The 111,738-nt window shown below is 63.6% G+C and carries 103 protein-coding genes and 1 tRNA gene (2 of these 104 cut by a window edge); 57 read left to right on the top strand and 47 right to left on the bottom strand.

The window, feature by feature from the left end; all coding sequences use genetic code 11:
* From QNA11_RS13180 to QNA11_RS13165, 4 genes are all read left to right on the top strand, one after another.
* Positions 1 to 125, top strand: the final stretch of a protein-coding gene (locus QNA11_RS13180; RefSeq protein ID WP_202070739.1) for an ArsR/SmtB family transcription factor. It extends 220 nt beyond the left edge of the window; the window shows 125 of its 345 coding nt (coding positions 221-345); its start codon lies beyond the left edge, outside the window; its stop codon occupies positions 123 to 125.
* On the top strand, positions 109 to 1,005 hold the full coding sequence (locus QNA11_RS13175; protein WP_283483377.1) for an SRPBCC family protein: 897 nt from the start codon (positions 109 to 111) through the stop codon (positions 1,003 to 1,005). The genes QNA11_RS13180 and QNA11_RS13175 overlap by 17 nt, the downstream gene beginning before the upstream one ends.
* 231 nt (positions 1,006 to 1,236) lie before the next feature.
* A complete protein-coding gene (locus QNA11_RS13170) occupies positions 1,237 to 1,650 on the top strand; it encodes a VOC family protein (protein ID WP_283483376.1) in 414 nt (137 codons plus the stop codon).
* Between the two features lie 15 nt (positions 1,651 to 1,665).
* A complete protein-coding gene (locus tag QNA11_RS13165; protein WP_202070736.1) occupies positions 1,666 to 2,142 on the top strand; it encodes a VOC family protein in 477 nt (158 codons plus the stop codon).
* Between the two features lie 47 nt (positions 2,143 to 2,189).
* Here QNA11_RS13165 and QNA11_RS13160 read toward each other — a convergent pair whose 3' ends face one another.
* Entirely contained in the window at positions 2,190 to 2,612 is a 423-nt protein-coding gene (locus QNA11_RS13160; RefSeq protein ID WP_281930116.1) for a cupin domain-containing protein, read from the bottom strand.
* 185 nt (positions 2,613 to 2,797) lie between these two features.
* Here QNA11_RS13160 and QNA11_RS13155 point away from each other — a divergent pair, with 185 nt between their 5' ends.
* From QNA11_RS13155 to QNA11_RS13145, 3 genes are all read left to right on the top strand, one after another.
* Entirely contained in the window at positions 2,798 to 3,049 is a 252-nt protein-coding gene (locus tag QNA11_RS13155) for a hypothetical protein (RefSeq protein WP_202070734.1), read from the top strand.
* 111 nt (positions 3,050 to 3,160) lie between these two features.
* Positions 3,161 to 3,379: a hypothetical protein gene (locus tag QNA11_RS13150; RefSeq protein WP_283483375.1), complete on the top strand. Its 219-nt coding sequence runs from the start codon at positions 3,161 to 3,163 to the stop codon at positions 3,377 to 3,379.
* Positions 3,380 to 3,465: 86 nt separating this feature from the next.
* Positions 3,466 to 3,702, top strand: coding sequence for a hypothetical protein (locus QNA11_RS13145; protein WP_202070733.1), 237 nt, complete (start codon positions 3,466 to 3,468; stop codon positions 3,700 to 3,702).
* A 78-nt stretch (positions 3,703 to 3,780) separates the two neighbouring features.
* On the opposite strand, the gene QNA11_RS13140 is transcribed toward QNA11_RS13145, so the two are convergent.
* Positions 3,781 to 4,101, bottom strand: coding sequence for a hypothetical protein (locus tag QNA11_RS13140; RefSeq protein ID WP_283483374.1), 321 nt, complete (start codon positions 4,099 to 4,101; stop codon positions 3,781 to 3,783).
* A 164-nt stretch (positions 4,102 to 4,265) separates the two neighbouring features.
* Here QNA11_RS13140 and QNA11_RS13135 point away from each other — a divergent pair, with 164 nt between their 5' ends.
* The 3 genes from QNA11_RS13135 (at position 4,266) to QNA11_RS13125 (ending at position 8,090) form a co-directional block, all read left to right on the top strand.
* A complete protein-coding gene (locus QNA11_RS13135; protein WP_283483373.1) occupies positions 4,266 to 5,867 on the top strand; it encodes a SagB/ThcOx family dehydrogenase in 1,602 nt (533 codons plus the stop codon).
* A complete protein-coding gene (locus QNA11_RS13130; protein WP_283483372.1) occupies positions 5,864 to 7,573 on the top strand; it encodes an AAA family ATPase in 1,710 nt (569 codons plus the stop codon). Before QNA11_RS13135 ends, QNA11_RS13130 begins: the two co-directional genes overlap by 4 nt.
* 238 nt (positions 7,574 to 7,811) lie before the next feature.
* On the top strand, positions 7,812 to 8,090 hold the full coding sequence (locus QNA11_RS13125; RefSeq protein ID WP_202070729.1) for a hypothetical protein: 279 nt from the start codon (positions 7,812 to 7,814) through the stop codon (positions 8,088 to 8,090).
* Positions 8,091 to 8,133: 43 nt separating this feature from the next.
* On the opposite strand, the gene QNA11_RS13120 is transcribed toward QNA11_RS13125, so the two are convergent.
* Entirely contained in the window at positions 8,134 to 9,510 is a 1,377-nt protein-coding gene (locus QNA11_RS13120; RefSeq protein ID WP_283483371.1) for an ATP-binding protein, read from the bottom strand.
* 14 nt (positions 9,511 to 9,524) lie between these two features.
* Positions 9,525 to 10,244, bottom strand: a complete 720-nt coding sequence (locus QNA11_RS13115; protein WP_202070727.1) for a response regulator — start codon at positions 10,242 to 10,244, stop codon at positions 9,525 to 9,527.
* 443 nt (positions 10,245 to 10,687) lie between these two features.
* Between QNA11_RS13115 and QNA11_RS13110 the strand changes: the two genes are divergently transcribed.
* From QNA11_RS13110 to QNA11_RS13080, 7 genes are all read left to right on the top strand, one after another.
* Positions 10,688 to 12,340 (top strand): SulP family inorganic anion transporter, encoded by a 1,653-nt coding sequence (locus QNA11_RS13110; protein WP_283483370.1) that lies wholly within the window; start codon positions 10,688 to 10,690, stop codon positions 12,338 to 12,340.
* 202 nt (positions 12,341 to 12,542) lie between these two features.
* On the top strand, positions 12,543 to 14,540 hold the full coding sequence (hyfB, locus tag QNA11_RS13105; RefSeq protein WP_283483369.1) for a hydrogenase 4 subunit B: 1,998 nt from the start codon (positions 12,543 to 12,545) through the stop codon (positions 14,538 to 14,540).
* Entirely contained in the window at positions 14,537 to 15,490 is a 954-nt protein-coding gene (locus QNA11_RS13100; protein ID WP_283483368.1) for a respiratory chain complex I subunit 1 family protein, read from the top strand. Before hyfB ends, QNA11_RS13100 begins: the two co-directional genes overlap by 4 nt.
* Positions 15,490 to 16,155, top strand: coding sequence for a hydrogenase-4 component E (locus QNA11_RS13095; RefSeq protein WP_283483367.1), 666 nt, complete (start codon positions 15,490 to 15,492; stop codon positions 16,153 to 16,155). Before QNA11_RS13100 ends, QNA11_RS13095 begins: the two co-directional genes overlap by 1 nt.
* The gene (locus QNA11_RS13090; protein WP_202070722.1) at positions 16,152 to 17,600 is read left to right on the top strand and encodes a hydrogenase 4 subunit F; all 1,449 of its coding nucleotides are present in this window, start codon (positions 16,152 to 16,154) and stop codon (positions 17,598 to 17,600) included. Before QNA11_RS13095 ends, QNA11_RS13090 begins: the two co-directional genes overlap by 4 nt.
* A gap of 18 nt (positions 17,601 to 17,618) precedes the next feature.
* Complete coding sequence (locus QNA11_RS13085; RefSeq protein ID WP_283483366.1) at positions 17,619 to 19,139, top strand: hydrogenase large subunit; 1,521 nt, start codon at positions 17,619 to 17,621, stop codon at positions 19,137 to 19,139.
* A gap of 13 nt (positions 19,140 to 19,152) precedes the next feature.
* Entirely contained in the window at positions 19,153 to 19,668 is a 516-nt protein-coding gene (locus tag QNA11_RS13080) for an NADH-quinone oxidoreductase subunit B family protein (RefSeq protein WP_281930133.1), read from the top strand.
* Between the two features lie 53 nt (positions 19,669 to 19,721).
* Here QNA11_RS13080 and bufA2 read toward each other — a convergent pair whose 3' ends face one another.
* Together bufA2 and QNA11_RS13070 are read right to left on the bottom strand one after the other, a co-directional pair.
* Positions 19,722 to 19,982, bottom strand: coding sequence for a BufA2 family periplasmic bufferin-type metallophore (gene bufA2 / locus QNA11_RS13075; RefSeq protein WP_202070719.1), 261 nt, complete (start codon positions 19,980 to 19,982; stop codon positions 19,722 to 19,724).
* Between the two features lie 222 nt (positions 19,983 to 20,204).
* On the bottom strand, positions 20,205 to 20,474 hold the full coding sequence (locus tag QNA11_RS13070) for an usg protein (protein WP_283483365.1): 270 nt from the start codon (positions 20,472 to 20,474) through the stop codon (positions 20,205 to 20,207).
* A 270-nt stretch (positions 20,475 to 20,744) separates the two neighbouring features.
* Here QNA11_RS13070 and QNA11_RS13065 point away from each other — a divergent pair, with 270 nt between their 5' ends.
* On the top strand, positions 20,745 to 21,785 hold the full coding sequence (locus tag QNA11_RS13065) for a S1C family serine protease (protein ID WP_283483364.1): 1,041 nt from the start codon (positions 20,745 to 20,747) through the stop codon (positions 21,783 to 21,785).
* A gap of 1 nt (position 21,786) precedes the next feature.
* Here QNA11_RS13065 and QNA11_RS13060 read toward each other — a convergent pair whose 3' ends face one another.
* On the bottom strand, positions 21,787 to 22,359 hold the full coding sequence (locus tag QNA11_RS13060) for a L,D-transpeptidase (protein WP_283483363.1): 573 nt from the start codon (positions 22,357 to 22,359) through the stop codon (positions 21,787 to 21,789).
* A gap of 100 nt (positions 22,360 to 22,459) precedes the next feature.
* Here QNA11_RS13060 and QNA11_RS13055 point away from each other — a divergent pair, with 100 nt between their 5' ends.
* Positions 22,460 to 22,930 (top strand): NUDIX hydrolase, encoded by a 471-nt coding sequence (locus QNA11_RS13055; protein ID WP_283483362.1) that lies wholly within the window; start codon positions 22,460 to 22,462, stop codon positions 22,928 to 22,930.
* A gap of 327 nt (positions 22,931 to 23,257) precedes the next feature.
* Here QNA11_RS13055 and QNA11_RS13050 read toward each other — a convergent pair whose 3' ends face one another.
* The 3 genes from QNA11_RS13050 to QNA11_RS13040 form a co-directional block, all read right to left on the bottom strand.
* Complete coding sequence (locus QNA11_RS13050) at positions 23,258 to 24,652, bottom strand: HWE histidine kinase domain-containing protein (RefSeq protein WP_283483361.1); 1,395 nt, start codon at positions 24,650 to 24,652, stop codon at positions 23,258 to 23,260.
* A gap of 164 nt (positions 24,653 to 24,816) precedes the next feature.
* Complete coding sequence (locus QNA11_RS13045) at positions 24,817 to 25,371, bottom strand: sigma-70 family RNA polymerase sigma factor (protein WP_202070714.1); 555 nt, start codon at positions 25,369 to 25,371, stop codon at positions 24,817 to 24,819.
* Positions 25,368 to 25,610, bottom strand: coding sequence for a NepR family anti-sigma factor (locus QNA11_RS13040; protein WP_202070713.1), 243 nt, complete (start codon positions 25,608 to 25,610; stop codon positions 25,368 to 25,370). Before QNA11_RS13040 ends, QNA11_RS13045 begins: the two co-directional genes overlap by 4 nt.
* Positions 25,611 to 25,794: 184 nt before the next feature.
* Here QNA11_RS13040 and QNA11_RS13035 point away from each other — a divergent pair, with 184 nt between their 5' ends.
* The 7 genes from QNA11_RS13035 (at position 25,795) to QNA11_RS13005 (ending at position 31,006) form a co-directional block, all read left to right on the top strand.
* Positions 25,795 to 26,583, top strand: coding sequence for a response regulator (locus tag QNA11_RS13035; protein WP_202070712.1), 789 nt, complete (start codon positions 25,795 to 25,797; stop codon positions 26,581 to 26,583).
* Positions 26,584 to 26,662: 79 nt separating this feature from the next.
* Complete coding sequence (locus QNA11_RS13030; RefSeq protein ID WP_283483360.1) at positions 26,663 to 27,199, top strand: Dps family protein; 537 nt, start codon at positions 26,663 to 26,665, stop codon at positions 27,197 to 27,199.
* 104 nt (positions 27,200 to 27,303) lie between these two features.
* On the top strand, positions 27,304 to 28,092 hold the full coding sequence (locus QNA11_RS13025; RefSeq protein ID WP_283483359.1) for a hypothetical protein: 789 nt from the start codon (positions 27,304 to 27,306) through the stop codon (positions 28,090 to 28,092).
* Positions 28,093 to 28,635: 543 nt separating this feature from the next.
* Positions 28,636 to 28,818, top strand: a complete 183-nt coding sequence (locus QNA11_RS13020; RefSeq protein WP_283483358.1) for a hypothetical protein — start codon at positions 28,636 to 28,638, stop codon at positions 28,816 to 28,818.
* Positions 28,819 to 28,931: 113 nt separating this feature from the next.
* Positions 28,932 to 29,447 (top strand): hypothetical protein, encoded by a 516-nt coding sequence (locus QNA11_RS13015; RefSeq protein WP_283483357.1) that lies wholly within the window; start codon positions 28,932 to 28,934, stop codon positions 29,445 to 29,447.
* An 86-nt stretch (positions 29,448 to 29,533) separates the two neighbouring features.
* Positions 29,534 to 30,223: a hypothetical protein gene (locus QNA11_RS13010; RefSeq protein WP_283483356.1), complete on the top strand. Its 690-nt coding sequence runs from the start codon at positions 29,534 to 29,536 to the stop codon at positions 30,221 to 30,223.
* A gap of 66 nt (positions 30,224 to 30,289) precedes the next feature.
* On the top strand, positions 30,290 to 31,006 hold the full coding sequence (locus QNA11_RS13005; RefSeq protein ID WP_283483355.1) for a DUF4339 domain-containing protein: 717 nt from the start codon (positions 30,290 to 30,292) through the stop codon (positions 31,004 to 31,006).
* A 216-nt stretch (positions 31,007 to 31,222) separates the two neighbouring features.
* Here the strand turns inward: QNA11_RS13005 and QNA11_RS13000 are convergent, their stop codons facing one another.
* The 7 genes from QNA11_RS13000 to QNA11_RS12970 form a co-directional block, all read right to left on the bottom strand.
* The gene (locus tag QNA11_RS13000) at positions 31,223 to 31,624 is read right to left on the bottom strand and encodes a hypothetical protein (RefSeq protein WP_283483354.1); all 402 of its coding nucleotides are present in this window, start codon (positions 31,622 to 31,624) and stop codon (positions 31,223 to 31,225) included.
* A gap of 116 nt (positions 31,625 to 31,740) precedes the next feature.
* Positions 31,741 to 32,271: a restriction endonuclease gene (locus tag QNA11_RS12995; RefSeq protein WP_283483353.1), complete on the bottom strand. Its 531-nt coding sequence runs from the start codon at positions 32,269 to 32,271 to the stop codon at positions 31,741 to 31,743.
* 240 nt (positions 32,272 to 32,511) lie between these two features.
* Positions 32,512 to 33,246 carry a TonB family protein gene (locus tag QNA11_RS12990; protein WP_283483352.1) on the bottom strand — a complete coding sequence of 245 codons (735 nt, stop codon included), beginning with the start codon at positions 33,244 to 33,246 and terminating at the stop codon, positions 32,512 to 32,514.
* Between the two features lie 37 nt (positions 33,247 to 33,283).
* A complete protein-coding gene (locus tag QNA11_RS12985; protein ID WP_283483351.1) occupies positions 33,284 to 33,667 on the bottom strand; it encodes an ExbD/TolR family protein in 384 nt (127 codons plus the stop codon).
* Positions 33,660 to 34,088, bottom strand: a complete 429-nt coding sequence (locus QNA11_RS12980) for a MotA/TolQ/ExbB proton channel family protein (protein WP_281930165.1) — start codon at positions 34,086 to 34,088, stop codon at positions 33,660 to 33,662. Before QNA11_RS12980 ends, QNA11_RS12985 begins: the two co-directional genes overlap by 8 nt.
* A gap of 46 nt (positions 34,089 to 34,134) precedes the next feature.
* Positions 34,135 to 35,880, bottom strand: coding sequence for a ShlB/FhaC/HecB family hemolysin secretion/activation protein (locus QNA11_RS12975; RefSeq protein ID WP_283483350.1), 1,746 nt, complete (start codon positions 35,878 to 35,880; stop codon positions 34,135 to 34,137).
* Positions 35,881 to 35,903: 23 nt separating this feature from the next.
* Complete coding sequence (locus QNA11_RS12970; RefSeq protein ID WP_283483349.1) at positions 35,904 to 38,951, bottom strand: two-partner secretion domain-containing protein; 3,048 nt, start codon at positions 38,949 to 38,951, stop codon at positions 35,904 to 35,906.
* 604 nt (positions 38,952 to 39,555) lie between these two features.
* On the opposite strand from QNA11_RS12970, the gene QNA11_RS12965 reads away from it, so the two are divergent.
* From QNA11_RS12965 to QNA11_RS12950, 4 genes are all read left to right on the top strand, one after another.
* Positions 39,556 to 40,365 (top strand): molybdate ABC transporter substrate-binding protein, encoded by an 810-nt coding sequence (locus tag QNA11_RS12965; protein ID WP_283483348.1) that lies wholly within the window; start codon positions 39,556 to 39,558, stop codon positions 40,363 to 40,365.
* A 101-nt stretch (positions 40,366 to 40,466) separates the two neighbouring features.
* Positions 40,467 to 41,309 (top strand): molybdate ABC transporter substrate-binding protein, encoded by an 843-nt coding sequence (gene modA, locus QNA11_RS12960; RefSeq protein ID WP_281930171.1) that lies wholly within the window; start codon positions 40,467 to 40,469, stop codon positions 41,307 to 41,309.
* Positions 41,310 to 41,318: 9 nt separating this feature from the next.
* Positions 41,319 to 42,380: an outer membrane protein gene (locus QNA11_RS12955; RefSeq protein WP_283483347.1), complete on the top strand. Its 1,062-nt coding sequence runs from the start codon at positions 41,319 to 41,321 to the stop codon at positions 42,378 to 42,380.
* Positions 42,381 to 42,588: 208 nt separating this feature from the next.
* Entirely contained in the window at positions 42,589 to 44,919 is a 2,331-nt protein-coding gene (locus tag QNA11_RS12950; protein ID WP_283483346.1) for an alginate export family protein, read from the top strand.
* A gap of 306 nt (positions 44,920 to 45,225) precedes the next feature.
* Here the strand turns inward: QNA11_RS12950 and QNA11_RS12945 are convergent, their stop codons facing one another.
* From QNA11_RS12945 to QNA11_RS12935, 3 genes are all read right to left on the bottom strand, one after another.
* Complete coding sequence (locus QNA11_RS12945; protein ID WP_283483345.1) at positions 45,226 to 45,369, bottom strand: hypothetical protein; 144 nt, start codon at positions 45,367 to 45,369, stop codon at positions 45,226 to 45,228.
* Positions 45,358 to 45,434 (bottom strand) — tRNA-His (locus tag QNA11_RS12940). The genes QNA11_RS12945 and QNA11_RS12940 overlap by 12 nt, the downstream gene beginning before the upstream one ends.
* Positions 45,435 to 45,521: 87 nt before the next feature.
* Positions 45,522 to 46,040 carry a DUF721 domain-containing protein gene (locus QNA11_RS12935; RefSeq protein WP_283483344.1) on the bottom strand — a complete coding sequence of 173 codons (519 nt, stop codon included), beginning with the start codon at positions 46,038 to 46,040 and terminating at the stop codon, positions 45,522 to 45,524.
* Positions 46,041 to 46,092: 52 nt separating this feature from the next.
* Here QNA11_RS12935 and mutY point away from each other — a divergent pair, with 52 nt between their 5' ends.
* Together mutY and QNA11_RS12925 are read left to right on the top strand one after the other, a co-directional pair.
* A complete protein-coding gene (gene mutY, locus QNA11_RS12930) occupies positions 46,093 to 47,178 on the top strand; it encodes an A/G-specific adenine glycosylase (protein ID WP_283483343.1) in 1,086 nt (361 codons plus the stop codon).
* Between the two features lie 61 nt (positions 47,179 to 47,239).
* Complete coding sequence (locus tag QNA11_RS12925) at positions 47,240 to 47,500, top strand: Imm74 family immunity protein (RefSeq protein WP_165052061.1); 261 nt, start codon at positions 47,240 to 47,242, stop codon at positions 47,498 to 47,500.
* 175 nt (positions 47,501 to 47,675) lie between these two features.
* Here the strand turns inward: QNA11_RS12925 and glpK are convergent, their stop codons facing one another.
* Positions 47,676 to 49,157, bottom strand: coding sequence for a glycerol kinase GlpK (gene glpK / locus QNA11_RS12920; RefSeq protein WP_283483342.1), 1,482 nt, complete (start codon positions 49,155 to 49,157; stop codon positions 47,676 to 47,678).
* 117 nt (positions 49,158 to 49,274) lie between these two features.
* On the opposite strand from glpK, the gene QNA11_RS12915 reads away from it, so the two are divergent.
* The 4 genes from QNA11_RS12915 (at position 49,275) to QNA11_RS12900 (ending at position 51,764) form a co-directional block, all read left to right on the top strand.
* A complete protein-coding gene (locus QNA11_RS12915) occupies positions 49,275 to 49,592 on the top strand; it encodes a hypothetical protein (RefSeq protein ID WP_283483341.1) in 318 nt (105 codons plus the stop codon).
* A gap of 251 nt (positions 49,593 to 49,843) precedes the next feature.
* Complete coding sequence (locus QNA11_RS12910) at positions 49,844 to 50,080, top strand: (2Fe-2S)-binding protein (protein ID WP_202070691.1); 237 nt, start codon at positions 49,844 to 49,846, stop codon at positions 50,078 to 50,080.
* Between the two features lie 28 nt (positions 50,081 to 50,108).
* Positions 50,109 to 50,588: a bacterioferritin gene (gene bfr, locus QNA11_RS12905; RefSeq protein ID WP_283483340.1), complete on the top strand. Its 480-nt coding sequence runs from the start codon at positions 50,109 to 50,111 to the stop codon at positions 50,586 to 50,588.
* Between the two features lie 153 nt (positions 50,589 to 50,741).
* Positions 50,742 to 51,764 (top strand): DUF1236 domain-containing protein, encoded by a 1,023-nt coding sequence (locus tag QNA11_RS12900; RefSeq protein ID WP_283483339.1) that lies wholly within the window; start codon positions 50,742 to 50,744, stop codon positions 51,762 to 51,764.
* A gap of 356 nt (positions 51,765 to 52,120) precedes the next feature.
* Here QNA11_RS12900 and QNA11_RS12895 read toward each other — a convergent pair whose 3' ends face one another.
* From QNA11_RS12895 to QNA11_RS12885, 3 genes are all read right to left on the bottom strand, one after another.
* Positions 52,121 to 52,738 (bottom strand): helix-turn-helix domain-containing protein, encoded by a 618-nt coding sequence (locus QNA11_RS12895; RefSeq protein ID WP_202071482.1) that lies wholly within the window; start codon positions 52,736 to 52,738, stop codon positions 52,121 to 52,123.
* Between the two features lie 126 nt (positions 52,739 to 52,864).
* Positions 52,865 to 55,627, bottom strand: a complete 2,763-nt coding sequence (locus QNA11_RS12890; RefSeq protein WP_502867566.1) for a heavy metal translocating P-type ATPase — start codon at positions 55,625 to 55,627, stop codon at positions 52,865 to 52,867.
* Positions 55,628 to 55,680: 53 nt separating this feature from the next.
* Entirely contained in the window at positions 55,681 to 56,157 is a 477-nt protein-coding gene (locus tag QNA11_RS12885; RefSeq protein WP_283483337.1) for a methyltransferase family protein, read from the bottom strand.
* A 198-nt stretch (positions 56,158 to 56,355) separates the two neighbouring features.
* Here QNA11_RS12885 and QNA11_RS12880 point away from each other — a divergent pair, with 198 nt between their 5' ends.
* The 3 genes from QNA11_RS12880 to QNA11_RS12870 are packed head-to-tail and all read left to right on the top strand — an operon-like array spanning position 56,356 to position 59,387.
* Positions 56,356 to 57,498: an 8-amino-7-oxononanoate synthase gene (locus QNA11_RS12880; protein WP_283483336.1), complete on the top strand. Its 1,143-nt coding sequence runs from the start codon at positions 56,356 to 56,358 to the stop codon at positions 57,496 to 57,498.
* On the top strand, positions 57,495 to 58,121 hold the full coding sequence (gene bioD / locus QNA11_RS12875; RefSeq protein ID WP_283483335.1) for a dethiobiotin synthase: 627 nt from the start codon (positions 57,495 to 57,497) through the stop codon (positions 58,119 to 58,121). Before QNA11_RS12880 ends, bioD begins: the two co-directional genes overlap by 4 nt.
* Positions 58,122 to 59,387, top strand: coding sequence for an adenosylmethionine--8-amino-7-oxononanoate transaminase (locus QNA11_RS12870; protein ID WP_283483334.1), 1,266 nt, complete (start codon positions 58,122 to 58,124; stop codon positions 59,385 to 59,387).
* A gap of 165 nt (positions 59,388 to 59,552) precedes the next feature.
* Here the strand turns inward: QNA11_RS12870 and QNA11_RS12865 are convergent, their stop codons facing one another.
* The 3 genes from QNA11_RS12865 to QNA11_RS12855 form a co-directional block, all read right to left on the bottom strand.
* Positions 59,553 to 61,283, bottom strand: coding sequence for an AMP-binding protein (locus QNA11_RS12865; protein WP_283483333.1), 1,731 nt, complete (start codon positions 61,281 to 61,283; stop codon positions 59,553 to 59,555).
* A 137-nt stretch (positions 61,284 to 61,420) separates the two neighbouring features.
* Positions 61,421 to 62,428 carry a nickel/cobalt transporter gene (locus QNA11_RS12860; protein WP_283483332.1) on the bottom strand — a complete coding sequence of 336 codons (1,008 nt, stop codon included), beginning with the start codon at positions 62,426 to 62,428 and terminating at the stop codon, positions 61,421 to 61,423.
* Complete coding sequence (locus tag QNA11_RS12855) at positions 62,425 to 63,066, bottom strand: DUF1007 family protein (RefSeq protein WP_283483331.1); 642 nt, start codon at positions 63,064 to 63,066, stop codon at positions 62,425 to 62,427. Before QNA11_RS12855 ends, QNA11_RS12860 begins: the two co-directional genes overlap by 4 nt.
* Positions 63,067 to 63,356: 290 nt before the next feature.
* Between QNA11_RS12855 and QNA11_RS12850 the strand changes: the two genes are divergently transcribed.
* From QNA11_RS12850 to QNA11_RS12825, 6 genes are all read left to right on the top strand, one after another.
* Positions 63,357 to 66,872, top strand: a complete 3,516-nt coding sequence (locus QNA11_RS12850) for an indolepyruvate ferredoxin oxidoreductase family protein (RefSeq protein WP_283483330.1) — start codon at positions 63,357 to 63,359, stop codon at positions 66,870 to 66,872.
* 101 nt (positions 66,873 to 66,973) lie between these two features.
* Complete coding sequence (locus QNA11_RS12845) at positions 66,974 to 67,738, top strand: cobalt-precorrin-6A reductase (protein ID WP_283483329.1); 765 nt, start codon at positions 66,974 to 66,976, stop codon at positions 67,736 to 67,738.
* Positions 67,735 to 69,192: a cobyric acid synthase gene (locus QNA11_RS12840; protein ID WP_283483328.1), complete on the top strand. Its 1,458-nt coding sequence runs from the start codon at positions 67,735 to 67,737 to the stop codon at positions 69,190 to 69,192. Before QNA11_RS12845 ends, QNA11_RS12840 begins: the two co-directional genes overlap by 4 nt.
* On the top strand, positions 69,189 to 70,202 hold the full coding sequence (cobD, locus tag QNA11_RS12835; protein ID WP_283483327.1) for a threonine-phosphate decarboxylase CobD: 1,014 nt from the start codon (positions 69,189 to 69,191) through the stop codon (positions 70,200 to 70,202). Before QNA11_RS12840 ends, cobD begins: the two co-directional genes overlap by 4 nt.
* Positions 70,202 to 70,939: a 5,6-dimethylbenzimidazole synthase gene (bluB, locus tag QNA11_RS12830; protein WP_283483326.1), complete on the top strand. Its 738-nt coding sequence runs from the start codon at positions 70,202 to 70,204 to the stop codon at positions 70,937 to 70,939. Before cobD ends, bluB begins: the two co-directional genes overlap by 1 nt.
* 142 nt (positions 70,940 to 71,081) lie before the next feature.
* Positions 71,082 to 71,369 (top strand): hypothetical protein, encoded by a 288-nt coding sequence (locus QNA11_RS12825; protein ID WP_202070678.1) that lies wholly within the window; start codon positions 71,082 to 71,084, stop codon positions 71,367 to 71,369.
* A gap of 239 nt (positions 71,370 to 71,608) precedes the next feature.
* On the opposite strand, the gene QNA11_RS12820 is transcribed toward QNA11_RS12825, so the two are convergent.
* The 8 genes from QNA11_RS12820 to QNA11_RS12785 form a co-directional block, all read right to left on the bottom strand.
* Positions 71,609 to 74,710: an efflux RND transporter permease subunit gene (locus QNA11_RS12820; protein WP_283483325.1), complete on the bottom strand. Its 3,102-nt coding sequence runs from the start codon at positions 74,708 to 74,710 to the stop codon at positions 71,609 to 71,611.
* Positions 74,707 to 77,844 (bottom strand): efflux RND transporter permease subunit, encoded by a 3,138-nt coding sequence (locus tag QNA11_RS12815; protein ID WP_283483324.1) that lies wholly within the window; start codon positions 77,842 to 77,844, stop codon positions 74,707 to 74,709. The genes QNA11_RS12820 and QNA11_RS12815 overlap by 4 nt, the downstream gene beginning before the upstream one ends.
* 12 nt (positions 77,845 to 77,856) lie before the next feature.
* Positions 77,857 to 79,116 (bottom strand): efflux RND transporter periplasmic adaptor subunit, encoded by a 1,260-nt coding sequence (locus tag QNA11_RS12810; RefSeq protein ID WP_283483323.1) that lies wholly within the window; start codon positions 79,114 to 79,116, stop codon positions 77,857 to 77,859.
* The gene (locus QNA11_RS12805; protein WP_246744623.1) at positions 79,113 to 80,603 is read right to left on the bottom strand and encodes an efflux transporter outer membrane subunit; all 1,491 of its coding nucleotides are present in this window, start codon (positions 80,601 to 80,603) and stop codon (positions 79,113 to 79,115) included. Before QNA11_RS12805 ends, QNA11_RS12810 begins: the two co-directional genes overlap by 4 nt.
* A gap of 277 nt (positions 80,604 to 80,880) precedes the next feature.
* Positions 80,881 to 81,498, bottom strand: a complete 618-nt coding sequence (locus tag QNA11_RS12800; protein ID WP_283483322.1) for a DUF2147 domain-containing protein — start codon at positions 81,496 to 81,498, stop codon at positions 80,881 to 80,883.
* Between the two features lie 73 nt (positions 81,499 to 81,571).
* Entirely contained in the window at positions 81,572 to 84,157 is a 2,586-nt protein-coding gene (locus QNA11_RS12795; protein WP_283483321.1) for an MMPL family transporter, read from the bottom strand.
* 145 nt (positions 84,158 to 84,302) lie between these two features.
* A complete protein-coding gene (locus tag QNA11_RS12790) occupies positions 84,303 to 85,475 on the bottom strand; it encodes an acetyltransferase domain-containing protein (RefSeq protein WP_283483320.1) in 1,173 nt (390 codons plus the stop codon).
* Positions 85,472 to 86,203, bottom strand: coding sequence for a cytochrome c biogenesis CcdA family protein (locus QNA11_RS12785; protein WP_202070671.1), 732 nt, complete (start codon positions 86,201 to 86,203; stop codon positions 85,472 to 85,474). The genes QNA11_RS12790 and QNA11_RS12785 overlap by 4 nt, the downstream gene beginning before the upstream one ends.
* 185 nt (positions 86,204 to 86,388) lie before the next feature.
* Here QNA11_RS12785 and QNA11_RS12780 point away from each other — a divergent pair, with 185 nt between their 5' ends.
* Together QNA11_RS12780 and QNA11_RS12775 are read left to right on the top strand one after the other, a co-directional pair.
* Positions 86,389 to 86,997, top strand: coding sequence for a PilZ domain-containing protein (locus QNA11_RS12780; RefSeq protein ID WP_283483319.1), 609 nt, complete (start codon positions 86,389 to 86,391; stop codon positions 86,995 to 86,997).
* Positions 86,998 to 87,162: 165 nt separating this feature from the next.
* Complete coding sequence (locus tag QNA11_RS12775) at positions 87,163 to 88,461, top strand: FecR domain-containing protein (RefSeq protein ID WP_283483318.1); 1,299 nt, start codon at positions 87,163 to 87,165, stop codon at positions 88,459 to 88,461.
* A 9-nt stretch (positions 88,462 to 88,470) separates the two neighbouring features.
* Here QNA11_RS12775 and QNA11_RS12770 read toward each other — a convergent pair whose 3' ends face one another.
* From QNA11_RS12770 to gap, 8 genes are all read right to left on the bottom strand, one after another.
* Positions 88,471 to 89,589, bottom strand: coding sequence for an acyltransferase family protein (locus tag QNA11_RS12770; protein ID WP_283483317.1), 1,119 nt, complete (start codon positions 89,587 to 89,589; stop codon positions 88,471 to 88,473).
* Between the two features lie 186 nt (positions 89,590 to 89,775).
* On the bottom strand, positions 89,776 to 91,017 hold the full coding sequence (locus QNA11_RS12765; RefSeq protein ID WP_283483316.1) for an NAD(P)/FAD-dependent oxidoreductase: 1,242 nt from the start codon (positions 91,015 to 91,017) through the stop codon (positions 89,776 to 89,778).
* An 86-nt stretch (positions 91,018 to 91,103) separates the two neighbouring features.
* A complete protein-coding gene (locus tag QNA11_RS12760) occupies positions 91,104 to 91,823 on the bottom strand; it encodes a VIT1/CCC1 transporter family protein (RefSeq protein WP_283484214.1) in 720 nt (239 codons plus the stop codon).
* A gap of 649 nt (positions 91,824 to 92,472) precedes the next feature.
* Complete coding sequence (gene hspQ, locus QNA11_RS12755) at positions 92,473 to 92,805, bottom strand: heat shock protein HspQ (RefSeq protein ID WP_202070666.1); 333 nt, start codon at positions 92,803 to 92,805, stop codon at positions 92,473 to 92,475.
* A gap of 102 nt (positions 92,806 to 92,907) precedes the next feature.
* Positions 92,908 to 94,098, bottom strand: a complete 1,191-nt coding sequence (locus QNA11_RS12750; RefSeq protein WP_283483315.1) for a phosphoglycerate kinase — start codon at positions 94,096 to 94,098, stop codon at positions 92,908 to 92,910.
* A gap of 4 nt (positions 94,099 to 94,102) precedes the next feature.
* On the bottom strand, positions 94,103 to 94,525 hold the full coding sequence (locus tag QNA11_RS12745; protein WP_283483314.1) for a hypothetical protein: 423 nt from the start codon (positions 94,523 to 94,525) through the stop codon (positions 94,103 to 94,105).
* Entirely contained in the window at positions 94,512 to 94,859 is a 348-nt protein-coding gene (locus QNA11_RS12740; protein WP_283483313.1) for a hypothetical protein, read from the bottom strand. Before QNA11_RS12740 ends, QNA11_RS12745 begins: the two co-directional genes overlap by 14 nt.
* 18 nt (positions 94,860 to 94,877) lie before the next feature.
* Complete coding sequence (gene gap, locus QNA11_RS12735) at positions 94,878 to 95,885, bottom strand: type I glyceraldehyde-3-phosphate dehydrogenase (protein WP_283483312.1); 1,008 nt, start codon at positions 95,883 to 95,885, stop codon at positions 94,878 to 94,880.
* Positions 95,886 to 96,148: 263 nt separating this feature from the next.
* On the opposite strand from gap, the gene QNA11_RS12730 reads away from it, so the two are divergent.
* Together QNA11_RS12730 and QNA11_RS12725 are read left to right on the top strand one after the other, a co-directional pair.
* A complete protein-coding gene (locus QNA11_RS12730) occupies positions 96,149 to 96,469 on the top strand; it encodes a DUF4164 family protein (RefSeq protein WP_283483311.1) in 321 nt (106 codons plus the stop codon).
* A 4-nt stretch (positions 96,470 to 96,473) separates the two neighbouring features.
* The gene (locus QNA11_RS12725) at positions 96,474 to 96,857 is read left to right on the top strand and encodes a cell division protein ZapA (RefSeq protein ID WP_281930241.1); all 384 of its coding nucleotides are present in this window, start codon (positions 96,474 to 96,476) and stop codon (positions 96,855 to 96,857) included.
* A 169-nt stretch (positions 96,858 to 97,026) separates the two neighbouring features.
* On the opposite strand, the gene QNA11_RS12720 is transcribed toward QNA11_RS12725, so the two are convergent.
* Positions 97,027 to 97,608, bottom strand: coding sequence for a hypothetical protein (locus tag QNA11_RS12720; RefSeq protein ID WP_202070660.1), 582 nt, complete (start codon positions 97,606 to 97,608; stop codon positions 97,027 to 97,029).
* Between the two features lie 337 nt (positions 97,609 to 97,945).
* Here QNA11_RS12720 and QNA11_RS12715 point away from each other — a divergent pair, with 337 nt between their 5' ends.
* The 6 genes from QNA11_RS12715 (at position 97,946) to QNA11_RS12685 (ending at position 102,698) form a co-directional block, all read left to right on the top strand.
* Positions 97,946 to 98,956: an FAD-dependent oxidoreductase gene (locus tag QNA11_RS12715; protein ID WP_283483310.1), complete on the top strand. Its 1,011-nt coding sequence runs from the start codon at positions 97,946 to 97,948 to the stop codon at positions 98,954 to 98,956.
* A complete protein-coding gene (gene thiS, locus QNA11_RS12710) occupies positions 98,925 to 99,122 on the top strand; it encodes a sulfur carrier protein ThiS (protein ID WP_202070658.1) in 198 nt (65 codons plus the stop codon). Before QNA11_RS12715 ends, thiS begins: the two co-directional genes overlap by 32 nt.
* The gene (locus tag QNA11_RS12705) at positions 99,123 to 99,929 is read left to right on the top strand and encodes a thiazole synthase (protein ID WP_283483309.1); all 807 of its coding nucleotides are present in this window, start codon (positions 99,123 to 99,125) and stop codon (positions 99,927 to 99,929) included.
* Between the two features lie 111 nt (positions 99,930 to 100,040).
* Entirely contained in the window at positions 100,041 to 101,402 is a 1,362-nt protein-coding gene (locus tag QNA11_RS20620) for a thiamine phosphate synthase (RefSeq protein WP_349362197.1), read from the top strand.
* 11 nt (positions 101,403 to 101,413) lie between these two features.
* Positions 101,414 to 102,319, top strand: coding sequence for an SDR family oxidoreductase (locus QNA11_RS12690; RefSeq protein ID WP_283483308.1), 906 nt, complete (start codon positions 101,414 to 101,416; stop codon positions 102,317 to 102,319).
* The gene (locus QNA11_RS12685; RefSeq protein ID WP_283483307.1) at positions 102,309 to 102,698 is read left to right on the top strand and encodes a VOC family protein; all 390 of its coding nucleotides are present in this window, start codon (positions 102,309 to 102,311) and stop codon (positions 102,696 to 102,698) included. The genes QNA11_RS12690 and QNA11_RS12685 overlap by 11 nt, the downstream gene beginning before the upstream one ends.
* Before the next feature lie 16 nt (positions 102,699 to 102,714).
* Here the strand turns inward: QNA11_RS12685 and QNA11_RS12680 are convergent, their stop codons facing one another.
* Positions 102,715 to 103,317 carry a PilZ domain-containing protein gene (locus QNA11_RS12680; RefSeq protein WP_281930253.1) on the bottom strand — a complete coding sequence of 201 codons (603 nt, stop codon included), beginning with the start codon at positions 103,315 to 103,317 and terminating at the stop codon, positions 102,715 to 102,717.
* Between the two features lie 438 nt (positions 103,318 to 103,755).
* Here QNA11_RS12680 and QNA11_RS12675 point away from each other — a divergent pair, with 438 nt between their 5' ends.
* Positions 103,756 to 105,651, top strand: a complete 1,896-nt coding sequence (locus QNA11_RS12675) for an autotransporter assembly complex protein TamA (RefSeq protein ID WP_283483306.1) — start codon at positions 103,756 to 103,758, stop codon at positions 105,649 to 105,651.
* A 1-nt stretch (position 105,652) separates the two neighbouring features.
* A complete protein-coding gene (locus QNA11_RS12670) occupies positions 105,653 to 109,522 on the top strand; it encodes a translocation/assembly module TamB domain-containing protein (RefSeq protein ID WP_283483305.1) in 3,870 nt (1,289 codons plus the stop codon).
* A gap of 15 nt (positions 109,523 to 109,537) precedes the next feature.
* On the opposite strand, the gene QNA11_RS12665 is transcribed toward QNA11_RS12670, so the two are convergent.
* Together QNA11_RS12665 and QNA11_RS12660 are read right to left on the bottom strand one after the other, a co-directional pair.
* A complete protein-coding gene (locus QNA11_RS12665; RefSeq protein WP_281930259.1) occupies positions 109,538 to 109,942 on the bottom strand; it encodes a surface-adhesin E family protein in 405 nt (134 codons plus the stop codon).
* A gap of 126 nt (positions 109,943 to 110,068) precedes the next feature.
* Positions 110,069 to 111,738, bottom strand: partial view of a beta-galactosidase gene (locus QNA11_RS12660; protein WP_283483304.1) — the 3' portion only. It continues 307 nt past the right edge of the window; 1,670 of the gene's 1,977 nt are visible here — the last part of the coding sequence; its start codon lies beyond the right edge, outside the window — the gene reads right to left on this strand; the stop codon is at positions 110,069 to 110,071.

Here is a 111,738-nt window from a genome sequence, read left to right as displayed (position 1 = left end):
CGCCGCTGCGCGATCTTGCAGGGTGGCTGGAGAGCTATCGGCGCTTCTGGGACCAAAGCTTCGACCGGCTCGACGTCTATTTGAAGGAATTACAGAAAGGCAACCCTGATGGACCGCGCAACTGACGATGTATTTTCGACGCTTGTCGTCTCGCGCCGCTTCGCCGCGCCGCCCGAGATCGTCTTCGACGCCTGGTTCGACGCCAAAGCCGTCGGCGCATGGCTTTTCGCGACTCCTGGCGGTCAATCGGCGCATGTCGAGATAGACGCGCGCGTCGGCGGCGGCTTTGCAATTCACGAGCAGCGCGGCGAGAGCCTTGCAACCCATTTCGGCGAATATCGGGAGATCGATCGCCCCCGTCGGATCGTCTTCGCTCTCGCCACTGACAAGGACGGCCCGCGCAGCCTCGTCACAGTGGAGATCGAGGCCGATGGCGCGGGGAGCCTTTTGACGCTCACCCATCGCGTGGAACGGGCGCCCATCGACGCCAGCATGCGTGCAGGATGGGAAAGCATTCTGGAAGGATTGGCGCGCGCGACCGGCGAAGCGGGCGCCGGCTATACGATTGTCATGCGCCGCACCTTCGATGCGCCCCGAGTCCTGGTGTGGAAAGCATGGACGGAAGCCGATCACTTGCTCCGCTGGATGTGCCCAGCCAATTTCAACGTGCTTTTCGCCGAGAATGAATTGCGCATCGGCGGCAAATGGCGGTCCGGCATGCGCTCGCCCGAAGGCGAAGACTTCATCCATTGCGGCGAATATATCGAAATAGAAAAGCCGTCGCGTCTCGTTTTTACCCATCGATGGGAGCGCAACAGTCTCGAGCCTCAGGCGAACACGATGATCACAGTCGTTCTCACCGAGCGTGACGGCAAGACCGACATGATCTTTATCCATGCTGGCCTCGCCACAGTGGAATCCGCTTGTTCGCATCAAAATGGCTGGACCGGCGCATTCGACTATCTGGCGCGACATTCGGCGCAGCTCGCGCAAGACAGCAATTGACCACGGCGAAGGTGCTTCGGCGTGAGCCGCCGCGGTTTAAGACGAGATCCGCTTGATTGGTTCCGATGTCATTCCCGAGGCTCGCAAAGCGAGCGATCGGGAATCCAGAGCAACACTAGCTACTATGGCTCTGGATTCCCGGTCGGGCTTTCAGCCCGCCGGGAATGACAAGGCCCGAACGGAAGCCGTTCAAGTGGAAACCTACTTATGTTTTGAACAAGGAGACATGTGATGGCTATCAATCCCTACCTTTATTTCGCGGGACGCGCCGAGGAGGCGATCGCCTTCTACCAAAAGGCGCTGGGCGCGGAGCTGACAATGCTCTTACGTTTCAAGGAGAGCCCCCAGCCTGCGCCAGAGGGCGTCATCGCGCCGGGGTGGGGCGAGAAGGTTATGCACGCTAATCTAAATGTCGGCGGCTCCAACCTGAGCCTCTCCGACGGTTGCGGTCCGGATAGCACGGGCTTCAAAGGCTTTAGTTTGACCTATACGGCGAAGGACGCCGCCGAGGCCGATCGCATATTTGCGGCGCTCGCGGATCAAGGCCAAACGAGAATGCCGCTCGGCCAGACTTTCTTTTCGCCGCGCTTCGGCATGGTCGAGGACCGGTTCGGCGTTCTGTGGAACGTGATCGTTGTGGCGTGACAATAGGAGGCGCGAATGGCTCAGAAGGTAAGGACCTGCCTCTGGTTCGATCACGAGGCCGAAGAAGCGGCGAACTTTTACGTGTCGCTTTTCCCGAACTCCCGCATCGTCGACATCGCGCACTATAACGAGGCCGGCCCCGGCAAGCCGGGGTCTGTCTTGATGGTGACCTTCCAACTTGCCGGCGTCGAATATCTGGCCTTGAACGGCGGCCCGATCTTCAAATTCACCGAAGCCATTTCGATTTCGGTGGACTGCGTCGATCAGGCGGAGGTGGACCGTTTATGGGAGAAGCTCGGAGAGGGCGGTTCCTATAGCCGCTGCGGTTGGCTCAAGGATCGCTACGGACTTTCGTGGCAGATCGCTCCCTCCCGGGTCGTCGAGCTGATCAGCGGCCCTGATAAAGCTGGCGCCAAGCGCGCCATGGAGGCGATGATGACCATGGCGAAGCTCGATATTGCGGCAGTCGAAGCGGCCTACAATCGTTCGTAGCTTCATGCTTGCGCCCTCGAACGCGTTCGAGGGCGCAAGCGCGCGGATCAATCCAACAGCTTCGCGAAATCGTCGATGGAAACCGACGCGACGATGTTCATTTGATCGTCGAGCAGTTCGTAAAGCGCGTCGTTTTCGCCATAGATGGTGAACATCACCACCACGTCCTGATCGCCCCCGCCTTCGCGGTGAGGATCATTGCTCGGCGGGCTCACAGTGTAGCGTCCGGCAGGGCGGATTTCCTTGAGCCTTCCGTCGGGATGATACAGACGGTGCTCTCCCTGGATAACGAAAGTCTTGTTCGTGGTCTTATGCCGATGCAGCACGATCTGCTGGTTCGCCGCGAATTTGAAAAGCACCTGGACGATTCTGTTCTTTGCGTCCACGTCGAGCACGGAAAGCCACAAATGCTCGACGTCGCCGAACCGTTCCCATCGGATATTGCTGTCATCGAATCCCAATTGCGCCACGGTATTTTCTCCCTTGGATGGCGTGCAAGACGGATCAGACCAAAGGAGCCCGCGCGCGAACACGGAGAAAAACCCTGTGAGGCCAGGGAAATTTGCCCGCTCCCGACTGCCCGCGCGATCAGGGACGACGCCGACGCGGCTGTGATAGAGTCGTGCTCCTGGAATTGTCGAGAGGACAGGAAAGCATGAGCCGGAAAGTGATCATCGCATCAGCGCTCGTCACAGGCGTGGCTCTCTGCGGCTCCGCGCTTGGCGAGGTTCGTTTCGGCAAACATGTTTACGTCGGCGGCCATGATTTTTCGAACCAGACCTTCGACCCAAAGCATCGCGCCGAAGTGCATCTTTACGACAATCAGCCCAAAAACGCGGGCTGTCATTGGCAAGCCGACGGCTCCGGTGGGCGCGTGAAGGTCTGTCGACTTCGAACTTTACATTGACCACGGGCAGGCAGCCACACGCCGCGCCCAGCTTGACAAGCGCCGACCGCGATCCAGTTCGCGTTTGTCGCGCCCTTTGATAGGGCCAGCTCCAACAGGGAAGCGGCTATCATGCGCAAGCTTGTCTTGTTCTCCATTTTATTGGGTCTCGTCGCCTTGGATCCAGCGCTCGCACAGGGCACGAAAAAACAGCGGTCAGCGTGTGAGCGCGACTCTCACAAACTCTGCGCCGAGGCGGAGCCTGACGCGCTCGCCGTGGAGAAATGCCTCAAGGCGCATATGAGCGCGCTGTCGCGGGGGTGCCAGCGTCAGTTCAAGAGCCGGGGTTGAGGCTGAAGGAACAAGGGCCTCCCGCAGTGGTTTGTCGTCATCCGCTCGCGCGGCGGGCGGATCGACGGCTTTAAAGGGAGAAACCCATGCGCTCTTACATCCTTGCAATATGTACGGCGGCCTTCTTTAGCTTGCCTGCTGCGGCGATTCCGAGTGATGCGGGCGCCGACGCGTCGCTTCTGCAAGTCCAGTATCGGCAGTATCATCAGCGCTGGGGGTATGGCCCCAACTGCCGCGAGCTTCGGCGCGCCTGCATGTATAAGCGCGAACTCGGCGAAGAAGGCATGGGCAATTGCCAGCGCTATCGCGAGCTTTGTCGATAACGGCGTCGGCGCGGGCCGTCGGAAGCGGTCGGCCCGCGCCTTTTTTATCGGATAAACTCTGAGGCGTTTGGAGCCTTCTTAGCCGGACGACGCTTGTCTGAGTTGCTCTGCAAGCGCGAGGGTCTCCGGCCAAGCGAGCCGCGCCTCCACGCAGCCCTCGGCGCGGACGACGATGCCGTCCTGCTCGACGCTCGCCTCGAAGTCGTGATCGCTGGCGATCGGGCTCATGAAAATCTGCCGCTCGTCGCTCGCGCCTTGCGCCACCGCTTTGAGCGCCCGCGCCACGATCGCCGCCTCCTGCAGGGTGAAGCGGCGCGCCGGTTGGGCGGCGAGGCGCAATGTCGCTAAAACGCCAAACGCGTGGTGACGATCGACAACGAGGCTGAAACTTTCCGACATGGCGGGCCGCCTCCCAGGCGGAGGAATCTCTAATCCACTGATTTTCATCCGTTTTGGCGCGGGCCTCGGGCGGGCGCCCTTCTTGAATAAGAGGGGCGCCTCTTCACGAGAGAACCGCGCGCGATGCAGAACAAATTTCGTGCCCCGCAGAGCCGGCGTCCGCGATGAACGCTTATTCCGACGCGCTTCCCGCCGATATTCGCGGCTATCACCTCCGCACCAAGCACGCGCCCAACCGTTATGCGCTCGGCCCGGCTTTTCTGGATTGGACCTCGCAGCCCTCGCCCTTCCGGCGCTTCGAAGGGGCGCGGCTGATCGAGCTGCCGTTGAGCCGCGGGCCGGAGACGCCGTTCCCCGGTCCGGCGCGCGACCCGGCGCCCCTCGACGCCGCCGCGCTCGGCCTCTTCCTCGAGCTGGCCTTCGGCCTCAGCGCGTGGAAGACCGCCGAAGGGTCGACCTGGGCGGTGCGCAACAACCCGTCCTCCGGCAATCTGCATCCGACGGAAGCCTATATTCTGGCGAATGCGCTCGCGGGCCTGAGCGAAACCGCGGGTCTCTATCACTATGCGCCGCAGGAGCATGGGCTCGAAGAGCGCGCGCATTACGCTGCGGCGCAGGCCGTCCCTGTCGGCGGCTTCCTTCTGGCGCTCAGCGCCATTCCGTGGCGCGAGTGCTGGAAATATGGCGAGCGCGCTTTTCGTTACTGCCAGCTCGACGCCGGGCACGCCATCGGCGCGGCAGCGCAAGCCTGCGCGGGCCTCGGATGGCGCGCGCATGTTTTCGCGGCGCCTTCCGATGACGAGATTGCCGCGCTGATCGGGCTCGATCGAGCGGATGCTTTTCACCGGCGTGAGGAAGAACACCCCGACGTCCTGCTCTGGATCGCGACCGATGGCGCGCCGCCGCCTGTAATCGACCTTGCCGCCTTGCGGGCGGAGCCGCGCACATTCCACGGCGCCGCCAATCGCCTCAGCGAGGATCATGATGGTTGGCCGCTCGTCGATCGCGCTGTCCGTCTTTGCCACAAGGCGGGTTCGGCCGCGCCGGAGCCGCCGCCCGTGCTGCCGGCCCCGTCGATCGATGGCCCGGCGATCGGCGAGGTGGTGCGCCGGCGTCGCAGCGTTCAGCGCATGGATGGCGTCTCGACCCTGCCGCTCGAAACCTTCCGCCTCACGCTCGCCGCGACGCTGCCCGGCGCCGAGCCGCTGATGAGCGCCTTTCCCTTTCCGCCGCGCCTGTTGCTCGTCTTTTACGTCCATCGCGTCGAGGGGTTGGAGCCGGGCCTGTATCTCCTCGCGCGCGACGCGGAGATGGCGGCGCGGCTGCGCGCGGCCAGCCACGCCGATTTCGAATGGGCGCCTGTCGATCTCTTGGGCGTTCCGCTGTTTCGCTTGCGCGCCGGCGCGCATGAACGCGAAGCGACGAAATTCGCCTGCCTCCAGCCGATCGCGGGCAAGGGCTGCTTCGCCGTCGCAATGATCGCCGATTTCGACCGCGCGCTTACAGAGGAAGGCGCCTTCGCCTATCGGCGTCTCCATTGGGAGGCGGGGCTGATCGGACAGGTTTTCTATCTCTGGGCGACGGCCGCCGGGCTCGCGGGCACAGGCATCGGCTGCTTCTTCGACGACGAGGTCCACGCCATGCTCGGCCTTCCGGCGGGCGAGACGCAATTCCAGGACGTCTATCACTTCACGGTCGGCGGGGCCGTCGAAGACACGCGCATTCTGACCCTTCCTCCCTATCCCGAAGAGCGGCGCCGGCCATGAATATCGAAATCGAAAGAAGCCATGTCGAAGCTTTGATGGCGCGCTTTCCGGCGCAGGCGGGGCTCGCGAGCCAATTGCGCTTCAGCGACAGAGTCGAGGTCGATCTCAGCCATCTCACGAGCGAGGAGCTGGATTTTCTCGAAGAGCGCTACAAGGAGTCGGGCCCCGAGCTGCGCGCCCGCGCGGCGCAGCTTTCCACCTTGCGCGCCGCGCTGGTCTCGCAGGACAAGCGTTTCCAAAACGGCGAACTCGAGGACGTCCTGCCGGCGCTGGTGCGTTATCTGACCACCGATCCGATCTACGGCTGGCTCTTTACGGCGAGCATCGCGTCGAAGCCGCTGCCCTATCTCATCATGCGGATCGATTATGTGCCGGCCTCCAACGACGAGGCTGGCAAGATTCTCATCGAGCTGAAGGCGAACGCCAAGGGAACATTGCAGTCGAACGTCATCCGCATCATGGCGGCCGACATCGTGGGGCGAACGATCAGCGAGATACTCGCCGCCAGAGGCTTCCTGCGCGAGACGGCGGAGCTGATCGAAGCCTTCGAGTCCTCTACCGAAACTTATTTCGAATGGCGCGGCCGCTACGGCCAGCAGTTCAGCGGCAAGGGCGTCGGCTTTCACGCCGAAGACCCCAACGCCACCCATCGCGACACCGATTGGGCGCGCAAGGATATTATCGTTCTCTCGACCAGCGGCGGCGAGGCGCGGCTCGTGAACGACGAAGGCGTGCTGACCAACCGCAGCCTCACGCTGGAGGCGCCGGGCGACATCCTCGGGCATTTCCTGCGCAAGGCCGGCAAGAGCAATCGTTTCGCGGCCGAGGACGAAATCGCCGAACTGCGCGCGCAGATTCCGGAAGGGCTCTTCACCCGCATTCCGGTGCATCCTTACATACTCATGTTCCACCTCGACCTGCATCACCATCTCTGGGTGCATGTCGACGAGATGCGGCCCTATCAATATCAACCGGCGCTGAAGCAAAAGCTCGTCCTGCCGCCCGAGCAGACCGATCTCATCGACATTCTCACGGCCGAGATGGACGTGCTGATGGATGACATCGTTCAGGGCAAATCGGGCGGCACCACTGTGCTCTGCGCGGGGCCGCCCGGCGTCGGCAAGACGCTGACCGCGGAGGTCTATTCCGAGATCATCCAGCGTCCGCTCTACCGCGTGCATTCCGGCCAGCTCGGCCTCAATGTCGCGGCGATGGAAACCTCGCTGAAGGAAATCCTCACCCGCGCGCAGCGCTGGGGCGCGGTGATGCTGATCGACGAGGCGGATGTCTATATCAAGCGTCGCGACGACAATATGGCGATGAACGCCGTCGTCGGCGTCTTCCTGCGCGTGCTCGAATATTTCAACGGCCTGCTGTTCCTCACGACCAATCGCGTCGACGACATAGATGAGGCGATCGTCTCGCGCTGCATCGCGCTCATCCGCTATTATCCGCCGGACGCCGACGCCAAACGCCGCATATGGCGGGTCATGGCGGAGCAGTTCGGGCTTGCGGTCGACGATGCGCTGATCGACGATCTTGTGCGCGTCTTCCCGCAGGCGACGGGCCGCGACATCAAGGGCCTCGCCAAGCTTGTCGCCAAATTCTGCCACCAGAAGAGCGTGCCGCCTGATCTGAGCGCTTTCCAGCGCTGCGCCATCTTCCGGGGTCTGGATATGGCGCCGCTCGACGCCAAGGCGGCCTGAGCGGCTGCGCCAGCGCGCCGCGTCCATCCGTCGCGCCCTCGCCTCGCACGCTCGCCAATGGCCTCTGTGGGTTTCCGCTTGGCGGGGCCTGCTCGCTCTGGCGCTCGATGCCTGCTGCGCGATCGAGCCCACGCAGCAATCAAGCGGAAATAAAGCAAGTCAGCGCTTCGCTTGCCGAAAGGGTAGCCCCGCTTACTTGCCCGTGTTCCGGCGGCGCCGGATGATCACGGAGGAGACGATGAACAGAAAACTGCTTGCGGCGGCGCTCGTCGCGCCGATATTGGCCTGGGCTCCCGCTTCGGCTTTGGCGCATGGATGCGCTTCGAAGCATCACTATCGCCATCATACGAAGGCGACTGGCGGCGAGACTTACGGCAGCAGCAAGTCGATGCAGAAGAAGGGCTCGACTTCCAGCAATCCGAGTTCGCGCTCGCAAGATCTCAACCAGGGCGCCCCGAGTGGTTCGACTGCGCCGAGCGGCTCGTCGGGCTCACCGAACAAGGGGCAGGGAATCTGAGGCGCCGTGGCGGCAGGAACGGCGAGGGCGCCGTTCCTGCCGTTCAAGCTTCGTCGCCGCTGGCGCGCGGAAGCGTGACGCGGACGACGAGCCCGTTCGGCTCGCGATCCAGTAAAGAGACGGTTCCGCCGTGGCGTTCGACCAGAGAACGCACGATCGACAGGCCCAGGCCGAATCCGCTGTGGCTGTCCATCGTGCGCCCCGGCTCGCCGCGCACGAAGGGCTCGAAAACGGACGCCCTCTGGTCTTGCGGAATGCCCGGACCATCGTCGATGACGTCGACCTGGAGCTTGCCGGGCAGGGACTCGTCTATCCGGACGTCGACCACGCCGGCGTGATGGACAGCGTTCTCGACCAGATTGGTGAAAACCCGCTGCATGTCCGTCAGGGAGCCGATCATCATCTGGCGACCGCCGCCAGCGTAGGACACGTTGTAATTCATGTCGGCGAACTGATCCACGACGGTTTGCAGGACGCTGTCGAGGTCGATCAGCGAATAATCCGTCTTGTCGCTCTCGGCGCGCAGATACTGCAGGTTCTTGCGCAGCATGGCGTCCATGAGGTCGACGTCGCGCAGCATTTTCATTCGCAGATCGGCGTCGGCGATAAATTCGGCTCTCAGATTCAGCCGCGTGATGATGGTTCTCAGATCGTGGCTGACAGCCGCCAGCACGCGTGTCCGCGCCACGATCATCGCGGCGATCCGCTCCTGCATGCGGTTGATCGAGCGCGTCAGCTCGCGCACTTCGCTGGGGCCACGCTCGGGAAGCGCGCCTTCGCTGCTGTGCGAGCCGGGGAACTGCTCGGCGTGGCGCGCCAAAGTAATCAGCGGCTCGACAATGCCGTTCGACGCCCACAGCACGAGAACCGAGGTGCTGAGAAAAAACAAAATGGCCGACAGCGCCCATGGCGTCAGCAGGAAAGGCGTGCCGGGCTCCGGCTCCCAGAGCCATCGCCACACCGAGTGCGGCGGCTTGCGGTGCTGGGTAATGGAGATGAGCCCATAGCCGCCCTTGCGGAGCGCGACAGCCATAACGCCCTGCGCGCCGTCCTCATTGGGCGGCGCGGCGGCGTAAACCTCCGCCTCGGGCCACAGGTCGGTCCGGATCAGGCGGATTTCTTTTTTGAACTCCCTGTCGTCGGTCGTGACGGCCCGGGGCTTTTCCTTTTGCAAATGGATATTCGCGAAAGGCGCGGCCTGCGCGAATTCGGATAGCAACCCCTGACGCGCCTCGGCCGGCGCCGCGTCCAGCGCGAGAATGACGCTCGCGATGAAATCCGTCTGGTCGACAATGTGGCGCCGCCCTTCGACGTCGAGCACGTGGAAAGTAACCAGCACGATCGTCTGGAAGGTCACGATCGAGACAAGGATGAGCAGCGTGATTTGACCGGCAAGGCGGGCTGGGGCCAGGCGTCGCATGAAAGCCTTGATCTTCAAATCCGGGCGACGGGCGCGGAGAGCATGTAGCCCTCCGATCTCACCGTTTGGATGATAGCCGGGTTTTTGGGATCTTTCTCGAGCTTCTGTCTGAGCCGGCTGATCAGCACGTCGATGCTTCTCTCGAAGGGGCCGGCGGTGGGGCCATGGGTCATGTTGATGAGCTGATCGCGGGTCAGCACCCGGTTCGGGTTTTCGCAGAATGCGTGCAGGAGATCGAATTCCGCGCCGGTCATGGCGACCTTCATGCCGCTGGGCGAAACGACGTCGCGGGCGAGAAGATTAATGCGCCAGCCCAGGAACTGAAAGATTTGGTTCGAGGGGCCGGCCTCGACGCGGCTTTGCGGCCCGGTGCGGCGCAGCACGGCTCTGATGCGCGCGAGCAGCTCCCGGGAGTTGAAGGGCTTCACCACATAATCGTCGGCGCCTATCTCGAGCCCGAGGATCTTGTCGACGTCCTCTCCCTGGGCGGTGACGATGATGATCGGGATGTCATGCGCCGCCCGGACCCGCCGGCAAATGGAAAGACCATCCTCGCCCGGCAGATTGAGGTCGAGAATGAGAATATCGAAGTCGCCGGCGGCCAGTTTGGCGTCGACGGTTTCCCCGCTGGGGATGCGCGTGACCGCCATGCCGTTGTTTTCGAGGTATCTGGAAATCAGCTCCGCGATTTCCGCGTCGTCTTCGACGATGAGGACCGAACTGCGATTGCTCATGCTTCCAAGCGCCTCCGTCCATGTGCGCCTCTGTGTTCATGGCTATAGCGTGTCGCACCCGGATTGTCTGGGCTTCCGGAAGCGCGCCGGCTTTCCCGACATAGAGCGGAAACATTTTTCCGCAGTGCGAAAAACTATGGAAACAGCCGCTTGCAAGTGTAGCTGAGCCCTTGGAGGCCAATCGAGGAAAGCCAATGAAGCGAGACTTAGGCGCAGCAAAAGGCCGGCCCAGCCTTCATTTTAGACAAATCGCGGCTCTGCCGAAATAAGCGCCGTCCCGCCTGAAATATAATCTTGCCGGGTCCGTGAGCGGCGCCGGGCGCCCTCAGCCCCACCAAAAAGAGTGCAGACGGCCTCGGCGCCGAAAATGCCTTTGTCGCCCAAGGGGGACAGGGCCCAGGCTCTTTTTCCGGTCTTCATCTCCAGTTCGAGGATAACAGACGATGACCATCTCCTCGCCGGCTCATGACGCCTTGTCTCCCAAATCCGGGTTCGCCGGGCTCTTCGAAAGCTGGCGCTCCGACGTCGTTTCAGGCTTCCTGGTCTTCCTGATCGCCTTGCCCTTGTGCCTTGGCATCGCCATGGCCTCCGGCTTTCCGCCCCAGGCCGGCATCATCTCGGCCATCGTGGGCGGGCTTCTGGTGTCGCGCATCAACGGTTCTTTCGTCACGATCATGGGGCCGGCGGCCGGGCTCATCGTCGTCATCCTCGATTCCGTGACGGAGCTCGGCGAGGGCGACGCCATGGCGGGCTATCGCTACACGCTCGCCGCGATCTTCTTCGCCTCCTTGCTGCAAATCCTCATGGGCGTGATGAAGGCCGGCAAGATGAGCGCCTTCTTCCCCGCCTCGGCCGTGCACGGCATGCTGGCGGCGATCGGCATCATCATCATGGCCAAGCAAATTCACGTCATGCTCGGCGTGAAGCCGGATGCGCAGACGCTGTTCCAGACGATCGGCGCTATCCCGGCGAGCTTGCGGGACATGAACCCGGAGGTCGCCATCATCGGCTTTCTGGGCATCGGGATTTTGGCGCTCTGGACCCTGGTGCGGAACCCCAAGCTCAAGATGATCCCGGCGCCCTTGCTCGTCGTCCTGCTGGGCATGGCCCTGGCCAAATATTTCGACATCGAGGACGAGCACAAATACCTCTTCCTGCCGGACATGGTCTTCCTGCCGCACCATGAATTCACCATCGGCCCGAAGTTCCTCGTCACCTTGCCGGAGAATTTCCTGGCAGGCTTCGCCGCGCCCGACTTCGCCCGCGTCGGACATCTCGTCTTCTGGCAGCAGGTCGTCGCCATCGCGCTCGTCGGCAGCCTCGAGAGCCTGCTGAGCGCCGCTGCGGTCGACAAGCTCGATCCCTATAAGCGAACTTCCGACCTGAACCGCGACATCGCGGCGGTGGGCGTCGGCAACGCCATCTGCGGCCTGATCGGCGGCCTGCCGATGATCGCGGAAATCGTTCGCAGCTCCGCCAATGTCAACAACGGCGCGAAAACCGGCTGGGCCAATTTCTTCCACGGGCTCTTCCTGCTCGTCTTCGTCGCCCTGTTCCCGAAGCTGATCCACGAGATCCCGCTCGCGTCGCTGGCGGCGCTCCTGGTCTTCACGGGCTATCGGCTGGCCTCGCCTCACGAGTTCAAAAAGACGTTGGAGATTGGCTGGGACCAGTTGGGCGTCTTTGTCGTCACCATCGTCGGCGTGCTGGCGACCGACCTTCTCATCGGCGTCGCCATCGGCGTCCTGGCGGAGCTGGCCTTCCATTTCTGGCGCAGCATCCATTGGCCGGATGTCATCAAGCTCAGCCGCTCGATCGAAGAGAAGACGCCGGGCGTCTACCATGTGCAAGTCGCGGGCGCGGCCTTCTTCGGCAATTATCTCGCGCTCAAGAACGACCTCACCGCGATCCCGCTGGGCAAGACGGTCATCTTCGACCTCTCGGAGACGGCGACCGTCGACCACACGGTGATGGAAAATCTCCATCATTTCTGCGGGGATTACCACGGCAAGGGCGGTCATGCGGAAATCCGCGGGCTCGACCATCTCGTCCCGACCTCCGACCATCCTTTGGCGCCGCGCAGGCGCCCCGCCTAGCGCGCTTTTCCGCGCAGATTCAAAAAGCTGGAGCGCATTCTTTTCGCACAGGTCTGCAACTTTTGCGGAATGCGCTCTAAGGTCGCGCCGTATTCCGGCGAAATATCGCAGGGTGAGACGTTCTGCGGGATAGACTGCCGCTGGAATTCCCGCGACCGTCTATGCAGGCAAGCCTCTCGGCCAAGTCGTTCAAGGAACATAAATGCCGCTTTATCTCGCCCTTCTTTGCGTGGGCGCCCTGATCGGCGTCGGCGTAGCCTCGATCCGCTACAAGGACCGCGCGGATGTGACGCGGCTCGTTTACGGGCTCACCGGCGGATTATGCGCGGCGATTTTCCTTGCCGTCATCGTCCCGAGAGGCGCGCATGTCTTGCAGACGACGCTGCCCCTGGGCCTGCCCTGGATCGGCATGCGCTTTCGCATCGACGCGCTGAGCGCCTTCTTTCTTGCGGTCGTCAATCTCGGCGGCGCGGCGGCGAGCGTCTATGCGATCGGCTACGGCGCGCATGAGAAAAGCCCGATGCGCGTGCTGCCGTTCTTTCCGGCCTTTATCGCCGGCATGAACGGCGTCGTGATGGCCGACGACGCGTTCACCTTCCTTGTCGCCTGGGAATTCATGTCGCTCTCCTCCTGGGCGCTGGTCATTTCCCATCACGATCACGCCGAAAACCGCGCCGCCGCCTACATCTATTTGCTCATGGCGAGCTTCGGCACCTTCTGCCTGCTCATGGCCTTCGGCGTTCTCGGCGGCGCGACCGGCGCCTATGACTTCGATACGATCCGCGGGATCCCCAAGGACGCCTGGAAATCCGGCCTCGTCCTTGCCCTCGTCATCCTGGGGGCCGGCTCGAAGGCGGGTCTCGTCCCGCTGCATATCTGGCTGCCGCTCGCTCATCCCGCCGCACCGAGCCATGTCTCTGCGCTGATGAGCGGCGTCATGACGAAGGTGGCGATTTACGGCTTCATCCGCATGGCTTTCGATCTTCTGGGCCCGCCCGCCTTCTGGTGGAGCATTCACCCGCTGGTGTTCGGCGCGGCGAGCGCGCTCATCGGCGTGCTTTTCGCGACGGTGCAGAGCGATCTCAAGAAGCTTCTCGCCTACAGCACCATCGAGAATGTCGGCATCATTTTCGTCGCGCTCGGCCTGGCGCTGGCCTTCAAGGCGAATGGCCAGGCGCTGCCTGCGGCGCTCGCCTTCACCGCGGCGCTGTTCCACGTCTTCAACCACGCTCTGTTCAAGAGCACGCTCTTCTTCGGCGCCGGCGCCGTGCTCGGCGCGACCGGCGAGAAGAACATCGAGAAGCTCGGCGGCCTGATCCGCTCGATGCCAAAAACCGCCTTCGTCTTTCTCGGCGGCTGCATGGCCATCGCCGCGCTGCCGCCGCTCAACGGTTTCGTCTCCGAGTGGCTGGTGTTCCAGGCCATCCTTCTCAGCCCTTCGCTGCCGCAGTGGATATTGAAGCTGCTCACGCCTGCTGTCGGCGTGACGCTGGCGCTGAGCGCGGCGCTGGGCGCCGGCGCCTATGTGCGGGCCTTTGGCGTCGTCTTCCTTGGCCGGCCGCGCTCGGGCGCCGCCGAGCAGGCGCAGGAGACCGATCAATGGTCGCTGCGCGCCATGTTCGCGCTGATCGCTCTCTGCCTTCTGGCGGGGATTACGCCAAGCTTCATGATCGACACGATCTCGCCCGCGGCGGCCGAATATGTCGGCGGCCGCATGCCGGCGCAGAGCCAGATCGGCTGGTTTACGATCGCGCCCATCGCCGAGAGCCGCAGCTCCTATAACGGCCTGCTCGTCTTCGCCTTCATCGGCTTGTCGGCTTTTGCCATGGCGCAGACGATCAAGAAATTCTTTCCGCGCTCGCTGCGTCGGGCGCCGCCGTGGGATTGCGGCTATGTCGATCCGACCCCCGCGAGTCAGTATACGGCGAGCAGCTTTGCGCAGCCGGTCCGCCGCGCGCTCGGCGCCGTCGCCTTCTCGGTGCGCGAGAAGCTCGACATGCCGCTGCCCGGAGAGACGCGCGCCGCGCATTTCTCCGTGGAGATCGGCGACCGCTTTATCAACTACCTCTACGAGCCGCTGACGAAAGCTGTGCTGTTCTGCGCGGGGCGGCTCAATGTGGTGAACTTCCTGTCGATCCAGGAATATATCGCCCTCGTCTTCGCCGCCCTCGTCTTTCTCCTCATCCTCGTGGCGCTATGACCTTTCTCTTCGACCTCTTCGCGCAAGCGGCGCAAATGGCTTTGGTGCTGGCGCTCGCGCCGGTGCTGATCGGATTCACGCGCAAGGTGAAAGCCCGCCTGCTGCGGCGGCGCGGGCCGCCGCTTCTGCAGCCCTGGTACGATCTCATTCGCCTGCTGAGGAAGGACGTCGTGCTCGCCCATGACGCCTCCTGGCTCTACCGGGCGGCCCCCTATCTGATTTTCTCGACCACATGGGTGGCCGCGTCGCTCGTTCCGACATTTGCGACCGGCCTGATGTTCGGCTGGATCGCCGATCTTATCGCGCTCACCGCCTTGCTCGGCGCCGCCCGCTTCTTCCTGGCGCTCGCCGGCATGGATGTGGGGACGAGCTTCGGCGGCATCGGCTCGAGCCGCGAGACGATGTTCGGCTCGCTCGCCGAGCCGGCGACGATCATGATTGCTTTCATCGTCTCGCTCATCGCCGGCTCGACCCAGCTCTCGGAAGTCGCCGCCTATATGGCGTCGGATTTCGCGCTGCGCGTCTCCGTGCTCTTCGCGCTGATCGGCCTCATCATCGTCGCGATCGCGGAGAACGGACGCATACCGGTCGATAATCCCGCGACGCATCTCGAGCTCACCATGGTCCACGAGGCGATGATTCTCGAATATTCGGGACGTCATCTCGCCATCATCGAGATGGCCTCGGCGCTCAAGCTTCTTCTCTATGTGTCGCTTATCGGCTGCATCTTCTTCCCCTTTGGCATCGCGCCCCCGGATGGCAGTCTCGTCGACATGGGCTATGGCGTCGCCTTTTATGTCGTGAAAATCTTTGTCGCGGGCTTTTTGCTGGCCCTCTTCGAAGTGTCGACCGCAAAGATGCGCATCTTCCGCGTGTCGGATTTCCTGGGAGCGGCGCTGATGCTCGGCCTTCTCGGCACTCTTCTCGTCTTTGTCACCCGGAGCCTGTAATGCAAGAGCATCTGTCTCTCGACATCGCGCAGCTCCTCGCGGGCGGGCTGGTGCTCGTCAGCTTCATGCTGCTCTATCAGGATCGCCTAACGGGGCTCATCAACATCTTCGCGCTGCATGCTTTGGTGCTGACTTTGTCGGTGGCCTGGCAGGCCCATGTGCAGAACGCGGCGCATCTTTATGTGACGGCGGCGATCGCCCTCGTGTTCAAGGCGATCGTCATTCCCTATGGCCTGCACAAGATCGTCAAGGCGCTGCGCGTCCATCGCACGGTGGAAGTCGTCGGCGGCATCGGCGCGACCATGCTCGTCGGCATGTTCCTGATGGGCCTTTCGCTCGTCGTCATGCTGCCCGCGACGACGACCGCCGATCCTTTCGCGCGCGAAGACCTCGCCTTTGCGCTGACGATCGTCCTTCTGGGCATGCTGATGATGGTCACGCGGCGCAACGCCGTCAGTCAGATCATCGGCTTCATGTCGCTGGAGAACGGCCTCGTGCTGGCGGCGGCGGGCGCCAATGGCATGCCGCTCGTCGTCGAGATCAGCGTCGCCTTCTCGATTCTCATCGCTTTTATCGTGATCGGCATCTTCCTGTTCCGCATTCGGGAGCGCTTCGACACAGTGGACTTATACGAACTCGATCGCGTGCGCGGAGAACGTCGATGATTTCCGAATTCTTCATGGTGTCGAACGCGCTCGTGGCCATTCCGGCTGTCGCGGCGGGCGTGCTGGCCTTTCAGACCGAATATAAGAAAGCGGCTCAGCTCAATGTCGCCGCGTCGGGCGCGACATTCGTCTTCGCGCTTTTGCTCCTCGCCAAGGGACACGAGGCCGGCAGCTTTCTCTCGGTCGACGATCTCAACGTCGTCTTCGTCGTGCTGTCGACGCTTATCGGCTTCACCACAGCGGGCTTCAGCGCGAGCTATATCGAGCACGAACTCGCGATCGGCAAATTGACGCCGGGCAATCTGCGCTTTTACCACGCCATGTATCAGGCGCTGATGTGCGCCATGAATCTGGCGCTTCTGGCCAGCAACATCGGCCTCACATGGGTCTCGGTCGAAGTCGCGACGCTGACCACGGTTGTCATGGTCGGCCTGTACCGCACCCGCGACTCGCTCGAAGCCGCCTGGAAATATTTCATTCTGGGCAGCGTCGGCATTGCGCTCGCGCTCTTTGGCACGATCCTCGTCTATATGTCGGCGGAACCGGTTCTGGGCGAGGGCTACGACTCCATGCTCTGGTCCACGCTGATGCAGCACGCCGCGCATCTCAGCCCGCGTCTGTTGAATGTGGCCTTCGTCTTCCTGATGCTCGGTTATGGCACCAAGGTCGGCCTCGCGCCCATGCACGCCTGGCTCCCCGATGCGCATGCCGAGGGCCCGACGCCCATCTCGGCGGTGCTTTCCGGTCTGTTGCTGAATGTCGCGCTCTACGCCGTGCTGCGCTTCAAAATGCTGCTCACGGCCAACGCCGCCGCCATCACGCCCGGGCCGCTGCTCATCGCGCTGGGCCTTGCATCAGTGCTGTTCGCGGCTTTCATGCTCTACCGGCGCGACGACATCAAACGCCTCTTCGCCTATTCGTCGATCGAGCACATGGGCATCATCGCCTTCGCTTTCGGAATCGGCGGCCCGGTCGCGAATTTTGCCGGCTTGCTGCATATGGCGATGCATAGCCTCACCAAATCCGCGATCTTTTTCTCCGTCGGCCACATCGCTCAGGCCAAGGGCACGCAGAAGATCGCCGAGATCAGGGGCCTGACCCAGAGCCATCCCGTGCTCGGCTGGAGCCTCGTCGTCGGCGTGATGGCGATCTGCGGCATGCCGCCGCTCGGCGTCTTCATGAGCGAGTTTCTGGTCGTAAGCTCCGCCTTCGCCCGTCAGCCCTGGCTGGCGGTTCCGCTGGTTCTCGGCCTTCTTGTGGCGTTCGGCGCCTTGTTGATGCGGTTGATCGGCATGGCTTTCGGCGAACCGACGAAGAGCGCCGGAGAGGCGCCGGCCTCTCCCGTGCCGCTCATCGCGCATCTTTCGCTCGTGCTTCTCGCGGGCCTTTATCTGCCGTCTTATCTCGTCACCTGGTTCCAGAACGTGGCGCGGCTGCTGGGATAAGCGCAAAGGGACATGCAAATGCTCTTCACCCCTGAGGACCCGAACAGCACGGCTCCTGCGCCCGCTGCGTCCTGCCGCCCCTGGGCGCGCGAGACGGTCGACGACGCGGGCTGGCGTACAGCAATTGAAGAGATCGCCGGCCGCAAGGCCGATCTTCTCAGCCTATGGAGCGACGGCGCTCATGTGTTCATGGCGATCGTCAACCGGGCGACGCCAAAGATTCGGCTCGTCTCGCTCGACTGCCCGCAAGGCCGCTTTCCCTCGGTCGGCGTGCGGCACCCGCCGGCGCTGAGGCAGGAACGCACGATCGCCGATCTTTACGGGCTCACGCCCGAAGGATCGCCCGACACGCGCCATTGGCTCGATCACGGCCGCTGGGGCCTTCGTCATCCCGACGGGGAGGCGGCGCAGATCGAGACGGCGAGCGACGCTTATCAATTCTCGCCGGCCGAAGGCGCGCCGCTGCATCAGATTCCTGTCGGCCCGGTGCATGCGGGCATCATCGAGCCCGGCCATTTCCGTTTCTCCTGCAATGGCGAGGTGGTGGTGCGGCTCGAGGAGCGGCTAGGCTTCGTGCACAAGGGCGTCGACAGCCTCATGGCGGGCGCGCCGCTCGACAAGGCGGCGAAGCTCGCCGCGCGCGTCTCCGGCGACAGCACCGTGGCGTATAGTTTCGCCTTCGCGCGCGCCGTCGAGGCCGCTTATGGCGTCGAGCCGCCGCCGCGGGCTGTGTGGCTGCGCGCTTTGATGGCGGAAATCGAGCGCCTCGCCAATCACTTCGGCGACATCGGCGCGATCTGCAACGACGCCGCCTTTGCGCTGATGCTCGCGCAATGCGGGCTGGTTCGCGAAAAGCTGCTGAGGGCGGCCTCCGCCTGTTTCGGCCATCGGCTGATGATGGACCGCATCACGCCCGGCGGCGTCGCCGTGGATCTGTCGGAAGAGGGCATGACGACGCTGCGCTCGCTGCTGGAAAAGATCGGCGTGATGGTGCCGCGTCTCGTGGCGCTCTATGGCGATACGACCTCGCTGCAGGACCGCACCGTGGCGACCGGCGTGCTGAGCGCCGAGCTCGCCAGCCAATATGCTTGCGGGGGCTTTATCGGCCGCGCCTCTGGCCGCCGCTTCGACGCCCGCGCCACCATCGGCTACGCGCCCTATGACGCGCTCTCCTTCGAGCTCGGCGAGTCGACTGGCGGCGACGTCGATGCGCGCGTGTGGGTGCGCTTCGACGAGGTGAGAGCGTCGGTCGAGATCATCGAGCAAATCCTCGATCGCCTCCCCCATGGCCCCATCCAAGCCGATCTCTGCGCGGCGCCGGGCGGGGCCGAGGGCGCAGCGCTCGTGGAAGGGTTCCGCGGCGATATTTTCGTCTGGCTGCGCCTTGCGGCCGACGGCCGGATCGAGCGGGCGCATCTGCGCGACCCGTCCTGGTTCCAATGGCCGCTGCTCGAAGCCGCGATCAAGGGAAACATCGTCGCGGATTTCCCGCTCTGCAATAAATCCTTCAACTGCTCCTATTCGGGGCACGACCTGTAAGCGGCTCGCACCCATGCAGAAATTTCTCTTCCAAGGGCTTTTGCGCGGCGCGCTGACCGAGCCGCCGCCCCGGCCCGAAGACGCGATGCTCGCCGAGCTCGGACAGGCGCTGGAAAGAGCCGCCCGCGAGAAGCTCGGCCGCAGTCTCGCGATCCGCGAGGTCGACGCCGGCTCCTGCAACGGCTGCGAGCTCGAGATTCATGCGCTGAGCAACGCCTTTTACGATCTCGAGCGCTTCGGTCTGCGATTCGTGGCGTCGCCTCGGCACGCCGACGTTCTGCTCGTCACTGGGCCCGTGACCAAGAATATGAAAGAGGCGCTGGAGCGCACCTATAATGCGACGCCCGATCCCAAATGGGTCGTCGCAGTGGGCGATTGCGCTTTCGACGGCGGCGTTTTTGCCGGCAGCTACGCCTGTGTGGGCGCTGTCTCGCAGGTCGTTCCGGTCGATCTCCACATTCGCGGCTGCCCGCCCGACCCCGTGGCGCTGCTCAAAGGCTTGATCGCCTTGGTCGACAAGGCCGGCTGAAAGCGCCGGGCCGGGCGCTGTGCCCGGCCCTGGCGACTTCTTCGTCAAGAGGCTCAGTCGAGCGTCTTGCCGCCGGCCGCTTCGCAGGCCTGGGCCGATTCCATATAGACCCAGCCCTTGCCCTTGCAGGAGTTCATGCCCTTGCAGGCGTTTTTGGGCGAATGGCAATCGCTCTTGCCCTTGCAGCTATTGGCGCCCAGGCAGTGAACTCTCGCAGTCGTCGTCTCGGCCTTCGCGGCCGGGGCGGTTCCGGCGAGCGCAATTGCGACCGCCGCGACAGCGAGCGTCGCGCCGTTGATCGTTTCCTTTTTCATGTCGTTTCTTCCCTACGCCAACAATGGCGCGGCATTCTTGCATCAAAGCCGCCATTTTCGCCAGCGGCCTCGGTAGAAAGCATATATTAGCGAATCGGCGGCGGTTTTCGCGCGCTGCCGATTCGGACTGTGTTTGTCCCTCATCTGTCCGTTGCTTCCTGTTTCAGGACATAGGCGCAGGAGAGACGTTTAATTCATTGGCAAGGACGAACGGCGGCGCGGTCAGTGCACATGAAACTCGCCGTCCACCAGCCGCATCTCCGCAGGCGTGATGAGCTGGGCATGCGCCACCGTCACGCCATGGAGCGGCCCGTCGAGGCTCCTCGTCCAAAAATCCAGGAATTTCCTCAGCTCGGGAAAATGCGGGTGCAGATCATATTCCTGCCAGATGTAGCTTTGGATGATCCTCGGATGGTCCGGCAGGCCATAGAAAATATTCGCTGTCGTCAGACCGTAGCCCTGCATCTGCAAGCGGAAGTCCCTGGACGCCATTCCCGTCTCCTTTTCAACGGAAGACACTCTTAAAAAATTAGGAGCGACAGGTTAACGAAAGCAACTCTTGCGCCAGAAACAGGCGTAAAAACAAACTATTAGCAGCGTATGCGGGCGAGTGCTGATTTCCCCGATTGAAGTGACTAAGGAAGAGCGCTTCCCAAGAGCCCGGGAGCGCAGAAGCCGCGCATTTACCATAAGCACAGGCGCCGCCTGGATTCTTTGGCCCGCGCCATCTTTCCGCCGAGTGCATTCAAGAGTTTGAGGGCCATGATTCGACGTTTCGCTCTCTTGTGTCTTCTCGCCTGCCCGACGCCGCTTTCCGCCGGCGCGCTGCCTTCGGGGCCAAAGGCTTCCGCTGCGTCCGTCGTTCGCGCGGTGACGCCGGGCGTCGTCAACATCGCGACGAAGCGGATCGAATCGGTCGAGGTGCCGACGGTCGTCGACCCGGTGCTGCAAGAGTTTTTCGAGATTCCCAACACCCATCTCAAGCGCGAAACCACATCCGCAGGTTCGGGCGTCATCGTCGACGCCGAGGCCGGGCTCATCCTCACCAATGAGCATGTCGTCCGCGGCGCCTCCGTCATCGAAGCGACAACGAAGGACGGCCGCCGTTTTCGCGCCCAACTCGTGGGCCGCGACAAAGCCACGGATATCGCCGTGCTGAAAATCAAGGCGGATAATCTTGCCGCCGTTCCGATGGGCGACAGCCGGACGCTGGAGGTCGGCGATTTCGTTCTCGCCGTCGGGAATCCGTTCGGCCTCGGGCAGACGGTGACCTCGGGGATCGTGTCGGCGATCGGCCGCGCGGGACTTGGGATCGAAGGCTATGAGGATTTCATCCAGACCGACGCCTCCATCAATCCGGGCAATTCCGGCGGCGCGCTGGTGACGCTCGACGGGCGCCTCGTCGGCCTCAACACCGCCATTCTGTCGAAATCCGGCGCCAGTCATGGCATCGGCTTCGCCATCCCCATCGACATGGCGCGCCGCATCATGGCGCAGCTTGTGGAAAGCGGGGAGGTGCGTCGCGGCCATATCGGCGTTTCGATCCGCTCGCCTTCGGGGAATGGCGCGGGCGCCGAGATCGTCACGGTGGAGCCGGCGTCTTCCGCCGCGCTCGCAGGGCTTCGCAAAGGCGACGTCGTCACCGCCGTCGACGGAAGGGCGATCACGACGCCCGCGCAGCTACGCGCCTTTCTCGGCGCCAGCCCGGCGGGAAGCGAGATCGAGGTCCGCTTCCATCGCTCTGGAGAGGCCATGCAGGCGCGGCTGCGGATCGAGGCGAGCCAGAAGGCCGCGGTTCGATAATCTAGCGGAGAACCACGACCTTCGTGCCGACCTTCACGCGCGAATAGAGGTCGATCACGTCGTTATTGGTCATGCGGATGCAGCCGGAGGACACGGCCGCGCCGATCGTATCCGGCTCGTTGGAACCATGGATGCGATAGTCGCTGGAGCCGAGATAGAGCGCCCGGGCGCCGAGCGGATTCTCCATGCCGCCCGCCATATAGCGCGGCAGGTCGGGGCGGCGTTTCAGCATGGGCGCGGGCGGGCGCCAGTCTGGCCATTCGCGCTTTCGCGAGACCGTTTTCACGCCCGACCAGGTGAAGCCCTCGCGACCGACGCCGACGCCATATTCGATCGCCTGGCCGCCGCCGAGCACATAGTACAGCCGCCGTTCCTTGGTCGAAATGACGACGGTTCCCGCCTTATATTCCGGGTGACGCCACTGCACGAGCTGCTTGGGGATCGACTGCTGACGGAAGATGGTCAGAAAATCCGCGACCGGCCCGCGATCGAGGGGGCTTGCAAGGGCCGTCCCCGGCGCCGTCACGGCGAGGGCGACGAGCGCCTTGAAGGGCAAGCTGGACCATTTCCTCATGCGCTTTCGTCTCTCCGCTCGTTATTCTGGGCGGGGAGACTGTTTGTCGACGAATGCGGCCGAAGTCTGACGCCTGCTATTCGGCGTGGGAGAGAGAGTTATGCCAAAACGCAGCGCAGGCGTCCTCCTTTACCGGCGTAGCGCCCATGGGGTCGACGTCTTCCTGGTCCACCCCGGAGGGCCTTTCTGGGCGAGAAAGGACGACGGCGCCTGGTCGATCCCGAAAGGGGAGATTGGCGAAGGGGAAGATCCGAAAAACGCCGCCAAGCGTGAATTCGCCGAAGAAACGGGCGTGGCGCTGACCGGCGAGCTGACGCCTCTCGGCGTCTTCAAGCAGCCCAGCGGCAAGCTGGTCGCCGCCTTTGTGCTCGAGGGAGACATCGAACTCTCTTGCGTCCAAAGCAATGACTGCAAGATCGAATGGCCGCCGAAATCGGGGCGCATGATCGACATTCCCGAGATCGACAGAGCGGGCTGGTTCACGCCCCAGGAAGCGCTGGAGAAAATTACAAAGGGCCAGCGCCCCATCATCGAGGCGCTTTTGTCCAAATTGAAGCTTTCGCCAGAATGAACGTCACCGCGCTTGCGCCGCCCAGCTTGTGACGGATCGCGGCGCCCAGCACTCGACGCCCCTGTGGCATTGCGCGCCGGTATAGCGGTTTTTATGAAAATACGGCGAATCCGCCGGGACGAAACGGTTGGCCCAGGCAAAAGTGGCGAGCCAAATGACGAGGATTCCAAATATGGCGTTGCGCCAGCTTTTGGGCCCGGGCATTCTTAAACTCCCCTGCGCGTTTCACAGAACCGGGGAATTGGAGGCTTCGAACCTCTCGCCCAGTGGGGAGACTCCAAAAAGTGTGTGTCAGCTTTGCCATGATCGAGCGAAGCAGGGCGTTCTCTAAACTTCCGCCGTGATCGTGGCGCGCAAGCCATCGGGCTCGAAGGCGATGTCGATGTCGCCGCCGAACTGCCGGGCGAGGACCGTCTTCATCAAATAGAGACCGACGCCTGAATGTTGCGGGTTCGCAACCGACGGCCCGCCTTGCTCCTTCCAAATGATCAGCAACCGCCGGCCTTCATCGTCGGAAATCCGCCAGTCGACGACCACATGCCCTTCTTCCCCCGATAGCGCGCCGTGCTGCTCGGCATTGGAGAGAAGCTCGTGCAGCGCCATGCCCAGGGCCAGCGCGACTTCCGAGCGCAGCGCGACGTCTTCGCCGAAGATGGAGATGCGATCGCGGATGGCGAGCGAATCATAGGCGAGCGCCGTCATCACCAGCTCTTTCATGGGCGTCTCCGCCCAGGATTTTTTGACCAGCAAGGTCGAGAGACGGCTGAGGCACTGGATACGATCGGAAAAGCTGTTTCGAAAGCTGGCGAAATCCGTCGCCGTGCGAGCGGTGATGTTGGCGACGCCCTGGATCATCGCCAACGAGTTGTTCACCCGATGGTGCAGCTCGAGGTTCATGATGCGCCGGTGTTCCTCGGCGCTTTTGATCTCGTCGATGTCGGTAATGGCGATGATGGCGGCGATGATCTTGCCGCTTGCGTCGCGGATCGGCGCGCCGACAATGTTGATCCACGCCCAGGTGCCGTCCGCGCGCTGATGCCGGCATTCGAGCGTCGGCCGATTTTCCCCGGCGAGGGCGCGGGCGAGGGGATATTCGCTCTCCTGGACGGGCTCGCCGCTCTCATGCACGGCGACCCAGTGCCGATAATGGCCCAGTCCTTCCGAATAGATCACAGGCCCCCGCCGGATGGCCTCGAGCGCCGAATTGCCTTCGAGGATGCGGCCGCTCGGCGCTTCCGCGATCAGCACGCCGACCGGAAGCGCGTCGATGACCGCCCGGAGCCTGTTGTTGAAGCCGTTGGGCGCGTTGGCGGCGCCATCGCCTTTGATCAGCTCTTCGTTGAGCCGGCTCAGCAGCGCGCGCTTGCGGCGCAGCCTCTGTTCGAATTGATCGAGGGTGCGCGCGATGTCGTCGATGTCGGGGACGCCGGTCGCGGCCCAGGCCGGCAGCTCGCCGGCTTTCAGGCGATGCGCCAATTCCGCAAGCCGGTGGGTCGCCGCCGCCTGCCGCCGCCGAGCAGAGTCGAGACGATAAAGCGCGAGGAGCGCTGCGACGAAAGCAATCGCCAGCGCAACGATGATGACTTGCCCATAGGCGGAGATAAGCTCTGCTTGCGCTAGCGGGCGCACTTCCGCCGCTAGCGTATTATTGCCCCTCGGGCCAAGGGAAATGTCGGCTGAAAGGGCGAATCCGAGGATTCGAACGAGGTCTTGTTCGACCACTAATCACTCCGCGCCAAAACGGGCAGATTTGCATTTGCCCCCGAGCGTTTGCGCCCGCGCGTTTTCTAGGCTGCACGAAAGTTGCCGGGCAGATGCTGAAACTGGCGAAGTCTTCGCCGAGTTCCACGGATCTGCCTGCGCCTGAGAGTTTTTTTGAACCGATTTCAGAGCGCCTTCGTGTTTTTTCGCGCGGCGATGCCCGTCATGGTCGGGTCCGAATCGATCTCATGTGTCCCGTTGAGCCCGAGATGCTCCGCAAGCTTGGCGCGTGCGCGATTGAGCCTGCTCTTCACCGTTCCCACCGCGATATTGCAGACCTGCGCCGCTTCTTCGTAGGACAATTCCGTGATGCCGATCATGAGCAGGATTTCGCGATGCTCCGGCGCAAGCTTGTCCAGCGCCTTCTGCACGTCCTGCATCGTGACGTTGGATTCCTGCCCGCCTTTCACCGGAATCTGCTCCGCAAGGACGTTGTCGCTATCCTGCACTTCGCGCGAGCGCTTGCGGTACTGCGAGAAATAAGTGTTGCGTAAAATCGTCACGAGCCAGGCGCGAAAATTCGTGCCGGGCTCGAAACTGTCGGCATGCGACCAGGCCTTCACAAGCGTGTCCTGGACGAGGTCGTCCGCCACGCTATATGAGCCCGAGAGCGAGATGGCGAAGGCGCGCAGATAAGGGATCTGCGCCACCATTTGCTCTCCAAAGGTCGCGTTGGTCATTTCTTCTCGCGCTGTATGGCTTCGAGCTGGGCGAGCAGCATGACGAATTTGTCCGGAATTGGCTGGTGGATCAGGTCGTCGCAGAATGAGCGCAGCACACGCCCCAATTGATCCTGGATATGAGGCTCAAGAAAGGCCGTCTCCACGCCGTCGACCTGGTCGCCGTCAACCTGACCCAGGTCGGCCGTCTCCTGTGGCGCCAAGGTCTTTCTCTCCTCTTTTTCGTTGCCCTGCGTCATCTATCGTCCCGAGATCGCTCGCCCAACTGGTGGAGGCTTTGGCGAAGCGCCCTCGCTTCAGGCGCCTATTTAGGCAACCCGGGGACGGCGCATTCGTTCCGGATGGAAGTTGTGGATTTCTAGTTCGACGCGACGTAATGCTCAACCGCGCTGACAGCCTCTCACAAGACCGCAAGGTGTCGTCATGAACATCTCACGCGAGATCGCTCCGCATCTTCCCTATCTGCGTCGCTTCGCGCGCGCTTTGTGCGGGTCGCAAAAAAGCGGCGACGCTTATGTCGTCGCGACGCTCGAAGCGCTCGTTGCGGACATCGATTCCTTCCCCTCCAACATGTCGGCGAAGGTTGGGCTCTATCATCTTTTCATGAGGAGCTGGTCGTCGATCGCCTTGAATGTCGAGGACCGTCCCGAGGACGATATTTCCGCAGCGCAGCGTAATGTCAGCCTGCTGACGCCACGCTCACGCCAGGCTTTTTTGCTCCGTACGGTCGAGGGATTTTCAACCGAGGACGTCGCCGACATCATGTCGGTCACGCCAGAGGAAGTCGAGGCGTTGATCGCGCAAGCCGGGCGCGAGATCGCCGAGCGGGTCGCCACCGACGTGCTCATCATCGAGGACGAGGCGCTGATTGCGCAGGACATCGAATTCATCGCACGCGATCTGGGGCATCACGTGATCGGCATCGCCCGCACGCACAAGGAGGCGGTCGAGCTCGCGAAGGGACGTCACCCGGGCTTGATCCTTGCGGATATTCAGCTCGCCGACGGCAGCTCCGGCCTCAATGCGGTGAACGAATTGCTGCAGAGCTTCGACTGCCCGGTGATCTTCATCACCGCCTTCCCCGAGCGGCTGTTGACGGGCGAGCGGCCCGAGCCCGCCTTCCTCATCAGCAAGCCTTATAAGGTGGATACGGTGAAGGCGACGATCAGCCAGGCGCTGTTCTTCCAGCGAAAGGCCAGTCGCGTCGCTTAAGGCGCGGCTGCGGCTGGAACAATGAAGGCGAGCGCGCGTTCGTCGCGTAACGCTGGAGGCCCGCTCGAAGGAGGCCGCAATGACCATGAATATTCCCGAGAGCCGCGACACCGAACGGGCGGCCCTCAACACGCCAAGCGACCTTTCGCCGGAAGCGACGGCCACGCTCGCCGACAGCATCAACCGGCTCGTGGCGGACGCCTATGTGCTCTATGTGAAGACCAAGAACTTCCACTGGCACGTCAGCGGGCCGAATTTTCGCGACTTTCACGAAATGCTCGATGAGCAGAGCGAACAAATATTGGAGTCGATCGACCCTTTGGCGGAGCGCGTGCGCAAGCTCGGCCAGCCCACGCTGAAATCCCTCGGGCAGATTCTCGAACTCGCGTCCTTGCGCGAAAATCAGAAGGATTTCGTCTCCCCTTACGAGATGCTCGTCGAGCTCATGAACGATAACATCTCCATCGCCAAATCGATGCGCGAAGCGCATGGCGTCTGCGACGATTGGGACGATGTCGCGACCTCTAGCCTGATCGAGCAATATCTCGACGAGACGGAAAAGCGGACCTGGTTCCTGTTCGAGGCGGCGCGGGCGGCGGACTCCGGCGGACACTGAGCCGGGGCGATCCCGCTCTTGCGGAACACCTGTGAAGCCGCATAAATTTCCAGCGACTTGCGCATCCGGCCCCGGCTGCGCGTTGCCGCGCTGGAAAGGGCAAGATGGCGTCCGAACCCGAGAAGCTTCTTGGCGCAGTGACGTCGCATTACGCGGCGGCGCGGGGCTTTCTGTCCCGCCTGTCGGCCTTTGTCGCGAAGGTCACCTTCAAAATCCCCAAGGGCGGCTCGCCGGGGGAGACGATCGATGAGCTCGGCAAGCGCTGGGCGCTCGACGAAGAGGAGCGGCTGACGCTCCATATTCTCGTCAGGAGCAAGCCGGGCCTCGCCTTCTTCGACGAGAAGATTCAGAGCATCAATCGCGCCGCCTTCCATCGCTCGGCTTTCGTGCTGAATGCCGCGACGCAGCTTCTCTTCGTCGACATCGGGGCGCAGCTTTACATTTCAGCCCCGCAGTTGAAGGCCGCGCTCGTCGCCACAAATGTCCTGCTCGTCGCCGTTGCGCATTTCGAGATCAAGTCGCTACTGAAGGCGCTCATCGCGGGGCCGAATGCGTTGCCGCCAAAGCGGCGTTTCTGGGGCCTCTTCTCGAATCCGCATTACAACAAGGCCGTGAAAAAGCATTCTCGCCATTACGCGCGCAGCGCCTGGAAGGAGAAATCGCTCTACCGGCCCGCCTATTTCCTGGACGCTGCAACGATCTTCCTCGGCGCGCAGTTCATCCTGGCGCCAGAGCGCATTATTTTCCCCTTCGGCTTCATTATCGGCAAGACGACCGGGCTCCTCACGACCCTTATCATGATGTTCGACGTGTGGCGGGGCGTGCGGGCGGGGGAAGACGCGCGCATCGCGCGCGAACGCGAGGTGGCGGTCTATCGCGATCTCGATGTGTGACGTGCTCGTCGTCTCTGTGACGCATTCCTGCGCAGCCTGCTTTGCGTTTCGGCGCCGCATGTGCTCATTTTAAACGCTTTCGACACGTGCGAATCTTGCACGCCGCTCGAGATCGATCAGACGAGTCGAGCGTCTCGGGTTGCTCCAGCCGGCGCGTCTGTCCGACGCAAATGCAGAGACCACAACGGCTTGCGGATATTGTCGCAAAGGCGCGGGCTTGCGGGCGCGCGCGTTTTCAGAGACGACCATGATGGGGTCGTCGGCCCCAACCTTGCGGACCATGGGGATTCTCCCTTACGTCGCTTCGCGGCGCTTCGTGCTGTGTGCTTATTTCATGCCAGACGGTTGAGGCATTTTCTGGGTAAAGCCGACGGAGGGAAAGAACCACGCGACGGCGCTTTCGATGGCGCCACCCTGACGAAGCTCGCGCATCGAGCTTCTACGCATGGATGCAAGCCTGAAAAATAATCTTCGAGACGGCGGTGCGAGGGTGCGTCAAAGTGGTCGATTGCAAGTGGCGCGTCTCTCGCTCAAATCTGAGGAATGATCCGCCCTCAGATTTCCAACGCCATCATCCTGTCGATACTCTTCGCGTCGCTTGCGGCCGGAGCCACGCTGATGCTCATGGAAGTGCCGGCAATCCATCGGGCGGAGTCGGGGAAGCCCAAGGCGCAGGGATCGGCGTCGCCTGCGCGCGACGCCGGCTTGACTGTCGCGCGCCAATAGCAGAAGGCCGCTTCACCGCCTGTTTCGCTTGAAAGCGCGATTGTCGCACGAGGCGCGCGTTCTATCTGGGAGAAGCGAAGAGCAGAGCAAGGCCGAAGAGCGGAGCAAGGCCAATGACGAGCAAGTCGGATTTCGCGCCTGTCGAATGGAAAAAGCTGGTGCAGGCTCCCTTGCTCGCAGGCTACGCGGTCAGCGCGGCCGACCCCAGCGGCTTTGTCGGCTTGCTCCAGGAGGCATTCGCCGCCGCGCGCTCTCTCGCCGAGGCAAGAACGCAGCCGGGTGACGAGCTGATAAAGGCGGTCGCCGAGGAGCTTCTGACCGCGAACGGCCGCGCCGACGCGCGCGAAGGGGTGCGCACGGTCGCGCAAGGCGCCGCGCTCGAAGATATAAAGCACCGTGCGCTCGACGCCTTGAAGGATACGAGGGCGATACTCGACGCGAAGGCTGGCGAGCATGCGCGGCCTTTCAAGGAGTGGCTGATCAAGATCGCCCGCGTCGTGGCGGAAGCGGGTCTCGAAGACACTTTCCTCGGCTTTGGCGGCATCAGGATGAGCGAAAAGGAGAAATCCACGCTCGCGGAACTCTCCACCCTGCTGGGGTTGGATGCGACGGCCCAGGGTGCTGGATGAGCGCCTTTCGATTTCCGGCATAAGGCAGGTCAACTTTTCCGTGATTGGCTTGTAAAATCCGCCCGACGACAAAGAAGGGCGGATGGATGGCGGAGCGTATTTTTTCAAGATCGATGGCGCTGGCCGCGGCGCTCCTTGTTAGCCCAGTCGCCGGGGCCGAGCAGCGCTGGCCCGAGGGCTTTTTATCGCGCGTCGAGGTTCTCGCCCTGATCCAGACGCTGAACGCCTCCTTGCTCGCGAGCCGCAGCGCCACGATGACCCTGGAGAGATGGTGCGCGGACCACAAAATGGCCCTCGAGCCCAAAATCGTCGCGACACGCGTCTCTGGCGCCGACAAGCCGCCGAGCGACGAGACGCGCCAGCGGCTGCGCGTCGATCTATCGGAGCCGGTCAAATACCGGCGCGTTCAATTGAGCTGCGGCGCCCATGTGCTCTCGGAGGCGGATAATTGGTATGTGCCTGGCCGTCTGTCCGAGGACATGAACAGGACGCTCGAGACGACGGATACGCCCTTTGGAAAGGCCGTCGCGCCTTTGCAGCCTTTTCGCCGCACGATCGACATGAAGATGCGCTGGTCGCCCTTGCCCGAGGGCTGGGAACTGACGCCGCAGAGCGCCCAATCCGGGGAGGGCGCGCTGCCGCTGCCCCACGACATCTTCGAACACACGGCGGTCCTATACGGGCAGGATCAGAAGCCCTTCTCCGAAGTCCACGAGACCTACACCAGCGGGATTTTGGATTTTCCGCCGCAGGCTGGGGCAACGCCAAAAGATTAGCCGCATTTGTGGTCGACCGTGGCCTTGTCGCTAGATAGGTGACGAGCAAAAGCGGCGAGGCGGCGTATGGCGGACATTTGGTATTATGCGGAAGGCGGCGAAACCTTCGGGCCGGTCGGCGCAAGGGAAATTGCCGCACGCCTCGGCAAGGGGAAACGGCCGCTTCTCGTCTGGGCGCCCGGCATGCCCGAATGGACCGACGCGCGCGGCCTGCCGCAATTCGCGGCGACAGCGCAGGGCGCTGGGCAAGGCGGCGGCAAGGCGCCAGCGAGCCGCGCGTGGCGCTCCCACCCCGAGCTGATTTCCTATCTGGCCATATCCGGCTATCTGCTGGTCTGGTTTTGTGCAGTCCTGATTTATAGGGCGACCGTTTTGCGCGGCGGCGGCGTAGAATTCGCGCCCTTTGGCGTCGCCGTGGCAAAGGCGTTGATCCTCGGCAAATTGATGCTGACGCTGAATTCCGCACAGCGCGACGCCAGGGGCGAGACGCTGCTGGCCTGGACGGCGAAAAAGGCGCTTTATTTCGCTCTCGCGCTTTTTCTGTTGTCCGTCGCGGAAGGGTTGATCGTGGGCTATCTTCACGCACGCGGCGCAAAAGCGCCACTGGGCGAAATTGCCGGCGGCGCCATTGCCCAAGCAGCCGCCACCGCCGTGTTGATGTTTCTGGCGCTGCTGCCCTATCTCGCGTTCCGGCGTCTCGCGCGCGAGTTCGGCGAGCTTCCGGAGCTTCTCTTCTCGCGGCGGGAGTTCGGGCGTCGCGGCGAACGCCCCGACTCGATTTGACGGCGGGGCGTTTCTGTCTGACGCCATTTCCATTTGAACCGCTCGATGGGGATTTATCATTCCCGGCGGGCTGAAAGCCCGACCGGGAATCCAGAGCCACAAAAGCGCCGGTTTTGCTCTGGATTCCCGATCGTTCGCTTTGCGAGCGTCGGGAATGACGCCGAACCCATCAAGTGGATCTCATAAGACGGAGCGCGCGCTTGCGTCAGGCGTCGCTCAAAGCGGGCCGAGGCCCAAGCCGAACAAGCCGCCGCCAGGAGCGCCGAGGCCGAACAGGCCGTCGCCCGCATAGCCGTAATATCCAGGCGTCGCACAGCCGGGGTATGCGGACCCATACATTCCCGTGGGATATGCCGAGCCATACGCCGCCGGCGCCGTCGTCCACCCGGGATACATGCCGTAGCGATAACGCGGCCCGCCATAGCGCCAGCCCATATGCCAGCGGTGATGCCGGTGTTGATATGCGCGCCAGTGGATCTGTTCCGCAGGTTGCGAGAGGCTTATCGCGTCTTTGCCGGTGACGCTCATGACGCCGGCGAATGACGGCGCTGGCGCGGCAGAAACAGCGGCTGCGGCGCAAAGGGCCGCCGTCAGGTTCCGTGATCTCGAGCAATACATTTGGGCCTCCTACACGCGCTTTGAGACCCCGCCAGTTAGATCGTGAACGGCTCCTGTCGAGCGACGCGATAATTATTTTGTCTCTCTTGTTCCGCACGCGTTGCGCATCTGGGGTCTCATCCAACCAATAGCCTGTCGATCCTTGGAAGATCCGTATGGTGGAGCAGCAGCACCTGGTTCGAGGCCGCCAGCTTCAGCGCGGAGGAGGTGTAACCGCTGGTCGTGACGACGACGCCTCTTTGAGCATTTTGATGCGCGATGCCCGCGACGATCTCTTGGACCGCCCGATTGCCGACCGGCTTCGCGTATTTCTTGCATTGGAGCACAATGCGCATGCCGCGCTTCTCCGCTACGATGTCGACGCCTTGATCGCCGCTGAATTGCGTGACGCGGGCGTCCCATTTCCGCTCGCGAAGGACGCAGGCGCAATAATGTTCGAACTCTTCCGGGCTCATGGTCTCGTGGAACTTCGCCCCGGCGATGTCCTCATAAGCGAGCACGGCGAGGTGAAGCGCGCCGGCATATGCGAGCCCCATGGAGACGGCGCCAAGGGCGCCCGGCCAGAAGAACCCCGCGAGAACGGTAAAGAAGGAGATCCAGAGGACGCAATTTGTCGCGCCCGGGGCCGGCTCTCGTCGCTCCGCCATAGCTCCCTTTCCGATTGCTGACCCGGGCCTTCCCCTGAAAATAAGACTAAACAGAAATCCATTCGTTAATTTCTCGTGAAGGGGTGGCTCGGCGCAAGCAGCGCAAGTCCGGCCCGACCAACGCGGTGGGCGCTCGCATTGATCGTCCCGACGCTCGCGCAGCGTGCGATCCGGAAGCCTGGCCAACGCTTTTCGGGCTCTGGATTCCCGATCGGGCCTTCGAATGACAAGGCAATCAGATCAACGCTTGCGCGCGTAAGTCACCGCCATTGTAACCGTGACATCCTTTGGGGGCGCGGAGAATGGCGCGCAGGCGCGAACAGTATCGAGCGCGCTGATATCGAGCTCCGCTCGTCCGCTGCTGGCGACGATCTTCAGCGAATCCGGATGCATCGTTCCATCCCCCTTGATCCTGAAAGAAACAGTCGTCACGCCCTGCAAACCGGAATGCCGGGCTTCTTTCGGATAAAGAAGTTTCGTTTGAATCTTTTTCGACAGGTTTCGGATATAGGCTTTCAGCACATTCATCTCGGCGTCGGTGCGTCGTTGGATGATTTGCGCATGTTGCTCGTTTTCGATCCCTTCCACGTCGCGACCGGCTTGCTGAGCGGAAGCACTCGCTTTGGCGGCGGCTGCGGCCTGCTCCTCCTCCTTTTTTATCTTGTCCGGAACCGCGTCTTTTATCCGCTCCGGAAGCGCTTCGTCGTCTGCAACTTTTTTCTCGGCTTTCTCTTCCGTCTTCTCCTGCTTGGCGTTCTGCGCTTCGACCGCGCCGCCAGATCCCGCATTCTGCCGCTTGTGTTTCTCTTCGGCCTGAACGTCGGAGTCGACGCCATTGAATTCGACCAGCAATGTATCGTCTATCTCGGGGGACGTCTGTCCAACGGCGCCCCATAGAACGAGCAAAGCGAAGGAATGAACCGCCAGCGATCCTGCGATTCCGTGAAAGATGCTGAATTGCGCGTGGTTTGCCATTTTTGATCTTGTGACAGGAAAAGATGATTTCGGAATGTTATTTGGCGCTGTTTTCGGTCTGAATCCCGACCCTGGTAATTTTGAGCCGCTTCAGAACATCGGCGACATCGACGAAGCTCTGGAACTTTGATCCACGGTCGGCGCGCACAAGAACGGGTGTCTGGCTCCCCTTGTCGGCGAGACGCGATTCAAGAGTGGCGGCCGAAACGGCTTCGCCCTCGAAATATATTTCGCCGCCCGACGCGATTTCGATAATCGTATCCTTGCGCTTTTCGTAGTCGGGTTTCGACGCCTGAGGCAAGGAGACAGGAATTCGCCCGGCTGAGATGAAGGATGCGGTGGTCAGAACGATCGTCAAAAGCACGAGCATGATATCGACTAGCGGAACCACATTGATCGTTTCGAACGATTTGTCATCCATTGGCGATCTCCCACTCGATCGTTAGGACTTTGACGCGGCGGGTCAGCGCATTGTGGAGAGTAACCGCGATAAGCGCGACAACGAGTCCGGCCGCGGTGGCCTTTAGCGCAAGGCCAAGGCTCGCCATGATTTTATTCGCGTCAGCGGACCCGTCGAGGCCCATGCTGTAGAATGTCGCCATGATCCCGAGGACAGTGCCGAGCAGCCCGATATAGGGCGCATTCGCGGCGACGAGGCCCACGATGTGCAATCGCTGCGTCAGCGCCAGCTCCAGCGCCTTTGCATTGCGGAATGTCTCGAGGCGAATAGCCCGAAAATAGAAGAAGCGCTCCAGCCCGATCGCGACGATGGTCACGCTCAGCGCCGCAAGCAATCCGATGACGCCGACGTCGACGAGTTTGGAGATGAGTTCGATGTCCATTTTGGTCCAGTCATGCGGTTGAAAATCTAACGACGAAACGAGTTTTTCAGAAGGTCACGCCAACTTGAAACAAGCCTTTTGTGTATCTGTTGTAGCTGGGCGCGATCTCGTTCCAGCCAAGGGAATGCGCGACCTGCGCCTTCAAAAACAGAGTGCGCAGGGGCGAGGCTTCATCGAAGCTCGGCAAATCATATGAGCCGTAATAGCCGGCTCCGACGTCGCTCAACGGCGAACAGGCCTTCTGCGTGATCGTGTAAGATGGGTTTTCGAGCCATACCACGCCAATATCCGAGAAGGCTCCGATCGAGTGTTGGTAGCGCTCGATCGTCGGCAAAGCATATCTGACCTCGGGCGTGGTGACGAAACCGCTGTCTCCCGCCATGCCTTCGTCGAAAGATCTGACGCCGAAATAGCCGGTCAAGCTCAGTTTCTCGCTGGAATCAAGATTCCGGCCGATGGCTTTTTGCGCCCGAAACGCGAGGGACGCCGATACAAGCGGCGTTATCGCCAGCGTGCCGTTGACGCTGAGATTTATGCGACCATAGGAGCCCGCCGTGCCGATGCCAGCCTGATTGGCGCGGCGCTCCTCGGTGTTGGGGAAACGCACGAAGCCGAAAGAACCCGAGAGCGACGCGTTGGTCACATAGGGCAAGTCGAGAAAGGAGCCGAACATGTCATGATTGACGCCGATCGTCCCAACCTCGATGTAGCGGTAGGCCGTCGAGACGCCGAGCACCTTGTCGTTAAGATATTTGTGCGTGAAGTTCGAGAATAGATAAATGCTCTCGTCCCTCTGGCGCTTGAGCGGATAAACGAGATTCGCCGCGACGCCATTCGCTTCGCCCCAGGCCTGCGCATTGTTGTAAACGCCGCCGAGCTTATAGACTGTCTCGAAAACGCTGACTTCGCCGCGCAGGCCGCCAAAGGCCGGCGGCGGCGCATAGGCCAGCCGCCCGTTCACCAATCCTCCGCGTTCCGACACGATGCCGAAAGCCGATAATCGATCGCCATATCCCGTCGGCGAATTCAGCGTGACAGCGCCGCTGGTTCGGATTCGCCCTGTGTAAGGAGAACCGTAATTATCGGCAAGAAGGTAGCCTTCGATCTGGCGGTCCTCCGGCGGGCTGAAGATAAAGTCGGAGGTTTCCGGCTGTTGTCCCGGGGCAATCGAAATCCGCGGCGCGCCGGCGCCAGGGAGGTCGGCGTTCAGCAGCATCGCCCGTTCGAGTTCTTCCTTGCGAATGAAAGGCGACCCGGCTAGCGCGCGATCGATCATGGTTTGCAGATAATCGGTTCGCACCAGCGAGTTGTTGTCGACTTTGACCGCGCCATAGCGGCCGGGGATCACTTTCAATTTCAATTGGCCATTGCGCGCGTCCTGCTCCGGCACGTAGGTTTTTGCGACGATATATCCCTTGGCCCTGTAGAGATTGGTGATTTTGTCTGCGGCTTCGTAAATCTGTCCAAGCGTCAATTTGCGATTTTCATAGCGCTCCAGGGCGTCGCGAATATTCTGCGCGCCCACCAGATCGGGACCGTCGATCGTAATGCGCCGAATAAAGATCGTCGCGCCGTCCCGCATGCTGAAACGAGGCTCTGCGGTCTCGGGCGTCTCGATGTCCGGCCGATGGGGCGGCGGGGCCTCGCGCCGGGCGGATTCAGCCGAGCGCACCGCGTCGCCGAGCGTATAGGGAATGAAGGGGCCGGCCTCCTGCGCTTGTGCCGTCGTGAGGGAGCCAAAGGCGGTCTGGAGTGCGCCAATGGCGCTTGCAAGCTGAAGAACTCTTCTCATTTTCTCGATACGCCTGATAGAAATTAACGCTGTTGCGCGGGCTTGTTCGGGGCGCCGGGGGCGCGGTCCTGGAGATTGAACCGCTTGCCGTCGACTTCGATGCTCTGGATCGCTGCGCCGTAGTCGGCGGCCTTCGGCTTCGATGCGGCCGGTTTCGCCGCCGTTTGCGGACCCGCCTGTCGATGCGCCCGCGCGTCTTCCGCTGCGGCGGATCCACGTGACGCGGCTCTCGCGCCGCTACCGAGCGACGAGACTCTCGCGGGCGCGCGTGACGTCGATTGCGACGGCGCCTCACGCGGCGTTTCCTTGATGTCGACTTGGCTATTCAGTGTAGGAGACGCCATCGAGCTGACGGCGGCGACGCCGGCGGCAGCCATCCCGCGGGATGGGGGCGAGGCCGCCTGCTGCGCCGTATTCGTCGTCGAGATGACGGTTCCGAGCTGCTCGGCGTTGAGCGCGACCTGAGTCGATATGGTCGGAGAGCCGGGCGTTGCAATCGCCCAGGGCGGCGCGGAATTGGGATCGCCGAGCCCGGTGGCGCCGGACGTCGGCTGCTGCGCGGGGATTGCTCCGAAGCCAGAGGTTTGGCCGGTGGCGGCGATATCCCAACTATTGCCGCTTAAAGTCGCAACTCCCCCCGTGTTGCCGATCAAGCCGCCGGCGCCGTAGGGCACGACATCTACGCCGGACGTGACCTGTCCCGCAGCGTAATTGTCGGTGATGGAGCCGGCGAATGCAACTCCAACGAGCCCGCCTATGTTATTGACCCATCCGTCGTTGTAGATATTGGACAGCGAAACTGATCTGGTGATGACGCCGCCAGTCTCGTCTAGGGCGAAATCATTTACGCCGACGAGCCCGCCTACGGCGCTGATAGGGAAAGGCGATCCAGCAATACTATTCAGAGTAATATCGACTTTTGCGAAGCCGTCGCTAATAACGCCGCCCCAGTTGTACCCGACCAGCCCCCCGATAGCGGTATGCGAGTCGCCGCCAAGCGGGTATTGCCAGGTTGCGTTTATCCAGCCGGTTGCCGACGAGTTTTTGATTTCGCCGCCCGGCAACCCAAAACCGATGTTCATATTGTATCCGACGAGCCCGCCGGTGTGTTGGGCGTTATAGGTCGTTATCGCGACATTAGCGCGCGAATCCGAAATGGCGCCGGCGTTGATGCCAACGAGGCCGCCCGCGTCTCCTGCATTGACCAACCCCCCAAATGTGGTCGAAGGCGAGCCCGCGAAAATAAATCCGTTTGCGAAAGAATTATTGATAATGCCGAACATGAAATTGTTGGCGACCAAACCGCCGATAGAATCCCTTCCGGCAACGGAGATATCCGTTCCGGAATTGATGATAGAACCGAAATTCGAAGAGACCAGTCCACCGACGCGGGACGAACCCGAAATATATCCGCCGTAGGCGTAGGAATTGCTGATCAGGCCCTGGTTCCAAGAGACGAGCGCGGCCGCATTGCCGGCGGCTCGCGGGTCTGCAAGGCCAACTAGGACATGGGTATTGACGAGCGTCAGATCACGTACCACCGCCGAGTCGTTGGCCGTCCCGATTAAAGCGTTGGGATTGTTGCCGCTATCATCGGCGATTGTCAGATTGCGGATCGAATGGCCCATCCCGGCAAGCGTGCCGCTCAGCGTGTAAATCACAGGCCCGCCGAAAACTCTGCTTCCCGCGTCGATGTCGCTGTTGAGCGCGTAGAACCCTGACGCAATGGCGTCCGGATTATCCGCCAAGGCCGCCAGCTCGGCGATTGTGTTGATCAACTGGTATGATTGCCCATTGATCGTCAGCCAGGCGTTCTGCCCGGTGAGTGAAATGGAGCTGGCGGCGTTTTTGAAGACATAGTCCCCGCCAAATTGCAGCGCGAGATTTGCGGAAGCGCCTGTCGCCGTGAGCGACGAGGCGATGTCGATGTTTCTCGCGGCGTCTAACGTGAGATTTGTCGAGGCCGACCATGCGACGGCGTCCGAGACGCTGATGTCTCCCTCGCTTCCCGTTCCGACGGAACGGATCGTAACATTATTCAGCCCCAACAGGGTCGCGAGCTGCGCGCCGCCGATGTCGCCATTCTGCCCGATCTTGAAGCCATGCGAATTGATGATCCAATCCCCTGGTCGCCCCGATGGCGCGCTTGTCGTGACGTCGGCGTCTGGCGCAACCGTCACTTTGCTGCCTTGGGTCACGATCTTTCCGCCATTGCCGCCCTGTGGCGCCGAGGCGTCCAGGCGACCGCTGACGCGAACCTTCCCGCCGATCGCGGCAAGCTTGATGACGCCGGTGCGCGACGGCCCGCCCATGAGGCCCGCCATCGTACGCGCCTGAATCACCCCGGTGTTGTTGACCTGCGCGGAGAGCAAAGCGTCCGCGGCGCGCGCGGTGAGCACGACGCGCCCGCCGTCGGCTTTGATGACGCCCTTGTTTTCGACAAGCGCGTTCAACGTCCCTTTGTTGACTGTGACGTCCACAAGCGAATTGCCGCCAAAATTGAGGGTGACATTATCGCCCGAAGCGAGGGCCACTGTTCCGAGCGTCGCTTCGATCACACCCTCGTTCGAGACGTTGTTTCCAAGCAGCGCGACATAGCCGCCCGGATTGGCGGTGATCGCCCCGTGATTGATGACCGATTCCTTGGAGCTACCGGCGAAGACATATTTGCCGGCATTGAAGTCGGCGTTGGAAATGTCGAGCGTCGAGGCGACGAGTCCGCCGACATTGACCTGTGCGTCCTTCGAAAAAAGAATCCCTGCGGAATTGACGATGAAGACCTGGCCGTTAGCGTGCATTGCGCCTTCGATGACGCTTCTTTCGTTGCCCACCACACGATTGAGAATTGTCGAATAGGGCGTCGGCTGATTGAAGTTCACGATCTCGCCGGGCGCGATGGAGAAGCTGCGCCAATTGACGATCGCGGCGAGCGTATATTGATTGATGGTCATCAGATTGCCCGCAGAGGCAATATCGACCTGCCCTGATACGACTTGCCCGTCGAGAGGATTGGCAAGAGCGGCGTGAGGAGCGGTCGTCAGCGCGCACGCCGCAGCCGTGGAGAAAAGCAATCGTCTCCGGCGCTGCGCCGATAGCGACGCTCTTCCACTCGAGGATGCCCGGAACATTTGGATGGCCGCGCATCGAGCGGCGACGGAACGGGTCATCTGAAACTCCAAATGACAAAACAACAGCTTAGCGGGTTGCTAGCGATATAACAAAAATATATATCGACAGAAAAGTTATCTGCAAAGCCTATAATTTTTGCGGTCAGGCTCGCGCCGTACGCAGTTGCAGCACAATTTTCGATCTTGATCACTGCTATTCGTTATATAATGTTAAGATATAAATGCAGGTCGATCGCGATGGCGGCGTCCACATTAATGTTGTGTGAGGGCGCGCGCGATTTAGGGGGCTGTGAGATGAGTGCAGGATAGCAAAACCAATAGGATAGGCGTGCTCTACTGTGCGCTGGGATCGGCGCCTCTCAGGTAGCCGCCAACTCCCGGCCGACGGCATTCCGATGCCCCCAACACTTTGCGTTTCAACCATCGACACGCGAGCGCTTCGATCCGAGGCGGCCGTTTGTTGTGACGGACGATCGCGTCCGTCGATCGGCGTTCGACGCCAGCGTCGAACTGCAAACTCGGGCGTGAAAATTTGAAGGATATGTTGATGCTGAAAGAAAAACTCGTACGCCTCGCAATTGGCGCCGCCGCTTTCGCCTTGTCCTGCGCCAACGCCAAAGCCGCGACGACGATCACAGTCGCTGTGACGCCGACGGCGGCACCCGCCATCGTTGATCTCGTCGCGGATTTCGTAAATGCAAACCCGACGTATAACGTCGCCGTCGTCGGCGCGCCGGATAGTCTCTCGAAAGACGCCATTGTCGCCGGCGGCGCCACGGGCCCGTATGATCTGCTGTTGGCCCAGTCCTATCTTGTTCCTGCGAGCTTGAAATACCTTCATCCTTCCCTCGTCTCAGGGGAACCCTTTCCCTTCGCGAAGGATACGCTCGTCCTCTATTCGACGACCGTCGATGTCAGTGCGGGGATTCCACTTCAGATGCAGGCTTTTTCCGTGCCGGATCCTGCCACTCTCGATCCTTATGGCGTGGCTGCGGTTCAAGCCATGGGAGCCGAATATCTTTATGCGCTTTCCAAAAAACTGCCCATCAAAACGGCCGACGCGGGCGGTTCCTATGCGCGGGTCGAATATATGGGAACGGCTTACGGCTTTACCGGAAAATCGCAAATCTGCACCGCCGCTACGGGCGTCGAAGCATATGAGCCGGGCAGCTTCCATCACGAATATGTGCTTGGGCAGAATTATGTGACCGACATCGTGTTGGCGGGCATAAAGATCGCGCGCACGCGCAGCGCCGATCAGGAAACAGCGCTGACCGCCTTCGTCAATTTTCTGACCAGCGCAAAGGCAACAGCCCTTCAAGATCATTGTTACAAACTGCCGAGCGCCGCCCAATAAGAAGAGTGTAGGGCGCAGAAAGAAGATGGGAGCGACCATCTCATCGAGAGCCCTATTCACCAAGAACGCCTCATTCCGAATTGCTGAGAAGGAAAACAGTTATGTCCTCAATGAAGCTCAAGGCGGCGGCGCTATCCGCTTTCGTTTTTACGACTCTGGCGAGTCCTTACGCACATGCGGCAAGCATCAAAGTGGCGGTTGCGGCCAACTTCACCGCGACATTGGCGCAACTCATCAATGTGTTCACGCAGTTGTATCCAAGTGTCTCCGTAACGTATGCGTCTGATTCATCTGGCAATCTGCAGACTCAGATTATCAATCACACGGTCGCATATGATTTGTTCTTGTCGGCTGATCAGTCGCGCCCGCAGACGCTCGCGACGAGCTATCCCTCGCTCGTGATCGGAAGCCCGTTTCTCTACTCCGTCGGCGAGCTCGAGCTTTGGTCCAAGACAGTCGATATTAGCGCTGGTCTGCCAAGCCCGATCCCGGTGGATATTGTGCTCGCTGATCCGAACAAGGCGCCTTATGGAACCGCTGCGGCCCAAGTGCTCAGCGCGAGCCCGTGGTCCATTACATGGACGCCCGGAAGCGCCTACCCTCCGTCAGGCACGGCCCATGTATTCACGAAATCAAATATCGGCCAAACATATTCAGCGATCAACGACGGCGCCTACGCCTATGGCTTCGTGCACCAATCCGCCATCTGCAAGCTCGTGGGCGGCGTGAAAACCTTCACCCAGCCGGGCGGATACCACCATACCTATCCGTACAACGACACAACGTACCCACACAGCCAAATCTCTCAATACGGCATAAAAATCGTCAATTCGGCCCGCACTTCAGCAGACGACACGGCGCTCACCAACTTCGTCAACTTCATAACCGCCAATACATCAGGAACGAACATCATCAAATCCTACTGCTACTCATTGACATTGTAGCCGATCGCATTGGCGGTCGTCGCCGGTAGGCTTCTGGCGGCGGCCGCCTCATCACGCAGTGGCTTTCGATCTTTTCGCTCCAATCGCGCCATCGAGGGAGATGGGCGACCACGGTCGCTCGAGGGCCTCTTACCTTTCCAGTCCCGAGTTCTCGTGTGGGGGGAACATATGAAAAAACTTACCGCTTTGCTTTGCGCCCTTGCTTTGAACCAAGGACCGGCGCTCGCCGCCGATCTCATTCGCAAACGCCCGCAAATTCTTCCGCCTCCTCCTCCGACGCCGAGCTGGGCAGGATTTCATGTCGGTCTCAACGGCGGCTATGCTTGGGCCGACAATCCCAATATCCAGATTTCGTCCCTCCCCTTGCCTCCGCCACCTCTCGTTACGCCGCAAGGCGCCATAGCGCGGGCCGACCGCTTCGCCTTCGACGCCACCGGGTCCATTGCAGGCGCGAGAAGCGGGGGATTTATCGGCGGCGGACAGCTTGGCTACGACGCGTTGATCGCGCCTCACATACTCGCTGGCGTCGAAGCGGACTTCCAGGGCGTTCTCGGCGCCACGGGCAGCGCGTTTGTTTCGAACGCGACCACGCAGCTCCATCCCACCTCACGGCTCGACTATCTCGGAACCGTTCGCGCCCGCCTGGGCTATCTCTTGATCCCCGACTTCCTCCTTTATGCGACCGGAGGCGCGGCTTATGGCGGCGCGTCCTCGAGCATGTCGATCTTCCAACCCGCCCAAGGCGTGATTGGCGGCGTCGGGACGGGCGCCGCCAGCTCGACGCGTTTCGGCTGGACCGCCGGCGCCGGGGGTGAGTGGATGTTCTGGCCGAATTTGTCTGCGAAAATGGAGTATCTCCATTACGATATTGGCTCAATTGGATCCTCACTTATTGCGACAAGTGGTGGTTATGATCCACGTTATTTAATTGGAAATCCATTTGACAATGATACGATGTATCCATACGCGTACCTTACGGCTAAAACACACACGCATTACAGCGGTAATATTATTCGAGCTGGCGTAAATTACCATTTCAATTGGAATCCACCACTCCTTTCGAAACTTTAATTGCAGCTCATTACCTCGAATCTGAAAAAGGCCTGTCGTCATGGCGTCGCGTAATTCCTGCCTGTGGATGAAGTCGGTTGCATTGGGTGTCGTATTGGCGTCTGCCTCCTGGGGAGCGTCGGCTGCGCCTGCGGGAGATGAAGCCGCGCCATCAAAATCTCAAAGTAACGACCCTGCGAAGGGCGCCACGAAACGCGCTCCCCAAGCCGTGCTAAAAACGGCCCCGCCTGCCTCAAAGGCCGGCGCGGCGCCGGTCGAGGAGAAAAAAAGCTACTACATGCCCACGCGCGGTTATCGGTTGGAGCCGCAGCCCGACATCCCGCCCTATGTGCGAAATCTCGGCAAGACATATAAGCAATTCGAAGGCATCGATTGGCTGGACGTCGGTCTCGATTCGCGCACGAGATTCGAATACCGCAAAAACGATTATCGGCCCTGGACCGACACAACGACGAATCCGGCATCGTCGAAGCGACGATATTTTCCGAACTCTCTGTGGCTGCTGCGCACGCGCGCCTATATCGGCGTCAAGGAAATCCTCGATCCCTTCCGCTTCGTCGTGGAATTCCAGGACTCGCGCGCATTCAACAGTATCTATGAGCTGCAGGGTCAGGAGATCAACGAAGCGGACCTTATCTCGGGCTATGGCGAACTCTATTTCAAGGACGCTCTCGGCAAGGACGACCGTGGAAATGACCGGCCGCTGATCGTGCGCGCCGGCCGCTTCCATCTCGAGGTCGTCGATCGGCGTTTGATCGCCGAAAACGAATTCCGTAACACCACAAACACATTCGATGGGCTTCGCATCAAGATCGGCAAACGCGACAACGACTGGGACCTCGATAATTTCGCGATGCGGCCGGTGGTCCGCTTACCTTACGAATTCGACCGCCCCGATTGGCAGAACTGGGTCTATGGCAGCGTCCTGAGCGTGCGCCGATGGTCAGAGTTCGCGACGATCCAACCCTATTTCATCGGGCGTAAACAATATGGCGACCCGTCGAGCGCGTCGGCGGCGAGTAGAGTGAGCCGCGAGACATATTCGCCGGGACTGCGCCTCTACGGCGTTCTCGGCAATTTCGATTATGATGTCGACGTCACCAAACAGTTCGGGCAGATCGGCGAGTATCAGCCGTTTGGCGGCACGTCCTTGCTGAAGAGCGTGCGCCTCGACGCCATCGCCTATGCCTTCGAGGCGGGCTACACCTATGTCGATCATCCCTGGAAGCCACGAATAAGCGTCAATTACGCCTATGGCTCCGGCGACAAGAGTCCCTACGACAACGCCAATCAGACGCTCGACATTCTCTACGGCTTCAATCAGCCCTTCTCGCGGAACGACTATTTCGCCTGGAACAACGTCAAAGCGCCGAAAATCCGCCTGGAGTTCACGCCGACAAAGAATCTTCAAATCGACACGGCTTTCGGCGGTTTCTGGCTCGCGAGCACGGCCGCCGCATGGGACCGCGCCAATCTCTATGCGCCGCTCGGCAATAGAGGCGGCTACCTGGGTTCCGAAGTGGACGTTCGCGTGCGCTACAAGCTGTCGCAATACATCAATCTGACCGCGAGCTACGCCCGCTTCTGGCCGGGCTCTTTTCCGTCGAGCTTCGGGCCGCCCGTTGTTGCGCAGACCTATTTTCCGCAATCCTTTCGCGGGCAAACCACCACGACAAACGGTCTGACCGCGCAGCCGACCGACTTTTTCTATCTCGAAGCGACGGCGAACGCTTTCGGCGACGGTCAGCCGATCACGAGCAATCCCGCCCAGGATGTCGCCGCGATTTTCCGCGCTGAGCCACCGAGCCCGGCTACGCCGACGTGGCGCGATTTCTATGTGGGGCTCAATGGCGGCGGGGCCTGGTCGAGCCCGAGATCAATGGTTTCTGTTGGCCCGATCAGCAGAGCGCAGCCGAGCCTGCCTGTCGCGGCGACATCGAATATGCTCCCAACCAATTTCGAACTCTCGGGATTTCTCGGCGGCGGGCAAATTGGGTGGAACCGGAAATTCAAAACCAATGTCGTCGCCGGTCTCGAAACGGATCTACATGGCGTCAGCGGAAATACCGACAGGAAGGACCAAGCGACAAAAGCCTGGTCGATAGGCAACACTTTCGTCAATTACGGCGTGCGCTCGGCGACCTTGAATTTTCTCGGCACCGCCCGCGGCCGCCTCGGCTATCTCGCGACGCCTTCCGTGCTGCTCTATGGAACAGGCGGCCTCGCTTATGGCGGCGTCACCTCCAATGCGGCGCTTTTTACCTACCGGGTGGGCGGCTTTACAATAACCCAAGGCAATCCGCTGAATCAGGAGACGCGCGTTGGGTGGACGGCCGGGGGCGGGCTCGAATGGGCGCTCTCGCCGAATTGGAGCGCGAAGGCGGAATATCTCCATTACGACCTCGGAACGGCGACAGCCATGGCCCCGGTATTCCACCCAAGCGGGTTCTATGGTTATGGCGTGCTCAGCCAGACCAAGTTCGACGGCAATGTCGTCCACGCCGGCCTCAATCGACATTTCGATATGAGCGCGAAATAGGCTTCGAGGTTTCCGCTGCTCGCGGGACGATACCATTTCCGTTTAAACAGCTCGCATCGGCGCGTGTCATTCCCGGCGGACTGAAAGCCCCCTCAAGAGCGCTGGTTTTGCCCAGAGCCCGTCATTGCGAGCGAAGCGAAGCAATCCAGGGCGGCGATGCGGCGCTGGGTTGCTTCGTCGGCTCCGCCTCCTCGCAATGACGGCGGTGAGTCCCTGTGTGTCCGGCGCGAGCGTCGGGGATGGCGCCGAACCAATCGAGCGGCTCTCGTATGACTTGGGAGGGCGTCTGTCTGGATGGCGCGGCCTTCAGAGGATGAAAGAGCCGCCCTGCCGCAGATCGCCGCGCTGCATGCGCGCGATCGGAACGACGACGCCTGGCGTGATGACGCGCGCGTCGTTGGGCCATACAGGGCGCACGCCGAAAAGCGTTTGGAAGCATGGTACCGCCACCCCGGCTCGAACGGGGGACCCCCAGATCCACAATCTGGTGCTCTAACCAACTGAGCTATGGCGGCCCGAAGCGGCGCGAACCTATTCGCTCGCGGCGGGGATTGCAAGCGCTCCTGCAATCACGTCGCGTAATTGGCCGTGAGGCCAGGCGGTTAGCGGCTACGGCGCGGCGTGAGCGCCCTTTCTCCCAGCCTCACCAGCGCCGCGCGCAGCGATTCTTCGGCCACGCCCTCCGTCGCCTCGGCCGCCCGCGCTCGTGCGGCGGGGTCCGCGGGCGCCATTTTGGGGCGGGTTTGCGCCGCCCGCTGCGCCAGCGCCTGCTGCCGGAGCGCCACCCTGGAGACGCAGCGCCAGCCGAGATGGGCGTTGATCCGGTCGATGATGGCCGGCGCCATATGCTGGATCTCGAGGCTGAAACCCGGCTCGACGCGCAGAATGAGCGTCGCCGGCTCCTGCGCCTTGTCGGGCGAGGGCTTGCGGCCCCGGGCCGGCCATTGCAGGCGCTCGGGCGCGCAGATGTCGGCGATGCGCGCGCCGACGATCTCGCGCCATTGCATCAGCAGCGACGCCTCGCCGAAGCCCTTTTTGGCCACGAGCGGGTCGACCTGCTTGAGCACATATTCGGCGAGCGGGCGGGCGAAGACGCCTTTCTTGCGCGGCGCGGCGCTCATGCGGCCTTCTCCCTTGCTTTGCCGCAGCGGCGGCGCCAATGGCTCTGCCTAGATGATAAAGCCTCAAGCCAAACGGCGAAAGCGGCCCGAGGGCGCGGCGCCGGCCGAAACGCTCCTCATTTGGTACGACGCCCATCGTCGCGATCTGCCCTGGCGCGCGCCGCCTGGACGGCGGGCGGACCCTTACGCGGTCTGGCTATCAGAGATTATGCTCCAGCAGACGACCGTCGCGACGGTCAGGGGCTATTTCGAGAAATTCCTCACCCGTTGGCCGACGGTCGAAGCGCTCGCCGAGGCGCCGCTGGAGGATGTGCTCGCGGCCTGGGCGGGGCTCGGCTATTACGCCCGCGCCCGTAATCTTCACGCCTGCGCGGGGAAAGTGGCGCGCGACCATGGCGGCCGGTTTCCGGCGCGCGAGGCGGCGCTGTTAGACCTGCCCGGGGTCGGGCCCTATACGGCGGCGGCCATTGCCGCCATCGCCTTCGACGCCCCCTGCGCCGCAATCGACGGCAATGTCGAGCGGGTGATGACGCGGCTTTACGCGATCGAGACCCCGGTGCGTCAGGCGAAGCCGCTTATCCGGGAAAAGACGCAGGCGCTTCTCCCTGCCGCCCGCGCCGGAGATTTCGCCCAGGCGCTGATGGATCTCGGCGCCACGGTCTGCACGCCGCGCGGGCCGCTGTGCGGGCTCTGCCCCTGGGCGCAAAATTGCGCCGCTTGTCGCGCGGGCGCGCAGGAGGATTACCCCGTCAAGGAGAAGAAGGCGGAAAAGCCGAAGCGGCGCGGCGCCATTTTCATTCTCAGGCGGGGAGAGGAGACGCTGCTGGCGCGCCGCCCGCCCAAAGGGCTTTTCGGCGGCATGAGCGCCTTTCCCGCAACGCCCTTCAGCCGGGACGTCGGCCCGGACGAATGGCTCGACTTCGCGCCATGCCGCGCCGATTGGCGCGCGCTCGCCGAGCCCGTCGCCCATGTCTTCACACATTTCGCGCTCAGGGCTACAGTTTTCGTGGCGCGAACCGAGGCGGCGCCTCGGTTCGGCGCCGATTGCCGCTGGGCGGCGCGGCGCAATCTAGATAAGGAAGGCTTGCCCACGCTCATGCGCAAGGCCGCCGCAGCGGCTGGGCTTTTCGACGATTAGAGCGCATTCCGCAAACAGACTGTTGCGACAAGAATGCGCCGTTTTTTTAGGGGCGCGGCTGATGGCGCGGGCGAAGATCAAGGTCGAGATGACGGAGGGCGCGATCCGCGTCCATCAGGACGGGCGCACGCTGACGATTCACGCGGAGGCGCCCGACGCCGAGTCCGGCGAGGAGACGGATTTCGTCGTGCGTCTCGATGAGATCGACACTTGGGACGCCCCCGATCAGGACAAGGAAATTCCCATCGACGATTTGCAGAGGATTCTCGACGCGGTGGAAAAGGAACTCGCCAAGCATGGGCTGACCGTGGATTTCGACTGATGCAAGATCCGCTCGATTGGTTCGGCGCCATTCCCGACGCTCGCGCCGTCTGGACACACAGGGAATCGCCGTCATTGCGAGGAGGCGGAGCCGACGAAGCAATCCAGGGCCGCATCGCTGCCCTGGATTGCTTCGCTTCGCTCGCAATGACGGGCGCGCACGGCGTCCCGCTCCATTATCCAGCCCACCCCAGCGAGCGCTCCACCGCCTTCTCCCATGAGGCGACGAGCCGCGCCCGTTCTTCCGCCGCCATCGCGGGCTCGAAACGCTGTGAGGCGCGCCAATGGGCGGCGATATCCCCCAGGCTCTTGAACACGCCGACGGCGAGGCCGGCCGCATAGGCCGCGCCGAGCGAGGTCGTCTCCAAATGGCGTGGCCGCACCACCGGCGCGTCGAGAATATCGGCCTGAAACTGCATCAGCAGATCATTCGCCGCCATCCCGCCATCGACTTTCAGCGCGCCGATAGCGACGCCGGAGTCGGCCGTCATTGCGGCGAGAACCTCGCGCGTCTGATAGGCGGCGGCCTCCAGCGCGGCGCGGGCGATATGGCCCTTGTTGGAAAAGCGGGTGAGGCCGGCGATGATCCCGCGAGCGTCGCCGCGCCAGCGCGGGGCGTAGAGGCCGGAGAAGGCCGGCACGAAATAGACGTCGCCATTGTCGGGAACGGTTTTCGCCAGCGCCTCGATCTCGTGACTCTTCTCGATGAGGCCGAGATTGTCGCGCAGCCATTGCACCAGCGCCCCTGCGATGGCGATGGAGCCTTCGAGCGCATAGACGGGCTTGGCGTCGCCGAGCTGATAGGCGAGCGTTGTCAGCAGGCCGGCGGTCGAAACATGCGGGGTCTCGCCCGTGTTCATCAGCAGGAAGCAGCCTGTGCCATAGGTGTTCTTGGCGTCGCCGGCTTCGATACAGGCCTGCCCCAGAAGCGCCGCGTGCTGATCGCCGAGCGCGCCCGCGAGCGGCGCGCCCGCGAGCGGCCCTGCGCAATCGCCATAAACCTCGCTCGATGAGCATATCTGCGGCAGGCAGGCGCGCGGGACGCCGAAGAGCGCGAGCAGCTCCTCGTCCCATTGCAGCGCCGAGAGGTTCACGAGCTGCGTTCGGGCGGCGTTTGTGGCGTCGGTGATGTGGCGGCCGGTCAGGCTCCACATGAGCCAACTATCCATCGTGCCGAAAAGGGCTTCGCCGCGCTCGGCCTTTGCGCGCGCGCCGGGAACATGTTCCAGGAGCCAGACGAGCTTCAGCGCCGAGAAATAGGTCGCGAGCGGCAGACCGGTTTTCATCCGCACCAGCTCGCCGACGCCTTGCGCCAGATATTTATCGACGAGCGGCTGCGTGCGCGTATCCATCCAGACCAGCGCGTTATGGAGCGGCGCGCCCGTCGCGCGGTCCCACAACAGACAGGTCTCGCGCTGATTTGTGACGCCGACGGCGGCGAGGTCCTTTGGCGAGAGCCCGGCCTTTTCCAGCGCCCCTTCGATTGCGAGACAGGCGTTGGCGCGAATCTCGGCCGCATCATGCTCCACCCAGCCCGGGCGCGGATAAATTTGCGCATGTTCACGCTGGTCGAAGGCGAGAATTTCGCCTGCCGCGTCGATGACCGTGAAGCGCGTGCTGGTCGTGCCCTGGTCGATCGCGCCGATGAATCGCCGCATGGAGCGCCTTTCTGAATCCTTGCTGAACGGCCGCTTAATGCTTAGTTCAAGACCGCCGCGCCACTCTCCCCCACCTTAGCTGGGCGAGGCGCCCTTTTGGCTCCAGGAGAATGCCTCATGAAATTGGTTACCGTCAAAACGCTCGCTGGACTGGCCGTCGCCGGCGGGCTGGCCTTCGGCCTTTCGTCGGCTCAGGCCATGCCGGCCCTGGACCCTGGCGTCGCCGTCGGCGGCGGGCCAAAGGCCGAAAAGGTTTGGTGTGGGCCATATGGCTGCCGCCCTGGCGGACCGGGTTATGGTTATGGCTGGCGCCCGCGCCCCCCGGTTGTCTACGGCTATGGACCGCGTCCGCGTCCTCCAGTCTATGGCTATGGGCCGCGCCCGCGCCCCCCGGTCTACGGCCCGCATCCGCGTCCCTGGGGGCCGGGCTACTGAGCCGGACATGCTTCTTTCGAAAGAAACGCGCAGACAGGCCGCGACGGTTTCGTCGCGGCTTTTTTTTGCGCCATCTTTGCTTAGCGTGGAAGAGTTCCAAATTTCATATCGGCGGCACGTCGATTGCGATTTTGCCCGTGACCGCCAGAGCCATGTCGGGAAACCGACACTGACGGGTTGCAAAACGAGGGAAGCTTTGTAAGCTACTGATGTAAAACGTAGTTTGCAATCTTTCCAAACTGGGCGAAGCCATGATCGTTTGCTCCTGCAACGTCCTCTCCGACCGCGACGTGCGCGAATCTCTCAGCGCGCGCGCCGATCGTCCCTCCGTGGGGGCGGTATTCCGCAGCATGGGCTGTGAGGCGAAATGCGGACGCTGCGTGCGCAGCATCGTCGCGCTTGTCGATCAGCACGCCACGGCGAGACTGGACGAATGTCGCGGAACGAGCGATTGTGATAGCTGCCGCGCCGACGGTTTGGCGGCGTGAGTTTAAGAAACATGGAAAGGGATTGCGCATGCGCGGCGACGCGAAGGTTATCGAATATCTCAATCGCGGGCTTCGCGCCGAGCTGACGGCGGTCAACCAATATTGGCTGCATTATCGCATTTTCGACAATTGGGGTTTCAAGGAGCTGGCCGAGAAATGGCGTAAGGAATCGATCGAGGAGATGTATCACGCCGATCATTTCACCAAGCGTATCCTTTTCCTCGAAGGCTTCCCGAATATGCAGGTGCTCGACCCGCTGCGCATCGGCCAGACTGTCGAGGAGATCATCGCCGCCGATCTCGCCACCGAGTCGGACGCTCGCAAGCTGTACATAGAGGCCGCCGTTTATTGCGACTCCGTGGACGACCGCGTGTCGATGGAGCTTTTCGAGAGCATCATCAAGAGCGAGGAAGGACATATCGACTTCCTCGAGACCCAGCAGGAGCTGATCCGGCAGCTCGGCGTGCAGCTCTACAGCCAGAAGCATATAGGCGGGCTTTCGTCCTAACGGGATGCGTGCGCAGGCGGCCCGTGGGTGGCCGCCCGCGCAAGCGCGCCGGCCCAGAAATATCGGGGTTTCAGGAGTATTTTTTCGGTCCGTAGGGGGCGTCTGCGAGTTCAGGCGATCTGCGGGAGTTAATACGGAGCTGCCAAACGCTCCATGCGCACAATATGTGTCTTGCTTCCCGACGCGCATGGACCGGATGTGACCACCTATCTTTACGACGCGCCTGCGTCTCAATCGCGACAATCGCTTGCGACGCAATGGCGTCGCGCCGAAGCCGTGGGCCTTGCGATCGACCAGGCTTTCACCGAGCAGGAGGCGGACGCGACGCCCACGGAGCCCCGGCCTGTCTACGACAAGCTCAAAGCGGGAGACACGCTCGTCGTCAGCGGAGTCGGCTGCCTCGGCGAAAGCTACGCTGAAATAACCGACGCGATCCGCGATCTCATGCGCCGGCGAATCTGTGTGCGGTCTATAAATGACAATCTGACCTTCGATGGTCGCGTTGCGGATGCCGGAAAGCAGGCGTCGCGGGATTCGCTGATCGCTTTCGCCGCCGCGGCGGCGGAGACCCAGAAGACCGCGAAGCGCGCGGCGCAGACGCGTCAGGCGCTCGTCGAAGAAGTTTCGGCGCCCGAGCCGTTAGGAAAGGACCGTCACGGGCCGGCGCTGCAATTCGGCGTTGTCGCCGCCCAGCTTTCCGCACTTGCCTTGGCGGCCTATCTGGCGAGCTTCGTGTCGCCCAAGCTCAGTCGGCATTCCCCCGTTTCGCCGCCGGCTCAAATGGCCGCGCTCGATCGCCAGAGAGCGGAGGCGCCGCTCCCTCCGCCCGCCGATTTTCGGGAAATACCAAGGGAAAAGCCTGCCATCGTTGCGAGCGATAGCAACAATCAGGAGGCGTCAGGCGACGCCCGGCAATCCCTTGGGATTTCTCCGGAGCGGGAGCAGGAGATTTTTTCGTCTGTCGGCGATTGGCGTTCGGCGCGCGTCAAAGACGCGTCTTTCGCCATCGCCGCTGGGGCTATCGTTCCGCGTGGCGTCCGTCTCGCCATTTTCCCGCGCCGGCTGGTCGCGCGCGAGGCGGGATTGCGCGGCTATCGATTCATCGTCTCGCGACAAAGGATCGGCGTCGTCGACCCCACCAATCGGCGGATCGTCGCCATTTTGAAGAAGGACTGAGGCGGGGCCGCGGGCGTTATCCCATTTCCATTTGAACAGCTCGATGGGGATTTGTCATTCACGGCCGGCCGAAAGCCCGACCGGGAATCCAGAGCCCAAAAAGCGCTGGTGTTGGTCTGGATTCCCGATCGCTCGCTCAAGCGAGCGTCGGGACCCCCGTCATTGCGAGCGTAGCGAAGCAATCCAGGGCCGCAATAGCTGTTCTGGATTGCTTCGTCGCTACGTTCCTCGCAATGACGGAGACGTTGAGCGCCACTTCAGCACGGGCTCGCGCGCCAGATCGCGCAGCGAGCGCTAACCTTGCTCTGGATTCCCGATCACTCGCTTCGTGAGCAGATCAATCAAGCACTTCCATATTACTCCATCACCGCTGCTTTCAGAATGCACACCATGGTCGCCTGCGCCTGCGCCTTGCCGATGTTGCGGATGATGTGCGGACGGTCGCAGCGATAGCGCAGCGTCTCGCCGGCCTTCACCGTCTCCTTGACGCCGGCGACCTCCACCTCCAGCTCGCCTTCGCGCACCGAGAGGCTTTCGACCGAGCCGCGCTGATGGGCGTCCGATTCGAGCGCCCCGCCCGGATCGGCGGAGAGCTCGTAGGATTGCAGCCATTCGACCGTCTTGATCCAGCCGATGATCGCCAATCGGCATTTGCCGTCGTCGGAGACGAGGATCGGCGTATCGGCTTTGCTGGTCTTTTCGAGGAAGGGCTCGTCTTCCGTCGTCTGAAGCACGCGCTCGATCGAGACGTCGAGCGCCTGGGCGAGGCGCCAGATCGTGGCCAGAGTCGGGTTCGTCTCGTTTCGCTCGATCTGGCTGATGATCGACTTGGCGACGCCCGACTGCTGGGATAGCTCCGAGAGCGAGAGATTATAGGCCTTGCGTAGCCGCTGAACGGTGGCGCCGAGCTGACCCGAGAGCGCCAGCGCGCCCGCTTCGAGAATCTTGTGTTTTTCTTTCCCTTCGACGCCCATTGCGTTCACGCCGCCCCGGCCGGCTCCCTGTTTTGAGTCGGCCGGCATAATATCCGCTTTTGTTCGAAATATCGAACGCGGCATGCAGGCGCTGGGTAAATTTTAGACGCCGATCGGCTTTAGCCGTCAGGCAGCGACTTGCGCGGGATAGCCGGCGTCCGTGATCGCTTTCGCCAGCGCCGCCGGGTCCTTCGGCGCCGGCGAGACGTCGACCTTGCCGCTGGCGAGATCGACCTTCACATCCGCGCCGGGCTCGACCGCCTGCACCGCTTTGGTGACATGCTTGACGCACATGTTGCAGGTCATGTCTTGCACATTGAAAGTGGTCATTTTTTCCTCCTTGTTATCCTGTTTTACGGGCGCAGCCGCAGCCTCGTCGTTGCGAGCGGAGCGAAGCAATCCAGAGCCTTCATGAGGCTCCTGGGTCGCTTCGTCGCTGCGCTCCTCGCGATGACGGGGAGGCGCCTCTGCGATGACCGGCGGCTGGAACCTGCGCAGGCGCAGCGCATTGGTCAGCACGAAGACGCTGGAAAGCGCCATGGCGCCGGCGCCGAGCATGGGTGAGAGCTGCACGCCATTCACCGGATAAAGCGCGCCGGCCGCGACGGGAACGAGCAGCGCATTATAGCCGAAGGCCCAGAAGAGATTCTGCTTGATGTTGCGCATCGTCGCGCGCGAGACCGCCAGCGCCGCCGGCACTTTGGCGAGATCGCCCGACATCAGCACGACGTCGGCGGCTTCGATGGCGATGTCCGTGCCCGTGCCGATGGCGATGCCGGCGTCCGCTGCGGCGAGCGCCGGGGCGTCGTTCACGCCATCGCCCACAAAGGCGATTTTTTCGCTCTCGCGCAGCCGTTCCAGCGCGGCGACCTTGCCGTCGGGCATCACGCCGGCGATCACTTCGTCGATGCCGAGCCGCCGCGCAATGGCGTTGGCGGTGCGCGCCTCGTCGCCGGTGATCATGGTGGTTTTGACGCCTATGGCGTGCAGCGCGTCGATCGCGGGCTTGGTGGTGGGCTTCAAATCGTCGGCGACGCAGAGGATCGCCCGCGTCTTGCCATCCACCGCGAGATAGAAAGGCGTCTTGCCCTCGTCGGAGAGCGCGGCGGCGTCCTTCTCGAAGGCCGTCGTATCGAGGCCCAGCGAGGCCATATAGCGCGCGGCGCCAATGACGACCTTCCGCTTGTCGACAAGGCCGGCGACGCCCATGCCGGAAACGGACTCGAACTGCTCGGCCGCTGGTACAGCTAGCCCACGATCCTTCGCGGCGGCGACGATCGCCGCGCCGACGGGATGCTCCGATTGCGCCTCAAGGCTGGCCGCAAGCCGCAGCAGCGCCGCTTCGTCTTCGCCGGGCGCCGGGATCAGATCGGTAAGGCGCGGCTTGCCGAAGGTCAGCGTGCCCGTCTTGTCGAAGGCGATGAGCGTCACGTCCTGCAAGGTTTGCAGGGCCTCGCCTTTTCGAAACAGCACGCCCAATTCCGCCGCGCGCCCGGTGCCGGTCATGATGGCGGCCGGCGTCGCGAGCCCCATGGCGCAGGGGCAGGCGATGATGAGCACGGCGACGGCGCTGACGAGCGCATAAGTGAGCCGCGGCTCCGGGCCGATCGCCATCCAAACCACAAAGGTGATCGCCGCAATCGCGAAAATCGCCGGCACGAAGACGGCGGTGACGCGGTCGACCATCGCCTGAATGGGAAGCTTCGCGCCTTGCGCCTGCTCCACCATGCGGATGATGCCGGCGAGGACCGTATCGGCGCCGACGCGCGTCGCGCGGAAGGAGAAGGCGCCGGAGCCGTTCACCGTCGCGCCCGTGACAGTGGCGCCGATGGTTTTCGCGACCGGCGCGGGCTCGCCCGTCACCATGGATTCGTCGACATAGGATGAACCCGCCGTCACCAAGCCGTCGGTGGGGATACGCTCGCCCGGCCGCACCAGCACGATATCGCCGACGCGCACGTCGTCGATGTCGACATCGGCCGTGTCGCCGTTGCGATCGACGCGCGCGGTCTTGGGCTGCAATTTTGCAAGCGCGCGAATGGCTTCCGAGGTGCGGCCCTTGGCGCGCGCTTCGAGAAACCGGCCGAAAAGGATCAGCGTCACGATGACGGTCGCGGCCTCGTAATAGACATAGACCGCGCCGGCCGGCAGAAGCTGCGGCAGGAAGGTCGCGACGAAGGAATAGAGATAGGCGCTGAGCGTGCCGACCGCGACGAGCGCGTTCATGTCCGGCGCTCCGCGCAGCAGCGCCGGCACGCCTTTGACGAAGAAGACAGCGCCCGGCCCGAAGAGAACGAGCGTCGCGAGAAGGAAGGAGAATTGGCGCACCAACTCCTCGCCGATCGTCATCATCGTCCAATGATGAAAAGCGGGAATAAGGTGGCCGCCCATCTCGATGATGAACAGCGGCGCGCTCAGCGCGGCGGAGAGGATGAGATTGAAGCGCAGCGTCTTCATTTCCGCCTCGCGGCGCGCGCGTTCGCGGTCGGTCGCGCCGGCGTCGGTCTCGATGCGGCGCGGCTCATAGCCGGCCTCCGTAATGGCGCGACGCAGGCGTTCGGCGAGGCCGGGGCCGGAGAGGGCGCGCACGCTCGCGCGCTCCGTCGCGAGATTGACGCGGGCCTCCAAGACGCCCGGAACGCTTTCCAGCGCTTTTTCGACATGGGCGACGCAGGAGGCGCAGGTCATGCCGCCGACGCCGAGCTCGATCGTCTCGATGACCGGCTCATAGCCGGCGTCCGCCACCGATTTGGCGATCACGGCGGGGTCGGCGCCCGGCGCCAGCGCGACATCGGCGCGTTCGGTGGCAAGATTGACGCTCGCCGAGGCGACGCCGGGCGTGGCGGCGAGCGCCTTCTCGACATGCGAGACGCAGGAGGCGCAAGTCATGCCGCGCACGTTGAAGTCGAACCGCGTGGTCTCGGCGCTCAACTATTCCTCCTTCAAAGCCAGCGACGCGTGCGCGCCATATAGGCCCGGTAATCGTTTCCAAATTTTGCAGCGAGATGCCGCTCCTCCGGCTCGATGGCGAGCTTTTGGAGCCCGAAGCCGAGAAGCGGCGTCAAAAGCACGGTGAAGGGCGAGCCGATGAGAAGCCCGACGCCCAGAACGACCGCGATATGCGAAATGTAGATCGGGTTGCGCGACCAGCGGAACGGACCGTCCGTCACGAGATGCGCGGCGGCGCGGTGCGGGAGGATCGTCGTCTTGTGACGCGCAAAGGCTTGGGCGCACCAGATGTCGTTGGCGAGCGCAAGCGCGATAATGACGCCGCCGAGGAGCGGGGCGCCGGGGAAGGCGACAAGCCCCGCCAAGGCGCCGCCGCTCGCGCGGTCGAGCGCCAAACCGGCGAGAATCGTCAGCGCAATCAGGATCGGCGGCCAGGGCGCGCGGGCGGGCGGGGCGTCGGGAGAGGGCATGGTCGAACTCCGAGCGCTCCTAACATCGCGAGACCCGCCCGAATTTTCAACCCCGCGCCCAAGCCGGGCCCCTGGACCGCGGGCCTTCAGGCCCGCATTCTTGAAGCGAGCCTGAAGGCTCGCGGTCCCAGGGCTCGCGGTCCATTGACCCCATTCGCGCCAGTCTTTACCAACCCCCTCGAAATCAGGGAGCCAAACGTGGCCCAGACGCTCGAGCCTTACAAGGCGGACCTTGCCGGCCTTGCCGCGCGCGACCGGCTGCGGACGCTCGCGCCGCGCGCCGGGCTCGATTTCGCCTCCAACGACTATCTGGGCCTTGCCGAATCGCGCGAGCTCTCGGCCGCCGCGGCGGCTGCGGTCGCGCGCGGCGTTCCCGTCGGCGCCGGCGGTTCGCGGCTGCTGCGCGGCAATCATCCGGAGCACGAGGCGCTGGAGGCGCAGGCTGCGCGCTTCTTCCACGCCGAAAGCGCGCTGTTCTTCGGCGCGGGCTTCTCGGCCAATGAGGCGCTGCTGTCGACGCTGCCGCAGCGTGAGGATATGATCTTCTACGACGCGCTCATTCATGCGAGCGCGCATGACGGCATGCGGCTCTCCCGCGCGCCCTGCGCCGCTTTCGCGCATAATGACGTCGGCGCGCTCGGCTACGCGATTGTTGGCTGGCGCGCGAAAGGCGGCAAGGGGCGTCCCTGGATCGCCGTCGAAAGCCTCTACAGCATGGACGGTGACATCGCGCCGCTCCACGAGCTGATGGCCTTGGCCGACCGCCATGACGCCTTTCTGCTGATCGACGAAGCCCATGCGAGCGGCGTCTATGGCCCTGGCGGCCGCGGCCTCGCCGCGGGTCTCGAGGGGCGGGAGAATGTGATTTCCGTTCATACCTGCGGCAAGGCGCTTGGCGCCTCGGGCGCGCTCGTCTGTCTTGCGGCGCCGCTGCGTGATTTTCTCGTCAACCGCTGCCGCAATTTCATCTTCTCGACCGCGCCCTCGCCGCTTGTCGCTGCTTGCGTGCGCGCCGCCTTGAAGATCGTCGAAAGCGCGGAGGATCGCCGCGCCGCGTTGCGCGACCGCGTTGCGCTTGCTGGCCGCGAGTTGCAGCGTCTGTGCGGCGTCGCGCCGTCCGGCTCGCAGGTGCAGCCAGTCATCGTCGGGGCGGACGCTTTGGCGATGTCGCTCGCGGCGCGGATGCGCATGCGTGGCTATGATATTCGCGCCATCCGCCCGCCAACCGTGCCGGAGGGGACGGCGCGTCTGCGGCTGTCGCTGACGCTCAACGTCAGCGCAGCGCAGACAACGCAAATGATCTCGGATCTTGCCGAAGAACTCGCGAAGGCAAAGGCGTGACGCGCCGCTTTGTGATCGTGGGGACGGATACGGGCGTCGGCAAGACGGTCTTCTCGGCCGGGCTCGTGCAGGCGCTCGGCGCCTCTTATTGGAAGCCCGTGCAGGCGGGTCTCGACGAGGAGACGGATTCGCAGACTGTGGCGCGGCTCTCCGGCGCGCCGCAAGAGCGCATTCTTCCCGAAGCCTGGCGCTTACGGCTTCCCGCCTCGCCGCATATCGCCGCGCGCGCGGAGGGCGTGGAAATCGACGCCGCAAACCTCGCGCCGCCAGATGTCGCGGGGCCTCTCGTCATCGAGACGGCAGGCGGCGTGATGGTTCCGCTTACGGATAATATCCTGACGATCGATGTTATGACGCTTTGGCGCCTGCCTGTCATTTTGGTGGCGCGCACGCGGCTCGGTACGATCAATCATTCGCTCCTGACGATCGAAGCCTTGCGCCATCGCGATATCGCCATTCATGGCGTCGCCTTCGTAGGCGAGGAAGAGCGGGCGGCGCAAGATACGATCTTGCGTATCGGCAAGGCGGAGGCGCTCGGGCGCCTGCCGCGCCTCCCCGTCTTGTCGAAAGAAACGCTGGGCGCGGCTTTCGACGCCGCCTTCTCGCGAACGGACTTCGAATAGATGAGCATTGTCACCGATTCGCCTGTGTGGCGCCCGTTCACGCAACACGCCTTGCAACCGGGCGCCTATAAGATTGCGCATGCCGAAGGCGCATGGCTGACGGCGGAAGACGGGACGCGCTTTCTCGACGCCATCTCGTCATGGTGGGTCATCACCCACGGACATCGCCGCCCGGAAATCATGGCGGCGATCCGCAAGCAGACGGAGACGCTCGATCAGATCATCTTCGCGGGCTTCACCCACGAGCCCGCGGAAGCGTTGGCGCGCCGTCTCGTCGACATCACGCAGCCAGGGCTCGATTACGTCTTCTATTCAGACAGCGGCTCGACGTCGGTCGAGGTCGCAATCAAAATGGCGCTCGGCTATTGGCGCCATCGCGGCGAGACGCGCGCGCGCGTGATCGCGCTGGAGCATGCCTATCACGGCGATACGGTCGGGACCATGTCGGCCGGCGCGCGCTCGGTCTTCAACGCGCCTTACGAGCCCTTGCTCTTCGACGTCGCGCGCGCGCCCTTTCCGCATGCGGGCGCCGAGCAGGAAACGCTCGATGCGCTGGAGAAGTTTTGCCGCGAGGGCGCGGCGGCTTTTATCGTGGAGCCGTTGATCCTCGGCGCCGGCGGCATGTTGATCTACAGCGCGCAAGTCCTGCGCGAGATGAAGCGCATTTGCGAAACATATGGGACGCTTTTCATCGCCGATGAAGTGATGACGGGCTTCGGCCGCACGGGAACGCTCTTCGCCTGCGAGCAGGCGGGTATCGTGCCCGACATCGCCTGCTATTCGAAAGGCCTCACCGGCGGCGCCGCGCCGCTCGCCGTCACCATGTGCAAGCGCGAGATTTACGACGCGCATTATGCGCCGGACCGCGCCCGCGCCTTTTTCCATTCCAGCTCCTACACCGCCAATCCGATCGGCTGCGCCGCCGCCTTGGCCAATCTGGAAGTGTGGGAAAAGACCGACGCGCGCGCGCGAGTCGCAAATCTCTGCGCCATGCAGGCCGAACGCGCGGCGCGCTTTGCGCAAGACTCACGCTTCTCGTCCGTGCGTCAGCTCGGCACGATCGTGGCGCTCGATATGAAAGTCGCGCAGAGCGGCTATCTCGCCACCATCAGCCTCGATCTCATGCGCTTCTTCAACGCGCGCGGATTGCTGCTGCGCCCGCTTGGGCCGACGATCTATGTGCTGCCGCCTTATTGCGTGACGGGCGAGGAGCTGGATCTCGTTTATGCGGGGATCGACGCGGCGGCGCGGCAATTTGGAGGCTGACCCCCTCCCCAACCCTCCCCAACCCTCCCCCGCTTCGCGGGAGAGGGGGCAGATTGTGGCCTTCATCGAGAATGCGGATCGTGAGCGTTCCCTCTCCCGCAATAGCCCGTCGAAAGACGGGCGTCTTTCAGACGCCCTATGGCGGGGGAGGGCTGGGGAGGGGGCCTACGCCTGCTCCTCATTGGCAGGCGCCTTAGGCCGCGCGAAATATTCGTCGCGCAGCGCGCGGCGCAAAATCTTCCCCACATTGGTTTTCGGCAAGGAATCACGAAACTCGTAGAAGCGCGGCACCTTGTAGCCGGTGAGCCGCTCATGGGCGAAGCGGCGCAACTCGTCCGCTGTAAGGCTCGGATCGCGCGCCGTGACGAAGGCCATGGGCGCTTCGCCGGAATGGGCGAAGGGCACGCCGATGACGGCCACCTCCTTCACTTTCGGGTGTTCGGCGAGCGCCGCCTCCACCTCATTGGGATAGACGTTGAATCCCGAGACGAGAATAATGTCCTTCAGGCGATCGACAATCTTGAACATGCCGTCCGGCTGCATGACGGCGACGTCGCCGGTCTTGAAGAAGCCGTCGGAGGTCATTGCCTTGGCGGTCTCGTCGGGGCGGCGCCAATAGCCCGGCGTCACCTGCGGGCCGCGCGCCCAGAGTTCGCCGCGCTCGCCAAAGGGCGCCGCGTCGCCATGCTCGTCGCGCAGCGTGATCTCGGTCGAGGGAAGGGGGTAGCCGATGGCGCCGGTGAACTCCGCAATGTCTGCGCGGTTGACGGTCAGGATCGGCGACGTCTCGGAGAGGCCGTAGCCTTCGACGATGGGCTTCCCCGAGATCGCCTTCCATTTTTGCGCGACGACCTGCTGCGTCGACATGCCGCCGGAGATGCTCATCTTGAGATTGGAGAAATCGACATCCCTGATACGCGGGTGATCGGCGAGAGCTGCATAGAGGGTGTTCACGCCCGAGAAGACGGTGAAGCGGGCGTTGCGCACCGTCGCGATAAGCCCCTTGAGGTCGCGCGGATTGGCGATGAGCAGGCAGCAGCCGCCCGCCCGCATCGTCAGCATGCAGCAGGCCGTGAGCGCGAAGATGTGATAGAGCGGCAGCGCCGTCACCATCACATGCGGGCCGGTCGGCCCGAGATAGGAGTCGAGCCAGGCCCAGGTCTGCTCGACATTGGCGGCGACGTTGCGGTGGAGCAAAATCGCGCCCTTGGCCACGCCGGTGGTGCCGCCCGTATATTGCAGAAAGGCGACGTCCTCGGGCGCGATTTGGGCCGGCGTGAACGGACGCTTGCCGCCTTCGCGCAAAACCTCGGCGAAGGACAGGCTCTCTGGAATTGCATAAGCGGGAACCGCCCGCTTGACCTGCCGCGAGACGAAATTCACGAGGAAGCCTTTCAGCCCCATGAGATCGCCGGGCGCGACGATGATCGCCCGTTCGACTTTCATGCGCGGCCAGGCGGCTTGCGCGGTATGTGCGAAATTTTCGAAAACGAAGAGGAAACGCGCGCCGGCGTCGTTGATCTGGAATTCGAGTTCGCTCGGCGTATAGAGCGGATTGACGTTCACGACCACGCCGCCCGCCAATAAAACGCCGAAGAGGATCGCCGGATAGGCGAGAACATTGGGCGACATGATCGCGACGCGATCGCCTTTCTCCAGCCCTTGTCTTTGCAGCCAGGACGCGACGGCTTCGGCGGCGCGCGTCAATTCGCGATAGCTGAGCCGCGCGCCGAAGCTTTCCATCGCCGGACGATCGGCATAGGCGGCGGCGCTTTTGCGCAGGAGATCGACGAGGGTCGAACGGCCTGGGTCGATCGTGGCCGGAACGCCCGCCGGATAGGAGGCGAGCCAGGGCCGCGTCGCATAGGGGTCGTGCTGTTGCTCTGGGCTCGTCATTTTCCACCCTCGAAAATAGGAATCATGTCGCAATTCGAACGGTCTGGCGCCGAATCGTTTTCTGCAATGAAAATAGCGCGTGTGTCAGCCGTTTAACGGCGGCCGAGCCGCGGGAATTGTGCTGCGGCGCACGAAATTTACGATGCGCTGCAAGAAGCGCCCATGCCGGCGAGCAATGCGAGGCCGAGGCCAAATACCAGAAGCGCGGCGAGAAGCTCGGCCGTGCGCGCCACGATCGCCATGCGCCGCGCGCCGCCGCCGCTGACGCGCAGCGCCAGGTCCTTGGCGTAGACGGCGACGGCGGCGAGCGCGCCGGTCGTCACGGCTGTGCCCGCCGACATCGCCAGAACCGCGCCGGCGCCCGCCGCCAGCGTCTCCTGCGACAGCGTAAAGACCAGAATGAGAATGGCGCCGGAGCAAGGCCGCAATCCGGCCGCGAACACGGTCGCGAGAGCGTCTCCCCAGCGAAAGCCCGGGCCGGAGAGCGTCGCTGGATCAGGCGCGCAGCCGCAGCTTGGACCATGCGTGTGGTTAGGATCGTCGATCGCTTCGCACAGAAATCGGCTAGAGCCGCTCGCTGAGGCGACGGCCAAGGCCGGTTGGCGCAGAGCGGAGAGAAGGCCGGAGCCTTTGGACCATAGGAGCTTCGCGCCCAGCGCGGCGATGGCGAGATAGCTTGTAATTTCGATCACGCGCGCGGCGTTCGTCATCTGACCCGCCGTGGCGCGGAAGACGAGCGCCGCGACGAGGACGAGGGCAATCGCCACAACCCCCTGCAGCAAAGCGGCGAGGGCGGCCAGCGTCAGCCCACGCTTCAGTTGCACTTCATTGGCGACCATATAGGAGGTCAGCACGGCCTTGCCGTGGCCGGGCCCGGCGGCGTGAAAAACACCATAGGCGAAGCTTGCCGCGGCGAGGGCGAGAAAGGCGCCCGGGTCGGTTTTCAGCAGGCGCGCGGCCGACTGCAGCTCGGCGTTGAACTTGCCTTGCCATGCGAGCATGAGGCCGGCGAAGCCCCCGGCGCCGCAGGCCGTCTCGCCGGCGCCAATGGCGAAGGGATGGCGCTGGGCGGCCGCGGGCTCGATGGCGCAGATCGCCAGCGCCAGGGCGGCGACCGCGAGAAACCCCAACCGCCGCGGCGTCACGGGCAGGCCACGATGGCTCGGGTCGCGAGCTTCACGCCGAAATCGGCGCCGGGCGACATGTTCTGGAAAAAGGCTTCGCTCAGCTTCTGATTATCCGTTGCGACGAGCGGCGCAGGCTCGACGAGGCTGATCGAACAGCCGCTCGGCGCTTGCGCGAGCTTGACGGGGTCTTTCTTCTCAAAGGCGAAGGCGACGAAATAGGTCGGGTCATAGACCTGAAAAGAGAAGGGTTTTTTCGCGGGGACAGGCGTCTCGAGCGGCAAGAAGAAATGCAGCGTCACGATCTTCTTGTCGTTCGCCTCCAGATAGACGCCCTCCGGCGGCTTGAAGGCGGCCCTGGCGCCGTTCTGCTTCGCATAAGTGAAATAGTCGAATTCGGCGAGCGACTCGACATTGGTCTTGGCGAGCGGCGCAAGCTCCTCCCGTGTGGGCGGCTTGCCGTCCTTGCCGAGCCCCTGGACGGCGAAGGCCGAATACATTTCGTCGAATTCCCAGGCGTGGCGCACGCCGAGAATCTTCCCCTCGGGGCCGAAGACCGTCTCGCTGCGGACGGCGACCCAGACATGCGGGTGGGCTTGCGCCACGGCGACCCAGGCCAGGGCCAAAGCGGAAAGAAGAGTGATTTTGAGGGGTTTCATGTCTGTTCCGACTAGGGCTGGAAATCGGCGAAAACAGGGCGCGGCGCCAGCCCCTGTGCGTCTCTCTATATGGGTTCTTGAAAACATTATTCGCTCTGTCATAAAATACGAGCATGGAGAGCCGCGCCTCCCTGGGGCGCCAGCGGATGGCCATTGGATGAGAGATAGGCGGCGGCTCGCGCCTTGCGATTGGGCTCTCGGAGAGAGGGCTTCTATGCTCGTTCCTAGTCGTCATTGCGTTCGTCGCGCGTAAGCCAAGCGCGCGCCCTTTCGCGCAGGAGAGTTGTTGTATGGCGGATCACGTCGCCGGCGCCTTGAACCCCGGCTCCGCCTTCGCCGAGGCTAGGCTCTCGGACCGTTTCGACCTTGCCCGAGACCGCGTGCTGATCACCGGCACGCAGGCTATTGTGCGCTTGCTGTTGATGCAAAAGGAGCGCGACCGCCGCGCCGGGCTCAATACCGCGGGCTTCATCACCGGCTATCGCGGCTCGCCGCTCGGCGGCGTCGACGCGCAGATGCACAAGGCGAAAGCCCTCTTCGACGCCAATGACATTCTCTTCATGCCGGGCCTCAACGAGGATCTCGCCGTCACCGCCGTCTGGGGCGCGCAGCAGGCCGAGATGCGGGGCGAAGGCAAGTACGACGGCGTCTTCTCCATCTGGTACGGCAAGGGGCCGGGCGTCGACCGCAGCGGCGATGCGCTGCGCCACGTCAATCTCGCGGGCGCGTCGCGTTTTGGCGGCGCGCTGGCGCTCATGGGCGACGATCACACCGCCGAATCTTCGACGACCGCGCATCAATCCGACTTTCATTTCGTCGATGTGATGATGCCGATCCTCTCGCCCGCCGGCGTGCAGGAGATTTTGGATTACGGCGTTTACGGTTTCGCGATGTCGCGCTTCGCCGGCGTGTGGGTCGGCTTGAAGCTTCTGAAGGACACGGTGGAGTCGACCGCCTCGATCGATGCGTCTCTCGATCGCGTGCAGCCGATCATCCCGGATGATTTCGTCCTGCCGCCGGGCGGGCTGAACATCCGCCCGGGCGATCCCGTGCTCGCGCAGGAAGAGCGGCTGCAGGAAAGCAAGCGCGACGCCATGCTCGCCTTCATCCGCGCCAATCGTCTGAACAGGATCATTACCTCGGGCGGCGCGAACCCGAAGATCGGCGTCATCACCGTCGGCAAGTCCTATCTCGACGTTCGTCAGGCGCTCGACGATCTCGGCGTCGACGAGGCGCGCGCCAATGATCTCGGCTTGCGCCTCTATAAGATCGCCGCGCCCTGGCCGCTCGAACCCAAGGGGTTGCACGACTTCGCGCGCGGCCTCGACCTCATCATGGTCGTCGAGGAGAAGCGCTCGCTCATCGAGGTGCAACTGCGCGAGGAGCTATACGGCTCGGCGCATCAGCCCGTCTGCATCGGCAAGAAGGACGAGCGCGGCGAGTGGCTGTTTCCCGTAAAGGGCGCGCTCGACGCCAATGACATCGCCATCGCCATCGGCCGGCGGTTGCTGAAATATCATCCTTCGGAGGAGCTCGAAGGACGCGTGCGTCGGCTGGAGCGCTTGCAGGACCGGCGCAAGACGATGACCGACGTCACCGTGCGCGTGCCGCATTTCTGCGCCGGCTGTCCGCATTCCACGTCGACACATGTGCCCGAAGGGGCGCGCGCCTATACGGGCATCGGCTGCCATTACATGGCGCAATGGATGGGCCGCTCCACCGAGGGCTACACCCATATGGGCGGCGAGGGCGCCAATTGGATCGGCGAGGCGCCCTTCTCGACGCGCAAGCATATGTTCCAGAATCTGGGCGACGGCACCTACAATCATTCGGGGTCGCTCGCCATCCGCTTCGCCGTGGCGGCCAAGACCAACATCACTTTCAAGATTCTCTACAATGGCGTCGTCGCCATGACGGGCGGCCAGAAGCACGAAGGCGAGCTGACTGTCGAGGCGATCGTGAGTCAGGTCGCCGCGGAAGGCGTGGAGAAAATCGCGCTCGTCTCCGACGAGCCCGAAAAATACCCGCCGAGCATCGCCTGGCCGCCGGGCCTCACCATCCACCACCGCAACGTCCTCAATGAGGTTCAGCGCGAGCTGGCGCAGACCGAGGGCGTCACGATCCTCATCTACGATCAGACCTGCGCGACCGAGAAGCGCCGGCTGCGCAAGCGCGGACTCTTCCCCGACCCCGACGCGCGCGTCATCATCAATGAGCTGGTGTGCGAGGGCTGCGGCGATTGCGGCACGGCGTCGAACTGCGTCGCCGTACAGCCGGTGGAGACCGAATTCGGCCGCAAGCGCCGCATCGACCAATCTGTCTGCAACAAGGACTTCTCCTGCCTGGAGGGCTTCTGTCCGAGCTTCGTGACCGTGCATGGCGGGCGCATGAAGAAGGCGCCGCTGCCGACGAAAGAAGATGCGAGCGGCCAGCCGGCGCTTCCCGAGCCCTCTATCGCTGACATCGGCGAAACGCCTTACGGCATTCTCATCGCAGGGCTCGGCGGCACGGGCGTCGTGACGATCTCCGCCCTTCTCGGCATGGCGGCGCATCTCGAAGGCAAGGGCGTCGGCGTCATCGACATGGCCGGCCTCGCGCAAAAGGGCGGCGCCGTCTATTGCCATGTGAAGATTGGCCGCACGCCCGCCGAAGTGCACGCCATCCGCATCGCCGCGGGTGAAGCGAATTTGTTGCTCGGCTGCGATCTGGTCGTCGCCGGCGCCAAGCACGTATTGGCGACCGTGGAGCAGGGCAAGACGCATGTGCTCGTCAACAGCGCGGAGGTCTTCCCTGGCGATATCGAGCGCAATCCCGACTTCATTCTCCCCTCGGAGGAGGTCAGGCAGGCGATCCGCCGGGCCGGCGGGCCCGACGCCACTTTCATCGACACGACGGCGCTCGCCCAGACGCTGCTCGGCGACTCGATCGCCGCCAACGTCTTCATCCTCGGCTACGCCTGGCAGAAAGGCTATCTGCCGCTCTCGGAGGCCGCCATCCTGCGCGCGATCGAGCTCAACGGCGAATCCGTGCCGATGAATCATTCGGCTTTCCTCTGGGGCCGTCGCGCCGCGCATGACATGAAGAGCGTCGAGGCGGTGGTCGAGTCGCTGCAACGTCCGACGCAGACGCGCGAGCGCTCCAAGACGCTCGAAGAGGTAATCGAGCGCCGCGCCGCCTATCTCACCGATTATCAGAACGAGGCCTATGCCGCGCATTATCGCGCCCGCGTCGCGGCGGTCGCCCAGCTCGAAAAGGCGCGCGTTCCCGGTTCGCAGCAATTGACCGAAGCCGTCGCGCGCTATCTCTTCAAGCTCATGGCTTTCAAGGACGAATTTGAAGTCTCGCGCCTTTATACGACCGAAGCTTTCCAGCGCCAGCTTTCGGAGACCTTCGAGGGCGACCTCAAGCTCGAACTGCATCTCGCGCCGCCGATCCCCTTCCTGCAGCGGAAGACGGACTTCGGCGGTTCGCGCAAGATCACCTTCGGCCCCTGGATGTTCAAGGTGATGCAGGTTCTCGCCAGACTCAAATGGCTGCGCGGCTCCTTCTTCGACTTCACGCGCTTCAATCATGATCGCATCGTCGAGCGGCGGCTGCTGGCGGAATATGAAGCGCTGATCGACGAGCTTCTGACCGCGCTGACGCCCGAGAACCATGCCGTCGCGGTGGCGCTCGCCCGCGTTCCGGAGAAAATCCGCGGCTTCGGCAATGTGAAGGCGCGCCATATCGCGGCCGCCGACGCCGAGCGCGAGAGGCTCCTCGCCGAGTTCCGCAGCCCGCCCGCCGTGAAGCTCGCCGCAGAGTGAACGCTGCAGTGAAATCGGCCGGTAATCCGAGAACATCCCCGCCGTCATTGCGAGGAGCCGAAGGCGACGAAGCAATCCAGAGCCACGACGCGGCTCCTGGTGTGCCGCGCGTCGCGCGCAATGACGGAGGGCGTCGCCGCATCCTTTTGCTGGCCGGCACGAGCGAGGCGCGCGCGCTCGCCGAGCGTATTGCGGCCGAGGCGCGCTTTGAGGCCATCGCGTCGCTCGCCGGCCGCACCAGCGCGCCCATCGCGCTCGCCGTGCCGACGCGCGTCGGCGGCTTTGGCGGCGTCGAGGGGCTGAAGCGTTATCTCGCGGGAGAGGGGATTACGTATGTCGTCGACGCCACACACCCTTTCGCCGCGCAAATCTCCGCGAATGCACAGGCCGCCTGCGCGGCGCTCGGCTTGCCGCTGGTCGTCTACGCGCGAGAGCCCTGGCGACCGGCAGATGGCGATCGCTGGATCGAAGTCGACAGCAACGCCGAGGCGGCGCAAGCGCTCGGCGCCCAGCCCCGCCGCGTCTTTCTCACTATCGGCCGGCAGGGCGTCGCGGATTTTCGCGCCGCGCCCCAGCATGCGTATCTGCTGCGTGTGATCGAGCCGCCCGAAACAAGCGACCTTCCGCCTAAATGCGCGGTGATGTCCGCGCGCGGCCCGTTCACGCGCGCCGATGAAATCGCGCTCATGCGCGAAAAGCGCATCGATGTCGTCGTCAGTAAAAACAGCGGCGGCGCGCTCACCTACGCCAAGATCGAAGCGGCGCGCGCGCTGGGGCTGCCCGTCGTTATGATCCAGCCGCCGCCGCGCGCGGGCGTCGCCGTCGCGCATAGTATCGACGCTGTCATGGCGCTGCTCGCGTCATGAGCCGGGTGTTGATGATTCAGGGGACGGGGTCCGACGTCGGCAAGTCGCTCATCGTCGCAGGGCTCGCGCGCGCCTTCGTCAATCGCGGCCTCAGGGTCGCGCCCTTCAAGCCGCAGAACATGTCGAATAATGCGGCGGTGACGGCCGATGGCGGCGAGATCGGCCGCGCCCAGGCGTTGCAGGCGCGCGCGGCAAGGCTGGCGCCCACGGTCGACATGAATCCCGTGTTGTTGAAGCCCCAGGGCGTGAACGGCTCGCAGGTCGTGGTGCGCGGCGTGATTGCAGGTCAGGCGAAGGCGCGCGAGTATCAGGACTGGAAGCCGCGCCTGAAGCCCGCGGTGATGGAAAGCTTCGCGCGGCTCAAGGCGCAAAGCGATCTCGTCATTGTCGAAGGCGCCGGCAGCGCGGCGGAGGTCAATCTGCGCAAGAACGACATCGCCAATATGGGCTTTGCGCGCGAGGCCGATGCGCCCGTCATTCTTGTCGGCGACATCGACCGGGGCGGCGTCATTGCGCAGCTCGTCGGCTGCAAGGCCGTGCTCGACCCGCAAGACGCGGCGATGGTCCAGGGTTTCATCGTGAATAAGATGCGCGGCGACGCCTCCTTGTTCGATGACGGCATCAGCTTCATCGCCGCGCGCACCGGCTGGCGGGCTCTGGGCCTCGTTCCCTATTTCGAGGCCGCCACAAGGCTGCCGGCCGAAGACGCCTTCGGCTTGCGCGCCGCGCGCAGCAACAAAAGCAATGGCGTCACCATCGCCGTTCCACTTCTACCGCATATCGCCAATTTCGACGATCTCGATCCGTTGAAGGCGGAGCCCGGAGTTGATCTGCGTCTCATTCAGCCCGGCGCGCCTTTGCCCGCGGAGGCGGCGCTCGTCATTCTTCCGGGCTCCAAGGCGACGATCGCCGATCTTGCCGCGCTACGCGCCAATGGCTGGGACATTGATCTTCTCGCGCATGCGCGTCGCGGCGGGCGCGTCTTCGGCATATGCGGGGGCTATCAAATGCTCGGCCGCGCGATTTGCGATCCGCAGCGCATGGAAGGCGATGTGGCGCAAGCGCCAGGGCTCGGCCTGCTCGGTATAGAGACAACGCTCACAGAGAAGAAGACGCTCACGAGCGTCACGGGTCGGGCGATCGCGTTCGACGCGCCCTTTCGCGGCTATGAGATGCATGTGGGCGAGACCTCAGGAGAAGATTGCGCGCGGCCGATTTTGCGCTTCGATAACGGCCGCCACGAAGGCGCCATGTCACGCAACGGCCTTGTCATGGGCGCCTATGTGCACGGGCTCTTTTCCGACGACGCCTTTCGCGCGGCGTTCTTGCAGTGGATCGGCGCTGAGGCGTCGCCCCTGCGCTTCGAGGACATGATCGAGGAAACGCTCGACGCGCTAGCGGCGCATTGCGAAACGCACATCGACATCGACGCCTTATTGGAGATTGCGCGATGAGCGCGCATGCGCCGCTTTCGTCCCCGATCGCGCATGGCGGCCGCCTCGACGCTGCGCGCCGCGCTTATCCGCATGCGCCCGAGCCGTGGATCGACCTCTCGACGGGGATCAATCCGAACCCCTATCCCTTGCCGGCAATCGCGCCCGAAGCCTGGACGCGCCTTCCCGACGAGGCGGCTTTTGCAAATCTCGAGGCGGCGGCGCGCGCGGCTTACGGCGCGCCGCGAGATTGCGCGATCGTCGCGGGCGCCGGCGCACAGGCTTTCATTCAGTTGTTGCCGCGCGTTTTCCCGGCGCGTCGCGTCGGCGTGCTGGGCTTCACTTATGCGGAGCACGGCGCCTGCTGGGCCGCGAATGGCGCAAAGGTCGAGACGGTTGCGACGATCGAAGAACTCGCGGGCTTCGACGTCGCGGTCATCGTCAACCCGAATAACCCTGACGGGCGCATTGCTTTCCCGCGCGACCTTGGCCCGCTGGCGCAAGAGATGACGCGCAAGGGCGGACTGCTCACTATCGACGAATCCTTCATGGATTTCACGCCCGAGCACAGCGCGACGTCGCTCGCGTTGCTGGAAGGCGTGGTCGTGTTGCGTTCGTTCGGAAAGGCCTATGGGCTTGCCGGCGTGCGGCTCGGCTTCGCGCTATGCGCGCCCGCCCGCGCGGCGATTCTGCGCGCGGCGCTCGGTCCCTGGGCGGTCTCCGGCCCTGCGCTCGCGATTGGCGCTGAAGCGCTCGCCGATGTGCGATGGCGCGCCGCCGCCGCCGCCGACTGCGCAGCCGAGGCCGAGCGCCTCGATGCGGCGCTGGCGGGCGCCGGGTTTGAGCTCCTCGGCGGCGCGTCGCTGTTCCGACTCGTCCGTCACGACACGGCGCCCGACTGGTTCGCGCGCCTGTGCGAAAAGGGCGTCCTTGTGCGGGCCTTTCCCGAGCGGCCGGACTGGCTGCGGTTCGGACTCCCCGGGAGTGAGGCGGCCTGGGCGCGGTTGCACGCCGCATTGGAGATCGGCTGATGGCGGAAGATCCGCACGAAAAGCCGCCTTTCGACGCGGCCGAGGCCGAGCGCGACATCGGCGCCGCTGCGCCATTTGACGAGACCGAACGCGCGGCGGTCTATCGCGCGATCTATACCCGCCGCGACGTGCGCAACGAATTCCTGGCCGATGACGTCCCGCAGGACCTGCTGATTCGTATTCTCGACGCGGCGCATCACGCGCCCTCCGTCGGCTTCATGCAGCCATGGAATTTCATCGTGATTCGCGACAGCTCGGTGCGCGGCGCGGTGCATGAGGCCTTTCTGCGCGGCGCGCAGGCCGAGATCGACTTGCTCGCTCCCGAGCGGCGCGCGCATTACCGCAATCTCAAGCTCGAAGGCATTTTGAAGGCTCCGGTCAATGTCTGCGTCACCTGCGACCGCAACCGCCACGGCCCGACGGGGCTGGGGCGCACGCAACAGCCCAACACCGATCTCTTGAGCACCGCTTGCGCGGTGCAAAACCTCTGGCTTGCGGCGCGCGTCGAAGGCGTCGGCGTCGGCTGGGTCAGCATCATGCGCGAGGAGGAGCTGCGCTCAATTCTGGGAATCCCGGAAGAGATTGCCGTCGTCGCCTATCTCTGCGTGGGATTTATCGAGCGCGCCTATCGGCGCCCGGAACTCGAAGTGAAACGCTGGGCGTCGCGACTGCCGCTCGAAAGCCTCGTCTTCGAAGATCGCTGGGGAGCGCCTTGTCCGTTCACAAAGGCGCCTTAAATTTCCGTAATAAATCCTTCAGCGAAGGGTCATTCGGCTGTCAACCGCACCTTTAAGCGACGGAAACGACGCTGATTGGAGCGCGGCAATAACCGAAAGATAATCGCGACGCTCCATGTGATGAGCAGCGGAGACCACAAAGATGGCGACGGCGCGATTCGAGCAGCTTTTCGACAAAACATTCCCCATTGCGAATAATTTGATCCTCACCGTGACAGAAGTGCCCGAATGTGAGGAAGAGCTGATAAAGCTGCTCGAACGCGCCATGCGACGGGGCTTCGACAATCACGCGCGCCTCACGCAGATCCAACTGCCGATGGAGCGCTTCCCTTTCATGGATTCAAAGTTCTGGCACGTGCCGGTCGAGGATTGCGGCGAGGCGCAGGTGCTGCGCTTTTTCTTCGAACAGCCTGAGACCGAGGCGCATTGAGCGCGCGCTCTCGCATCGCTTCCGTTTGAACAGCACGCATTGGGCCATGTCATTCCCCGCGGGCTGAAAGCCCGACATGATTTTGCCCAGAGCCCGTCATTGCGAGCGAAGCGAAGCAATCCAGGGCGGCGATGCGGCTCTGGTGCGTCGTCGGCTCCGCCTCCTCGCAATGACGGCGGTGATTCCCTGTGTCTCCAAACGGCGCGAGCATCGGGAATGACGTAAATCAATTGACCGCTTTATTCTGCGGGCGCCGCCCGCTCGCGCGCAAATGATTCTTCGCGCGGTTTGCGACGCAGCTTGCTCATCAAGAGATAAATGACCGGCGTCGAATAGAGCGTCAGCACTTGGCTCAGCAGCAGCCCGCCGATGATCGTAATGCCGAGCGGGCGGCGCAGCTCGGCGCCGATTCCCCCAGCAAAAGCGAGCGGTAGCGCGCCGAACATGGCGGCGAGCGTCGTCATCAGGATCGGGCGGAAGCGTTCCTTCGCCGCCTCCAGCGCCGCGTCGTGGATGGACAATCCGCGCTCGCGTTCGGCATGGAGCGCGAAGTCGACGAGCATGATGCCGTTCTTTTTCACGATGCCGATCAGCAGCAGAATGCCGATAAAGGCGATCACGGTGAATTCGACGCCGAAGGCCTCGAGCGACAGAAGCGCGCCGAGCCCCGCCGAAGGCAGGGTCGAGATGATCGTGACGGGATGCACGAGGCTTTCATAGAGAATGCCGAGAATGATGTAGACCGCAAGCAGCGCGGCAAGGATGAGCGTCGCCATGCCGCGCGCCACTTTGCGGAAGTCAGCGGCGTCGCCGGCAAAACCGGTACGCAAGCCGCTCGGCGGGTTCATCTCCTCGACGGCTTTTTCGACGGCTGCGGTCGCGGCGTCGAGTGTGGCGCCCGGCGCGACATTGTAGGAGATGGTGACGGCCGGCAGCACGCCCTGATGGTTCACGACGAGGGGCATCGAGCTGCGTTCCACGCGTGCGAGAGCCGTCAGCGGAATTTGCGCGCCAGAGGCGCTCGACACATAGATCCCGGCGAGGTCGCGGATGTCCCGCTGGCGCGACGGCGGCGTCTCGAAGATCACGCGGTACTGGTTGCGTTGCGTATAGATGATCGTGTCCTGCCGCTGTCCGAAGGCGCTGTTGAGCGCATTGTCGATGGCGGCGATCGGCACGTTCAGGCGCGAGGCGGCGTTGCGGTCGATGATGAGCTGGGCGCGCAGCCCGCCGACCTCTTTGTCGGAGGTGACGTCGGCGAGCTGGGGCAGTTGCTTGAGCCGCGCAAGAACCTTCACGCGCCATTCCTCGAGCTCGTCGAGCGAGGCGTCGGACAACGTGAACTGATATTGCGATTTGCTGACGCGGCCGCCCGAGCGCAAGTCCTGGGACGGCACCATATAGACGCTGACGCCCGCAATCTTTGCGAAGGATACGCGCAGCCTGTCGACGACTTCGCGGCTCGACGACTTGCGTTCGTTGATCGGCTTCAGGGCGACGAAAAGGCGCCCCTGATTCCCCGACGCGGTGAGAGAGTTGGCGCCGATGAAGGAGCCCACATTGGCGACGTCCGGATCATTCATCAAGACATCGTTCACCTGCCTTTGCAGCCGCACCATCTCCTCGAAGGAGACGTCGGGCGCGGCTTCCGACGTGCCATTGATGAGGCCGATGTCGTCCTGGGGAAGATTGCCCTTGGGGATCGTCCGGTAGAGCTGCACGGTCCAGAGCACGGAGACCAGAATGACGACGAGCGTGATCCAGGGATGGTCCACGACGGGCCGCAAGGTGCGCGCATAGAAGGAGACGATTGCATCGAGCCCGTTCTCGACCAGGCGGTCGAAGCGCGTCTTATGGTCCCGCCTCGGCGCCGGCAGCCAGGCGCAGATCATGGGCGTGACGGTCAGCGAAACCACGGTCGAAATCAGGATGGCGAAGGTGAGCGTCACCGAGAATTCGCGCAACAGCCGCCCAATCACGCCTTCCATGAAGAGCAGCGGAATAAAGACGGCGATGAGCGACAGGCTGATGGAGACGACCGTGAAGCTGATTTGCTTCGAACCTTCGAGCGCCGCCTGTAAGCGGCTGAGGCCGCGCTCCTGATAGCTCTCGATATTTTCGATCATCACGATTGCGTCGTCGACGACGAAGCCGACGGCGATGGTGAGCGCCATCAGCGACAGATTGTCGATCGAGAAACCGGCGAGCCACATGGCGGCGCAAGTGCCGACGAGTGACAGCGGCACTGTGATTCCCGCGGCGATGACGGGCGTCGCGCGACGCAGAAAGAAAAACACCACCATCATGACGAGCGCGACCGAGATCGCGAGCGTCAGTTGAATGTCGTGAATGCTGGCGCGAATGGTCTGAGTGCGGTCGGCGAAGACGTGGATTTTGATGCCGGCGGGAATCCACTGCTGCATTTGCGGCAGGAGCGACTTGATATGGTCGACGGTCTCGATGACGTTCGCCGAGGGCTGCTTGGTGACGATGATGATGACCGCGGGCTTGCCATTGAACCAGCCGGCGGACATGCGATTGCGCACGCCCCGCTCCACTCTGGCGACGTCGCCGAGCTTCACGATCGCGCCATTGCGCGACGCGACGACGATGTTGCGATAGTCTTCCGGCGTCGAGAGCTGATCCGTCGTATCGAAGGTGATCTCCTGCGAGCCCCCGGAGAGGGCGCCGACGGCGGCGTGGGCGTTGGCGGTAAAGAGCGCCTTGCCCACTTCGTTGACGCCGAGATTCATCGCGGCGAGCCGAGCCGAATCCACTTGCACGCGAATGGCCGGCTGCTCGGCGCCGGCGATGCGCGCCTCGGCGACGCCCGGCACTTGCGAGATGCGTTGAGCGATCACCGAATCGGTGGCGTCGAAAATGGCGCTGGTGGGCAGCGTGTCGGAGGTCAGCGCCAGCACCAGGACGGGCATGGTGGATTGGCTGGCTTTGCGAAAGCTCGGCGCGGTGGGCAGATCGGTGGGCAGATCGACGAGAGCGGCGTTGATCGCCGCCTGAACGTCGCGGGCGGCGGCGTCGATATTCTTGTCGATGTCGAATTGCGCAATGATCTGCGTGCTGCCGAGCGAGCTCGTCGAGGTCAGCTCGTTCAAGCCCGATATGCCGGAAAGACGCCTTTCGAGCGGCGCGGCGACGGAGGCGGCCATCGTCTCCGGATCGGCGCCGGGGCGCGACGCGCCGATGCCGATGGCGGGGAAATCCACGGCAGGCAGGCTCGCGACCGGCAGGAAGAAATAAGCGACGGCGCCCAGCAGAAAGAGCGCGGCGCCGAGGAGAGTCGTCCCCACGGGGCGCCGGATGAAGGGCTCCGAAACATTCATTCCGCCGCCTCCCGCCGCTGCAGCGTCTCCTCGGTCGCCGCGCCGAAAGTTTCTTCTTCGTCGTCCTGCCGCAACGGCTTCAAGAAGCGGCGGCGCAGCCGGTCGACCTGCAGATAGATGACCGGCGTCGTGTAAAGCGTCAGCGCCTGGGAGAGGAGCAGGCCGCCGATGATCGAGACGCCGAGCGGAATGCGCAATTCGCTGCCCGGCCCGGTCGCGAGGGCGAGCGGCAGCGCGCCAAAGAGCGCGGCGAGCGTCGTCATCATGATCGGCCGGAAACGCATATGCGCGGCATGGACGATGGAGTCGCGCGGCGACATCCCTTCGTCGCGCTCCGCTTCGAGCGCGAAGTCGATCATCATGATCGCGTTCTTCTTCACGATGCCCATGAGCAGCACGATGCCGATCAGCGCCACGATCGACATATCGATGCGAAGGATCATCAGCGCAAGCAGCGCGCCGACGCCCGCCGACGGCAAAGTGGTGAGCACGGTGAAAGGATGGGCGAAGCTCTCGTACAGAACGCCGAGCACCACATAGATGGCGATGATCGCCGCCAGAATGAGCCAGGGCTCGCTCGCGAGCGATTTGTTGAACTCGGCGGCGTCGGCGCTGAAGACGCCGATGATCGACGAGGGCATGCCGATCGCCGTCTGCGCCTGCGCCACCAGCTTCACCGCGTCGCCGAGCGCGACGCCGTCGGCAAGATCGAAGCTGATGGTGGAGGCGGGGAACTGATCCTGATGCGCCACGGAAAGCGGCGCGGCTTTATTCTCGACGCGCACGAAGGTCGCGACCGGCGTCTGCGGCCCGCCGCCGATCGGCGCCACATACAGCTTCTCCAGCGCCGACATGTCGCGCAAATATTGCGGCGCGGCCTCCAGGATGACGCGATATTGGTTCGACTGCGTGTAGATGGTCGAAATCTGCCGCTGGCCGAAGGCGTCGTTCAGCACATTATCGACGTCCTGCGCCGAAATGCCGAGCCGGCCCATCTTCTCGCGATCGATCTTCATCAGCGCGCGCAGGCCGCCGTCCTGCGTCTCGGCGGCGACGTTCTTCAGCCCAGGCGTCCCGCGCAATTCGTCGACGAGGCGGTTGGACCAGCGCAGAAGCTCGCCCGCGTCGGCGGAGGTCAGCGTATATTGATATTGTGAGCGGCTCGGCCGCGTCGTGATTTGAATGTCCTGAACGGGCTCGACGAAGAGCGAGACGCCGGGGACCTTCTCGCCGGCGGTTTTCAAACGATCGGCGATCGCGTCGGCGCTCGTGTCGCGGATCTCGCGGCTGCGCAGCGTCACGGTGAGGCGGCCCACATTCGTCGTGGCGTTGAGCGGGCCGACGCCGAGCACGGAGGTGACGCCGGTCACTTCAGGGTCTTTGCGGAAGACGTCCGTCACCTGCGTTTGCAGCGCTTTCATGCGCTCGAAGGACGCGTCGGGCGCAGCCTCCATGACGACGCTCAGCACGCCCGTGTCCTGGCGCGGCAGGAAGCCTTTCGGAATGACGATGTAGAGCGCCACCGTCAAAGCGAGCGTGCCGGCGGTCAGCGCGAGCATGAAAGTCTCGCGCTTCAGCGCCCAGTCGAGCGAGCGATAATAGAGGCGGTCGAGCCACAGAGACACGATCTCCCATGTCGAATGCGGGCGCATTGGCGCGCTTTTGAGCAGCACCGCGCAGAGCATGGGCGTCAGCGTGAGCGAAATGACCGCCGAGATGACGACGGCGATGGAGAGCGTCAGCGCGAATTCCCGGAACATGCGCCCGACGATGCCGGTCATGAACAGCAGCGGGATAAACACGGCGATGAGCGAGACCGTCAGCGACACCACCGTGAAGCCGATCTCGCGCGCGCCGTCGAGCGCCGCCTGAAGCGGCTTCTTTCCGTGCTCGATGTTGCGCACGATGTTCTCGATCATCACGATGGCGTCGTCGACGATGAAGCCTGTGCCGATGGTGAGCGCCATCAGCGAGAGATTGTCGAGCGAGAAGCCCATCCCCCACATGACGAAGAAAGTGGCGATGATCGACAGCGGCAGGCTGACGCCGGCGATGAGCGTCGCCCGCCAACTGCCCAGGAACAGCAGCACGACGGCGACGACGAGGCCGCCGGCGATGAAAAGCGTCATCTCCACTTCGTGGATCGAGGCGCGGATCGTGTCGGTTCGGTCGTTGACGATGTCGAGGCTCATGCCGGCCGGCAGCTCGCCGCGCAGCTTCGGCAGCGCCTCTTTGACGAGCTCGACAGTCGCGATGATATTGGCGCCCGGCTGGCGCATCACGTCGAGCACGATGGACTGCTCGCCATTGTACCAGCCGCCGACGCGGGCGTTTTCGAGTCCGTCCGCGACCTTGGCGACGTCGCGCAGCATCACCGGCGAATTATTGCGCCAGGCGACGATGATGGTCTCATACTGCTTGGCTTGAAGAATCTGGTCGTTGGCGTCGAGCGTGTAGGACTGCCGCTTGCCGTCGAGCGACCCCTTGGCGCCGGCGTTGTTGGCGGCCGCGACGGCCTGGCGCAAATCCTCCATGCCGATGCGATTGGCGGCGAGCCGCGCGAGATCCGCCTCGATGCGCACGGCGGGGCGCACGCCGCCCTGCACCGACACGCGGCCGACGCCGGAGACTTGCGAGAGCTGCGGCGCAATCAACGTGTCGGCGAGATCGCTCAAATCGCGCAGCGTCGCGGTTTTGGAGCGCAGCGTGAGGGTCAGCACCGGCGTGTCGGCCGGGTTCACTTTGGCGTAGACCGGCGGGTAGGGCAGATCGCGCGGCAGCGTCGAGGCGGCGGCGTTGATCGCCGCCTGCACGTCCTGCGCGGCGGCGTCGATGTCGCGGTCGAGAGCGAATTGCAGCGTGACCTGCGACAGGCCGAAGGAGCTTTGCGACGACATGCCGGCGAGCGAGGGAATCTGCCCGAACTGACGCTCGAGCGAGGCCGTCACCAGCGAGGCGATCGTGTCGGGATTGGCGCCGGGAAGCTGCGTCGTGACCTGAATGGTCGGAAAATCGACCTGCGGCAGCGGCGAGATGGAAAGACGCGAATATCCCAGCAGGCCGAACAGCAGGACGGCGAAGGCCATGAGCGAGGTCGCCACCGGCCTGTTGATGAAGGGCGCCGAAATATTCATGCCGCTTTCTGTTTACTTTCCGGGAGAGCCCTCTCCCTTTGCGCCGCCTCGGCGGCGATTGATCTGCTCTGGCTTGGTTTCGGGGCCGGCCGCAGCGGCGACGGGCTCCTCGGCTTTGACCACATGGACCTTGGCGCCTTCGGAAAGGCGCGAGAAACCGCTGGTCACGATCGTCGTCCCGGGCTCCAGCCCCGACGTGACGACGACGAGATTCTCATCCTGCCGTCCGGTCGTGACGCTTTTCATTTTCGCACGACCGTCTTCGCTAAGAGTATACACGAAGGCGCCGTTCGGTCCGCGCTGCACGGCGGGGCTCGGCGCGACGATCGCATTGTGGATCGTGTCGAGCATCAGCCGGACGTTTACGAACTGGCCCGGCCAAAGCGCCAGATTATCATTTGCGAAAACGGCCTTCAGCTTCACTGTCCCGGTGAGCTGGTCGATCTGGTTGTCGACCACTTTCAGCTCGCCCGTCTCGATCACGCTCGCATTGTCGGGGCCGAGCGCGCGCACCGTGGCGGCGCCATTGGCCTGCGCCTTCTGCACCGCCGGCAGCGCCTGCTGAGGCAGCGTGAAGACGACGTAGATCGGCTTGAGCTGCGTGATGATGACGATGCCGTTCTGATCGGACGGGTGAAGGATATTGCCGACGTCGACGAGGCGGATGCCGACGCGTCCGTCGATCGGCGAGCGGATGGTGGCGTAATCGAGCGTCGTCCTTGCGTTGTCGATCGCCGCCTGATCGGCGCGCACTTGCGCCTCGAGCTGGCTCACTTGCGCTTTCTGGGTCGCATATTGCTGCTGCGACAGGAACTTGCCGGCGACGAGCTTTTCGTAGCGCGCCATGTCGACGCGGGCGTTGGCGAGATTGGCCTCGTCCTGCGCTTTCTTGGCGACAGCCTGATCATATTGCGCCTTGTAGAGCGCCGGGTCGATTTCGGCGAGGACGTCGCCTTTCTTGACGTCCTGGCCCTCGGTGAAGTCGAGGCGCAGCAGCCGTCCGTCGACCTGGGTTCGGATCGTGACCGAGTTGAGCGCTTGCACCGTGCCGACGGCGTCGATCGTCACCGGCACGTCCTGAACGCGCGTTTGCGCCGTCGTCACGGTGACGACGGCGTCGCCGCGTCCGCGTCTGCCGTCGGGCTGGTCGGCGGGGGGTTTATCCGCGGCGGGAAAACCCGGCAGCACGCCGGCGCGATAGGCCCCGCCCGCGGCAAGGGCGACTGCGAGCGCGCCGAGCGCCATGAGAATACGCCGGTCGGCGCGTATCATGGATGGATCCCTTTGTCCGCCTCATAGGCGGCGTTTGCGGAAGCGATTTCGGCGTCTCGCGTGGTGGGTGACCATCCGCCGCCGAGAGCCTGATATAGGCTCGTCGCCGATTGAAAATAAGACAGCCGGGCCAGAGCAAGTTGATCCTGGGCCAGGAACAGGGTGTTCTGCGTCGTCGAGAGCGTAACGATGTCGATCGTGCCTTCCTGCAGGCGCATCTCGGCGGCTGTCAGCGCGCGCTGGGCGGCCGCGACGGCGAGGCCCTGCAGCCTGACCGTTTGCGCGGTCTGCTTCGAGGCGATGAGCGCATTCTCCGCGTCCGAGAGCGCCGTCAGGATTTGTTTTTTGTAAAGCGCGCCAAGCTCGGCGTAGCGGCCTTTCTGCAGCTCGTAATTTCCCTGCAGATTATAGCCGTCGAAAATCGGCTGGGCGAGATTCGAGGCGATTTGCCAGCCGATCGCCTCGGGGCGCAGAAGATTGTGCAGCAAGGCGGTCTGCACCCCGTATTGGCCGGTGAGCGTGATCGAGGGGAAGAACATCGCCCGCGCTTGCAGCACCGAGAATTCCTGCGAGGCGAGCTGGGCCTCGGCGTTTGCAATATCCGGGCGGCGCAGCAGCACCTCCGACGGCATGCCCGGCGCGATTTTCGGATAGGAGAGCTTGGTGAGCGATCCGCCCTTAACGGAAAGGCTTTCGGGCGTCTGGCCGACCAGCACGGCGAGCTGGTTTCGCGTCTGCCGCAGGGTCTGCTCCAGCGGCGGGATCGACGCCCGCTGCTGGGCGACCACGGTCTCCTGCTGCGCCGTGTCGAGCACGCTGGCGACGCCGACCTCGAAGCGCGCCTGAATGGCGCGGTAGACGCGCTCGGCGATGGCGACGTTGTTATGGGCGATAGCCAGGCGGTCCTGGGCGGTCAGCACCTGGAAATAGGCGTTCAGCACCGCGGCGATCGTCGAGATCTCCACCGTGTCGCGGTTGAAGCGGCTGGCGTTGGCCAGCAGCCGCGCGGCATAGGAGGCGTCTTCGTTCTTGCCCCAGAAGTCGATCTCGTAGCTCGCCGTCAGGCCGAGCTGGAAGAAATTGAATTCGCGCGCGCTGAAGGTGTTCGAGGAAGACGTTGTCGTCGAAGACGATGTCGTCGCCGGGGTGAAGCCGCTGCTCGCCGAGCCGATGTTGGTCGTCGTGCCGGGCGTGCGCGTTCTGCGCGCGATGTCCTGCATGGAGATGCTCGGCCAGAGCGCGGCGCTCGAGACGCGCGCCTGGGCGTCCGCCTGCTGAATGCGCGCCACGGCGGCGGCGATGTCGAGATTGTCGCCGACCGCCTGCTCCACCAGCGTCGTCAGCTCCCTGGAGCCGAATTTGACCGCGAAGTCCGGGCCCCGCGCGATGGGCTTGGCGGAAGCCGGTTTGGCCTCGCGGAAGCTCTCGGGCGGGGGCGTCGCGAGGTCCGGCTTCTCCCAGTCCAGGTTGCAGGACGATAGGCACAACGCAGCCGCCGCGCTGAACGCGGCGCTCCGTTTTTTCCCAGCAAGTGCGAACACGACGTCGGCCGTCAACGGAAGCTTGTCCTTGTTGTTCCGCTGAGGTCTGTCCGCCAAAAACAGGCCGCGGTCAAGATAACTCTATCGAACATGTGGGATTTAGCCAGTCAAGGCTCGAACGACAAAACCACTCCGGCGAAGGTCGCGCCGGTTTGTCCGGTGACGCTCGCCTACGGCGTTGCAAGCGTCAAGTTACCTATCTTTAACCTGCGGCGAAAGCTGCTCACTCCTCGGCGTCGCCCGATTTGGGCGCCGCCGGCTTTGCTGGAGCCGCCGCCTTTGCCGGCGCGGGCTTTGCGGGCGACGATTTGGCGTCGCTCGGCCGCAGCGCAGGTTTCGCGCTCTTGGCGGCGTCCTGAGCCGCCGCTTTCGGCGGGGCTTTGTCTTTGTCTTTATCCGAGGATTTGGTGGAATCAGGCGCCTTGGCGCCCTTGGCTTCCGTCTTGTCGGCGGGGGCGATGGTCTTGGTCGGGCCGGAGATGCGCGTCCATGTCTCGCTCTGGCAAAGGAAGGCGACGAGGCAGCCGCTCAATGTGAGCTGATCCGGCGAATCGAGCGTAATTTTGCCCGTATAGGTTTTGCCGTCCTCGGGGTTGTAGAGGTCGCCCTTCCAGCTATTCGGGCCGGTCTTCGCGGCGGAGCGCAGAATGAGCGGCGGCGGGCTGCCGTCGCGCATGGGGAGTATGCCCTTTGCGCAGAGCTTGCCTGTGCAATCGAAGAATTCCAGCTTGTCCGTCGGATGGCCGTCGCGCGCCCAAACGCCATAAATGTCCGTGCCGGAAGCCGCAGCGGGCGCGCAAAAAGCCGTCACGGCGAGGATGCTCAGCATTAGTCTCTTCATGACGCCCGGCCCCTGATTCGCATTTGCAGAATATATCGGTCCTCACGCAGCGAAAAACCGAACGCCGGCGCCGTCAAGCCGCATCAGCCTCGCCTTCGGCCGGATGCGGCGGCGGTCCGAGGAACGCCGGCACGATGATGAAGGCCGCGAGCAGAGTGAAGAAGAGGGAAATTGTCAAAAATTCGCCCATGCTCGCCGTGCCGGGGTGGCTCGACAGAAAAAGGCTGCCGAAAGCCGTTCCCGTAGTCAGAGAGCTGAAGAATATGGCGCGCGTCAGGCTCGACGCCAGCATATCGACGACGCCCTTTCGCCAGGCGATGACGTAGTAGATGTGGAAGGCGACGCCGACGCCGAACATCAGCGGCAGCGCGATGATATTGGCGAAATTGAGCGGTACGCCCAATATTTCCGCCGCCTGAAGGCTCATCACGCCGGCGAGCACGAGCGGCCCGAGCGTCAGCGCAACGTCCTTGGCGTTGCGCAGGGCGATGGCCAGAATCAGGAAGACGGCCACGAAAGCGTAGATTCCGGCTTGCAGAAAGGCTTGGGTCACGGTTTTCCCGGCTTCCGAAATGATGACCGGCGCGCCGCTCGACTCTGGCGCGACCGAAAGCACGGCGTCCGCGAATTTCGTCATCACCTCGAGATCGTTGCCATCGCCCTTCGGCGTCGTCTCCAGGCGCAGGACGCCGGTGGGCGTCATCCAGTCCGACCGGAGCTGCTCCGGCAAGGAGTCGGGCGTCACGCGCTGCGCTTTCAGCGCGTCGCGCATTTGGCCCATGAGCTTTTCGAAGCCCGTGAAGGCGGCGGCGCGCGCCTTTTCGCGGATTTCGGGGCGCGCCTTGGCGAGGCCGTCGAGCGCCGCGGCGAAGCGGAGCGTCTGAGGGGAGGGCGCTTTGGCGACCGCCGCGCGCAGCGTTCTGGCGGCGTTGGTCAGGGCCTTGATCGTCTCGGCGTCGCTCGGGGCAGGTCTCACCTTGGGATAGAGCGCGTCATGCAGCTCCTTCGACGCGCGCTCGATCAGCGCGAGCTTCTCGTCCTGATCCACCGGGATGAGCGATTCGATCGAGTCGACATGATCGACCTCGGGCAGGGCCAGAATCTTCTGCTTCAGCTCGCGGGCGGCCTCGAAGGAAGACGCCAGAGTCTCGATCTTGTTGGGGGCGGTTTTGGGATCGGCGTTCAAGTCCAGGAAGGTTGCGACCGATTCGACTTTCTGGTCGCGCAGATTCATCGGATTGGAGTCGAAACGCAGCCGCAAGAGATAGGGCGTTCCGGCGAGAACGACGGCGGCGGTGCCAAAAAGGACCAGCTTGCGGTGGTGGGCGATCCAGTGATCGACCGCGGCCAGCGAATGGGTTGCGATCGGCACATGCTCGGCCGGCGGATGCAAAATCTTGATCAGCGCCGGCAGGAAGCTGAGCGTCGCGACATAGGCGATGATCATGCCGACGCCGGCGATGAGCCCCAGCTCGGCGACGCCCAGAAATTTCGTCGGCAGGAAGCAGAAAAAGCCGGCGAGCAGCGAGACGGCGGCGAGGGTGAGCGATCCGCCGATGCCGCGCGTCGCCGCGAGAAGGGCGCGCTCCAGATCGCCGTGGCCGTGGCGCTCCTCACGGTAGCGGGTCGCGAACTGAATCCCGAAATCCACCCCCAGCCCGATGAACAGCGCGGCGAAGGCGACCGAAATCAGATTGAAACGGCCGATCAGCAGCACGCCGACGCCGGAGGTCATGGCGAGGCCGGCAAGCAGCGTGAGCAGCACCGCCAGGATAAGCTTGGGCGAGCGCAGCGCGGCGAGCAGGATGAACGAGACGACGACGAGCGTGCCCGCGGTGTTCAGCGCCATGTTCTCGGAGAGCGTGGCGAATTCCTCATCCGCGAGCGGCGCCTCGCCGGTCAGGCGGAAAAGGAAGCCGTTCTCCTTGGTGACGCCGAGTTCGGCCGCGGTCTTGCGGACAAGTGCGATCGCGTCGGCGGCGGGCTGCAGCGCGGTGAAATCGAGCGTCGGCGTAATGAGCACGATGCGGCGCTTCTCCAGCGGCGGACCCGCCGGGGCGGCGTCGGCCTTGCCGCCCGCGAGCAGCTTCTCCCAGTCGACCTGCGTCTGGCGACCCGCAAGCGTCTCTTCGAAGGCGCGCGAGAATTCGTCGAGCCCCGCGAGATACATGGCCGTCGCGCGCTCGCTGCCGGCGGCGCGTTTCTGATTGGCGACGAGGACGGTGGAGAGGCCGCGCAAGGTCGGGTCCTGGGCCAGCGGCGTCAGCACGTCGCGCTGGCCGAGCATCATGCCGACCGTATGCTCCACCTCGGGCAGGTCGAGGTAGAGCAAGCCGTTTTTCATGAAGAAGGCTGGATCGTCGGGGCGCCAGACGCGCTGCATCAGCGGCTTGCCTGCGAGCGCGGCGGTGAGCCGCGCCGCCGCGTCGTCGGCGGCTTCGCCGGTCTTCGCGTCGATGACGGCGACAATCGAATTCTCGAGCTGGGGGAAGGCGCGATAGAGCGCCGTCTGGTTTTTCCGCCAGGCCATGTTCGGCGAAAAAAGATTTGTGGTGTCCGTATCTATCGCGAAACGCTCGACGGTGAGGTAAACGCCCCCGCCCGTGAGAGCCAGCGTGAGAAGAACCACTGTCCAGGGCCAGCGAAGACAGAAGGCCACCAGTTTTTCCAACATTACCCGACCCCGGACCACATTTGCGACGTTCGCCCAACGGAATAACCGCTAATTATTGTATTCTTCTATACGCGAGCGCGGCCGACCCACCAAGGCGCCGGGACAGGAAAATGCGGGCGATCGTTAAGGATTACAGATAACTCAGCCACCAGAGGTCGCTCCTGCGCCGTTTGATTTCAGCGAACCAACGGCAGAGCGGGTAAAGTCCCACGACCACGAGAATCCAGGCGATATAAGCGCCCGCGAGGCCTGTCCCGAAATCGGCCGGCGGCGCGCCGGACTTGATGACCGCGCTTATGTCTTGGAGCGAATAGCCCCGCCAGGCCGCGAGCGCCAAGGCCCCGGCGGCGCCGGCGTATAAATGCAACACGTAAAAGAACAGGGGCGTGCGGCCGAAAACGACGAGCGCGCGCCCAGCCGCCCCGCGAAGACGCTCCAATGCGGGCAGGGCGAGCGCCGCGCCGCCGAGCGTGACCAGCAAATAGAGAAGCGAGGGCGGATATTTCGTGACGTTGAGGAAGGAAAGCGCCGAGCCGATCTCGTCGGCCCGCAAAGTGAAGGCTCGCGGGTCGCCGTAGAAATTGGTCGCCCGCAGGACGATGAAAAGCGCCAGCGCGCCGAGCCCCGCCTTTTGCAGGACGGCGTCGCGCTCCTGGGCGGGGCGTTTGAACAGCGGCCCGAGTCCATAGCCGAGCGCCAGGACGCCGATCCAGGGAAGGGCCGGATACAGCAGGTGGCCGGGGAGATCGAACGGCAAGGCGCCGGGTTCATGAAGCAGCCGCCACCATGGCGCCAGGGCGCCAAAGTCCGCCGCTTTGATCCCGTCGAGCAGATTGTGGCCGAGGAGGATTGCGGCGCCGATGGCGAAAACGACCGCCGGCCGCGCGAGCGACAGGACCGAGAGCGCCAGCAGCCCGCAACCGATCGCCCAAAGCGTGCCGAGGCTGATGCGTCCTGGCCCACCCCAGGTCGGGCTGATCACGACGATCTCGAGCAGGATGAGCCAGACGCCCCGCGTCGCGAGGAAAAGGGTGAGTTCTTTGTGGCTCCGCCGCGCGCCGTAAAGATATGCGCTAACGCCCGCCAGGACGGCGAATGTCGGCGCGCAGAAGTGGGTGATGAAGCGGGTGAAGAACAGAAAGGGATAGGTGTGGTCGAGATCGGTGGGGCTGAAGCGCAGGGCGTCGGCGTCGAAGAAGTCGCGCATATGGTCCAGCGCCATGATGATCATGACGAGGCCGCGCAGCCGGTCGATTTCCGGCAGGCGCGTATCGTTTAGCTGCTTGCTGGGAACGTCCCTCATCCCAGCGTCGCCAGCCCCGGGAACAATTCGAGGAGCCAGAACGACATTTCCTGCACGCCGCCGGTGAGGAAGGCGACGCCGGTAAAGATCAGCAGCACCCCGACGATCTTCTCCACCTTGCCGAAATGCCGGCGGAAGCGGGCGACGAAGGCGAGGAAGCGCCCGAGCGCGAAGCCAGCGACGATGAAGGGCAGGCCGAGGCCCAGCGAATAAGTGGCGAGCAGCGCGGCGCCGCGCGCGACGGTGTCCTGCGTTCCCGCGACGGCGAGAATGGCCGCCAGAATCGGCCCGATGCAGGGGGTCCAGCCGAAGGCGAAGGCGAGGCCCATCACATAGGAGCCGAAGAGTCCCATGGGCTTGGTGATTTCGGCGCGTTTCTCGCGGTAGAGCAGGCTTACCTTGAGCAGGCCGACGAAGTGGAGGCCCATCAGGATGATGATCGCCCCCGCGACCCAGGAGAGAATTTGGAGATTGGCGCGGATCACCGCGCCGAAGGCGCTCGCCGTCGCGCCGAGCGCGACGAAAACGGTCGAGAAGCCGAGAACAAAAAGAACAGCCGACAGGAGGACGTCGCGCCGTGCGCGCGAGCGCGACTCGATCTCCAGATCCTCCATGCTGACGCCGGCCAGATAGGTCAGATAAGGAGGCACCAGCGGCAGGACGCAAGGGGAGAGGAAGGACAGAAGCCCAGCCGCCGCAGCCGCTGGAAAAGTGACGTCCGCCGCCATGGTGGTCCCCTAAAGCATCATTTTTCGGAAGGTGGAGGCGTTTCTGCCATAGCCCAGGCCGCGGCGCAAAGGCGCTTCGCGCGATAGGAGGCTCGCGAACGGATTAATTTCCGTTAATCTGTTAACCATATGTAAGGATTTTCCGATACGCTGACTTCGGGAAACGCGTCGGCGCGGTGGGCAGCATGGGGCTACAGGCCGGATTTCACATCGACATTGCTCGCACGCCGCTTCACGGCCCGACCGTGCGCGTCGATCTCGACGCCTGTCTCAGATTGCCCGACGGGTCGGAGCATTCCTGCCGCATCGTCGAGGCCTCGACCGGCGAGATGGCGCTCTCGGCGCTGGCCGAGCCCTGTTACGGGGATAAGATTTTCGTTCATAGCGCCGAGCTTGGCCGATTCGAGGGACGTGTCGAGCGGCAGAGCGACGGCGGTTTCGCCATCGGACTCGATCTGATCGTCACACGGCGCCGCAAGCTTGCCGCGCAGCTCATTTGGTTCGCCAATCGGGACGCCATCGGTCTGCCGGACGCGCGCCGGCACAAGCGTATCGTCCCGAGGATGCCATGGACGACGATCTGCTTGCAAGGCGGCAAGGAAAATGCGGCCTGGATCAACGACGTCTCCTGCTCGGGAATCAGCGTCGAGACCTCGGCGCACGCCTCGATTGGCGACCGGGTGTCGCTCGGGGTGAAGACGGCGGTGGTCGGGCGCATCTTCGACGGCGGCTTCGTCGCCGAATTCGACCAGTATTTCGAGGAAGGACAGATCTCCGACAGGCTTCGATTCTGACCGCCCCGTTGCGGCGGCAAATGTGACGAAAAAGCCACTGAACTAGAAATTAGCTCCCGGGTTGATCCGGGCCGGTTGCGCCCCCGCTCCGGTATTGAGATAGCTTTTATAACTAAAGGCAGTCGCTGCCGTTTTTTTGAATTCTGGCATTTCCGGGGGATCTTCATGCGCAGAACTGCGATCACGACAACCGCTCTCTGCGCTTTGACGCTCCCAGCCGTCGCCGAGGACACGATCGGCTCCGCCGCCGCCATCGAGAAGGACGTGCAGGGCCTCTCCAGCGGGCGCAGCATGCGCCTTTCGAAGGGCGACGAGGTCTATTTCGACGAGGTGCTGACCACCGGCGCGGCAAGCCGCGGCAAGTTCGTCTTCTCGGACCGCACCGATCTGCAAATGGGCCCTTCGTCGCGGGTGAAGCTCGACAGTTTCGTCTATGCGGGCGGCGCGGGCGCGACTTTCAACGCCGCCAAGGGCGCCTTTCGCTTCGTCTCCGCCCCCGGCGAGCACAAGCCCTATGACGTGCGAACGCCCACCGCGACGATCGGCGTGCGCGGCACCAATTACGGCGTGCGGGTGAGCTCAGGCCGGACAGACGCCGTCCTCTACGCCGGCGCAATCGAGGTTTGCGACGCGTCGGGCGCTCAGTGCCGCGTGCTGGATAAGCCCTGCACCACCGTCACGGTCACGCCCAACCACGTCTCCGAGCCCAAAAAGGTCGGCAAGAAGGATTGGAGCTTCGACAACACCTGCAAGGGCGCGCCGCCGCCCTCGGACCACGGCTCCAACCCGCCGCCCGGCGAACCCGCGTCGCCGCCCCCGCCGGGCGGGGAGGCGCCCAGCTTCAACTGGGGCGGCCCGACGATCGGCTTCACCGCCGGCTCGGTCGTCGGCGACAGCTCTTTCGCCGATCCGGTGCCGCTCAATGGCGCGGCCTTCGCCGGCGGTCTCAAGATCGGCTATATGCTGCCGATCTGGGCCAATATCGTCGTGGGCTTCGAGACCGACGCGCAATTCCGGTCGTCGATCGGCGGCTCATCCAACGGCGAGGGCTCCGTCTCCGGCTCCCGGCCGGGCTATATCGGCACGGCGCGCCTCAAATTCGGCTATGCCTTCGACCGTATCCTGGTCTACGGCACGGGCGGCCTCGCCTACGGCCATATTATCGCGCCCAAGAGCTACGCCGGCTTCAACGTCGTCGGCGCGGGCTATTCGACTGGCGCGAGCCTCGACCACGCCTTCCTGCCGGGCTGGTCGGTCGGCGGCGGCGTGAGCTACGCCCTGACGCAGAACATCTCGGTGAACGCCGAATATCTCTACATCAAGCTCCAGCACCATTATCCGGCCTACACCACCAGCTCTGCGCCGGGGGCCGTTGCTGTTGGCGACCACAGCGGCATGCACGGCATTCGTTTCGGCGTGAATTTCGGCTTCTCGCCGGGCGATCTGGCGCGCCTTATCCGGTAAGGCGCGATCTCATTCCAGAACGGCTGCCGCCGCCGGCGGGATAGCGCTCGCCGAGACGGCGGCGCCCCGCCGGGCCTGAAGCCGCTTCGAGAGCGCATGGCCGTAGCCGGCAAGCTTCAATTCCAGTGGGAAGAGAAGCAGGCAACATCCGGCCATCGCCGCCGTCAAAGCAAGTTCAGCGATCGCCTCCAAGTCGTTGAAGACCGGGCCATTGCAGAGCTGTTGCCAGAGATAGATCGAATAGCTCGCCCGGCCGACATAGGCGAACGCCCGGTTGGAGAGCATGCTGCGGAACGGGCCTGTCGCGCCCGAAAGCAGGACCATGGCCGGGATGGCGGCGATATAGAGCAGCCGGTAATAGGCAATGAACTGGGCACGCGCGGCTTCGTCTTGCCCGAAGCAGGCGACGACGCCGCGCGGCAGGAAGACGATCACCATCGCCGCGATCAGCGCCGGGACGCGACAGCCTTGCGACGCCGCGATAACGCGCTCGCCGTGCTTCGCCGCGGCGTAGCCCGCGAAGAAGAGCGCATAGGCGATGACGAAGCCCGTCTTGCCGATCCACCAGACGGGGAAGGCGAAAGGAGCGGCCGCAAAGAGCAGGGCGGCGGCGGCGATCGGCCGGGGCGCCTTGCCCAACTCGAGATAGGCGAACGCGACCGGAAAGAGCCAGTAGAACTGCTCCTCGAAGGCGAGGCTCCAGGTGTGGCCGACATACCAGTTGCAGGAAACGCCCGGCGCCGTGGTGTTGCACAGATAAAGCGCGGCGCTCAGGAAGTTTTCTGGAGAGAAGTCGATGAGGCCGGCCGCGCCCAAAGCGAGGCAAAACGCCAGATAGAGCATCAGCGGCGGGACGATGCGGAAGAAGCGGCGCGCATAAAAAGCGGGCGCGGAGAACGCGCCGGAGCTTTCGACCTCGGCGAGGCAGGGGCGGCTGACGACATAGCCGCTGATGAAAAAGAAGATGAAGACGCCGGTCTCGCCATATTGGGAGATGAAGCCGATCGGGCTCGCCTCGTAAAAGGCGCCGATCTCGCGGTTCGCGCCGAGATGATCGAGAAAGACGAGCATGATCGCGAGCACGCGCCAACCGTCGATATAGGCAAGTCTCGTGGCAGGCGCGCGCATGTCTGATCCATAGGCGCCCGGCGGCGCGATTCGGGGTAGGCCCGAAAATTTCAGCGCTAATGTGAAGCCTGCGGTTGGAGCCCGTCATTGCGAGGAGGCGAAGCCGACGAAGCAATCCAGAGCCACATCACGGCCCTGGATTGCTTCGCTTCGCTCGCAATGACGGGGGCTGGGCAAGTGCGCGGCCTAAAACCGATCCGCGCGATAGGGCGACGGGTCCGTAAAAGGCGTCTCGCCGGTCATCATTTCCGCGAGCAACCGCCCGCTGACCGGCCCGAGGGTCAGCCCGTGATGGGCGTGGCCGAAGTCGAACCACAGCCCCTTGTGGCGCGGGGCGGGGCCGAGGACCGGGAGCATATCGGGCAGGCAGGGCCGCGCGCCTTTCCATGGCGCCGGATCGAGCGCTTTCCCGAGTGGGAAAAGGCGCCGCGCGATCGGCTCGCATAGTTCGATCTGCACGGGAGTCGGCGGCGCGTCACGAGGCGCGAATTCAGCGCCGCTCGTGAGCCGGACGCCCTTGGCCATGGGCGCAAGGAGATAACCATTGTCGGCGTCGAGCACGGGATGGTTGAGCCTGGCGCCTTCTCCCGGCGCATAATGCATGTGATAGCCGCGCTTGAAGCCGAAAGGCATGACATAGCCGAGCGGCTTGAAGATCCGGTCAGACCAGGGACCGAGCGCCACGACGGCGTCGCGCGCGAGAATGCGCCCCTCCGGCCCCGCGACGCTCCAGCGCCCATCCGCCTCCTGCGTCAGGCTCGAGGCGTCGCCGTGAATGAAACGCCCGCCGCGCGCGAGGAAAAGATCGGCGTAGGCCTTCGCCAGGGCGCCAGGGTCGCTCACCGAGGCTGTGTCGAGATAATGCACCGCGCCCGCAACAGGCGCGAGATGCGGCTCGCGCGCGGCGACATCCGCCGAATCCAGAATATCAATATGGAGATCATATTTCGCCAATCTCTCGGCGTCCGCGATCCCGGCCCGGAAGGTCGCTTCGCTACGAAAGAGCTTGATCCAGCCCGTATGGCGCAGCAGCGCATCCGCGCCCGCCTGGGCGATGAGCGCTTCATGTTCGCTGAGACTGTGCTCGATCAGCGGCCGGCGCGCGGCGATGCTTTTTGCGACGCGCTCGGGCGCGCTCTCGCGCCAATAGCGCAGGAGCCAGGGGCCGACGCCCGGCAGCGCCGTCAAATGATAATGCGCCTCGGGGAGAAGGTTCAGCGCATATTTGACGAGCCGGGCCGGGTCGCGCGGGAAGACATAAGGAAAGATCGAGGAGCGCTCGATGAGGCCGGCGTTGCCGAAGCTCGTCTCGAGCCCGGCCCCGCGCCGGTCGATCATGACCACCGCGCGCCCGCGCGCCTGTAGGCTCAACGCCGCCGATACGCCGACCATGCCCGCGCCGAGAACGATGACATCCGTGGTCTGCATGCCGCCTCCAGGCTTTTCATATGGTCGCGTGCGCTCTGCAATACAGCCTCGCCGATGCAAGCGCCATGCAACCGGCCGCCCGTCTCTCAGCCGAAAAACGAGGCGAGATAATAGGCGGCGCCCGCTGCAAGCCCGCCAACGAGGAAGGTCTGAAAGCCCGATTTGAACGGATCGACGCCCGTGAGCTTGCCCTTCACTCCGCCGAAGACGAGCAGAGCAAGGCCGGTGAATCCCGCCGAGTAAATGAGCGCCTTTTTGATGTCGCTCTCGATCATGTAAGGCGCGAGCGGGATCAGCCCGCCCACGAAATAGGCCGTGGCGATGGTTGCGGCGCTCACCGGCGCGCGCTTGGGGTCGGGCTTTTCGAGGCCGAGCTCGAAACGCATCATGAAATCGACCCAGCGTTTCTTGTCCGCCGAAAGCGCCGCCACGACAGTATCGACCTCGGGCTTGCCGAGCCCATATTCGCCGAAAATTTCGCGCAGCTCCTTTTTCTCCTGCTCGGGGAGCTTTTCGACCTCGGCATATTCACGCTTCTCTTCGGAGTGGAAATGCTCCTGATCGCTGCGCGCCGCGAGATAGCCGCCCAGTCCCATGGCGGTCGCGCCCGCGACAATCTCGGCGAGGCCCGCCGTCACCACGACGCGGGTAGAGGCGATCGCCGCCGTAATGCCCGCCGCGAGCGCAAAGGGAACCGTCAGGCCGTCCGCCATGCCGATGACCACGTCGCGCACGGTCTCGGAATTGAGGAAATGCCGCTCGACATGCTCGCCCGACGCGGCTTTCGCGCGACGCCCGAAGAGGATCGTGCGCAGCTCCTCTGTGCCCAGCACGCGTTCGAGCTCCACGAAGGCGAAGAAGGGAATGAGCCCGACGCTCGCAATGATCGCCGCCATCAGGATCGCCTGCAGCGAGCCGTCGCCCAGCTTGGGAACGGCATCGGCGACCGTTTTGTCATGGAAGAAGACGCCGATCGCCGTTTCCTCGACGACATGGAAGGCGACGAGGAGAACGCCGAAGAGCAGGGATTTGAGGAGCGCGGGCGCGGCGACGGGCGAGTCTTTTCCCGCTTCGCCGAGATGCAGCTTTTGGCCGATGAGGATGATCTTAGCGAGCGCCAGTGCGTTCACGAGCGCCAGACCCTGCTGGTAGGTCAGGAAATCCTCGTTGAAAATGAAAGCCTTGTGCAAAGTGAACAGGGTCAGCAGCACCCAGAGATAAAGAAAGATGGCGAGGAGTTGCTTTCCCTCCTCCACGACGCCGGACTTGATCCGCGCCAGACGTTCCTGCTCCATCCTGGCCTCCCGAGGAGAGCGCGCCGCTCTGCTTGCGGCTCCCATCATAACCGGGTCCATCGGAGCCGTCATCGCGAGGAGCGAAAGCGAGGAAGCGACCCAGAGCGGCTACGGTTGGCGCTGGATTGCTTCGCTACGCTCGCAATAACGGGAGCGGGAATTAGTGCCGCTTGGCCTCGCGGATGCGATAGACGCCGTCTTCATCGCGCGCAAACGTCTCGTCGACCTGCGGATGGCGGACGGGCTCGCCGGATGTGTCGGGCATGAGATTCTGCTCCGACACATAGGCGACATATTCGGTTTCCGCGTTTTCCGCGAAGAGATGGTAGAAGGGCTGGTCCTTGCTCGGACGCAAATCCTCTGGAATCGACAGCCACCATTCCTCGGTGTTCGCGAACACCGGGTCGACGTCATAGATGACGCCGCGGAATGGATAGCGACGGTGCTTCACGACCTGGCCGATCGCAAATTTGGCAATGCTCTCTCGCGGCATTCTTACGACGCCTTTAACGCAGATTTTACTGCAGCATTTGGTAGCGCAGCGCCCTCGGCGCCGTCAACGGGGCCGAGAGAGAGCAATCATAATGACGTTGAATCAGGCTTTTAGTGCGGCGACGCCGGGGAGGGTCTTGCCTTCGAGCCATTCGAGGAAGGCGCCGCCCGCCGTCGAGACGTAAGAGAACTCCTGGGCAGCGTGGGCCTGATTGAGCGCCGCGACCGTATCGCCGCCGCCGGCGACCGAGAGGAGCTTCCCTTCGACCGTCAGGCGCGCCGCCGTCTGCGCGACGGCGTTGGTACCTTCCTCGAAGGGCGGCAGCTCGAAAGCGCCGAAGGGGCCGTTCCAGACGAGCGTCTTGCATTGGGCGAGAAGGGATTCGACCTGAGCGACCGATTTCGGGCCGACGTCGAGGATCATGTCATCTGCGCCGACATGGTCCACCGCGACGATATGCGACGGCGCATGGGCTTCGAATTTCTGCGCCACTGTGGCGTCGATCGGGAGAACGATCGTGCAATTGGCGGCCTTGGCCTTTTCGAGAATTGCGCGCGCCGTGTCGGCGAGATCGTGCTCGCACAGAGACTTGCCGACCGCCTTGCCCTGCGCGGCGAGGAAGGTGTTCGCCATGCCGCCGCCGATGACGAGGTACTCGACCTTGTCGACGAGATTGCCGAGCAATTCGAGCTTGGTGGAAACCTTGGCGCCGCCGACGACCGCCATCACCGGCCGCGCCGGATTGGCGAGCGCCGATTCGAGCGCTTCGAGTTCCGCCTGCATGGTGCGGCCGGCGATGGCGGGGAGCTTATGGGCGAGGCCTTCCGTGGTGGCGTGGGCGCGATGCGCCGCGGAGAAGGCGTCATTGACGAATAGGTCGCCGAGCATTGCGACTTCCGCGACGAAAGCGGGATCGTTCTTCTCCTCGCCTTTGTGAAAGCGGGTGTTTTCGAGAAGGACGACGTCGCCGTCCGCCATGGCCGAAACGACCGCTTCGGCCGCTTCGCCAATGCAATCCTCGGCGAAGGGTATCTGGCGCTTGAGATAGTGTTCGAGGGTTGGGAGCACCTGACGCAGCGAGTCTTCATCGACGCGCTGGCCCTTCGGGCGTCCGAAATGCGAGAGCAGGATGACCTTGCCGCCCTTACCGGCCATCTCGTTGATCGTCGGCAGAATGCGCTCGATGCGGGTCGCGTCGGTGACGCGCCCCTCCTCCATCGGCACGTTGAGATCGACGCGCAGCAGCACGCGTTTGCCTTTGACGTCGACATCGTCGAGGGTTTTGAAGGTCATTTGCTCACTTCTTGAGGTAGTTCATTGCGAAGATGAGGATGCCTGAGCCCAGCGCCCAGGTCGTGAAGACGATGCTGAGCATCGTCCAAGTGGTAGGGAGTGCTGAAATACGTGCTTCCACGCCAGCAATTTTGCCTTTGATTTCCGCAACCTCGATCTGCACCTTTTGGAGATCGACTTGCTTAGCAGCGCTGCCCTGAAGCTCAGTCAACTGCAGTTGCAGTTTGCTCACTTCGGCTTGCTTCGCACCGGTGAGCAAAGCTTCTGTAATTTTCGGCTCGAGGCGCTGAAGGATCGCTTCTATCCGGTCGGCCTTTTCTTCAAGTTTGGCGACACGTTGCTCGAGCATGGGATCCTCCGGGTCGCCGCCATCGGAGGCGCCGAGCCCTCCATGGTACACCCTAAATTTCTGCTTATCGGTCGCCATCCTGACCCGCGCTCGACTTGATAACAGTGTCTATCAAAACATTTGGAGCATGCGATTCTATCATTCCACAATGAGAGCAGATTATATCGATCCGGCTGCCCGGGTTAAACTTCCAGTCCGGACTGAAATGCTGCGGACCAAAGATAGGGCCAACTTCAAACTGATCATTCCCGCAGCGTAAGCATTTGAAATCGGGGAACAGCAAATCGAGAGCCGCGATGAACACGTCGGGCGAAAGCGCATCTTTGTTTTCTAACAAGGCTTTCCGCAGAGAAGCGGCGGCGTCCGCCGCTTCTAAATCGCGTCTCGCATCCTTTTCGGAGGCTTCGCCCATTGACAGGCCTTCCTACGATTAAATCAGCTTCCCCATCGCCGCCGCCGTATCGGTCATGCGACCCGAGAAGCCCCATTCATTGTCGTACCAGCTCAAGATGGAGACAAGGTTTCCGTCCATCACTTTGGTCTGGTCGAGATGGAAGGTCGACGATGCCGGGCAGTGGTTGAAATCGCAGGAGACGAGTTTCTCCGACGTGTAAGCGAGCACGCCCTTCATCGGACCATCCGCCGCCGCCTTGATGGCCGCGTGGATTTCGTCCTTGGTCGTCGGCCGCTTGGCGATGAATTTCAGATCCACGGCGGAGACATTCGGCGTCGGCACGCGGATCGCATAGCCGTCGAGCTTGCCGTTGAGCTCCGGCAGCACGAGGCCCACGGCCTTGGCGGCGCCCGTCGAGGTCGGGATCATGGAAAGCGCCGCGGCGCGGGCGCGATAGAGGTCCTTATGGAAGGTGTCGAGCGTCGGCTGGTCGCCGGTATAGGAGTGGATCGTCGTCATGATCCCCTTTTCGATGCCAATGGCGTCGTTGAGGACCTTGGCGACCGGCGCGAGGCAGTTGGTCGTGCAGGAGGCGTTGGAGACGACCAGATGATCCTTGGTCAGTCTGTCATGGTTGACGCCATAGACGACCGTGAGGTCGGCGCCGTCGCCGGGCGCGGAGACGAGCACGCGCTTGGCGCCCGCTTCGAGCAGCATCTTCGCCTTGTCGCGCGCGGTGAAGAGGCCGGTGCACTCCATCGCCACGTCGACGCCGAACTCCTTATAGGGGAGCTCCGCCGGGTTCTTGATGGCGGTGACCTTGATCGGGCCGCGGCCGACGTCGATCGTGTCGCCCTCGACCGTCACCTGATGCGGGAAGCGGCCATGCACCGAGTCGTATCGCAGGAGATGGGCGTTGGTTTCGACCGGGCCCAAATCGTTGATGGCCACGACCTCGATATCCGTGCGGCCTGATTCGACGATATAGCGAAGGACGTTGCGGCCGATGCGCCCGAAGCCGTTGATGGCCACTCTCACGGTCATTTGGAAAATCTCCTTCTCGCCGCTTGCTTCAAGAGGAAAGCGGCTTTCACCCGGCTGCGTCTCTTGCGCCGCGCGCCGGGCCTGATGCGAGGCGAGGGTGTGATAGCACCTCGCGCCCCCCTGTCAACGCGGCGCCCCGCCGTGCGGCATGGTTCGTGCTGTCTAATTGGGATTCGCCCGTTTCATGCTACCAACCTGTTACGGCGAATCGGCGCAGGCCGGCCGCAACCTTTTCCCCGCGAGAAATAGGGCGCAGCCCGGCGATGACGCATTCCGAAAAGCCTGCTGAAAAATCCGCCGAAAGGCTCGATCAGGCGCTCGGTCGCCTTGGCGCCGCTCTCGACCGGCTGGAACGAAGCATGGCTGTGAAGCTGGAAGACGATGTTTCCGCTGCGGAGCTGGAGGAGGAGCTCGACATCATGCAGGACGACCGCGGTCGCCTCGCTCTGGAGCTCGACGCTGCGCTCGCGCATGTCAGCGCGCTGGAGAAAGCGCGCGACGAAGTGCTGCGCCGCTTGGATGACGCCGGGGCCGACGTCGCCGCCGCGCTGGGGCAGGCGAGCGGCGCGCCGGTCGGGGAATAGCGCCATGGCCGCCGTCATCGTCAGCATCGCCGGGCGCACCTACCGCCTCTCCTGCGACGACGGCGAAGAGCCGCGCCTCGAAGAGCTCGCGCGCTATGTCGAGGGCAAGATACTCTCGATGAAGGATAATTTCCGCGAGATCGGCGAGCAGCGCGTCGTGGTGATGGCGGCGTTGAGCATCGCCGACGAGGCCGCCGACGCGCGCAACAAAGCGCAGGCTTTGGAGGCGGACGTCGCCGCTTTGCGCGCCGAGCTCGACGCGGTGAAAAAAGCCGCTGTGGCGCTGGAAGAACGCGCGGTGGCGGCGGTGGACGACGCGGCGAAACGGCTGGAGCGGCTCGAGGCCGACTTGCGGAAGCCGGCCGTCAGCGATGATTTTCCGTTCTGAGGAAGGGCGCGGGAAGGGCTTCGCAAGCATTCCCGACGCTCGCGTATCGGGCAATTCATCCCTTCATTGCGAGCGAAGCGAAGCAATCCAGGGCCGCCGTGGCTGCCCTGGATTGCTTCGTCGCTCCGCTCCTCGCAATGACGAGAGGGAGTCGCTTATCGGCGGTCGATCACTTGCCCCAGTTTTCGACGCTCGCGTCGCGCTTCGCATGTTCGAGATCGTCGGCATTTTGCGAATATTGGTGATTGAGCTTTTCCGCCGTCATGGCCACGGCGCCGTCCGACATAATGGCGATTTTCATCTGCTCGGTCGCCATGTGGTTGAGTTCGTTGATCCACTGATTGAGATTGAGAAGAAGCTTGTTTTTGCGGTCTTTCTGAACCGCTTGGGAGGCAGTCGTGTCGGTTGCGACGGCGATCTCGGCCTTGGTGTCGTCGATCAGCTTGTCGAGATCCTTGACCTTTGCTTCCAGCGCCGCGACCTGGTCCTGCGCGCCGTCCTTGGCCTTTTCCAGAGCGGCTTCCGTCTCTTTCTTCGCCTTCTCGAGATTGTCGAGGCCGTTCTTCAGCCAGCTCGCCTGGATGTTCAGCAGCGCGTCTTTGGCGACGCCTGTGAGGTTGAAGCCGTTCGGAATCGGGAAATAGGGGCCGAGCTTGGCGGCTTCTGCGGGCGCAGCGAAGCCGAGGGCGCCGGCGACGAACAAGGCGGCGGCGGCCGCGCGAAGACCAGCCGACATAGAGACGAGGCGCATATGATTTCACTCCCGATCAGGCGCGCCGGTTTGTTCCCTGGCGCGATTTCTTATGAACAGAGCTTGGGCGATCCGCGCCGGTCTTGCAAGCCCGCTTCCTGCCACACAAACGTCACGCGCCGCCGCCGCGGCGCTTGACGCGGGCGGCTGTTTTGCGCGAATCTTCGGACGCCGGGGGAGCCCCGCCCGGCGGCGGAAGGATCGCGCCGCCACGGGGCTGAGAGGCTGCGGAAGCGCGTTCGTAACGAACGTGGGGCGCGGCGACCCTTCGAACCTGATCCAGTTCAGATGCTGGCGGAGGGATGGTGTTCAACTCTCGTTACTTTGCAGGCGCGCCATGCTAGCGCGCGTCATCGGCGCCGGCGTCGCCGGGCTTTGCGCCGCCTATGCCTTGGCGCGCGCCGGGGCGCAGGTGGAGCTTGTCGAGCGCCAGGCGACGCCTGGCCAGGGCTGCTCGCGTTTTGCGGGCGGCATGATCGCGCCCTGGTGCGAGCTGGAGAGCGCCGAGCCGCTCGTCGCCGAGCTTGGCCAGGAGGCGCTCGCCTTCTGGACGGCCGATGTTCCCGTCGCCACTGTCGCAGGGACTCTGGTCGTCGCCGCGCCGCGCGAAGGCGCGGAGCTTTTCGATTTCGCCCGGCGGACGGATCATTTCGAGCGGCTCGGCGGCGCGGGCGTGGCCAGACTAGAACCCGATCTAGCGGATCGTTTCGACGCGGCGCTTTATTTTACGCAGGAGGCGCATCTCGATCCGCGCGCCGCGATGAAGGCGCTTGCCGACAGGCTTGCCGAAATGCCGAATGTCGTGCGGCATTATGGCGCGGAGGCGCAGGCGCTTGCCACCTCTCCCGATTGGACCGTCGATTGCCGCGGGTTCGCCGCGCGCGATGCGCTCGCCCGGCTGCGCGGCGTGAAGGGCGAGATGCTGATTCTGCGCAGCGACGAGATTTCCCTCTCGCGCCCCATCCGCATGCTGCATCCGCGCCGGCCGGTCTATGTCGTGCCGCGCGGGGAGGGCGTGTTCATGGTCGGCGCGACGATGATCGAGAATGAAGAGCGCGCGCGGGTGACGGCGCGCTCGGTTGTGGAACTCGTCAATTCCGCCTTCGCCATTCACCCGGCCTTCGCCGAGGCGGAGCTCGTCGAGACGGGCTCGGATGTGCGCCCTGCCTATCCGGATAATCTTCCCCGCCTGACGCAGCGTGGAAAGACGATCTATATCAACGGGCTCTACAGGCATGGTTTCCTGCTCGCCCCCGCGCTGGCGCGGCGCGCCGCAGAGGTTGTTCTTCGCGGCGCCTATTTTCCGGAGGTGATGGATGCAGATTCGGGTGAACGGGCGTCCGCGTGACGTGGACGCCACCACATTGGAGGCCCTGCTGCGCGAATTGGGCTATGAGCATCAGAAGGTCGGCACGGCGCTGAACCAGGAATTCGTGCGCGACAGGGACCGCGAGAAGACCACGCTGCAGGAGGGCGATGCGGTGGAGATCGTCACGCCGCGGCAGGGCGGATGAATGCAAGAGCTCATGACCGCGGCTGATCCACTCACCTTCTATGGCGCTACGCTAAGGTCGCGGCTGCTGCTCGGGACGGCGCGCTATCCCTCGCCGGCGATCCTTGCCGACGCGATCCGCGCCTCGGGCTGCGAGGTCGTCACCGTGTCGCTGCGGCGGGAGGCGGGCGGCTCGCGCGCAGGCGAGAGTTTTTGGGGCCTTATTCGCGATTTGGGGGCGCGCGTGCTTCCCAATACGGCGGGCTGCCGCACGGCCAAGGAGGCGGTTGCGACGGCGCAAATGGCGCGCGAGGTGTTCGAGACCGACTGGATCAAGCTCGAAGTCATCGGCGAGGAGGATACGTTGCAGCCCGATGTCTTCGGGCTTGTGGAGGCGGCCAAGGCGCTCGTCGACGACGGCTTCAAGGTCTTTCCCTATACGACCGATGATCTCGTTGTCGCCGAAAAGCTGCTCGACGCGGGCTGTAAGGTCTTGATGCCCTGGGCGGCGCCGATCGGGTCGGGGCGTGGCGTCAATAACGCTTTTGCGCTGCGCGCCTTGCGGGCGCATTTTCCGGAGGTCCCGCTCGTCGTCGACGCCGGGCTGGGCGCACCGTCTCACGCCGTGGCGGTGATGGAAATGGGCTATGACGCCGTGCTGCTGAATACGGCTGTCTCGCGCGCCGGCGATCCCGTCGCCATGGCGCGCGCTTTCGGGCTTGCAGCCGAGGCTGGGCGGCTCGCGTTCCGCGCCAAGCCGATGACGCCCCGCGACATGGCGGAGCCCTCGACGCCGGTGATCGGGCGGCCGTTCGAGGATATGCTCTGAGAAACTGTTGCGCGCCTGAAGGCGCGCGGTCCATTAGGGAGCATCGGACCGCGCGCCTTCAGGCGCGCAACTACGTCGCAAACAGCTTCGAAAAGCGGTAGACCGCCGCCTATGCCGACACTCACGCTCGACCCCTTCTACCTCATCGTCGATAACGCCGACTGGCTGACGCGGCTGCTGCCGCTCGGCGTGCGACTCGTGCAATTGCGGGTCAAGGATCGTCCGGAATCCGAGGTGCGCGACGAAATCCTTCGTGCGCGCGATCTCTGCCGCACCGCGGGCGCGCAGCTCGTCGTCAACGACTATTGGAAGCTCGCGATCGACGCCGGCTGCGATTTCGTGCATCTCGGGCAGGAAGATCTCGATGGCGCCGATCTCGACGCCCTGCGCCGCCACGAGGTGCGAATCGGCGTTTCCACCCATGGCGACGCCGAGCTCGACCGCGCATTGTCGATCTCGCCCGATTATGTGGCGCTCGGGCCTGTTTGGCCGACGCTGCTCAAGGAAATGAAATTCTCGCCGCAGGGCCTCGAAAAGCTCGGCGCCTGGAAGAAGCGCATCGGCGACATCCCGCTCGTCGCCATCGGCGGCCTCACGCCGGCCCGCGCATGCCTAGCGCTGGCGGCGGGCGCCGACAGCGCCTGCGTCGTCACCGACGTTCTGCGCGCCCGCGATCCGGAATCGCGGACGGTCGAATGGGTGGCGACGACGGCGCCCTGGCGCGATTCGCCGGAGCTGACGCGCGCGTTTCCCCCGGAGTTCGCCGGCGCGAGAGTATTTCCCTCGCCCAACCACGGCCCCCGTGCGCGCGGGGTCTCAGCGCTGGTGTTGCATTATACCGGCATGCCGACGGCGGAGGGCGCGCTCGAGCTTTTATGCTCGCCGATCGCGGAAGTCTCGGCGCATTATTTCGTCGAGGAAGACGGCCGCATCCTGCAGCTCGTGCCCGAGTCGCGCCGCGCCTGGCATGCGGGCGCCAGCTATTGGGCGGACGAAACCGACATGAATTCGGCTTCCATCGGCGTCGAGATCGTCCATCCGGGCCATATCGATCCGCATGATTTTCCGCCAGCGCAGATCGAGGCCGTCATTGCTCTGTCGCGCGACATTTGCGCGCGTCACAAGATCGCGCCCGAGCGCGTGCTCGCCCATTCCGACATCGCGCCGCGCCGCAAGATGGACCCCGGCGAGTTCTTTCCCTGGGCGCGTCTCGCCGCCGCCGGCGTCGGTCGTTATGTCGAACCCTTGCCGCCCGACGAGGGCGCGGCGCTCGAATGTGACGCCGCGGGCGAAGCGGTCGCGCGGCTGCAACGGCAGCTCGCCGCCTTCGGCTATAAAGTCAGTGAGACCGGCGTCTATGATGAAGATACGGCGTCGGCCGTCGCGGCGTTTCAACGCCATTGGCGGACCGCGCGGGTCGATGGGCGCGCCGACGCCTCGACCATAGACATTCTGACGCGCCTTTTGTCCTGAAGGAGTTTTACGTGGCCATTGAAAAGCGCGCCGTCGTCGTCACCGGCGCTTCGACGGGCATCGGTCTCGCCTGTGTGGAAATTCTTACGAAAAAAGGCTTCTTCGTCTTTGGGTCGGTCCGCAAGCGTGCGGACGCCGAGCGTTTGCAGTCGCGATTCGGCGACGATTTCTCACCGCTTCTCTTCGATGTCACGGACGCGGGCGCCGTCGCGCGCGCCGCGCAAGAGGTCGACGCCCGGCTCGGCGGCGCGACGCTCGCGGGGCTCGTCAATAATGCAGGCGTCGCCGTGCCCGGCCCGCTGCTGCATCTATCTATCGCCGATCTCCGGCATCAGCTCGAGACAAATCTCATCGGCCAGCTACAGGTGACGCAGGCCTTTGCGCCGCTGCTCGGCGCGCACGCGCCGCAGCGGGGCGCGCCGGGGCGGATCGTCAATATGAGCTCGGTCGCCGGCCGTTTCGCTTCGCCGTTTCTGGGCGCCTACAGCGCCTCCAAATTCGCGTTCGAAAGCATATCGGATGCGCTGCGCCGCGAATTGATGGTCTATGGCGTCGATCTCATCGTGATCCAGCCCGGCATGATTGCGACGCCGATCTGGGACAAGGCGGACAGCCGCGACTTCAGTCCTTTCGACGCGACCATCTACGGCCCCGCGGCGCGTCGCATGCGGAAATGGGCCGTCGACGGCGGGCGCGCCGCGCCGGGGCCCGAGCTGGTGGCCAAAGCCGTGCTGCGCGCCCTTACTGCGCCGCGCCCGCCCGCGCGCATCCCCGTCGCCAATGGGATCGGTCACACCTTGCCAAGCCTGCTGCCGGCGCGATTTGTAGATTGGCTCGTGGCGCGTCGTTTGGGCTTTCACGAGACGCGCGACAAGCTTCGCGTCCATCCTTCTGACGGAGACGGCAATGGCGAATGAAATGACCGCCCCGCATGGCGTCGTTTGCTGGAGCGAACTTGCCGTCCGCGATATTGCGCGCGCGCAGAAATTTTACGCCGAGACGCTCGGCTGGCGCTTCGAGGCCATGGCGGCGCCGGACATGACCTATTGGATCATCTTCTCCGGCGAGGCGCGGGTCGGCGGCATGTTCGAGATGAAAGGCGCGCAATTCGACGGCGTGCCGGAGCATTGGCTGACCTACATCGCCGTCGACGACATAGATGCGCGTCTGAAGAAGGCGGTCGAGGCCGGCGCAAAAACTTGCAAGGAGCCCTTCGACATTCCGGGCGTTGGCCGCATGGCGGTGCTGGCGGAGCCGGGCGGCGCGGTCGTCGCCTGGATAAGGCTCGAGCAATAGACGCCGTCGGCGCGCCTCAAAGGCGCGTCGTTTCGTCGATCTCCCCCGGACGGAAAGGCTTGAGAAATTCGCAGGCGACGCCGTCGTCGAGAATACCGACGACTTTCGCCGGCGTATTCCCGACCGCCACCTCGGCGCCGATCGGGATCGCGCGATCGGCTTCCAGCACGACGGCCGAGTTCGACAGGCTCTTGATGCGCACGATTTGTTCTTCGCCGCAGGTCAGCCGTAGAACCGTGAGATCCATGAAAGGAATGACGACACGACCGTGACGCCCCTCGCTATAGGCGGCGGAGCGGTTGGCGTACCACTCCAATTGGCGGGCGAGCCTCTCGCGTTTTTTCGGCATGAGATGAAAACGCATGTCGAAGCCGTTTGGCGTCGGCTGCAGGACAACGCCCGCGAAACGGCCCAGCTCATTGAGGCAAAGCGCGACCTTCTCCCCGGGCAGAATCGCGACCGGCGCCCAAAGCCGCGCGGAATGAGATGAGATTTCAATAGTCCGACAAGGATACTCCTCGTTGGACTTGAGCAGCATGTAGCGGCCTTCGAAAGTGATTTGCAGCCGCTGCTGCGTCTCCGCTTCGAAATAAGAAAATTGCTGATGCTGAATACCCATATTTGCCTCGAAAAGTTAATGGTCGGGCGGAAGCGCGCTTCAGCCGTCAAGTGGCTGCCATCCTAGCGCCGGCTCGTGCCATAAAAGTTAAGCTGGACCGTTGGTCGGCGGCATAGACGAGCGGCTGTGCGCAAACAGTTACCGAATTGTCAACAATTTGAACGGCCCCGGGGCTCGGCCTTGTTCTTCCTGGGGGAGGCGCGCAAGTAACGCGGCGTCGCTATTCGATTTTTGGCGGCCGACGCCACCGTAAAGACCGGTCGGAGCTTTTTATTTCAACGCGTTATTAACCAAGAAGGGTTCGCTAAGCTTAATGGAATGGACGCCCTTACGGTTTAATTTTATAGTTTAGTTCAAGGATATCCGTGAGATTTCATCGTGACGCCGATGCGGCTTTTCGTAAGTGCGCTTATCTGTTGCAGTATCGCGTGTGGCGAAATGTCGTCCGCGCGCGCCTTCGACTTTTTTGGCCTGTTCGGCGCGCCAGAAAAGGCCGAGCCGACCCCCGGCGCTGTCGCCTATGAGGTGACCTTCAAGGGGATCGACGACGATAAGCTCGAGCAGACCCTGAAGGACGCGTCGAATAGCTGGCGGCTGCGCCTGGAGTCGCCCGCGGCGGGGGTCGGCCTGGCGCGTCGGGTGATCGCGGATTATCCGCGCCTGACCGAGGCGCTCTGGGCGAGCGGCTATTTCAACGCAACCGTGCGCGCGAGCGTCGCCGGCGTAACCGTCTCGCCGGAGGGCAATGGAGCCGACGCGGCCGCCGCCGCCGCGGAGCGGCATCGCGGCGCTTCCCTCGCGCCGGTCGTCTTCGAGATCGATCCCGGCCCGCTGTTCAAGCTGCGCCACGTCGTCGTGTATGATGCGCGCGCCAATGCGCCGATTGATCCCACGCTTTTCCCGCGCAAGGCCTTCGATCAGGACCCGGACGATCCCGCCCGCGCCGCCGCGCTACGGGCGCGCGAGGCCGAGTGGATCGATGCGCTGCGCGAGAAATCCTATCCGCTCGCCAAGGTCGTCTCTGCGCGTCCGGTGATCCTGCATGATCTCCATGTGATGGACGTGGCGGTCACGATCGATCTGGGGCCAAAGGCCGAAATCGGCGAGGTGCATCTCTCCGGCGCGCCGGGCGTCGATCCCGATGTTATCCGCTCCTTCATCTATCTGGAGGAGGGCGAGCCTTATAGCCCCAGGAAAATCGCCGACACGCGCAAATCCATCGCCCGCATCGAGGCGCTCGGCGGCGTGAAGATCGAAGACGGCGCCCATCTCGACAAGAACGGCAATCTGCCGCTCTTCATCGAGACGACCGAGCGCAAGCGCCATGCGATCGGCGCTTCGGCGATGTTCTCCAACATAAACGGCCCGACGTTGCGCACCTATTGGGTCGATCGCAATCTCTTCGGCGGCGGCGAGCGTCTGCGTTTCGATCTCGACGGCGGCCTCGCCTATTATAATAATTCGTCCGCCTTCCTCTCCTTTCCGGAGTTGAAGGCGAGCAATCTCGTCGGCTCGGCGCGCGCGAGCTTCTTGAAGCCCGCGCTCTTCGGCACACGAAACGACCTTCTCCTCGACGCCGCGGCGGTGCGCGAGCGCACCGTTTACTACTGGGCGTCCTATGGCAATTTCAACGGCGCGATCCGCCATCGCTTCAGCGACACGGCGTCGATCCAGGCGGGGATCGAAGTCGAAGGCGGCCAGTTCAATGACGTCTTCGGCCTGCATAATTACTCGCTGCTCGGCTTCCCGGTTTCGGGCGCCTATGACAGCACCGACAATGCGCTCGCGCCGACGCGCGGCATACGCGCGACAGCCCGCGTCGCGCCTTATGTGAAGGCTTTTTCCAACGGCGTCGGCATGCTGGAGTCGAAGGGGCAATTGTCGGCCTATCACGCGCTCGACGAAGACGCCTGGTATATTCTCGCGGGGCGTGTCGCCGCCGGCTCCATCGTCGGTCCGTCGATTGCAGACGTCCCGGCCAATCGCCGTTTCTTCGCCGGTGGCGGCGGCTCCGTGCGTGGCTATCGCTATCGCTCGATCAGCCCCGACAATGGCTTCGGCTTTCCGACCGGCGGCCTGAGCCTTTTCGAAGCCTCCGCCGAAGCGCGCCTGAAGGTGACGCAGGAAATCGGCATTGTACCCTTCCTCGACGCCGGCGCGGCCTATTCCTCCTCCGTGCCGAATTTCAGTTCGACGATGCGCTTCGCGGCTGGCGTAGGCCTTCGCTACTATACGGGCATTGGTCCGATTCGTTTCGATGTCGCGACGCCGCTCAACCCGAGGCCGGAGGACAGTCGCCTCGCCATCTTCCTCGGCATCGGAGAAAGCTTCTGATATGCGCAAGCCTTCTCGCGGCCTTCTGATCGCCGGCGGCCTCGCGGCTTTTGTGATTCTCGGCGCAGGCGCCAGCGTCTATTCGATCAATAGCGCCTCGGGCGGACGCTCGCTGGCGCGCATCGTTTCCGAGGCGGCCTCTACGCCCGACTTGAAGATCGAGATCGGCGCAATCGACGGCGTTCTGTCGGCGGCGCCGTCCGTGCGCGACATCGTCATCTCCGACCGCGACGGTCCCTGGCTGAAGATCGACCGCGTCGCCGCCAAATGGTCGCGTCTCGCGTTGCTTGGCATGAAGCTCGATGTCGACCAAATCGACATCGGCGAAGCAGACGTGCTGCGCGCGCCGGTTGCGGCTGCGGAAAAGAAGCCCGAACAAAACAGCGACGGCGGAACCTTCCCTCCGAAGCTGCCCATCGGCGTTCGGCTGGGCGAGCTAGCGCTGGCCAAGCTCGTTCTCGCCGAGCCGGTGTTGAACGCCGCCGCCGCGCTCTCAATTCACGCGGGCGCCGAGCTCACCGGGTCCGCAGCGAGCGTGCGGCTGGAGGCGCAACGGCTCGATGCGCCGGGGTCGATTGGCGTCGACGCGGCTTATGCGGCGCAAGGCGACAGGTTGCGAATCAAACTCGGAGCCTCGGAGCCCGGCGACGGCCTGATCGCGCGTCTTGCGAAAATACCCGGCCTGCCGCCGGTGGAAGCCTCCATCGATGGCGAAGGCCCGCTCGGCGCTTTCGTGGCGAAGATCGCCGCCAAGGCGGGCGAGGCGGGCGCCGAGGGCGCGGCCCGCATCACGCGCGAGGGCGCCGCGCGCCGTTTCGACCTAGATCTCGCGGCGCGGCTTGCCGATCTCCTGCCGCAAGACCTCGCATCGCTTTTCGCCGACGCCACGAAGCTCGAAACAACGGCGCATATCTCCGACGACGGCGCTAAGACGCTCGACCGCCTCGCGCTCGCGGCTTCGGCTTTCAAGCTCGACGGCGCCGGCCGGATGGGCGTCGACGGCAAAGCGGTTGGCAAGGTCAATCTCGCGGCCGCCGATCTCGCTCCTTTCTCGCGCCTCGCCGGCCGCCAATTGCGCGGCGCCCTCGATCTTTCCGCAGATGTCGCCGGGGCGCCGCTCGACGGCGCGATGGAGGCGGCGCTCGACGGCGCTGTGACGTCGCTCGCCTCCGGCGTTTCGGCCGTGGATGGGCTTGCGGGCGAGCGTCTGCGTCTGACGGGCAAGGTCGCAATGCTTCCCGGCGGCGGATTTGCGTTCGACAAGCTTGCCCTTACGGGCGAGCATCTCTCCGCCGTTGTCGATGGCACCGCGATGACAGAAAAAGCCGCTATCGACGCCAAGATCGACTTGCCGGAATTACGCTACGCCGGCCTGCCGCTCACCGGCCGCGCCAATATTGCGGCGTCGGTGACGGGAAGTCTCGAAAAGCCCGACGCGACGCTTCTTGCGACGCTCGAAGACGCCAGCGCCAATGGCCGTCCGATCCCCAAGCTCACCCTGCAGGGCGAGGCGCACGATCTGCTCGGCCGTCTCGCCGCCCTTGCGACGCTCGACGGCGTTGTCGATCGCAAGCCGGCGCGCGGCCACCTTTCTCTCGCCCGGACGGACGCGGGCTGGACGCTCGACGATGTCGATGTCGCCATTGGCGGCGCGACGGCGAAGGGCGCGCTCGCGATAGACGGCGCCGGGCTCACGAACGGGCGCCTGCGCATCGCCGCGCCGAGCCTCGACGATCTCTCGGCGCTCGCGTTGCAAAAGCTCGGCGGACGCCTCGACGCCGATATTGTGCTGGAAGCTTCGAACGGCGGGCAGAATGCGTCGATCGATGCGCAGGGCGTGGGCATAGAGGCGGCAGGCGCCGGGGTCGGCAGGCTCGCGGCAAAATTTTCGGCCCGCGACGTCCTGCGCCGGCCGGCGCTCGATGGGGATGTCTCGATCGATAACGCGCGTTTCGGCAAGGAGACGATCGGCAAGGCGCGCCTGCTCGCGCGGCCCGCCGCAGATGGCGCGGCGGCGCTCGATCTCACCTTGGATGCCCGCGGCTTCAATATCGCCAGCCGGGCGACGCTCACGCCGGGCGAAACCACCCGGCTCGACATTGCGCAATTCTCCGCGCAACGCGCCGGCAAGAAAATCGCGCTGGCGCAGCCGGCCGTCGTCACCCTGCAGCATGGCGCGGTGGCGCTCAAAGGCCTTGCCCTCGCGCTCGGCTCCGGCCGCCTCGACATAGACGGCGTCGCCGGGGAGCGTCTCGACATCGCCGCCAAGGCGCGCGCCGTGCCGCTCTCGATCGCCTCGATCGTTGATCCGTCTCTTGGCCTCGACGGCGTGCTCGACGCCGAGGCGCGCGTCACCGGAACGAAAGCCGCGCCGGAGGGCGACTGGCGCGTGAAACTGGCCAAGGTCAGCGCGCCGCAGCTACGCTCCAACGGCCTGCCGGCTGTCGACGTCTCCGCCAATGGCCGCCTCGCCAATAAGCGCACGACCCTCGACGCCGACGTCGGGCTCGGCGCGTCGAGCAAGCTGAAGATCACGGGCTCGGCGCCGCTCGGCGAGGGCGCGCTCGATCTTGCCGTCAAAGGCGCGCTCGACGCCGCGCTCGCCAATACGATGCTCGCGGCGAACGGCCAGACGGCGGCCGGCAAAGCCAATGTCGATCTGCGCCTCACTGGCCCGGCGGCAAGCCCGATCATCGGCGGCGCGGTCACGATCGCCGACGCAGCCTTCAACGATCCGCTCAACGGCGTGAGCCTCACGAAGATCAGTGGAAAGATCGAAGGCCGCGGCCGGGAGCTCACAATCGACGGCCTCACCGCCCAGACGAAAAACGGCGGGCGGATCGCCGTTGCAGGCAAAGTGACGGTCGCGCCCGACGCCGGCATGCCCGGCTCCATCCGTATCGGCGCCAACAACGCGCAGCTCGCGTCGACGGACATCGTCTCGTCGACCGGCGATCTCGATCTCACGATCAGCGGCGCGCTGGCCCGCAATCCCAAAATCTCCGGCAAGGTCAATCTCGACTCGATGGACGTCAGCGTTCCCGATCGCCTGCCGGCCAATCTGAAGCCGCTGCCGGGCTCGACGCACATCGACGCCAAGGGCTTCGCTGCGCAAATGCTGGCGCTCGAAAAGAAGCAGCGGGAAAAGGCTGCGCACAAATCCGGGTTCGACGCGGCGCTCGATCTCGCGCTTTCGGCTCCCAATAAGATTTTCGTGCGCGGGCGCGGCATCGACGCCGAGTTCGGCGGCGATCTGAAAATCTCGGGCACGATCCAGAATCCCAATGTGCAGGGCGGCTTCGAGCTGCGGCGCGGCAAGATGCAGCTCCTCACGCAGCGCATCGATCTTACGCGCGGCAAGCTCACTTTCGCCGGCGGGCTGACGCCGGCGCTCGATTTCGAGGCGGAGACCACGGCCTCCGACATCACGGCGAAGATCGACATCACCGGGCCGGCGGCGTCGCCCTCCTTCGCTTTCTCGTCGACGCCGGAGATGCCGCAGGACGAAGTGCTCTCGCGCCTGCTTTTCGCCAAGGCATCAGGCGCGCTCACGCCCTTTCAGGCCGTGCAGCTCGCGGCGGCGCTCGCGCAGCTCTCCGGCGCAGGCGCGGGAGTCGACGCTTTCGAGAAAATGCGCAAGGCGCTCGGCGTCGATTCGCTCGATCTCGACGCGGGCGGCGGCAATGGGCCGACGGTGGGCGCGTCGCGCTATATCGCCAATGGCGTGAACGTCGGCGTGAAGACGGGCGCCAACCCGCAGCAAAGCTCGGTCAATGTGGGCGTCGACGTGACGCGCGGCGTGCGCCTGCAAAGCGAGACCAGCATGAGCGGCGCGACCTCGCTCGGCATTGGCATAGAGCACGAGTATTGAGATGACGCGCGGGCCTCACTCCGTCTCGCAAAGTTTTTTGGAGAGGCCGAGGTAGTAAGCCGGGACTTTGGACCAGGTCGATTGCGCCGGATAATCGCTGCGGCGGGCGCCTGTCGCCATATGCCCGTCGAACCAGCTTCCGCCTTCCGAGCGGTAGGCGTGTTTCGCGCAGTCGATCGTCACGCGCTCGATCTCGGACAATCCCTTTTGTGAAAGCTTGAAAGCCGCCGCCTCGGGAGATTGCGCATCGTAATCGGTGAGGGCGCGCGCGAAAACGGCGCCCTCTGGCGTTTTCTGGCGAGACGCGGGGTCGAGATAGATCTTGGACAAGCCGTCCTGCGATACGAGCCGCCATTCCGCCGAAGCGGCCGATGCGTGCAGCAGGGCGGCGAGAAGGATGCAAAAGGCGCTGTTTTTCATGACGGCTAAGATTTCCGTTTTCATTCACAGCGTGCTGAAAGCCCGACGATCACCCTCTGCGCGAGCGTCGGGAATGACAGCGAACCAACCAAGCGGATCGCGTATGATGCCTAAAAAGGGTCACGCCTACTTTTCCGTCAACGAGTCCTTACGAAAGGCGGCAACGCCGCAGGGTGGCAGCTTCGTTTCGCCAAGCAGCAGCCACGCGTCGCCAACGAGCGAAGATATATCCGCCGTCTCGGGACCATAGTTGAAAACATAACGCAAGCCGCCATTGTCCCGAACCCGGATGTCTTGCGGCAATCTCGACGTTTCGACGCCCGCTTCGGCCAGGAGGCGGGAGACGATGGCGTCAGCAAGCGTTTCATCCGGCCAACCGCCGAGATAATAGCGGTGGCCGCATTGCGCGAGGGCGCATTCCCCGTCGCGCGACGCCATGGCGATCGCCGCCTCGTCGCCCAGAACCAGAAACTCCCGCCACCGTTCGAAATGCCCCGGATGTCCGTCGCTCATCGGAATGACGGCGCCCGGCCGCAAGCTTTCGACGCGCCGGACGCGCAAGTCGATCAGGCTCTGAAGGGCGCCGGGCGGCAGGGCGGCCGGGATGTTGAAATGCTCGGTTTTGGAGCCGGCGCGCGGCCCGGCGAGGATCACCGCGGCGTTGTTCGATAGCCCTTCGACCAGAGACTCACCGGCTGTAAATAGCCCCGGCAGCAGGATGAGCTTGCGATCAGCGACGGTTTCGGCCGTTGGCGGACCGATGTCGATCGAAACGCCCGCGCGCCGCAATGCGCGATAGAAGCGCATGACAAGTTCGCTATAAGAGAAATCCTGACCCTGCGGTTGGATCTTCCAGGCCCAGTCGCTCTCGTAGTCGAAAACGACGACGACCTCCGCGCGCCGGCTCCCGACATGTGCGGAGAGCGCGGCAAGCTCTCTCGCCACATCCTGCGCCTCGTGAAAGGCTTCGTTCGGTTCGGAATTTGGCAATAGCAGCGCCTCATGCATCTGCTCCTGCGCGAAAGGCGCCTGCCGCCAGCGGAAGTAGCAAACTGTTTCCGCCCCCGCGGCAAAGGCCTCATGCGCCCAGAGCCGCACCGCCCCTTTCGCGGGGGCGGGATTCCACGGCGCCCAATTCACGGGGCCGGGCTGCTGCTCCATGACCCACCAGCGGCCGCGCCCGCAGCCCCGATAGAGGTCGTGGTGGAATGCCTGAAAATCAGGGTCGCCGACGCGCATGTAGCGCGACTTGAAAGCCTCGCTATTGGGGCTGCGTTCCAGAAAGCCGAGCGGGTAGCTGTCCCAGGCGGCGGCGTCGAGGTCCCGCGACAGCGCGAAATGATCGAAGGCGGTGAAGGCGCCCATGAAATTATGCAGGATCGACCGGCCGGGCGAATATCTGCGGATGATATCCGCTTGCCTTTTGTTGAAGGCGACAATCTGATCGGACGAGAACCGCTGGAAGTCGAGAAGATGGGAAGGGTTGGCTTCCGTCACCGTGAGATTGGGGAGCTCGATCTCCTCGAAGGACGAGAGCTCCATCGACCAGAAGACATTGCCCCAGGCCTCGTTGAGCGCCTCGATCGTCTCATATTTGCCCCGGCACCAATCGCGGAAGGCGGCGAGCGCCGCTACTGAATAGCTCTCGACCGTATTATGGCAGCCGAATTCATTGTCGGTCTGCCAGGCTGCGACGGCGGGATGGGCCCCGAATTCCTGCGCAAGGCGCGTCACGATGCGATCGCATTCGCGCGCATAGCCCTCGTGGCTGAAGCAATAATGCCGGCGCGAGCCGA

The organism is Methylocystis sp. JR02 (assembly GCF_030063565.1).
GTDB classification, from domain to species: Bacteria; Pseudomonadota; Alphaproteobacteria; order Rhizobiales; family Beijerinckiaceae; genus Methylocystis; species Methylocystis iwaonis.
This window is presented reverse-complemented; position numbering and strand designations above follow the sequence as displayed.

What these genes read in the sequence shown, in the direction of transcription:
- QNA11_RS13175 (WP_283483377.1), top strand. Translation starts at nt 109, where the DNA reads ATGGACCGCGCAACTGACGATGTATTTTCGACGCTTGTCGTCTCGCGC.
- QNA11_RS13170 (WP_283483376.1), top strand. Translation starts at nt 1,237, where the DNA reads ATGGCTATCAATCCCTACCTTTATTTCGCGGGACGCGCCGAGGAGGCG.
- QNA11_RS13165 (WP_202070736.1), top strand. Translation starts at nt 1,666, where the DNA reads ATGGCTCAGAAGGTAAGGACCTGCCTCTGGTTCGATCACGAGGCCGAA.
- QNA11_RS13155 (WP_202070734.1), top strand. Translation starts at nt 2,798, where the DNA reads ATGAGCCGGAAAGTGATCATCGCATCAGCGCTCGTCACAGGCGTGGCT.
- QNA11_RS13150 (WP_283483375.1), top strand. Translation starts at nt 3,161, where the DNA reads ATGCGCAAGCTTGTCTTGTTCTCCATTTTATTGGGTCTCGTCGCCTTG.
- QNA11_RS13145 (WP_202070733.1), top strand. Translation starts at nt 3,466, where the DNA reads ATGCGCTCTTACATCCTTGCAATATGTACGGCGGCCTTCTTTAGCTTG.
- QNA11_RS13140 (WP_283483374.1), bottom strand. Translation starts at nt 4,101, where the DNA reads ATGTCGGAAAGTTTCAGCCTCGTTGTCGATCGTCACCACGCGTTTGGC.
- QNA11_RS13135 (WP_283483373.1), top strand. Translation starts at nt 4,266, where the DNA reads ATGAACGCTTATTCCGACGCGCTTCCCGCCGATATTCGCGGCTATCAC.
- QNA11_RS13130 (WP_283483372.1), top strand. Translation starts at nt 5,864, where the DNA reads ATGAATATCGAAATCGAAAGAAGCCATGTCGAAGCTTTGATGGCGCGC.
- QNA11_RS13125 (WP_202070729.1), top strand. Translation starts at nt 7,812, where the DNA reads ATGAACAGAAAACTGCTTGCGGCGGCGCTCGTCGCGCCGATATTGGCC.
- QNA11_RS13120 (WP_283483371.1), bottom strand. Translation starts at nt 9,510, where the DNA reads ATGCGACGCCTGGCCCCAGCCCGCCTTGCCGGTCAAATCACGCTGCTC.
- QNA11_RS13115 (WP_202070727.1), bottom strand. Translation starts at nt 10,244, where the DNA reads ATGAGCAATCGCAGTTCGGTCCTCATCGTCGAAGACGACGCGGAAATC.
- QNA11_RS13110 (WP_283483370.1), top strand. Translation starts at nt 10,688, where the DNA reads ATGACCATCTCCTCGCCGGCTCATGACGCCTTGTCTCCCAAATCCGGG.
- hyfB (WP_283483369.1), top strand. Translation starts at nt 12,543, where the DNA reads ATGCCGCTTTATCTCGCCCTTCTTTGCGTGGGCGCCCTGATCGGCGTC.
- QNA11_RS13100 (WP_283483368.1), top strand. Translation starts at nt 14,537, where the DNA reads ATGACCTTTCTCTTCGACCTCTTCGCGCAAGCGGCGCAAATGGCTTTG.
- QNA11_RS13095 (WP_283483367.1), top strand. Translation starts at nt 15,490, where the DNA reads ATGCAAGAGCATCTGTCTCTCGACATCGCGCAGCTCCTCGCGGGCGGG.
- QNA11_RS13090 (WP_202070722.1), top strand. Translation starts at nt 16,152, where the DNA reads ATGATTTCCGAATTCTTCATGGTGTCGAACGCGCTCGTGGCCATTCCG.
- QNA11_RS13085 (WP_283483366.1), top strand. Translation starts at nt 17,619, where the DNA reads ATGCTCTTCACCCCTGAGGACCCGAACAGCACGGCTCCTGCGCCCGCT.
- QNA11_RS13080 (WP_281930133.1), top strand. Translation starts at nt 19,153, where the DNA reads ATGCAGAAATTTCTCTTCCAAGGGCTTTTGCGCGGCGCGCTGACCGAG.
- bufA2 (WP_202070719.1), bottom strand. Translation starts at nt 19,982, where the DNA reads ATGAAAAAGGAAACGATCAACGGCGCGACGCTCGCTGTCGCGGCGGTC.
- QNA11_RS13070 (WP_283483365.1), bottom strand. Translation starts at nt 20,474, where the DNA reads ATGGCGTCCAGGGACTTCCGCTTGCAGATGCAGGGCTACGGTCTGACG.
- QNA11_RS13065 (WP_283483364.1), top strand. Translation starts at nt 20,745, where the DNA reads ATGATTCGACGTTTCGCTCTCTTGTGTCTTCTCGCCTGCCCGACGCCG.
- QNA11_RS13060 (WP_283483363.1), bottom strand. Translation starts at nt 22,359, where the DNA reads ATGAGGAAATGGTCCAGCTTGCCCTTCAAGGCGCTCGTCGCCCTCGCC.
- QNA11_RS13055 (WP_283483362.1), top strand. Translation starts at nt 22,460, where the DNA reads ATGCCAAAACGCAGCGCAGGCGTCCTCCTTTACCGGCGTAGCGCCCAT.
- QNA11_RS13045 (WP_202070714.1), bottom strand. Translation starts at nt 25,371, where the DNA reads ATGACCAACGCGACCTTTGGAGAGCAAATGGTGGCGCAGATCCCTTAT.
- QNA11_RS13040 (WP_202070713.1), bottom strand. Translation starts at nt 25,610, where the DNA reads ATGACGCAGGGCAACGAAAAAGAGGAGAGAAAGACCTTGGCGCCACAG.
- QNA11_RS13035 (WP_202070712.1), top strand. Translation starts at nt 25,795, where the DNA reads ATGAACATCTCACGCGAGATCGCTCCGCATCTTCCCTATCTGCGTCGC.
- QNA11_RS13030 (WP_283483360.1), top strand. Translation starts at nt 26,663, where the DNA reads ATGACCATGAATATTCCCGAGAGCCGCGACACCGAACGGGCGGCCCTC.
- QNA11_RS13025 (WP_283483359.1), top strand. Translation starts at nt 27,304, where the DNA reads ATGGCGTCCGAACCCGAGAAGCTTCTTGGCGCAGTGACGTCGCATTAC.
- QNA11_RS13020 (WP_283483358.1), top strand. Translation starts at nt 28,636, where the DNA reads ATGATCCGCCCTCAGATTTCCAACGCCATCATCCTGTCGATACTCTTC.
- QNA11_RS13015 (WP_283483357.1), top strand. Translation starts at nt 28,932, where the DNA reads ATGACGAGCAAGTCGGATTTCGCGCCTGTCGAATGGAAAAAGCTGGTG.
- QNA11_RS13010 (WP_283483356.1), top strand. Translation starts at nt 29,534, where the DNA reads ATGGCGGAGCGTATTTTTTCAAGATCGATGGCGCTGGCCGCGGCGCTC.
- QNA11_RS13005 (WP_283483355.1), top strand. Translation starts at nt 30,290, where the DNA reads ATGGCGGACATTTGGTATTATGCGGAAGGCGGCGAAACCTTCGGGCCG.
- QNA11_RS13000 (WP_283483354.1), bottom strand. Translation starts at nt 31,624, where the DNA reads ATGTATTGCTCGAGATCACGGAACCTGACGGCGGCCCTTTGCGCCGCA.
- QNA11_RS12995 (WP_283483353.1), bottom strand. Translation starts at nt 32,271, where the DNA reads ATGGCGGAGCGACGAGAGCCGGCCCCGGGCGCGACAAATTGCGTCCTC.
- QNA11_RS12990 (WP_283483352.1), bottom strand. Translation starts at nt 33,246, where the DNA reads ATGGCAAACCACGCGCAATTCAGCATCTTTCACGGAATCGCAGGATCG.
- QNA11_RS12985 (WP_283483351.1), bottom strand. Translation starts at nt 33,667, where the DNA reads ATGGATGACAAATCGTTCGAAACGATCAATGTGGTTCCGCTAGTCGAT.
- QNA11_RS12980 (WP_281930165.1), bottom strand. Translation starts at nt 34,088, where the DNA reads ATGGACATCGAACTCATCTCCAAACTCGTCGACGTCGGCGTCATCGGA.
- QNA11_RS12975 (WP_283483350.1), bottom strand. Translation starts at nt 35,880, where the DNA reads ATGAGAAGAGTTCTTCAGCTTGCAAGCGCCATTGGCGCACTCCAGACC.
- QNA11_RS12965 (WP_283483348.1), top strand. Translation starts at nt 39,556, where the DNA reads ATGCTGAAAGAAAAACTCGTACGCCTCGCAATTGGCGCCGCCGCTTTC.
- modA (WP_281930171.1), top strand. Translation starts at nt 40,467, where the DNA reads ATGTCCTCAATGAAGCTCAAGGCGGCGGCGCTATCCGCTTTCGTTTTT.
- QNA11_RS12935 (WP_283483344.1), bottom strand. Translation starts at nt 46,040, where the DNA reads ATGAGCGCCGCGCCGCGCAAGAAAGGCGTCTTCGCCCGCCCGCTCGCC.
- mutY (WP_283483343.1), top strand. Translation starts at nt 46,093, where the DNA reads ATGATAAAGCCTCAAGCCAAACGGCGAAAGCGGCCCGAGGGCGCGGCG.
- QNA11_RS12925 (WP_165052061.1), top strand. Translation starts at nt 47,240, where the DNA reads ATGGCGCGGGCGAAGATCAAGGTCGAGATGACGGAGGGCGCGATCCGC.
- glpK (WP_283483342.1), bottom strand. Translation starts at nt 49,157, where the DNA reads ATGCGGCGATTCATCGGCGCGATCGACCAGGGCACGACCAGCACGCGC.
- QNA11_RS12915 (WP_283483341.1), top strand. Translation starts at nt 49,275, where the DNA reads ATGAAATTGGTTACCGTCAAAACGCTCGCTGGACTGGCCGTCGCCGGC.
- QNA11_RS12910 (WP_202070691.1), top strand. Translation starts at nt 49,844, where the DNA reads ATGATCGTTTGCTCCTGCAACGTCCTCTCCGACCGCGACGTGCGCGAA.
- bfr (WP_283483340.1), top strand. Translation starts at nt 50,109, where the DNA reads ATGCGCGGCGACGCGAAGGTTATCGAATATCTCAATCGCGGGCTTCGC.
- QNA11_RS12900 (WP_283483339.1), top strand. Translation starts at nt 50,742, where the DNA reads ATGCGCACAATATGTGTCTTGCTTCCCGACGCGCATGGACCGGATGTG.
- QNA11_RS12895 (WP_202071482.1), bottom strand. Translation starts at nt 52,738, where the DNA reads ATGGGCGTCGAAGGGAAAGAAAAACACAAGATTCTCGAAGCGGGCGCG.
- QNA11_RS12890 (WP_502867566.1), bottom strand. Translation starts at nt 55,627, where the DNA reads ATGACTTGCGCCTCCTGCGTCTCGCATGTCGAGAAGGCGCTCGCCGCC.
- QNA11_RS12885 (WP_283483337.1), bottom strand. Translation starts at nt 56,157, where the DNA reads ATGCCCTCTCCCGACGCCCCGCCCGCCCGCGCGCCCTGGCCGCCGATC.
- QNA11_RS12870 (WP_283483334.1), top strand. Translation starts at nt 58,122, where the DNA reads ATGAGCATTGTCACCGATTCGCCTGTGTGGCGCCCGTTCACGCAACAC.
- QNA11_RS12865 (WP_283483333.1), bottom strand. Translation starts at nt 61,283, where the DNA reads ATGACGAGCCCAGAGCAACAGCACGACCCCTATGCGACGCGGCCCTGG.
- QNA11_RS12855 (WP_283483331.1), bottom strand. Translation starts at nt 63,066, where the DNA reads ATGAAACCCCTCAAAATCACTCTTCTTTCCGCTTTGGCCCTGGCCTGG.
- QNA11_RS12850 (WP_283483330.1), top strand. Translation starts at nt 63,357, where the DNA reads ATGGCGGATCACGTCGCCGGCGCCTTGAACCCCGGCTCCGCCTTCGCC.
- QNA11_RS12840 (WP_283483328.1), top strand. Translation starts at nt 67,735, where the DNA reads ATGAGCCGGGTGTTGATGATTCAGGGGACGGGGTCCGACGTCGGCAAG.
- cobD (WP_283483327.1), top strand. Translation starts at nt 69,189, where the DNA reads ATGAGCGCGCATGCGCCGCTTTCGTCCCCGATCGCGCATGGCGGCCGC.
- bluB (WP_283483326.1), top strand. Translation starts at nt 70,202, where the DNA reads ATGGCGGAAGATCCGCACGAAAAGCCGCCTTTCGACGCGGCCGAGGCC.
- QNA11_RS12825 (WP_202070678.1), top strand. Translation starts at nt 71,082, where the DNA reads ATGGCGACGGCGCGATTCGAGCAGCTTTTCGACAAAACATTCCCCATT.
- QNA11_RS12820 (WP_283483325.1), bottom strand. Translation starts at nt 74,710, where the DNA reads ATGAATGTTTCGGAGCCCTTCATCCGGCGCCCCGTGGGGACGACTCTC.
- QNA11_RS12815 (WP_283483324.1), bottom strand. Translation starts at nt 77,844, where the DNA reads ATGAATATTTCGGCGCCCTTCATCAACAGGCCGGTGGCGACCTCGCTC.
- QNA11_RS12810 (WP_283483323.1), bottom strand. Translation starts at nt 79,116, where the DNA reads ATGATACGCGCCGACCGGCGTATTCTCATGGCGCTCGGCGCGCTCGCA.
- QNA11_RS12800 (WP_283483322.1), bottom strand. Translation starts at nt 81,498, where the DNA reads ATGAAGAGACTAATGCTGAGCATCCTCGCCGTGACGGCTTTTTGCGCG.
- QNA11_RS12790 (WP_283483320.1), bottom strand. Translation starts at nt 85,475, where the DNA reads ATGAGGGACGTTCCCAGCAAGCAGCTAAACGATACGCGCCTGCCGGAA.
- QNA11_RS12785 (WP_202070671.1), bottom strand. Translation starts at nt 86,203, where the DNA reads ATGGCGGCGGACGTCACTTTTCCAGCGGCTGCGGCGGCTGGGCTTCTG.
- QNA11_RS12780 (WP_283483319.1), top strand. Translation starts at nt 86,389, where the DNA reads ATGGGGCTACAGGCCGGATTTCACATCGACATTGCTCGCACGCCGCTT.
- QNA11_RS12775 (WP_283483318.1), top strand. Translation starts at nt 87,163, where the DNA reads ATGCGCAGAACTGCGATCACGACAACCGCTCTCTGCGCTTTGACGCTC.
- QNA11_RS12770 (WP_283483317.1), bottom strand. Translation starts at nt 89,589, where the DNA reads ATGCGCGCGCCTGCCACGAGACTTGCCTATATCGACGGTTGGCGCGTG.
- QNA11_RS12765 (WP_283483316.1), bottom strand. Translation starts at nt 91,017, where the DNA reads ATGCAGACCACGGATGTCATCGTTCTCGGCGCGGGCATGGTCGGCGTA.
- hspQ (WP_202070666.1), bottom strand. Translation starts at nt 92,805, where the DNA reads ATGCCGCGAGAGAGCATTGCCAAATTTGCGATCGGCCAGGTCGTGAAG.
- QNA11_RS12750 (WP_283483315.1), bottom strand. Translation starts at nt 94,098, where the DNA reads ATGACCTTCAAAACCCTCGACGATGTCGACGTCAAAGGCAAACGCGTG.
- QNA11_RS12745 (WP_283483314.1), bottom strand. Translation starts at nt 94,525, where the DNA reads ATGGCGACCGATAAGCAGAAATTTAGGGTGTACCATGGAGGGCTCGGC.
- QNA11_RS12740 (WP_283483313.1), bottom strand. Translation starts at nt 94,859, where the DNA reads ATGGGCGAAGCCTCCGAAAAGGATGCGAGACGCGATTTAGAAGCGGCG.
- gap (WP_283483312.1), bottom strand. Translation starts at nt 95,885, where the DNA reads ATGACCGTGAGAGTGGCCATCAACGGCTTCGGGCGCATCGGCCGCAAC.
- QNA11_RS12730 (WP_283483311.1), top strand. Translation starts at nt 96,149, where the DNA reads ATGACGCATTCCGAAAAGCCTGCTGAAAAATCCGCCGAAAGGCTCGAT.
- QNA11_RS12725 (WP_281930241.1), top strand. Translation starts at nt 96,474, where the DNA reads ATGGCCGCCGTCATCGTCAGCATCGCCGGGCGCACCTACCGCCTCTCC.
- QNA11_RS12720 (WP_202070660.1), bottom strand. Translation starts at nt 97,608, where the DNA reads ATGCGCCTCGTCTCTATGTCGGCTGGTCTTCGCGCGGCCGCCGCCGCC.
- QNA11_RS12715 (WP_283483310.1), top strand. Translation starts at nt 97,946, where the DNA reads ATGCTAGCGCGCGTCATCGGCGCCGGCGTCGCCGGGCTTTGCGCCGCC.
- thiS (WP_202070658.1), top strand. Translation starts at nt 98,925, where the DNA reads ATGCAGATTCGGGTGAACGGGCGTCCGCGTGACGTGGACGCCACCACA.
- QNA11_RS12705 (WP_283483309.1), top strand. Translation starts at nt 99,123, where the DNA reads ATGCAAGAGCTCATGACCGCGGCTGATCCACTCACCTTCTATGGCGCT.
- QNA11_RS20620 (WP_349362197.1), top strand. Translation starts at nt 100,041, where the DNA reads ATGCCGACACTCACGCTCGACCCCTTCTACCTCATCGTCGATAACGCC.
- QNA11_RS12685 (WP_283483307.1), top strand. Translation starts at nt 102,309, where the DNA reads ATGGCGAATGAAATGACCGCCCCGCATGGCGTCGTTTGCTGGAGCGAA.
- QNA11_RS12680 (WP_281930253.1), bottom strand. Translation starts at nt 103,317, where the DNA reads ATGGGTATTCAGCATCAGCAATTTTCTTATTTCGAAGCGGAGACGCAG.
- QNA11_RS12675 (WP_283483306.1), top strand. Translation starts at nt 103,756, where the DNA reads ATGTCGTCCGCGCGCGCCTTCGACTTTTTTGGCCTGTTCGGCGCGCCA.
- QNA11_RS12670 (WP_283483305.1), top strand. Translation starts at nt 105,653, where the DNA reads ATGCGCAAGCCTTCTCGCGGCCTTCTGATCGCCGGCGGCCTCGCGGCT.
- QNA11_RS12665 (WP_281930259.1), bottom strand. Translation starts at nt 109,942, where the DNA reads ATGAAAAACAGCGCCTTTTGCATCCTTCTCGCCGCCCTGCTGCACGCA.